This is a genomic window from Microbacterium imperiale, assembly GCF_017876655.1.
Lineage (GTDB): Bacteria > Actinomycetota > Actinomycetes > Actinomycetales > Microbacteriaceae > Microbacterium > Microbacterium imperiale.
The window spans coordinates 1,585,413-1,698,256 of record NZ_JAGIOK010000001.1; the positions used below are offsets into that span (position 1 = coordinate 1,585,413).

Sequence of the window (112,844 nt, forward strand, 5' to 3'; positions counted from 1 at the left end):
TCGCATCCTGCTGCAACTGGAGCACCACGACCTGCGCTGCGCCGATGACAGCTTCCGCGTCGCGGACATCTCGCCGGGTGACCCGCGACTCGAGCGCGATTCGCTCGAGAAGACGGCGGCGACCGCCGTCCTCGACGACGTCGACCAGCAGCGACGTGGTACCGCGTCGCGCCACGTGCGTGACGTCGATGCCCGCGTCGAGGGCGTCAGCGACCGCCTGGTCGCCCGCCGCGTCGGCGCCCAGCGCCGCGACGAGCGAAACCGAGGAGTGCGGCAGCAGCTGTCGCGTTGCAGCGGCGATGTTCGCGCCCTTGCCACCCAGACGCTCCGCGGATTCGCGCACGGCGGCACTACCGCCCGGTTCGGGCAGCTGATCGATGGAGATGATGAGGTCGCGGGCCGCAGCACCCACCACGACGACGGGCCCCGTCCTCACAACCGTCCGGACATCTCGGCTTGGTTGTCGGATCACGCGAGCAGACTAGGGACGAAGGCCGACGTGGGGAACGGGGTTGCGGCGACGGCGGCACGCCGCTCGTGCCCGAGTGACTAGGCCATGCGCTCGTGGTGCGCAGCGCGAGACGACCCGAGGCTCATGTAGAGCGCCGCCAGGGTGGTCGCGGTGATCACCACGGCGATGAGTGCCGCGCTCCAGAGAGTGCGGCCGGTGCCCGACGCGTAGGAAAAGCTCAGCACGATCGCGGCGACGACGGCGCCCGCGACCAGCAGGGATGTCGCGACGCGCGAGCGACGCGCGGCGACCGCGGCACGATCGGCGCCCGCGCCCCGCACGAGCGCGCGCAGGCCGGATGCCGCCGAGCACCAGAAGCCGACGATGAGGCTCGCGGTGACGACGTCGCTCGGGCGATGCCACCCCGCCGCGATGACGCCGATGCCCGACAGGATCGCCCAGCCGGTCAGCAGGGGGACGAGCGGGAACTTCATCTGGCGCGGCGCGGCGAACAGCGCTGCACAGGCCGCGGCGATCGCGAGAGTCGCGTGACCCGACGGCAGCGAGTTGCTGTATTCACCGAGGCCGAGGGTCAGGTCGGGGCGCACGATGATGGTGTGCTTGAGGATGTGCGACGTCAGGGCGGCGCCGGCGAAGACCGTCAACGCGATCGTCGCGTCGGCGAAGCGCCGCCGTGCGAGCGCGAGCGCGACACTGCCGATGAGCAACGCCGCGGCGATGATGACGACGTAGTTCTCGCCGAGTTGCCGGGCCACGCGCACGGCGGGATCCGACGACTGGATCGTCGTGGCCATCACCGCCTGATCGACCAGCTGGCCGTTGACGGTGAAGACGGACACGGCCACGGTGACGACCACGGCGAGCGCCTGCAGGAGGGCCAGCCTCAGGTGTTGCGTTCCTCGGTTCATACCGACATCCCCCTTCCCGACCCCCGACGCTACGGCGAGAAGTTGAGGAACTCATCCATGCCCGGCCACCACGGCGGCCGGGCTGCTCAGGCCCCGGACCAGACCACCGCCAGCACAGTGACATCGTCTTCACGGTCGCTCTGCTCGGCCCGATCGACGAGATCTGCGACGATCGCGTCGATGTCGTCGTGCTCGAGCAGGAAGTCGCGGTAGCGGTCGATCGAGTCGAGCGAGCCGCCGAACAGATCGAGCACCCCGTCGCTGACGCTGATCAGGCTGTCGCCGGCTTGCAGCGTCGTCTGCGCGCTGGACCAGCGGGTCCCGACGCCGATGGGCAGATGGCCCGACCGGAGGAACTCGATGCCGCCGGTGGACCGTCGGAGCACGCTGAGACCGTGCCCGGCATCAGCCCACCGCAGGGTGCCGTCCGCCGCGACGCGGGCGTGGAAGCACGTTGTGAACTGGGCTCCGATGATGTCGGTCGGCCCCGTGTTGAGACCGACCGCGGTGCGGTGGAAGGCCTCGGCGGGGTCGGGGTCTTCGAGGCCGCTGCGGATGACGGTGCGCACCGCCGCGGCGATCATGCCCGCACCCACACCCTTGCCCATGACGTCGCCGAGCGTGACGGCGGCACCGCCGTCGGGCGTGGCGTACCAGTCGTAGAAGTCGCCGCCGACCTCACGGGCCGGCACACATGCTCCCGCGACCCGGAACCCCGCCGGCAGGTCGGAGCCGTCGACCGGCTGCAGCGATCGCTGCACGACCGCGGCCTGCGTGACCTCCGCTTCCGCAAGGCGGCGCCGCCGCTGCGAGATGTCGAGGCGCTGCAGCGACCTCCGCGACAGCTCGTTCACCACGGCGCCGGCGGCCGCGTAGACCAGCACGGCGATGAGCAGGCGCACGAACTCGCTCGCCCCGAGGTCGCGGCCGGTGTCGAGCACCAGCGGCAGCAGCAGGGTGACGCACACGCCCAGCAGTGGCACGAGAACACGCCACCGCCCGGGTCCGGCGGCGATCCAGATGACCGGGAGGATGATGATCGCCAGGAACACCGACTGGGTGTCGCCGGTTCCGAAGCGCAGCAGGCCGATCGCGATGAAGTCGCCGATGGGCACGACCAGCTCCAGCCGCCGCAGCGCCGGCCACCGCAGCATCAGCGCCGTCGCGACCAGCAGCACGAGCGCGAGCCCGACCCCCTGCCACATCCGCACCGGGTCGGTCACGAGCAGGTAGGGAACCGCGGCACTCGTGACGGCCGCCACCACGACGAGACCGGCGACGACGGACTGCTTGGCCAGCGGCTCCCACGACGTGGGGGCGGGCATCGGTCGCGACGGTACGCCGCCCGTTCGTCGAACACGGGTCCACGGAGGTGCCTGCGTCATACGGCCAGTCAATACGACGGATGCCGGTTGTGGGGCGGGTCTTGACCAATCGGTCGCCCGTCGGACAGGGCCGCGCTCGTTCCGGCGGGAGGCTGACTACGCGGTCTGCGTCGGCTCGGACGTCGGCGGCAGGACGAAGGCGCCGGTCTCGCCCGGATTGACCGCGATTTCCCAGCGGAACCCGTCCGGGTCGGAGAAGTAGCCCGAGTACCCACCCCACTCGCGCGGACGTCCGGCGCTCACCGGCGCGCCGAGCGCCGCCGCCTCGGCCAGCACGGCGTCGACCTCCGCCGGTGTCGCGACGTTATGAGAAAGCGTCAGCGGCGCGACTCCAGGGGTCGGCGCCTCGCCGATCTCGGCGACGAAGCCCTCAGCGGACCAGAGCGAGAGGACCAGGCGGTCGGCCACGGGCAGCATGATGACGTCAGCGCCGTCGAAGATCGGCTTCCACCCGAGCCCGTGCACGTAGAACGTTCGGCTGCGACCGAGATCGGCGACGGCCAGGGTGATGAAGCTCAGGCGCTGTTCCATGGCGTGAGTCTGGCACTCGATCCCGACCGACGCACCGCGGCGGAGGCCCCGACGCTCACCGCTTGGCCGAGGCGGAGAGGACCGCGATCTCGCCGCGGCTGGATGCGCCGGTCTTGCGCCTGATGTTGCGGATATGGTTCTCGACGGTGCGGACACTGAGCACGAGCTTCCCCGCGATCTGACCGTTGGACATGCCCCCGGCGATGAGCTGGACGATCTCGATCTCGCGAGGCGTGAGGAGAGAAGCGGGTCGGCTGCGCCTGGTTCGGTTGGCGTTGGCGTCCGAGATTTCGCGTGCGATAGTCCGCGCCTGCGCCGCACGCCCGAACTCGCCCTGCTCCTTGAACAGGTGCGCGGCGATGTTGTAGTACTTCAAAGCCTCACCGGGGACGCCGTTCTCGAGCAGTGCTCGGGCCGCCTGCTCGACCCGCTGAGCGTCCTGGTCGTACGCCGCCGCGCGAGCTTCGAGGAAGGCGACATACATCGCTCCGCCGAGCCGCGTTCCCTGATCGCCGATCTGCGCGGCAAGGTCGGGGTCATAGTGCACGTAGAGTGACGCCAGCGCGGTGATGTCCGCCGACAGGTGAAATCCTCGCCGACGCGCATCGTGGATCATGTCCGCGAAGATGCCGGCCGCGATCTTCGTCGCGCCACTCGCGGCTACAGAGAACGCCTCCGCCCAGCGGCTGTCGCCGAGCAGCATCCCGATCGACGTTCCCTGAATCCGTTGGGCGTGTTCGCGATACCCCGAAGCGGCTCCCTCATGCCCGCTGCGGGTGGAGATCACCGCCATCAGCACGAGAACGGCGCGGTCGGGACTGAAGTACAGGTTCTTGGCGCTGATACCCGTGCTGAGCAAGACCGCGAGGGCATCCTGAGCCTCGTCCAGGTCCCCGAACGCCAGCTGAGCGAGCGCACCCAGATAGGAGTACGCGGCGAACCCCACCCTGTCCAGCGCGGCGATCGACTGCTGTGCGCCCGTGGTGGCGAGGTCGATGAGCTCCTGCAGCTCGCCGGAGGCGTACAGGGCCAGGCCTCGCATCAGAACGACGCCCACACGCGACCAGGGGGCCACGTCGTCCTCCATCAGATCGAGCAGCGTGAGACAGTCGCCAACCCGCCCGGACAGGAGGTGGCACGCCGCCAGCAGCACGCCGGCGATGTCCGCGCCGGAGCCGCCCGCCGCCGCTCGTGCACTGAGAATCGACTCGTATTCGGGATCCAGACCATGGATCTCCCAGCGGACGACGCGAGCGAGGGTGTCCAACGTCTCGGCGTGCGCGAACCCCGGAGCCACCTTCTCCGAGAGCGGCTGAATGGCCTCATCGACAGTCGCGCCTTGCGCCAACAGCCAGCGCGAATGGAAGTGTCGCAGCGTCAACTCGGACTCGTGGTCGTCACTCGAACCGTAGAAGCGCTGAGACAGCGTCCCGAGCAGGTCATGCACCTCCTGCGGGTCGCTCGGGCCGGTCAGCAGAAGCCCGAGGTACCGGACAGCGGCGCGCAGACCGCCATCCCGCTTCCACTCGGCCCGCGCTGCGCCGAGCTGCAGATCGAACGCCTCCGCGAACATCCGCGAGATGACCGGAACGTCGGCGAGCTGCAGCGGACTCGGAGACGATTCGATCCTCGGCTGCGACGTGAGCCCCGGCAGGAGTCTGCTCAAGAGGAGCTCACGTGCGCCCGCATCCAGGCGGCCGTCTCCTCGCCCGAGCCGCTCGGCGGCTTGGTCCATGATTCTGCGGCGTCGGGCACTCGGCGGCTGATTCAGGAAGTACGCCGCCAAGCCCGGCGGGTGTACCGCGACGACGGCGTGACGATCCGGACCGACCTCGGCGACGCGGAGAAGCTGATTGTCTTCCAGCTCCTCGACCATTTGCGTGTCCAGCAGGATCCACGCCGCGGCGATGTCTACGGTGCCGACTGCGGCGAGAAGTTCCAGCGCATCACGAACCTCCGGGCGGTACGAGTACAGCACGGACTCGTAGGCGCCTCGGGCGTCGTCCGACCAGATCGTCGGGCCGGCGACCCACTGGTCACTCGAACGCCAGACCAGTCCGTGAGCCAACGCACCGTTCAGCAACGCCACCGCGAGCCCCGGAATCCCGGCGGATTCCGTATAGATCAGTGCCGAGACGCTCGGAGCCAGCGAGCCGTCGACCCGCTCTTCGAGCAGCGCGTGGAGGGCGTCCAGCCGGAGGGCGTCGAGTGCGATCTGGACGACGGGGTGCGCGGCCTTGATCAGGAGGTGATCGCTCGGGTCCCGCAACGCACGACGAAGCGTGGACGCCACGATAGGGCAACCCAGGAGGCGGTGCAGCTGGATCAGGCTGCTCCACGACGCCGCGTCGAGAAGGTCGGCATCATCGATCACCACAACGCTCCGCCCGCCCGAGAGGTATCGGGCGAGAGCGTCGCTGATCGCTGCCGGGGTTCCCCCCTCATCGGCCGCTGTTTTCCGATACGCCGGAGGCAGCGCGACCCGCAACGCTTCGAGCGGCGAGTGGGATGCCGTACCCACCACGTTCAGGACGTTGAGGCCGCGATCCCCCAGGACGCCGCGTACCTGGCGGAGAACTTCGGACCGTCCTGACCAACGCACCCCGACGATCTCGACGCTGGTGCCGTTCATGACGAGTTCGACGATCCTCTGCGCCTCCGGCCCACGAATGGACATGCGGGGGTCTCCCTTCTCACGCGTCATCACGTTCCCGATGACGCCCATGACTGCGAACCGCGGTCCCGTTGGGGCCGACACTGCCACAACTGGCGCTCGTCCGCAGGCAGGCGGAACCTCAGTCCGCGGCGCGCCGTCGACCCCAGCGCCGCACGAGATACCTGATCGTCGGTCAGCGACTGCTCGGAGAACCGGTGCCGGCGCATCCTTTGCGGATTCAGCCCAGGACCTGCTCGCAGGCGCATTCCCGGCAAAGGGTCTCGGGTCGCTGCTGAGGGCTGCGGACTGTGATCCGGCGTTCGTCGGAAGGGATGCTGCGGTCGCAGTCGTCGCAGCGGTGGTCGCGGCGTCTCAGGGCGAGCACCAGCAGGCCGAGCAGCGTGAGGGCGATGGCGGCGGCGATGGCGGCGAGGGCGAGCTGACCGCCGCTCACGGCGAGTGCGGGTGGGCGGGGTCCTCCGGCGCCGGTTTCTCCGCGCATCTCGACGCCGACATCGAAGCGAAGCAGGGTGGACTCAGCGCCGAGCGACCGCGACCCTCGCGTTTCGCGCGGCATCTCGAACCCAACGGTGATGTGCGCGGTCTCGTCGCGGTTGAGGGCGAGTTCGGCGATCTCGACGCGACGGTCGGCGGCGAGGGCGGAGAAGCTCTGCCGGCCGCTGATGCCGGCGATCTCCCAGAAGATCGTGATGTCCTCCCCCAGCCGCGGGTTGTTCGCCGCGGCCGGAACCTGCTCGTCGAAGTCCATCGTCACGGTCATGACCGCGTCGGCGGGGCCGGCGTTGACGACATCCAGGGTCCGCACGGTTCGGTCCCCGGGGACCACGACGCGGTCGCCGATGAAGCTGGTCTCGGCACGGGCGTACGGTACGCCGTGCCAGTCGAGGTGGATCGCGGGGCCGTTCCACTGCGCCTCGACGACGGTCGCGACCTCACCGCCGCTGATGATCGGCTGAGCACTCCGCCGCTCCGCCCCCGCCTCGGCTACGGACCCGTGCGCCGTGCTGGTCGTACGGGTGCCGAAGGTCGGCAGCGCGCCGGCGGCGGCGACACCGGCGGTCGCGGTCAGGAGGAGGGCCGCGGTCAGGAGCGCGGCGATCAAACGTCCACGGGGGCTCAGCCCGGAGGCGGCGATGGGGATCGCCGGGTCGATTCGGGCTGGGCCGGGAACGCGGGAGGCGGTCATTGCTCGCTCCAAGGTCGGGTCGGGGACGAGGACCGGGCAGTCTCATCCGGGGCGGCGTCGCGCAGGGTCTGCTCGATCGCATCGAAAGTCGGGGCGTCAAGGTCCGCACCCGCGAAAGCCGACGGCGACACCGGCAACGACAGGGGTTCCTCAGGCGCTACGACGCGGCGCAAGGCGAGCTCCAATTCGCGTTCGCGTAATGCGAGCTCCCTTTCGCGGAGGGCGAGCTCGCGCTCGCGCAGTGCCCTGTCGTCCTCCGCCGACACAGCAGCCGCGGCTCCAGAGGACGGCGAAGGAGCCGACTCGTCGGCTCCCGTGGGGCGCGGCACGGTGATGACGGTGGAGCGGGAGCGGCGTGGTGCGAACAGCATCCACCCGACGACGACGACGCCGATGCCCGCGGCGAGGAGGAACGGGTTGTCGGCCACCCATTGGCGGGCCCAGCCGAGTCCCGGCACTCCGAACAGGAACACTCCCCGCACCTGCTGTGGCGATACCGGAGCATCCGCCGAACTGTTCGCGTCACCTTGCGTGATGAGCCGGCAGTCGGTGCCGTCGTCGAACGCGCCGATCGTCTTCCCCACCACCCGGTGGGTGATGAGGGTCGGGTCGTTGGGTTCGGGGAAGAACGTGACGATCGACCCGATGGACACGTCGGAGCACACGTCGCGCTCCTCGATGCCTTTCACCGCGATGACGTCGCCGGCAGAGAACGTCGGTTCCATCGATCCGGACAGCACCGTCAGAGAATCACCGCCCATCAGGCGCGGCACAGCCACCAGCGCGATGACTGCGGCGACGACAACGACCACGATCGCCGACGAGACGGCGCGAGCGGCGATCTGCCAGGGCGAGTCGAACCACGGTGTGGCGTTCACGCGAGCGCGCCCTCGGCTGCGTTCACGCGTTCGCAGACCGGACACCATGGCTCCTCCTCTCCGCGGCTGAAGCCGCTGCTTCGGTTGGTTGGGGGCCGCGCAGCCCGCCGTCGGGCACGGCGGGCTGCGCGGGGGTCAGAAGACCCGGGACGCGTCAGATCAGCTGAACTGAGCGCCCGTGTCACGCACCTGCGTCAGGTTCAGCGTGAGGTCCGCGATCGTGTCGCTGAGGGTCACGTCGGTGCGGTCGGTGACGGTGATCGCGTCGGGCGAGTACTGGAACTTGCCGTTCGGGTCCTCGAAGAACGACGCGTACACCACGACGTTCAGATCCGCCGTCGTGCCGGGCATGCCGAACACCGCGGTCTGAGCGGCAACACCGTCGACCGGCGTCGCCTCACCCAGGGTGCCGTTGGTCGCATCGTCCTGACCGCTGGCCTGACCCTCGGTCGGCGCGGCCAAGTACAGCAGCGGCGCATCCGCACCCGTGGGCAGGGCGGTCTCGCTCACGAGCAGCTCGTCGCCGTAGTAGACCTCGTAGCTGTAGAACATGCCCGAGATGCCGGAATCGATCTGGTCCAGTCCGTCCAGGCCGACACGCGCCACGAGGTTGTCGCCCTCGAGGGTGACCGTGGTCTCGAACGACGCCGCGACCTTGTCGCCCGGGGCGATACGCCACGTGTTGATGTCGTCGATCTGGTGACCCGGCTGCGAACCATCGGTCGAACCGACCGTCTCCGTGCCGTCCAGACGGTCGTTCGAGACATCCCAGAACGAGGTGTCCTGCAGCTGTGCGATGTTCAGGTCACCGGCGGTGATCGTGCCGCCGGAGAAGGTGTCGGAAGCGGACCACAGCGCGAAGGTCGAGCCTCCCAGCAGCAGGGCGGACGCACCGGCGGCGACCCACACCACGCCACGGCGGCGCTTCTTCTCCTCGGTGACCACGAGGATCTGATCGTTGTTCGTCATGTCGTTGTATCTCCTTGGTGGTGAGCGCAGGGCAAGTCAGCGGTATCGGCGCTCGTCGACACCGCCGAAGGCGGAAAGAGTCAAAGACTTGGTGAGAAGTCGGGGTTGAGGTTCGTGACGGTGGGTCGCAGAGCGATCACGACATCGGGCTCAGTTGAGCCGTCGGGATAGAGGTCGGCTTCCCAGCCACCGCGGCCGAAGGCGGGCGCACCGTCTTCGCCGACGCCCTCTGCCTCGGCGAGACTGCGGTAGGTGCCCGCCATGTCGAGCGAGGGCGGCACACCGACAGCGGCGTGCCAGTCGTCAATGGCTCCCGCTTGCGCACCGTTCAGACCGACGGCCACGACCTGGGCCGTGTTGCGGTAGCGGCCGTCCTCTTCGGCGTTCCACTCGACCGCTGCGCACCACTCCTGCGCCGTCGATTCGCCGGGGATGCCGGCGCCGGGCTCTTGCAGGACCTGGTCGTCACCGTCGAACACGTAGATGTTGCGGCCGTCGGCGTCGTCGGGAAGCGCGGGGATCGCCGAGCAGTCACCGCCCAGCCCGGCGCGGTAGATCTTCATCGTCGACTTGCCGAGCACCGTGTTCGGCCGGGCATGGCCGGATGCCAGGTCGTAGACCTCGTCGCCGAAGCGCTGCTCGCGGACCTCGACGTCGTAGTTCATGCCCGTGATTCCGAGGGCCGAGCCCTGCGCGGTGAAACGCCAGATCAGCGGTTCCGTCGTCTCCTCAGGCGGCGTCAGGATCTCGGCCAGCCGCGAGCCCGGCAGCACGACGGTGACCGCATCTCCGTCGTTCGACGACATGATCGCCTGCGGGGCGTTAGAGGGGTATGCACCGAATGCGACGGATCCGACCGGGAACGAGGGCACGCTGATGCGGGTCGAGGCGTTCCACAGCGCGTTCGCGAGGGCGGCGCCGGTCAAGACGAGGCCGACCGCAACTCCGCTGGCAACGAGCCGCTGCGTCGTCGCGCGCTTCACGAGGACGCTCCGTTCTTAACCCCCGGTGAGCCGGGACGGACTTGGTCGAGCGAGACGGTGAGGTCATCCAGCGTCCAGGCTGCGGGCCCGAACGTCGCGACCGGCCGCCACAGGTAGTCGCCGCGGACGTGGGTTGTGACGATGACGAGCCAGTCGTCGGTCTGCCCTGCGGACGAGCTTTCGAGGCCCGGCACGGTCGTCGGCGTTCCCACGGGGATCTCGTCGGTCACCGGGGTGGAGGTGCCGTCCTCGTCCGCGCGCTCGACACGGTAGGTCGCGACGACGCTGCCGTCGGCGAGCTCCGAGGTGAGGGCCGGCCGCGAGTCGACCGACAACTCGGCCTGTAGGTTCTCGCCCTGCAGGGTCGTCTGGATCGGGATGACGACCTCGACGATGTCGCCGGGCATGGAGGGGAAGTCCGCTGCCGCCATCTCGAGCGAACCGGACGCTGGATCAGTGACGCCGGGGGTGACCTGCTGCCAGTAGCCGTCGCCGCGGGTGATGTTCAGATCGCCCGCCGTGATCGGCGCCCCGGCGAACGTGGCCGAGCCCGACCACAGCGCCAAGGTCGCCCCGCCCGCGCCGAGCAGCAGGGCCGCCGCGGCGCCCCCGGCCAGCAGCACACTCGCACGCCGACTGAACGGCCAGGTCCGTGCCCGTTCGCCCGCGGGACGGACGTGCTCCGAGCGCAGCTCGCGGCGGGTGGGGCCGGCGGCGTTCGCCGCCCCGGTCACCGGCTGCTTCCCGTCGTCGTGTCGACCGGGATCAGGGCCCCGCACGCCGACAGGTGCGCGTACTCGCCGATCTCGAGCCGGTCGATCCTCCCGATGACACCGTCCTCGCCGAGGCGGGTGTCGCTGTCGGTGATGACGAGATCACGCAGCTGCGTCGCCCAGTCATCGGCCGACACGTTCGTGACGGTGTAGACGAAGCAGACCGCCTGCCCGTCGGTCAGCCGGGTGCCGGTGAGCGCCTCGGTGCCCGTCGCCATGATCTGCTGCGGCGACGACGAATCGGTCACCCCCACGAACGCACGCTTCTCGATCCGCAGCGACGGGTCCGTCGAGAACAACCGCACCAGGACCGGCGGCACGACCAGCTCGTCGTAATTCGAGTCGTCGGACTCCACGGTGCTGCCGATCACCACGGGGGTGTTCGCGGCGACGTCGCCTTCCTCCGCGGTTACGCGGATCGCGCCGGATGCCGTTGCCCCGGGGCCGATCACGGGGACCGGGTCGCTGAGATTGACGCCGTGGAGGACGCCGGCCTCGTCGACGTCGGACGAGAAGCGCACCTCTGCCGTTGGTTCGGGCGCCCCGGTCCGCAGCCCGAACCTGAACTGCTGACCCTGTGCGTCACCGGTAACCACGGTGAAGTCGGCGGGTGTCGCGATGATCGGGTTGGTGTACTCGACCTGAGCGTTTTCGTTCACCGCAGGATCGCGGTTCGTCATCCCGCCGACGCCGGACACGCGATCGGCGGGGATCGCGACATCGACGCGGGCGGAGTCGTCGACCCGCACCACGGCGGTGAACTCGCGCGAGGAGGTGCCGGGCACCGGCTCGACCGAGATCGTGCGCGGGTTCAGCCGGGCCTCGTCGATCGTCTCGTCGACCGCCTCCGTCGACAGCTCGAGCGCCTCCGCCGAAACCGACTCCGGATCCAGCGGCAGCGTCGAGGTGATTGTGAAGTGCAGGTCCCTCGCGAGGGTCGGGCTGTTCTGGCCCTCGGCGCGCTCAACGGTCAGCTGCGGACGGCAGTTTCCGGTCAGGGGAACGAGGCGCGAATATTGCGACGACTGCGACGTGGAGGTCTGCGTCTGTACACGCAGGAAGCCTGCTGCCACACCAGAGTCGGGGTCGACAACGGTGACATCTCGGGTCGTCCCCGGGGTCATCGTCGGCAGCCGGACCGCGCCAACCGGAAGGTCGACCTGGACCTTTGCGCTACTGCCGGCAACCGCGGACACGCGCCCGAGGTACACCTCCGCTGTACGGTCTGTCGTCCAATAGACGTCGAGGTCAACGGCACCGGCGGGAGCCTGCCCACCGGTCGGCGCGGTGACATCGAACACGGCCGGGCACACCATCGCGCCCTCGGCGAACGACGACTCCGCGGTCAGCGTGCCTTCCGGTGCGTCGCCGCCCAGCACGGTGGCATCCGACGACGGGAACCACGTCGCGATGCGCCCGTTCGCATTGGCGTTGTGCGAGATCAGGGCAGGGGCCGCGGCGGACGTCTCCTCCAAAATCCCGGGACGAGGCTTGCTTCCGCTGCGGTCACCGAACGTGTTGCGCTCGACGGGGACGTTGCCCGTGTTCTGCAACCAAATCGAGGCGAGGTCATAACCGTCGAAGTGATTGTCGGCGATCGTGAGGTCGCCCGCGTTGCCGGAGGTCGTGAGCCCGTTCCAGGTCACTGCGTATCCCTGGCCGGCTGTGGACCGCACGAACTGATTGCCGACAATACGGTTCTCTCCAGCGAGAGGGCCGTGCGGCAGTGCGATCAGCGCGAACGTCATGTCGCGCCCGTCACCGCGGGCGTTGATGAACTGGTTGTCGGAGATGTCGATGTTCGACGCCCGCACGCTTGAACCGAGCGCACCGTAAGTGAACGGGAACAGGAAGCGAGTCTGAAGGTTGGTGACCGAGCTGTTCACAAACGTGAAGCCATCGAGGACGACGTTCTGGTTGCGAGGCTCGAACGCAACGATGTCGGAGACGCAGCCTTGACCGGTGGCCACGCCGCAGGCACCCTCGGGTGCGTGCACGATCTCGACGTTCTCGACGCGGAAGTTCTCCATCGGGGTGTTGTTGCGCGCGTTGAAGTGGAAGACCGCCGTCGTCGGACGGATGTGGGGGAAGCCTTCGATCCGGTAGTTGCGGATCGTCACGTTCTTCGCCCCCTCGCTCATCAGCGTGAAGCGCTCGGGGAAGTAGTTACGCTCGGTCGACGTCGAGCCGCCGTCCAGGACGAAACCGTCAGCCTGCGGACCGAAGGACAGCGAGGTGCGTCCAGACAGGATCTGCCGCATGTTCCGGAACTCGATGTCGGGTCCGTTGATCCAGAAGAGGGCTGAGACCGTGTCGATCGTCGTATGAATGGTCACTCGATTGTCGAGATCGAGGATCACCGGAGCCGTGACGAGGAAGTGCGCTCCTGTGTCCCAACTGTTGACGAGCCCGTTGTGCATGCGCGCCGCCGTAGCGTCAGTGGGGTCGATGTTGCCGCTCAGCCCTTCGGCGGCGGTGATGAGCACTGAGCCCTTCGGTAGGTTCAAGGCGTTCGCCTCTTCAAGGGCAGCTCGAAGCGTGCACTCGCCCGCCACGCTTTCGCAGACACCGTTCCCGACATCAACTCCGCGCGCATTCGCGGTCGCGTCGAGCGAGTCGATCACGAACGTATGCGTCACCGCCTGCGCGCTCGCAGCGGCGACGAGCGACCCGCCGACGATCGCCGCCGCGGTGGTGATCGCAGCCGCGATGCGCTTCCACCTGCGCGTGGCGGTGCTGCCCGCGCGTGCGGCGCGCTTCGCAGACGTGTCGCGTCGTTCCATGCCGATCCTCCGTGTTGACGTGCCCGATACCGGTATCAGTCTTCGAGCGCGCCATCAGATCCCGGATGGGAGACGACGGATGGGCGTGGTCAGGCCACGGACTTGAGTGCGAGTGCGCAGCACCTGGGTGCCGTCACGGTCCCCACAGCACAGAGACTGAGGGGTAGGGGCAGACGCGGATCAGTCCCGTCACAACGGCCGCTCAGGCGCCTCGCGATCCGGCTCGGGTCGTCACCGGGTCGAGCGCCGGGTTGCCGCGGCGAGCGAGCACGATCGTCCAGACGATCCCGACCGCCGACAGCACGCCGCCCGCGACGTTCCAGGCGATGTCGTACGGCAGGAGCTCGACGCCGTATCGGATCTGGTGCAGACGGAGGACCTTGTGGTCGATGATGCCGTCCCAGAGCTGGAAGAGCCCGAGGCCGAGGACGAAGCCCGCCCACCCCGCGGCGGGCCAGAAGGTGCGGCGACGGCGGGCGTCGAGCATGAGGAAGAACCCGAAGACGAACACGAACAGCTCCGCGGCGTGCAGCAGCCCGTCGGAGACGAGTGCGATGTCGGGCGTGGAGTTGTCGTAGAAGTGATGCCAGCCGAGAATCTGGTGGAACACGATCTCGTCGACCGCGGCCATGGCCGCGACGCCGAGCAGGAACGCCGCCCAGTACGAGCGATTGCGCAGCGGGGACGCCGCCCGCCGGTCAGGAACGCTGTTCGTCACGATGGTTCTCCTTCACTCGCCGTCAGAGGGATGCCGCCGCCGGCGCCGTCTGCCGGCGCCTGCCGGTCGCGCGGTACCACTCGGCGCACAACAGGACGATCAGCACGAAGTCCACGGCGTCGCCGCCGTAGAACATCAGCTGCGCTCCCGCGTGCGCGTCCGCCGCGTTCACGCCGGAGGGCGGATACGCATAGAGAAGCTTCGCCAGCACCCCGTGCGCCGCGAGTGAGAGCACCAGCACGCTTGCTCGCGCCGCGAATCCGCTCTTGTGCGGAGAGGGATCGACCGCCGCCAGCGACACGGTGTAGAGGTATCCCGCGAGCAGGAAGTGGAGCATCACGAGCCAGTGCACGAGCATGATGTCCCGCATCACGTCGTAGAGGGGTGTGAGATAGAGCACCCACATCCCGCCGACGTTGAGCGCCGCCGCCACGATCGGAGTGGTGAGCACGCGGGCCACCGGGCTGCGCAGCATCCAGCTCACCCGCCGCGCCGGTCCGACATCCAGCGCGCGAAGGGCGAGGGTCACCGGCGCCCCCAGCACGAGCAGCAGGGGCGCGACCATCCCGACGAGCAGGTGCGTGCCCATGTGCGCGGTGAAGCTCATGTGCGCCGTCGTTGCGAGTGGGCCCACGAAGCCCGCCGCGGCAGCCGCCACTCCGGCGACCCAGAACGCGGCGCGGTGCCACGGCCACGTCCTCCCGCGTCTGCGGCTGCTGGCCATCGCGGCGACGTACATGACCGCGGCGGCGAGGAAGGGAACCGCCAGGATGAGAGCGGATACGCTCCCGCTCGCCGAGCTGGTGCCGTGAAGATGCGCCTGCACCCACGGGTCCGCCGCCATGCCGGTCACGCTCAGTGACTGGTTCTGCCGCGCGCCGACGCCGACCGGGGGCGGATGGCCCTGTCCGTGATGATCCCGGTGACCAGAGAGAAGACGAACTTGTGGATGACGTCGACAGCCAGCTCGCGCGCCGGCCAGGTGTGCGGCGGGGCACCCGCGCCCGTCGTGTTCTCGACCGTCTGGTCGAAGGCCAGGCGCACGGCGCAGTGCCACACGTTCGCGTACGCGCCACGGATGCCGACCGCCGACCACACCCCGCGAAGCGCTCCGAGCGCGGCGGCGGTCAGGTAATGCATGACGTGGTTCCACGAGGTGGGCTTCGATGCCTCACTCGGGCGGCGCCCGAGCGCCGTCAGCAAGGCCCTCGCCGGGACGAACGAGTCCGGACGGCGCGTGATCGCCTGCTCGACTTTCTCGGTCAGAACCATCGCCGATCCCGCGGCCAGCCCGGCGACGGCGCCGATGCCGGCAGCACGGGTGAGGGTTGTCGTTCGTGGAGTCATCGCCCCATCGTGTGGCGCGGAGCATCAGCGGCGAACGGGGTTGACTGCCCCCGGCCGAGCCGCACCCCCGCGAAGCCGACCCGCGCGATCCTGGCCTGCATCGTTGCCCGAATTAGTGAATCATGATTTACTAACGTCATGGTCCGTCCCCGCCGTCTGGAAGATGACGAGTTGCTCGCACGCATCGTCACCGCCTTGGAACAGCGCACCGAGAGAACGCCGTGGTCGCTCGCAGACGTCGCCCCCGCGGCGGGGATCGGCCCGGCGGCCCTGATCAAGCGCTTCGGATCGAAGGCGGGTCTCCTGCAGGCGCTGACGCGACGCTGGGTCGACCTCATCCCCGACAGCGACCCGATTGACGGCGCCGACGCCCGGTCGCAGTTGCGGGCGTACGTGGCTCGGGAGTTCGGCGCGGAGTCGGCGCCCGGCGCGATCCACGCGCTGTCCGAGGTGGTGGGCGAACTGAGCGACCCCGCTCTCGCGGAGCTCCTGGCCGAGGGGTGGGCCCGGCAGGCGCGCTGGTTGGGCCGGCTGCTCGCCGGGATGGGCCTGCCGAACCTGCACGATCCCGTGGTCGGCGGCGAGATGCTGCTCGACGCGCTCCACGGCTCCCTGTTCCGGTCTGCCGTCGGTCTCGAGCAGACCTCACCCCTGATCACCCTCGATCGATTCCTGGAGATGTGGAAATGAGTCCTCGAACCTGGCGCGGGCGCGTGTTCATCGGCACGAGCGTGGACGGCAAGATCGCCCGCGAAGACGGGACTCTGGAGTGGCTCACCGACCCGCCCGCACAGCGTCACGACACCCCGTCCGAGAACGACCGACCCGCCCTCATCTGGGAGACGTTCTATCCCGACATCGACGCGATCGTCATGGGCCGCTCCACGTATGACTCCGTGCTGGGCTTCGGCGAGTGGCCCTTCGAGGGTAAGCATGTGCTCGTCCTCACGCGGCGACATGACCTGGACGACCCGCGCATCCGCCCCGTCGCCTCGATCGATGCGGCGGTGGAGCTGCTGAACGAGCTCGGGGTGTCGGACGTCTACGTCGACGGTGGTCGCACCATCCAGTCGTTCCTGCACGCCGGCCTCGTCGACGAGATCACCATCTCGATCGCCCCGGTGCTGATCGGATCGGGTCGGTCGCTCTTCGGATCCCTCGACTCCGATGTCCTGCTGACGCTCCGCGGCACTCACGCCACCGAAGACGGTCTCGTTCGCATCACCTACGAGGTGTCGAAGCCGTGACCTCCGACCCGACGATCGCTTTCCACCGGGACGTGCGCGACGCTCGATTGAGCGAGGCGGCGACCGTGTTCGAGGAACTGCTCACGAGTGGGCGCGAGGTCGGCGGGGCTTTCGCGGTCCTTCAGCACGGCCGCGTGCTGGCTCACTGCTGGGGCGGCACGTCCCGAGACGACGACGCTTCACCCTGGCGGGAAGACACGCTCGTCCAGGTGTACTCGGCCGGCAAGCCGCTCGTCGCTCTCGCCGCGATGCTGGCCGTCCGCGATGGCTTCGTGAGCCTCGACGACCCCGTCACCCGCACGTGGCCGCACTACGTCGACCACGACGACGACCCGACCACGCTGCGGAGCATCCTCTCCCACACCTCCGGCAAGCACCGCTTCCCCGACGACACGGCGACGCTCGATCCGAGTGACACGGCAGCACTCACCGACGCTCTGGCGACCAGCCCGCCGCTCGCACCGCCGGGGTCGCTGCTGTTCGAGCATGCGGCGACGTACGGCCATCTCGTCGACGGGTTGCTCGCGGCCGCGGCAGCTCCCTCTGTGGCCGAGCGGTCCGCACAACTCTCGGAGCTGCTGTCGGCCGAGTTCCATTTCGGGATGCCGGATGACCAGCATCACCGCATCGCGGACTTGAGAATCATCGACGAGGGTTGGTTGCGCGACTACAACGCCCGACCCACGGCGAAAGCGTCGTTGTCCCTCCCGCCGGGGCTGCTGGACCCCGCGTACACCCGCTCCGCCCGCTGGCGACGGACCTCGTTCGGGGCTGTCGGGCTGATGACCGATGCGTTGTCGCTCGCGACCTTCTACGACGACATCCACCGGCCGGACGGCGCGGTCGCGGGTTCTCTCGGGCCGTCACTGCACCGGCAGATGCTCAGCCCCGCGGCCTCGGGATTCGACGAGTTCCTGCAGCAGGACGTCGAATGGGGGCTCGGCCTGCGGCTCGACGACGGCGAGATCGGCATGGGCGGCATCGGCGGGAGCGCCGCATGGCATTCGATCGGAGCCGACTACTCGATGGCCTACGTCACACGCGGGCTGGCGGACCACTCCCGGGTCGACGCCGTCGCGGAAGCCGTCGAGCGAGCTCTCGACCCGCTCGGATCCTGAGGTCAGAACGGGGCGTCAGAGCCCTGTCCGAGGCGCGGTCGATCACGAGCCGGCCCAAGTGCGCTGCGCTGGATGCCGCCGGCGACGAGCAAACCGGCCGCCGCGAGAGTCGACACTCCCATCCCGAAGTCGAGCGCCGTGCCGAAGATCATGAGGAACGCGCCGATGGAGACGCCAACGAGCGCCCACCGCCGCCCCACAGCCACACCGGCTACGCCGATCAGCAGTCCGAGGCCGCACAGGCCCAGGCTCGGACCCAGCGTCTCCACCCAGAGCCCGAGTCCGGTCTCGCCGGGAGGGCGAGGACCGGTATAGGCCGTGGCAGAGAAGGACGACCACCAGCCGATCCACGCGAGCAGCACCGAGGCGAACACCACCAGCGTCACCGCGCGAAGAAGAGACGGTCGGCCGGTCGAGACGAAGAGGCCGACGAGCAGCAGCAATGCCGACATGCCGCCGAGCCCCACCGCCACGACGATGTAGCCGATGCCGTCGGAGCACAGCCACGTGCCGCCCTCGCCCCACTCGCCTCTGGCACCCCAGGAGCAGTTGTAGTGGAGGGTGTCGCGGAAGAGCGACAAGGTGCCGCCGGAGCTGACGATCGCCGCCAAGCCACCCAGAACGACAGCGAGCTCTGCGTAGTCGCGGCGCTCACGCCGCGCCTCCCCCATCTCGAGAGGTTCGGCATCCATGGAGGGCTGCACCATTGCGCCGACGTTACCGGCTACGTCGCTGCCCGACCGCGCGGGCAGCGCGTCGATGAGGGCCGTCATTCGGGTTACTCGGTCGGAGGCTGTCCTACCCCGCAGGGAGTCAGACTGAGTAGGTCGACGACAATGCCTCCGTCGATCTCGAGAACCTTCACATCAAGCACCGTGCCGCCCGAGTGGTCTAGAGCGACAGCCGGCGACGTGATGTCCACCGTCTCTGCGACCGCGAAGTCCTCGCCCAGGCGGCCGGGGAGCGCATCGACGAACGCTTCCCCGTCGAAGCCCGGCCCGGGCGTGACACCCCAACGGATAGTGGCGTAGTACGTATCGTCGCCGCATGTCAGGTAGGACGGGTCAGGGGTGTCCACCGTCACAAACCCCGCCCGAGATTTCGTCCGCGAACCGTTGGAGCACAGCCTCGGTCTCAGCCCGCGCTTGCTCGAGCGTCGGCCGCTCCGCCATCGCACACCCGGCCATGGTGGTACCGGCAAAGGCGAGAACAGCAACGGCCGCCACTCCCCGCGTCGGGCTCACCGACACTCCGATCGGGATCTCGACGCTGCAGCCCGAGAATTCATAACTGCACCGCAGGCCCGACGCTGGAGCTCCCGCCAGCGGCGACGAGCAACAAGCCCATAACCAGGCTCGTCGCCATTCCGGCCGCAGCGATCAGCAACAGGAGCTTGCGATTCGCCCCGCGGGTGAAAGCCGCGCCGCCAGCGACCGCCGCGGAGAGTACCGCGCCGAACGGGAAGAACACGAGCGCGGCACCGATGGTCACGGCCCCCAAAACCACGATGAGAGACCGCGTGATCGTAGGAGATAGTCGTGGTTTCCGGGTTGCGGACCTCGCCATCCTCAGACTCTATGACCGGCGCCGACCTGAGTGAAACCGGCACCTTGATACAGTCCCTTGCAGTCCCCCCGCCACCGTCACGACCGTTGGGCCGATCGACTTCTCAACTGTCGCCGTCCTTGGCCCCCTTGACTCGCAGCTGTGAAGTCAGGCTGGCGCCCTCTCACCCGGAAGCCCCACATCGCGCTCTCCACCGGACGCGGGAACAAGCTTCCTACCTTCCTCGAGGAGGCCTGCTCAGAGGGGGAGGGAAGCGGCCCGTCAGCCCTGACGAGACTGTCGTCATTGGGGCCCGAATTGCCCTCAGCGCTTGGCCGCGACCACGGCGTGACCGGAGCATGGGCACCTGCGCGTCGGTAACCGGCGCCATCGTGCGTGATTCGGCGCTCAGCAGGACGAATCGCGGCGGGGACCGCGAAATGACCAGACGCGGGAGCGAGAGGCGCCCAGCGGGAACCCACCCACTGCCCGCGGGGTCCTCAACGCGTCGTTGGGGCCGTGTACGGGGCAGGGGCTGGCCGCGAGCCGGGCAAGACAGGGACACCGGTCGCGCGGGAGCAATGCGAGGCGTCGTCTCACCGGGACAACCGCCGCGACGGGCGGCTTCGGCTACTCCGCCGGCGGTTCCCCTTCACCGCACGCAGAGACGCCCAGCAGGGAGACGACCGTGCGGCCGTCCAGATCGATCACCTGGACGTCGAGGAGCATACCGCTGGAGTGCTTCAATGCGATGGCGGGCACCGATACCTCGACCGTCTCGAACTCACGGAACCCGTCGCCCAGACGAGCCGGGAGCGCTTCGATGAAGGCAGAACCGTCGAACCCCTCTTCGGGGGCAACTGTCCAGCGCGTCGAGTAGTAGAAGGAGTTTTCGGCGCACTTCCAATAGGGCGAGTCGGACGGCCGAACCTCCGCAACCCCGCCGGGAACCTCATCCGCGACGCGCTGCATCATCGCGTCCGTATCCGCACGCACCTCATCGATCGTCGGCCCACCTGCCGTGACACAACCAGTGATCGTCGTCGCTGCCAACGCGAGCATTGTTGAGAGCGCGACGCCTTTCGCGCGCCTCCAGGGAGGCGTCCCGAAAGCGGCGTCTCCGGCGTACCGTCGTGACGTCGAGGTGGGGATCATTTCCGCGGAGGCTTCCCTACCCCACAGGGAGTCAGACCGAGCAGATCGACGACAATACTTCCGTCAATCGTGAGGACCTGAACGTCGAGGACAGTGCCGCCCGAGTGATTCAGAGCGACAGCAGGCGACGTGATGTCGACCGTCTCAGCGACCACGAAGTCCTCGCCCAAACGTCCAGGAAGCGCGTCCACGAACGCTTCTCCATCGAATCCAGGCCGCGGTGTGACTCCCCATTGAATGGTGGCGTAGTACGTGCCGTCGCCACATTGACGGTAGGACGGGGCAGGAGTGTCCACCGCCACGACCCCGCCGGGAATCTCATCTGCAATTCGCTGCAGTAGCGCCTCGGTCTCAGCCCGGGCCTCTTCGAGCGTCAGTCGTTTTACCACTGCACACCCCGCGATGGCCATGACTGCCAGCGCGCCAAGCAGGACTGTCGAGAAGGCGCGCGTCGATGTCATCACGTATCGGTTTGCCGTCGACACCCCTTCACTCTCCCTCAGGATCGCCATCACCGCATGGCGCGAGACCGAGCAGGTCCACGACGAGCCGGGAGTTCGCACCTCGACGACACCTCGGGGGATCTCGTCCGCGATTCGTTGCATCGCTGCCTCAGTATCCGCCCGCGAGCGTCGGCCTTCCTGCCATCGCACACCCCACCATCGTCATGCCTGCCAGCGTCAGAACTGCGCTCATCGACACGGCCCGGTATCGATTCATCGGTTCGCTGCTCATTCGTTCGGTGGCTCGCCATCGCCGCATGGCGCGAGTCCAAGAAGGTCCACGACGATGTCCCCTTCGGTCCCGAGTACCTTGACGTCGAGGACAGCCCCGCTGGCGTGATTGAAGGCCACGGCTGGGGACTTGATGTCCACCGTCTGGGCGATCACGTAGTCAGAACCAAGGCGGCCGGGGAGCGCGTCGACGAATGCTTCGCCGTCGAAACCCGGCTGTGGCGTGACTGCCCAACGGTTGATGGAGTAGTACCCGCCGCGGTCGCAAGCCAGGTAAGCCGAGTCGGGAGTTCGTACCTCGACGACACCTCCGGGGATCTCGTCCGCGATTCGTTGCATCGCTGCCTCAGTATCCGTCCGCGCCTGTTCGAGCGTCGGCCTTCCTGCCATCGCACACCCCACCATCGTCATGCCTGCCAGCGTCAGAACTGCAGTGACCGACACTGCACGGGACCGCTTCATTGATTCGCCAGTTCCATAAAGATGCGCTCCAGGTGGAGATGCGTCTGGAGGTTCACGGACGGATCCGGTGAGATCACGTCCCCGTGTTGCCCGAAGGGACGGAAACCTGTGAATCCGGAGTCGAGCTCGGTGAAGCCGTTCTCTTCGCTGGCGGTCACGGCGTATCCGAACGGGTCCACTTGCATCCCGTCGAACGCCCGGTTGATGTCGGTGGGGCCTTGGATGGCGTAGTAGGCGGTGCCGTCTTGCGGTTCCCACCCTTCCAGCATCCCGATGCCTGCCAGGACCACGCGTGCCTGGAAGTCAGCACCCAGCCGTTCAGCTTGACCGCCGGGGCTCGACCCGAATGAGTGCTCGACGGAGAGGAGAGGTGTCGAGTCGGTGATGACATCCAGTTCCTCCTCGAACGCCGCGTAACGGCTGCCGAGCGGCAGAGCCCACAGATTCACCTGCGGTCCGAACACCGCCACTTCCGGCGGAGCGAGGTTCGGGAAAAACCCCTGCTTGAGCACGAAGCCCGCCAACTCCACACCATCGGGGGGATACTCGACCATCCGCCGCGTCAGGGATGTCAGCCCCTCGTCGGCGGTGGAGGAGTAGAAGCTCTCCATCGTCGTGTTGGTGCCGGGCATGAAACTCATGATGACATCCGCTTTCGAGACGTCACCGAACATCTCGATGATCTGCTGCCGGTCCCGGTCATAGTGGTAGAGCGACACATCTCCTGCCACCACGCGCTTGAGGTAGGCGATCTCGGTATCCAACGCGGCGAGCCGGTCCTGGTGCTGCTGCTCGTTGACGTGCTCCAGGATCTGACGCAGCATCCAGGGACTGGCCACGCCCGACGGGCCAGCGACGGCGACCGGCCCGTCCAGAGCAAGCTTGCTTCTCTCAACCAGGAGCATCTCCAGATTCGCCGCGGCCACGAGACGATTCGCCGCTTCGCGAACGACAGCCGGGATGCCGCCGAGGGTTCCGATCAGCTCGGGAATGCCGTTCACCAGCAGAGTGCGAGTTCCATCGACGAGCGCTCCCCACCAGGTGGCGACCTCTGCCGGAGGGACACTGCGGATCTGATCGAGGACCTCAGGATGCACCGCGACAAGCGGCCGAAGGTCCGCCTCCGACAGCGACGCCACCAGCGTCAGCAGCCCACCCCGTGGGATCGCCGCAGCACCCCCGCGAGCGAACACTCCCAGCGCACCTCGCACATCCCGGGACGACAGCGCCGAGATCAATGCATCGTCGGCCGCAGCACGCCGCTCACACAGCGCATCCCATTCCGCCTCCACGGCGTCAAGAGCATCCCGGGTGTCGCCGAGCTCGATCTCCAACGCACGAGCGCGAGCGACAGGCTCGGGAAATGAGACGTAGTTGTTCGACGACTCCGCGCGCGCAACCCGCAGCTGCCCACGGAGCTCCTCGCGCTCATCCTCGACAACAGCGCGGCGTCGGGCGAGCGAGTCCTGCTCGTCCTTGATCGCGCGAACCACCTCCGCGTATCCCCTCAGCGCACCGGCCGCGGCGCTCATGCCCGTCGCGAGCACCAGCAGATCGGGCTCCACCGCCGCCACCTGCCGCTGGAAAGCATCGTGAGCTTCGCCCGACCACGACGAACCGGATGCCGCCTCCGCTGCGGAACGAACGCTCGTCTGCGAAGAACGGATACTCTCTGCCCGCTCACCCCAGTCATCGGCCATGGCAGCCATCGCGGAAGGATCGCCGGCACCAGGATCATTCCGGTCGACCATCAGTACGCCATGACTCCGTCGAGATGAGTGAACTCGCTCGCCGACGCCTCCGGGCGCCGACCAACAGTCACCAACGTCTCGCTCGCGACCTCCGCGCGAATGCTGTGCTCGGTCGCGACATCCTGCAGAACAGACGCGACCTCGTTCGATCCGATCACGCTCTCGCTGACATATCCAAGCTCGCCGGAGTTCCTCACAGCCCGGCCCGCCGCACCGATCGTGGTTGCCGACGAGCGAAGCGTGTCGAAATGCACGGAAACGTCGGTCATGCCACCTCCAGAGGCGCAACCAGCCTATGAACGCGGCAGAAAATGCGAATCACACAAAGGGATGAGATTGGTTCGATCACTGTGCAACACGAACGAAGGAACCCCGGCAGGCGAAGCCGTGGTCGCCCCCCGTGCTGATCACTGATGACGCGCCCACCCGAAAGCGCGCATGATCCGATGTCCGGTGGGAGGCCGCAGCCATCATCACGGTTTGCCTATCGGGGGGTTTACATCGCGTCCTCTATGGTTTCAGCGTCCTCGTCTCTGAAGATCGAACGCTCCCACCACCCACCGGCAAGGCCGACCCACGTGGCTGCGCCCGCACCGAGCACGCCCCCGAGCGCCCACAGCGGGTGTAGCGCCGAGAGCATGCTCAACAACACGGTGATGAACGCAAGCACCGGGCGCGCGAGGTCTTTCCAGCGCGTCGGCGCCTTGGGGTCTCGGCGCGCGAACGCCACGGCTGCGGCGACGGTAAAGAACGTCGCCACGGGAAAGAGGATTCTAGGCAGGACAGCGAGGTTTTCCGAGACGGGCGCGAAGACCGCCCAGATCGCGCCCGCGACCAACACCGCCGCCATAGCGGCATAGGACACAGACCACCCGATCGCGGTCTTCCTCGAGACGGGTCTCTCCCTCATCGTGATGCTGCTTTCGCTCGGGATCGGTCAGCGGACGAGGCCGCCGGGTCGCATCCCTCACTCATGCCGGGGCGCGTCTGCGAGCTTCGGGTGAGCTATGTGAGCGGCCGGGTCCTGCTCGCGTTCGAAACTCGAGCTTAGGGTGCGGGCGTCGCCCCGCCACGCGCACCGGCGCGAGCCCGTGGTCGCCTCAGTGTCAGATTCAGATCTGCACCGGAAATGCAGCACGCACGCCCCACACAAACAGAAAACCCCCGGATAACCGGGGGTTTTCGCTGGCGGTGACGGTGGGATTTGAACCCATTTCGCGGGCCTCGCAAGGACGCTACTTTCGCGATTTATGCTCGTTTTCGTGCACATCTGCGCGGGCAAGCTCACGCTTGCGCACGGGTATCCACACCTAAAAGTGCACCAAAATGCACCACGAGCCGCACTCCATCAGAGCCGTCAGTCAGCTCGCGATAGCCGCTCCGCACGCCTGTGCGTCAACGCGGCGGCGACGTTGTCGAGGTCATCCGGAAAGATGGCAGTCGGCCTCCGCAACGCCGAGGGTCAGCGCGTGGTGGGTGCGGAGGTTGGCGTCGACCTCGGTAGGAAGGCATCCCCTCTCCCCCTCGTATGTGGCGACGGTTCGTGTCCTCATGATTCGCCCCTCCCTTACGTTTTCTTGCCGCGAAGGCGACTTGGCGTCCCCGGAGAGGTCGGCCGGCGCACAACCACTGAAGGGGCGGCAGCCAAGAGGTTTCCGGCGCGATGTGAGGGAGCGCAGCAGCCGTGCCCGAATCCGCGGAGCGGTCGGCGTATCCGACTAGGGCGTGTTGATCAAGAGGTTCAGGCTCAGGATCGGCGAGTCTCGATGGTGTGACGCGTCAGGAGATCTCGGATGAGGTGTGGGCTGTTCTGGAGCCGCTGATGCCGGTGCCGGTCGGCAGGTCGCGGCCGTGGACGGATCATCGTCTCGCGGTCGAGGGCATGGCCTGGAAGTACCGCACGGGGGCGCCCTGGCGGGATGTGCCGGAGCGGTTCGGGAAGTGGAACTCGATCTACAAGCGGTTCGCGCGCTGGGCCGAGGACGGCACCTGGGAGAAGCTGCTCGCCGAGGTGCAGAAGCAGTCGGACGCGGCGGGCAAGCTCGACTGGGTGGTGTCGATCGACTCGACGATCGCGCGCGTGCACCAGCACGGCGCGACCCTCAGCCGCGACACAGGGGGCTGTGTCGAATCACAAGAATCCGCGGGAAGAGCCGCCTGATCACGGGATCGGCCGCTCCCGTGGCGGGTTGACGAGCAAGGTGCATCTCGTCTGCGACGGGCGTGGACGTCCGCTGAGCTGGGTGATCACCGGCGCGAACATCAACGACACCACGATGATGACCGCCACACTCGAGCAGATCCACGTCCCTCGAGCTGTCGGCCGTCCGAGGCGGCGCCCGGATCGGGTGCTCGCCGACAAGGGCTACCCGTCGAAGAAGAACAGGGCGTGGCTGCGGGAGCGGAAGATCGCCGCGACGATCCCGGAACGCGACGACCAGATCGCGCACCGCCGCAGGAAGCCTGGCCGGCCCATCGACTTCGGGGAAGCCCAGCAGGAGCGCTACAAGGGACGCAACGTCGTCGAGCGCTGCTTCAACAAACTCAAGCAATGGCGCGGCATCGCGATGCGCTCAGATAAGACAGCCCGCTCCTACCGCGCCGCGATAGCCCTCGCCGCCACGCTGATCTGGATCAAGACCGACTTAATCCACACGGCCTAGCGCGCGGGATGGCCGACAGTACGCTGCCGAAGGCTTCACGGCAAGAAGATCCGCCCGTAGGGCCACGCCGCCCCGGCCTTGGCCGGGTCCGCTTCCGCACAGACAACGCGATGCTGTCGAAGTGATTTCGGGAAAGGCTCTATGCCTGCGCCGACGGCCTGTGCCCCCAGCAGGACGGCCGCTGAGCGGTACGCAAACAACCGAAAGCACACGGTGACACGCGGGCTTTCCGCGGGAGAGGGCCGGCGCGCTCTGGCGCGGCTGTATGGGCGTGGCATCGTTCGCAGAACGGATCTTCGCGCGAGTACGAACCCAGAGCTGTCGCGACCAACCGATAGTGTGTGTGCCTCACGAACGATCGGATGACCATGGCCGGCGACGTACTCGCGGAAAACTTCGCGAATTCCGACGACACACTCTTGGAGCACGGCTTCGCCTTCATGGGAGCCGTTCACAGTCTCGTACAGACATCGAACTCCGCCACGAAGCCCGATTTGATCCTCGCTGCCATCACTCACTCACTCAGCGACGGTGATAAGTCGGTGGGCGAACTTCGTGGAGAGGTGCATCGTGTGTGGCCCGGGGCAAAAGTAAGCCTTGGAGATGTCAGCTCTTCACTCATGATGGGGCAGGAGCTGGGGCTGCTGCGACCGATCGAGGCGCTTGACGATGCCGAGCTCTGGCAGCTCACTCCCCGCGGTGTGCAGGATGTGCAGGGGCAGGAAGGGTGGGTCGAGCAACTTCGCGCGAGAGCAGCCCTCGATCTCCGCGAGAAAGCTCTGAGTGACCTCGACCTGACCATCACGGACGAGACCGCGGAGCTTTGGCTCGAACGTATCGTCGGAGCCTTGATAGCTGGGATCACGACCTCCCAGGACGCCTACCTCGGCCATGTGGACCATCTAGTCGGCAGGCTACTGTCGCCTCGGAAGGTAGATCGAAGAGCGGTGCTCGCTCGGTTCGATAGCGGTGGTTCGGACCTGACTGTCCTTGAGTTTTTGAAGGCCTGCACACTCACCGCGCTGGACCCGCTCGACCCCTTCGGGAACGAGCTGGTCTCTCTGATCACCACGGGTTGCGTCCTACACTCCTACGTCGCGGGACGGGACTCCGCGTCAGTCCTCGACGCATTGGGATCACCGAAGGGCCAGCGCGCGCTCATCGATACGCCAGTCCTTCTGGATCTGATAGGCCCGACGCGGGTCAGTCGAACCGTCGCGCTCACGATCAGTATGGCGGTCGCGGCGGGTTGGGAGGTGATCGTGTGCGAACACTCGATCACCGAGCTCGTCGGTGTAGTCGAGTCGGAGTTGCCGCGTATTCGTCGGAGCTTTCAACAAGCGCACGACAGGGGCATCAAGGAGGAGTGGTACGCCAGCCTTTCTGCAGACCAACTCGCCTCGTACGCGGTAGAACTCCTGCGCGATGGAACGTACAAGTCGCTCGATCAGTTGCTCGGCGCCGCGGAGGCGATCTCCAAACGTCTGGATGATCTCCGGGTGATCGTCCGACCTCACCATAATGAGAACGACCGGGCCAACGTCGAGCGGTGTAAGGCGGCACTCGAGGACGAGCTAGACGGCTTCTCCCGATCAGCCAACGCCATCCAAAGAGACGCCGAGTCGATGGCAGTGGTATGGCGCCGCCGGAGGCGACAGAACGCCAGCACCCGTTGGCCGGGAGGCTGGATCATAACGCCGGACCGCCATCTAGCTGCCCCCTACAGCACGCTGGTTCGAACGGATCGGATCTCGATCAGCATGAGTGTCTCCCAATGGAGCACTCTGTTGTCGGTTACCGTGCCTCCTACCGACGTCGTCTCACTTGCGGAGGCAGCCGCGACCCAACTCGTGGAAGAGGCAATGTGGCTCCTCCCGTCGCGCTACACAAGTGATGTTGCCCTCGAACTCGCGCAGTTACTCGCCCCTGGCAATGGTGGTTCCTCGACGGATGTCCGATACGCCCAGATGACGCTGGACCTCGCGCTTGACTCAGGAAACAACGAACGCACCGCCACCGCGATTGCGGCAGACGTTCTGGCTGCTCGCACCAAACGGCAGGAGCAGCTGGCAAGGCAAAAGGTCGAGAGCGCAAACCACACGGCTGCAGCGGCCGAAGCCTCTCGCCGCGCAGCGCAGTCGTTGGCTGCTGAAAAGGGTGTCGAGGCTCGGTCGGCCCAGGACGAGGTCCGATCGGCTAATGTCCGCATCTCCGACCTCGAGAAACAGGTCTCATGGCGGGGACGGCAGATCAAGCGCGTCTTGACTTCAGTCGGTATGGGCGCAGGTGGGGTGCTGGCGCTCGTTCTCGCGATCCTGATCGGCGCTTGGCCCCCAGTGATCATCGGGATGGTTGTGGCGTTTCTCGTCGGCGCCTGGATTCTGTACAAATGGTGCGTGAATGAAGGCGCCAGCCTGAGCCGCCTGCTTTGGGCGGCTCTCGTTCAGCTACTGGGGATCGTATCAGCGCTGGTCGGCCTCGTTGTGGACCTCTCGGGCTGATACCGGCCGTCGTAGGGAAAGGCGGAGCGTCGTTCCGCCGATGACCTGGATGCTGACGCAGTCGCCGATTTCAGCAACAAAGCCCGATCAGATCGGCTACTTGAGCATTGACGGTGGATCCAGTCGCAACCACGCAGGCCCGACTCGATGTGGTCGACGCAGACCCGCTCGCAGCCGGCAGCGCCGAGCTCGACGGCCTAAGCGTTGGGGCCCCGCCCCCTCTTCGAGACCCGGGCTTTCGGCAGGGGGCGACGGATCGAGTCTCGGCGTGTCGCGCAGCTGCCCATGGACGTCGACGACGCCTGCCGGAACGATCGTTTGCGGGGATGCGACTAGGGTCACACAATGCCGATCCATCACTCAGGCGACAGCGAGCCCGACCCTCCCGTAGGCGCGTCCTTGGTCTTCGAAGACGATGTCGTTCGCGCGGTGATGAGGCACCTTCAGTCGGAGGGATGGACGATCGACTCGTTCGCGCTCAGCCACCAACACGGCGACGACGTAGTTGCCAGCCGAGGTCGTGAGCACCTGATCATCGAGGCGAAAGGGGACGGCAGCTCCAAGAGCACAACCGCGCGCTTCGGTAAGCCCTTTACGCGAAACCAGGTGAGGACTCACGTAGCTGTCGCGGTGGCTCGGGCAATGCGAGCGACCTGTTCAGATGGAACTAGCGCTGGTCTTGCTCTTCCAGATTCCGAGTACCACCGTGTCGAGATCGAACGCATCGCACCCGCACTGCACAAGCTAGGTATACGACTGTTCTGGGTCAGCCCAGATCACTCCGTCAAGACGGCGTGATCTGATGCTCGCCCCCGGAGCGCCAATGAGTAGGCGCGGGGCCAAACGCTCGCCGCGTGGCACGCACGGCGGTCTCGGCGAAGACGAGGTTCGCAGCGCCACCGATGACAGCACCCAGCCCAAACGGCACCACTTTGCCGAGCACGATGATGCCTTGCTTGGTGCCGTACTTCGTGATGAAGTGACGACCGAGAACCTTGTTGATAGCCGTAAGTTGCGAGGCCGGCACCTTCGCCACAATCGTCTTCGCCCAGTGCGGCCCCGTGCGCTGGGCTACCCGCTTGATCATCTCCGTACTGCCACCGCCAGCGAGAATGCCCATGATGAGAGTGCGCCGACGTTCGATCTCATCGACCCGCACCCCGTGGATGTGAGCGACCGAAAGCGCAAAGAGAGTGCTGAGCTCCAGTGATGTGAGAGCCTCACCGCCAGCCAGCACAAGCGCAGCGCCGGTCCCTACTCCCGGAGCCGCTGCCGCCGCCCCCACGCCGGCGCCGGTCCCGGTCAGAGCACTCCGGTACATGCGCTCCAACGACATGATCGCCTCGCTGGGCGTTCCATTGGGGTTCCGCTGGCGAGCCCGGATGAGGTTCTTCTCGATGAGGTCGGCCTGCACTCGAAGCGCCGTGTCAAGTGCCGTCTGCACGACGCCCTGCAAACCGCGACCGTCAACCGGCATCTCTTTCTCGTCCACTGTCACAAGCTACTTCTTGAGCAGGAGCGCGAGCATTGCAAGGACGCTACCTTTGCGATTTCTGCTCGTTTTCGGGCACATCTGCGCCGGCAAGCTCACACTTGCGCACGGGCACCTACACCTAAAAGTGCACCAACATGCACCACGAGCCGCGCTACACCGGACCCGTTAGTCAGCTCGCGATAGCTGCTCTGTACGCCTGTGCGTCAACGCGGCGGTGACATTGTCGAGGTCATCCGGAAACAGGGCTGCGTACGTGTCCAGTGTCACCTTCGCGGACTTGTGCCCGAGCATGCGCTGCACGACCTTGACGTTGGCCCCCGCGCTGATGGCGAGAGATGCAGCGGTGTGACGCAGATCGTGCGGGGTCACACGGCGGAAGGTGGGATCGGCGTCCATACAACGACGCACCGCGGCGGCGAACCACCCGCTGTAGGTGTTTCCGGGCCGGAGGTACGACCCGTTGGCCCCCTCCCAGAGCCGAATGTCGGGGCTCTTGCCTCGGCAGGCACGCTCGATGGCGCCATCCAGAAACTCTGGATAAGCGACCAAGCGCTTCTCATGCGACTTCACCGACCCCAGATGGTGCGTGCCGTTGACGTCCGCCACGGCTTCCCGGATGTGAGCTCGACGGCGCTGACGATCAACGTTTCGCACCCGGAGCGCTGTCGCCTCGCCCCATCTAAGCCCCGTGTAGGCGAGGAAACGGATTAGGTCTGGGTATCGGGATGCGAGCGCGAGCTCTTCGACCTGCGCGTGGTCGAGAAACACTTCGTCCGGGATGGGCTTTCTCTTGATCGTGAGCCCGCGAGCCGGATTCTTGAGCACCCTGTTGTCCTCGATGGCGTCGTCGAAGATGCCGGCCAGCAGGTCGCGGGCTCGCGCGACGGTGGTGTGAGAACGCGTGCGGCCGAGATCCGTTAGCCACGCTTCAACCTCGCGTCGGGTAACGGCGCCAACGGCATAGTGGCCCCAACGTGGGAGAACGTGCACACGCCATGCACTGTCAACGGAGTGATGCGAACTGACCGTCACCTTGGCCCTATGCCGCACGAGCCACTCGGCGCCGATCTCAGCGACGGTCACCTTGGCGTCGGCACGGTCGATGTACCCGCCCCGGAGCTTGGCGACTTCGACGGAAGCGAGGTGCGCTTCAGCATCCCGCTTCAGCTTGAAACCGCGATCATGACCCCGTGAGCCATCGGGCTTGCGGTACCAAACCTCGTAGAGCCGACCCTTGTTCTTCGTGGCGTACGCCCTGATCGTTCCCACGTCAGCAGGCTTCTTCCGCCGTACTCGCATGCTCTTGCGCGAGAAGCCACGCATCCACCGCCTCGGGCCGGTAACGCACCGAACGTCCGATTCGGATGTATCTGGGACCACGGCCGGTGATACGCCACTCGCTAAGGTTGCGCTCGGTAGTGCCAAGTCGATCGGCGAGGGTGTCCGGCCGGATCAGAGCGTCAAGCAGTTCAGAGCTGGCGACAGCATCAGCCAAGCTCCGCACGGACGTGGTTGCGGTTGCAGACAAGGGGCATCTCCTCATGGTGTGAGGAGTGCTTCCGACGGATCCCTGCCCGTCGTTGCGCCCTGTTACGACCGTCGGTCGTGGCACGGGAGTGTCTCCGCGCCGAGCTAGCCGTCATCGCGACAACACTCAGTTTTCGATTAGATCCACATGCTCCCACGCACCGCCGACATCTCGCGCTTCGCGCGCTTTAGTACGGAGGATCGATGCCACGACGGCACGCGATTGCCGATCGCTGACCGCACCAAATTCGAGCTGAGGTGGGCCTGATCGTCGTTCCTGGACGACCGCATCAGGTGTCACTAGCGCGGGGCGGGTGCGTGCGAGATCGCAGAACAACGGGCGCGGCGCGAAGAAACAGCGAGACCCCCTGATCCACGTGTGTGGGGGGGTCTGCATCCCCAAGCCTATCTCGCTCCGCGCATTCGGCCAACGGGAAGTGCAGCGGGACAGATTCTCTGCTGCTCTTCGACGCGAGTCCCTATCAGCTGAACGACCAAACGTTGACGGTGTGTAGCTCGCTCGCCGCTTCACCCCGTCCAGATACGCGAGTTCGCCGTTTCCTGAGTTCGCTGGCCTAGATCACGCCATCGCAGACAGGTTGCAGCTGTGGATGCGGTCGACGTAGGCGAGAACTTCGCCTCGCTCGAGGACGCCGGCAGCGCGCTGCCGGTCTTGGAGCGGTCATTGATCGGGATCCAACTGAACGAGAGTGGCCGCGTCCGCTGGCGCCTCGCGAATGCCGACCCACGAAGCAGCGCGCCACTTGATCCTCCTTGTTGACCCAGTCGATGGAGGTAGCCCCACCGGCATTGGACCCCGGCTGGCAGAACCGAGCGTCACGTAGGTTCGTCTGCGTCCTGGCCTCGCAAGGTCGATCGGCGTCCAGAGCTTTCCGCTGAGGGGTACAGCGAGTGCCGCGGCGCTCTGCGCCGACCCGTCGGCGCAGGTGGTAGAACCAGCGGGATCCGAGTAGTCCCCATGCAGGGAGACGGACGGGCCCGCAGCCGCCCTTGCGGCGTAGGGAGTGCGGAGGCTCACCGCCGAAGCGCTCGGATACGAACCCGGCCTCGGGCGGCGCACCAACCTCCAGCTCAGATACGCGGCAGGAGCGGCGACAATGATTCCGTTAAAGATTCGCGCAACGAATCCCTGGCGCGTGTTCGGCCCAGCCCCGAGGCCGGTGCTCGAACAAGCGGCGCAGCATGACGAGCTGCGACCGGTCTGGAAGGGCTTGCTCACCCGCGGGGCGGAGTCAGCGGGAGTCCAGAGACGCCCAGGGTGATGGGCTCGGCGCCGAGCTAAGCAATCGCGACGACCGGCTCGCGCGGTTGACAGCGACCGATACGCGCTGTCAGCCGTCGAAGCGCCAGGTCGGCACAAAGCGCAGGAGGCAGACGCGCGCAGTCTTTTCGAGACGCCTCCTCCGCGGTCGGGGGCTCCCGCTCGTCGGCGCGTGACTGCCGTGCGACGGACCACGCAAGCCACACGCCAGCGATCTCACAGAGGTCCCGATCTCGGCGACTTAGTTCGCCGCCGCCCGGTCGTGCTCGAGAGGCATCAAGAGATCGGAACCTCCCGCTGCGGCGCGAAGCGACGCAGTGGTCGAAGCGCCGTCTCCTCCGCGAATCCTCCGCGGCATCGCCGCACCGTCTCTCCCGCGTCCGCGAAGGACGCGGTCAGCCGCCGCCTGACACATCGGAGCAGCGCGAAGACGCGTCAGCGGCGGGAGCACCCGAAGACGCCCCGGTGGGGCGTCAGAGGGCGAGGAGCGGCAGCTCCGAGTGAGGGCCCGAGACGCGTCAGCGGTGAGGGTGAGGAAGACCAGGAGACCGAGCGAAGCGACAGTCTCAGGGGCTTCCGAAGAGGTGTCGGCTGTGCCGACCGCAGGGCAAGTTTCGACCGAGCGCAGCGAAGGGTGAAACGCAGCCCGGCGTCACCTCCCCTTATGCTCTTTTCTCTCTCTCCCTCGCATCCGAAGCTACAGCGCCGGATCGAGGTCATTTCTGCTGCTGCATCAGCGGTTTCTGTTGTCGACTGATCATCAGTCGACTGGACGATTCGGAGCATCGCGGAGGATTGTTCAGTCGACTGTGGCGACAGAAACCGTTGGAAAGACGGGGCTTGGTAGTCGACTGACTTTGGGCGCCATCGGCGTCTAGTCGACTGCTTCGAGCGCAGCGAGGTTGAGGGCGGCATCGCCCTCAGTCGACTGCCCCGTCGCGGCCGCGGGCACGCGGTCGCTTTCGCCTCGCATCAGCGCAGGTCGGAGCATCGCTCAGACCTCTTCGGTACGCGCTCTGACACTCTCTGTTGGACGCGGCAGCTCGCCAGAGATGACGTGGCCACCAGGTCTCGCGACAGCCGCTGCAAGCGGCGCTGGGAGGCTCTTCTTTCGCCTCATCGGCCGCGACTGTGGAGCGGCCAGGACACCACCGTGGTGGTCACGGAACTGGTCGCCGAGCACCGTCACGACAGCGGGCGCGCGCAGCGCCTGGGTGCCCCGATGCGGCGAGTATCGACGCTCGGCATCCACCCCCCGACCCGGAGGCGTTGTCACCTCGCAGCCCCTCGCGGCCGGCCCAGTCACCGTCGCGACCCGTCGCCTGATCGACTTCTCAACTGGCACCGGCTTTGGCCCCATTGACGCCCAGTTGAGAAGTCAGGACGTCGCTCTCTCACCATCGGAGATCGGGATTCATCGCCGAGCCCCGCTCGGTGATGAGACTGCGCGACCATGCCTCCGGGGCGGAGCCCCCGGGGAGGGCTTTCGCCTCCATCTGGCTCCGCCGGCTGATCTGTTCCCTGGTCGGCAGCACCGCTGCCGGAAGCTCCCCGATCACGCTCTCCGACGGACGCAGGAACGAGCTGCTCTGCGCGGCTCCGGAGATCTCCTCAGAGGGGGAGGGAAGCGGCCCGTCAGCCCTGGCGAGACTGCAGCAGTTGAGGCCCCGAACAGCCCTCAGCCGTTCGGCGCGAGTGGAGAGGCGGCGACGCGAACGCGGACACTCCGAAGGCGGAGAAAGCGCAGCGAACGAAGCCGGAGGGTGGAAGCGGGCGCGGCGACGCAGCTCCAGTCGCTAGGGGCCTCGCAGGTCGCCCCCATCGCTTCACGCCCCCGACCCTTCAACCCCTCACCGCTGCTCGAGAACCAGCTTCCGGGGCCGGAAACCGTGACCAGTTTCCGGTCACTCGCCGCCCACGATGGACCCAGGTATGTCCGTGGCGTGACCTGACGGTGGGCATCGGCGGGGCGGCGACCATCGGGAGCGCTCGGAAGTCATCGCTCCGCAGGGCGAATCGAGGCGGTGGCCGCCGCGTGACCAGACACGGGGCCCCGAGCGCCCAGCGGAAACCCACGCCCAGGCCGCGGGGTCCTCATCGTGTCGCGACGGGCCATGTAGGGGACAGGGGCCGGTCACCAAGCGGGCAAGACCTGGCCACGGGGCGTCAGCCCGAAAGAAGAAGCCCCCGGTCGCAGCTGGTGCTGCGCCGGGGGCGATTCGAAGGAGTCAGGGTGTTCAGCTCTGCGGCGCGTCGGGGCGGGCCCAGGCGGTCATCTCGGTCTCATGGATGACGTCCTCCCGCCCGTTGCTGTACCTGACCCATGCACGCCGCCGGCCTCGCCAGCCGGTGGTCGCGAGGATCAGCACCCCTTCGTGCTCGGGTGGGTCGAGCTCATCCTGGCCTCTGAGTCGTAGATCAACCGTGCGCCCCGTGGCTGAGGCGAGGGACCGATAGGGACGATGTCGAGGCATGTGCTCTTCCTATCGGGCACCACCGGCATCTTGCTTCGCGCTCGACGGCGCAAAGCAGGAACCCCCGCCACCCGAGGGGGACGAGGGCCCCAGCAGGGAAACCTCAGTAGCCGCGATCGGCGGCGTCCATGAGCGCCCGGGTGAGGAGCCAGGTGCCGGACGCGTACAGCCCGGAGTTGGGTAAGCCGTTGAGCTCGACGACGGAGCGCTGGCGCTCGGCGTCGAGGGAGACGTCGAGCGCCACGGTGCCGCCGTGTTCCTCCGCAGCTCGCCGGCCGAGCTCGACGTGACTCTCCGCGCGAGCTACCGGGCTGAGCGGGCGACGCCCGCCTCCGCGAACGGTGCACGATCAGCCTCCCCCGGGGCGCGCGACTTTGAGCCTCGACCGTGCAATCATGCGCAAGTTCCTATGCCTCACGGCGACGAGCGCGCGTACGGCGCGACGCCTCGGTTGCGTCAGGTCGCCACGCATGGCTGGGGGAACTTTCGAAGGCACTACCCGCACCGCACACGGGGAAGACACCTCGAGCGCCGCCAGGCCTTCGACCCAATCGATACGAAGCTGTGACCGATGCGGTTTCTGCTCGTTCTTGAGCTCAATCGGCAACTTACGGCGCATCAACACCGCCGAACTAATGAAGCAACGAGACGCGAGGCGGTACGACTAGACGTGGCCCCGATTGCGGCGGCGACCGCCGCAATCGCATGGCGCCATGACTTGGAGTCGCAATGACACGCACGCAAACACTCACCATCACACCCGCTCAGCTACGCAGCTTGGCCCTCCTCGAGCCCTTGCGGGAAGCGCAGGCGTACGTCCAATTTCATCCTGACAGCTCACTCGTGCCAACACCGACGCTCGAACAGCAGGCACTCGAAGGACGCATTTTGAAAGAATTGCGTTACCTCCTCCGTATCGATCAGCCCGAGTACCCGAGCGAGGGCCGCATGGTTCCACTGGAGATTGAGGCCGGACGCAATTACCTCACCCTCGTCGTTGGCCAACGCCAGCTGGCCAACGAACTGTGTGAGCTCCTACCAGCCTGGAACTTCGACGAGGGGCTCGCCCTAGGCATCCCGTTTCTTCGCGCTCGTGAGAATGCCGGCCGCACTGGTGTCACGCTGTTTCGGCTCGGCGTCGATGCGGAAGTGACCTTCGTTGGCGTCTCGATGTCAGCACTGGAGGCGGAACGTGAGACCTTCCTGCGTTGCGGAGACCTCGTGGGCGTCCGCCCCGGGGACCCGGTGCTCGGCCGCGAATTTGATGTCCAGCTCCGGGATAACGCGGAGTTCATCGCACTCAGCGCGGTGGTACGCAGACTCGGCCTCTTCCTCTCAGCCAACCCCTTCGTGATCGAGACATGGACGACCCCCGGCATACTGCACGTGGAACTGGCTGTCCCCTCAAACGAGCCCACGCCGCTCGCAAGGCTCCTCGAGCATCTCCAGTCGCCGCACTTTGCGCCGCGGTTCGAGCTCACCCGAGAATTCGATCACCACCACCTCTTCAGTATCGAAGGCTCGACAGTGAAAGTGAATGTGCGGACTCTCCCTAGATTGGCCCAACCAGAACGGACTACCCCGCCTAAGGCTCCGTATCACCGCGACAGCTCAAATCGGCCACATCCAAAGAGCCTTGGCCGCGAAGCATGGTCACCGTGACCGAGCTCGCGCCGGCCCAACCGATGACCGAACCGGCGGATCCTCGCGCTTTCCGGCACGCGGGCGGAGGTACCGAATATGAGCGCCCCGTTCGCGGCCTAGCTTATTGCGGAATTCCGGCGACGCTTGACTTTGACCCGCTCCGAGCCGACGTGCGGGCCGCAAGTATCAGCCGATGGCGAGGCATCGGCTGAACGGCTGAGGACCGCAGAGAGGGTCACGAGCGATGAGCATTCACGTCACGGTGTATGGGGCGGCCAAGGGCTGCTCGAAGCGCGAGCAACGGTATCGCTAACCTTGTCGAAGGTCTACATAACCGAGGCCGCCGATCCCATTCAGGACCGGGGGCCCCGCGAACGTCTCGCCGGGGCTACGACCTCGCGGGGGCCGGATACACAGGGATGTTTTGCCGTTTGACCAAGGATTCTGACCAGTAACCAAGCGCGGCTCAGGACGTACCTAGTTGGTCGTCTCGCCGGGGAAAGCTGCGATCTCACCTGTGTCCGGGTCGATGATTCCGTAGTCCTCGTTGTCGCCGTCCTCGTCCTCATCGTCGAGCTCGCTCATATCAAGAGGCGTCTGACCATCGTCCTTCTCGTACGCCAAGAACTCCGCGAGCGCATCGCGGTATTCCTCGGGAAGGTCATAGACCAGCGGGATCGTGGTCGCCACGAGATCAGCCATGAGGATCTTGCTCCGGGTTACCCCAGTCCCGGTGCGCTCGGCGAGATCGACGTTCACGCGTCCGGATCGCGTGGACACGATCGACTGCGCCACCTCGCCAGCACCCTCGAAGGTCGCCGACAGCCCACGCAGACGCTCGGTGCTGATCGCACCCTCGTCGATCTTCGCACTGATGTGCTCGGGGCCCGAGTGCACGCTCACCTCGATCAGGTCGAAGCCGTCCGACCGCTCGATGAACCGTTCGACCGAAACTGCCTGCGCCGCATCCTTCTCCACGTCGTCCAGGTCCTTCTTCGCTCCCCCGAGGACCGCGAAGAGGTTCGGCGCTTCGAAGCTGATGTGGCGTCCCCGGCGGGCCCACCGGAACAACTCGCCCTCCGCCGGGGAGTCCAGCCCGAGCGGGTCGCTCTTCACCACGGCGGCACGCGCCGCGATCACGTCCAGGTTGGCCTTCATGAGCCACTGGATGTTGTCGGAGTCGGTATCGAAGTCGAGCGTCTCCAGGTCGGACAGGCGAAGCCCTCGACCGACCCGCTTCCAGAATCTCTCGTCGTCCGTCCGCATGTACTTGACGAGATAACGCAGAGATTCGGGGTTGAGCCGGCCCGACGTGTCCGCGCCGCCAGGGAACTGAGTGAGTGAACCCTCGCTCCCCTCCCAGACCGCCTGCAGCACACGGTTCATACGCCATGCCTGCGGGCCACCGAGGCGGTCCTCAATCGCCGTGACGGCTTCGGCTGTCGGCTCAAACTCGACCTGCGCCGCTGCGTCGAAGCCGCGCGCCACCACGTCCGCGAGGTCCACCGCCTGGTCGGCCACGAACGTGCCGCGACCACCCTGGGCTAGTGCATTGCTCAGCATGTTGGCCGTCGAGTCGGACTGTTTACGGTCGATCAGCCGCTCCAGCGCCGACGGCTCAGTGAACATGGCGTCGGTGTCGGCGATCACCTGATCGATCGCCGGCTGCGCCTCCACCGATTCGGGACTGGTAAGTCCGAAAATGAGCGGGTCGGTGGAGTCGATGAGGGCCACGTCGTCGACAAGCGCGTCGAGATCGTACGTCAGGCGGAGGTACACCCGACGGCTACTCTCGTCCGGCCAGGTCATCACGAAGTCGGGTGCGAACGTGTGGTTGAAGTAGTTGGTGGACCGCACCTTCGCAGTCGCGTCGAGCGCTAAAAGCTCCTTGGCGACTGCGTCTTTGACACGGAAGATCGACTCGCGTGGGGATGGGTCGAAGAGCCCGTCGAGGATCTGCGCGGCGAAGCCGGACACGTCAGCCATTAGTCCCCCTTCCTCGCCTCGTAGTCCTCGATGACCCCTCGATGCTCTTTCGAGATCACGAGGTTCTCTTGCTTCTCGGACAGGACAATGAGCCAGAGCCTGCTCGCCACCGCCGACAACGCGTCGGGGTCGATCATGGCCTCCGCCTTGTCCTTCTCCTTGACCCCGAACACCCGCACGCGGTGCTCGATGACGTGTTCGCGCACGTACTCGGCGGTCATGAGCTCCGGCCACTTCGTGATGGAGTGGGGGCTCCAGGCGAGCCACATGAAGTTGTCGCACATCCCTGGCTTGTCGAGGTAGGCAACATAGCACTGTGCGAGGAACTGCGAGTAGTGGTCTGCGAGGTCACTCGGCTTTGCGTAGTTCTTGGACTCAGCGAAGAACATCTGCCCGTCGTACTCGCCGTACCGGAGCAGCCCACCGAGGTCGAAGGAGAAGTTCTGGCCTCCGTGAGGCCACGCGAAGCGCAGCTTGGATACGGCTGGCGGGTCGGGGTTAACCCACTGGGCGTTGACGCGGGTGGTCGATTCAAGCCATCGCTTCGCGCGCCGCGCGCCGTCCGCCCCCTTGGCCTGAGCCGACTCCCCCTCGATTCGGGTCATGCTCGGTACATTAGCGAACGCTACCTCTGTCCCCGCGCATTGGCGTCACGGAGCCAACGCCGGGATGTCGGTCCCGGCTGACAACTCAGTCTTGAACTCGCGGCTTGTTGTCGCGCAGGTCTTCGTGAACCTGCTTTAGATCAGGCGTCACGTCGGGCCGAGACGTACTCGGCTTCTCGTCGTCAGTCATTTGGTCCTCGGCGACTCTCCGCTACCGGTCAGGGTCTGCAGGGCGTCGTCGACATTAGGGCGCGACGGTGGCTTCGGGGCTGGTTGGGGCTTCGACTCGTTGTTGTTCGGCATTCTCACTCCAGATAGGGGCTAGGGCATTGGTACCAGCGACGAGTAGCGCCGCGACGAGACTCGCCAGAAGGTAGGCGAATGCCCGCTTCGACCATTTCACTCGCTGTTCGTTCTGAGCATCGCGGCGAGCGATCTCGACCGCCTTCACTTCAAGAAGGTAGTCCTCAAGGTCAGCGGCAGACTTCTCTGACTCAACCCAGTTATCGACTAGGTTCCGCGCGGATGCGACGTCTAATTTGCGGGGCCAAAGTGCGACCGTCGCCAAGGCCACCGTCGCAACCGTGAGGCCGAACGGAACGACGCCAATAAGCCAGGTATCGATCGTGATCAACCCGACTCCGGTGGCCGACGCGAGCACCCCGGCAGCGACGACGATGAAAGAAGCCTTGGTTTCCGCCTGTCGCGTGCGCTCGACCGCCGCAGACCTGAGCACTTCAAGGTCCGCGTTCAGGAGCCGAATCCGTTTCAACTTCTCTTCCGCGGCGGGAGAGACGCCCCACTCGGGGTCGCGCGGACGCCGCCCGATGCCCCACTCCCCAGTCGCCCACATGGAACTCATCATAGAAGCGGCCTGCGACACCGCCGGATACCCTGAGCGCGTGGACTTCTGGAGCACCTTCTGGGCGACGATGTGGGGCGCGCTTGCTGGCGCAGGGTTCGGAGCCCTCGCCGCATGGCTGTTCTCCTTAAACCTGCGCCGTCGCCAGGAGACGTATGAGGCGGCAGTTCGAAAATCCGACCTGGATCGGGCGCACAAGCAGGAGCTCGATACCGCCGTCGCCAAGGTGGTGCAGCTATTCGGCGAGTACAGCGCGGCCGCGCAAGCATTCAAGTTCGCCTTCGCTCCGAACGCCAAGCTCTCAGTGGAGACGCCACACGCCGCCGGGGCGCGGCTTCTTGCGTCAATCCGTGTGGCACAGATGACCGCCGCGCCTGAGGAACAAGCACCGCTTGAGGCAGCTTTCGCGGTAGCGACCAATCGGGAGCAGGAGACCTCGAACGAGCGCGACTTGAGTCTGAGCAACGCCGCGGACATGCTTGCCCTGTGGCGCCGCGGCAAGTTGTCCACGGACGACGCTGCGACAGCTGTGCGACACCCTCGTAAAAGGACGTCTCCGCCTGACGAGCCGAACCAGAGATAAAGCCCGCGCGGCGCTCCGTGACATCTTCCTGAACACGAAGAACCCGCGGAGCCCTAGGAGTGGGCTCCGGGGACCTTAACCGCCGGAGAGGCGCGCAGCGTCAGTCGTGGATCAGCCCCGCACGCGGGGTCGGCGCGGCCGCAACGAACGAATCCACATTCGCGTTGAACCGATCGTAGACCGACAGCACCACCTGCATGTCCGGAGCCGCTTTCGCGTCCAACGCCGTCAGATCCGCATACGCCGCGGTGTGGTTGCGGAGCGTCTGCGATAGGAACTGCCGCTCACGCGGGGCCGAACAACCTGCCAGTAGATCGAGCGTCTTTCCATTGCGTCCAGGATCCGCTCGGACAACGCTGCACGCCGATTCCGCGCGTACTGGCTCTGCCCTCCCCTGGCCTTCGCCATGGCCTCCGAGGCGCCAGACGAGCCCGTGACGTTCATCGCGAATGTGACGCCGGGGCGTCACGAACGATGCAGCTCACCACACGCTCGGACACCCACGTCGCCTCTGAGACCTGGCGACGGGTCGGACCTGCCCGGACCAGCTCGATGACTTGCGCCTCGACCGCCGGGGCCGTGCGCTGACCCGCCTTAACAGGTCAGCGCCCCTGGGACGCGGACTGCGCGATCTTGTCGAGGCGAGCCGCTTCGTCGTCGATCTTGTAGCTGTCCACGAACTCATCCGAGAGTGTGATGGACGACGCCCCGTCCGGGTCCACCTGCTCCAGCCGGCTATAGCTCTCGCGCTATGGCTAGATGGGTCGCTGTGCGTTAAGGTGTGCACATACCTTCCTCCCGTCAGGTAGGTACGCCAAAGGCCCGCCACTCGTGGCAGGTGTTTGGGACTATCGATCCGCTAGGTCGCCAAACTCATCGGATCGGACTTGACTCTTTCGCCCCTCGCATCTGCGGGGGGCGAAGTCTTTTATGCGACGTCGCTGATAGGCAGCTCCCCGTCGTGTGGTTCGGGCTGAGGCAACCAGTTCGGCACGCCACGGTCGCTCAGATCTTCCTCAAGATGAGCGACGACCGCCTCGAAAAATCCCGCGGAAGACATACCTGCCTGCGCGGCGATCTGATCGAAGCGGCGCTTGCGCTCTTCCTCCACAATCAGTGACAACCGGGCCGACGCTACGCGCGTGCCTCGCGGGATCTGCCGTCTGGTCATACCGGCGACGATAGCGGTGTCAACACCATGTGTCAGCCAACACGCCGGTCGAAGTGCTGTTAACACCACTAATGACACGTACGTGTCAACTGCTCAAGGCGCCGGCGGCACCGGGGGAGCACGTCGGCTCAGAACGCCTCAAGTGTGCTGCGCAGATTCCTACGGAATCCCGCCGATGCCGGCCCTTGACCCGCTCCGAGCCGACGTGCGGGCGGCAAGTATCAGCCGATGGCGAGGCATCGGCTGAACTGCCGAGGACCGAAGAGAGGATCACGAACGATGAGCATTCATGTCACGGTGTACGGGGCCGAGAGCTGCATGAAGTGCACGAACACCGGCACAGCGCTGCGCCTCGCCGGTATCGACTTCGAGCTCGTCGACGTCAACGTCACCGGCAGCTGCGAGCAGCCGGCGTGCGTGAGCTGCCGCTGGTAATCACAGACAAAGGTGACAGCTGGACGGGCCTGCGCGTCGACAAGATCGTCGAGCTACGCCGCGCCCACGGCGATCGCTGAGCCCCGCTCAGGGCGTAGTGGATGCCCGCGACGCCTCTAGGCGTGTTGCTAAACTTTCCCGCCTTGCGTTCGAGTACGCCTGCGCACCCCACCAATAGAGTGACGATGTGTCCCTCATTGTGACCGCCGACGTGTTCACTCCGGCGAAGCTACCGACCGTGACCGACGTCGACCGCACGGGCGTGTCGGCCGAACTATCGCGCTGGGTCAACCGAGGAGGCTTCTTCGTGTCGCTTCTCGGTACGACCAAGCTGGGCAAGACCACTCTGGTGAAGACCTTCCTCGCAGGGCTACCGGCGGACTCATGGTCGGTGTATCTACCCGGGCAAAGTCTGGGCAGTGGCGCTGACGATCTCTGGTTGAAGCTCGCTCAACAGCTCCAGATCCCGACGTCGAAGGAGTCTGGCTTGGCGAGCAGTGACAAGACGAGCTGGGGCTTCCTCACACGTCTGCAGTTGAGCTGGCTCGGTGCAGGAGCTGCGGTCCAGAGCAACGCTACGAATGAGCAGCAGGACAGCAGTTCCTCGGTCCAGAAGTTCAACGTCGATCCGTCGGTCGCGGTCACCGAGGCGGTCGGGCTGCTTCGCGCGAACAGCCGGAAGGTTGTTATCGCGATCGACGATTTCCACTTCGTGACCGATGCTGCGGCACGACGAGCCATCGTGCTTGCACTTCGTCCGCTGGCGGACCTCGGGTGCGCTGTCATCCTCAGCACGATTCCCGGGGGTGAGCTCGATCCCGCGTTCTCGACTACGAACACCGGCGGCCGCCGGAAGACGGTCACGGTACCCCGCTGGGGCGTTGAGGAACTCGAGCAGATCGCGACTCAGGGGCTCAAGGCGCTGCGATTGTGGGCCTCGCCGGACTTGATCACCAACCTGGCTGAACAGAGCTTCGGCAGCCCGCAGATCATGCAACAGCTCTGTCTCGACCTCTGCGAGATGGAGAACAACATTTTCCACCGCGACGAGCTGGAAGATGTCGAGGAGGTGTGCGCCCCCGACGATATGGACAAATTCTTCCGGTCTCTGGAGGATGACGAAGCCCTGGGCTGGCTAGCGAAGCTCTCCGCCGGGCCGGACCCGCGTCGTAAGCGTGGGAAGAAGACGTATCCCATTGACCCGCCGACTGAGCTCGACGGTTATCAGCTGATCATGCAGTCACTGCACGATTTCGGTTCTCCCCACGAGCTGCCGCTGGCGGAGCTGAAGAAACATGTGGGTGACCGTCTGCAGATGGAGGGGAAAGAGTTGGGCCGACTCGCACTCGAATTGAAGGCTCGCAATCTCGGTCTACTCGCATCAAAAGACACCACGTCAGCGCTGGAGGCGCAGAACCGCACCGTCTCCGAGGACACTCCCGACGACGAGAGCGATGAGGAGGAGTTCGCTTTTGCCGAGCTCGTTGCAGCGGAGGCCATACCTCAGCCAGTCTTTGAGCTGCAGGGCACCGGCATCCAGGCCTCGATCCGCATCTTGGACCCGCTTCTCTCGTACATGATCAAGTGGCACCCGGAGAAGATCGTCGAGTCGGGACGTGGATGACCGCGACCGCGAGCCCGCCGCAGCGGGGTAAGGCAGCGCGATGAAAGGCGTCAGACGCGCGCACATGGTTTCGCGGGGCTACTTGAAGGCCTGGGCGGATTCCCGTGGCGTGATCGAGGTCATCGACAAGCAGACGGACGAGAAGTACCCCTCGTCCATCAAGAACGCGACGATCGTCAGCTACGTCTACGACTCTGCCGTCCTAACCCAAGATCTAGAGGCCGAGTTCGCTGCAGTCGAAGATGCCGGGATCCCCGCGATCGACAGGCTCCGCCGCTGCGAGACCGACCTGTCGACCGACGACATGCACGCCCTGATCGCCTTCCTCGACATGCATCTACACCGGGGACGGTACGCCGATCGCGCCGGGGTGCGGATCCCTGCCCGAGTCGTGAAAACCGATGGAACAATCGAGGCCGCCGAACTCGCGCTCGGTGATCTCTTGACGCTCGGGCGAGGCCTGGGCGACGTAGTGCAGCTGCGCGACCTCAACCTCGAGCGCTGGCGATGGCGATGGCACATCCTCCCGCAGGAGCATCCCCTTGCCACGGGCGACGGAGCGGTTATGTTGTGGTCTCCGAGGGACGGAGCGCCGGTGTCAACGGTCACGTTTCCGTTGTCGCCTACACAACTCCTGGTTGTGGGCGAAGCGCTCCCAGATAACTTCCGCATCAATATCGCGATCGCCAAGAACAGCAAGCGATGGCTCGTAGGGGCTCGGGGAACCCTTAACCTGACGCGGGATCAGCCAGCGACCTGACGTGATCACGTATACCAGATAACCCCAGGTCAGCCACCCATTGGCAGTCACAAACGACGTCCACCTGTGGGCCAGGCGCTAACCGTCGAAAGCGTGAAGCTCGACGGGAACGTCGCTGCTACGACAAGCCCTCTGCGATAGCCGCCGCTAGGCCGTGTTGATCAAGATGTTTCGGCGTCTCGTGGGCGAGTCTTGACGGGTGACGCGACAAGAGATCTCTGACGAGGTGTGGGCTGTGCTGGAGCCGTTGATGCCGACGGTGACGGGCCGGTCTCGGCCGTGGACGGATCACCGTCTCGCCGTTGAGGGGATGGCGTGGAAGTTCCGCACCGGCGCGCCCTGGCGGGACGTGCCCGAGCGGTTCGGGAAGTGGAACTCGATCTACAAGCGTTTCAACCGGTGGGCCGGGGACGGCACATGGGAGAAGCTGCTGGCCGAGGTGCAGAAGCAGGCGGACGCCGCTGGGGAAATCGACTGGGTGGTCTCGATTGACTCCACGATCGCGCGCGTGCATCAGCACGGTGCGACCCTCGCCCGGGACACAGGGGGCTCCACCGAATCACAAGAATCCGCGGGTCGAGCCGCCTGATCACGGGATCGGGCGCTCCCGCGGCGGGCTGACAACGAAGGTGCATCTGGTCGCCGATGGGCGCGGCAGGCCGTTGGGCATGGTGCTCACCGGCGGCAACACCGCCGACACCACGATGCTCGCGGCCACGCTCGATGACATCTGCGTGCCCCGCGCGTCACGAGGGCGCCCGCGCACGCGACCTGATCGGGTACTCGCTGACAAGGGATACCCATCGAAGGCGAACCGGGCCTGGCTACGCGCGCACGGCATCGCGACGACCATCCCCGAACGCGACGATCAGATCGCGCACCGCCGGAAGAAGCCGGGCCGGCCGATCGACTTCGGCACCGATCAGAGAGAACGCTACAAAGGCCGCAACGTCGTCGAACGATGCTTCAACCGCCTCAAGCAGTGGCGCGGCATCGCAATGCGATCAGACAAAATCGCCCGAAACTACCGCGCTGCCATCTGCCTCTCCTCGACCCTCATCTGGATCAAGACCGACTTAATCAACACGCCCTAGGAGCCTGCTACGCCTGTTGGACCAGAATCCTCGAGCGCCAACGTCTGCCAGCTCCAGGATTCGGTCGGGACTGCTGCACGGACAGGTGACAAGGATTGTGAGGCGGAAGGGCGGCCCGAGTGGTGACGATGACTTCGTACGCGATGGGCTCAATCATCGTCGACGCTCCTGGCTACGACGGCGGCGTCGGTCGCATGTCCCTTGCGGATCGTCATGTACCGCATGAAACACCGAGGGCCGGGAACGGTCCGCGCCATCGTCGACACGCCTCCCCGGGGAACTCCCCTTCGCCGGAGTCGCCGGAGTCGCCGCACACGGCACCGGTGCGTACGTGAACTTCCAGGGCACGGTCGCGCAGGCCGATCTGCGCGTCGCCTACCCGCCCGCGACGCTCGCCCGGCTCCGCGCGGTCAAACGTTCCTGCGACCCGGGCAACCTGTTCGCGCGCAACCTCAACATCGCGCCCGCCCGCGGGGCGACGGTGTGAGCGCCGCGTTCGTCTCCGGCGTCGGCCCTTCGAAATCTGAGACCGAACGGATTGTCGCGCGCATTCGCTGCGATACGGTGATAGCAGTCCCACCGGACCTCTGCGGACACGCAGTGTCACCACGGTGACCAGGTCGTCGAGCGCAGCGGTTCGCGAGCGACCAGGTCGGGCTGAAAGGGAGGCGGCCTGTGCGGAGAACCCTCAGGGCCACAGTCTGGTTCGGCGCCTACATCGCGGTCATCGTGCTCCCGCTCGCCTTCGCGGCGATCGGCGTGGTCGAAGACCGGCGAGGTTTCTGGACCGAGTTTTCCGTGGCTCTCGGATTCGTGGGCCTGGCGATGATGGGGCTGCAATTCGTGCTCGTGGCTCGCTTCCAGACACTCGCCAGACCGTTCGGCGAGGACGCCCTGGTGCACTTTCATCGGTACGTCGGTGTCGCCGGAACGGCCTTCATCTTCGCTCATCCGGTGCTGCTGATCGTATTGGTCGACCCGACCTACATCGAGCGCGTCAACCCGTTCACGGCGCCGTGGGCCGGGCGGTTCGGGACGTTGGCCGTGGTGTGCCTGCTGGTGGTGATCGCGACGTCGGTGTGGCGGTTGAAGCTGCGCATCTCGTACGAGGTCTGGCAGGCGCTGCACCTCGTCCTGTCGACGGTTGCGGTGGCTGCTGCCCTGGTTCACGTCCAGCTGATCCACCACTACGTCGACCTCCCGTGGAAGCGGGCGCTCTGGGTCCTGATGAGCGCCGGGTTCCTCGTCCTGTTCCTCTGGGTGCGCGTCTTGCGCCCGGTCCTGCGCACCCGCAGACCGTGGCGTGTCGCCGAGGTGAAGGACCAGCCCGGAGACGTCACCGCGGTGACGCTCCAACCGGTCGGCCACAGCGGGTTCAGCTTCGCTCCCGGCCAGTTCGGCTGGCTCTCGGTCGATCGGTCGCCTTTCGCCGTCACCCAGCATCCCTTCTCGTTCTCCTCGAACGGCGACGACCCGAGCCGGGTGGAGGTGAGCATCAAGAAGCTCGGCGACTTCACGTCGACGATCGGGTCGGTGCGGCCCGGCACCGTGGCCTATCTCGACGGTCCCCACGGGGTGTTCTCGCCGGACTTCCACGAGGGTCCTGGGCTCGTGCTCATCGCCGGAGGCGTAGGCATCGGCCCGATCATGAGCATCCTGCGGACGCTCGCCGCCCGAGGCGACTCCCGACCGTGCCATCTGTTCTACGGTTCGAGGCGGCTCGAGGACGCGACCTACCGGGACGAGATCCGCGACCTCTCCCGGACACTGACGCTCGAGGTCCACGCGGTCCTCTCGGACCCCGAAGACACCTGGGCCGGCGAGCGGGGATACGTGGACGAGGAGAAGCTGCACCGGCTCCTGCCGCGGGACACGTACCCGACATACCAGTACTTCATCTGCGGGCCGGGTGCGATGCAGGACGCCATGGAGGATGCACTGGGGCGGCTCGGCGTCCCCGCGGACCGGGTTCACACCGAACGCTTCAACTTCGTTTAGGAGGTTCCATGCGGCACAGATATACGCAAGCCGCAGCCGTGGTTGTCACGGCTGTCACCCTCCTCGCCTGCTTCCTCTTCGCGGTCCTCCAGAACTGACACAGCACTCGCCAGACCTGGAACTGCCTCGGCGGGTCCTCACGAGGACGACGACGTCGGTGGGCTAGATGTACAGGGTCTCCCCCCTGCGACCACGGCACGCCCAGACGCGTTGGGCACGATCGACGAGATGCGCCTCCACGGGCGTGAGGAAGGAATTGGTGACAACTGATCGTTAGGGCGTGTTGATCAAGAAGGTGCGGGGTGGCCAGCCGCCGCGAGTTGCGCGGGAGAATGGGCGTGTGAAGATCCAGGTGCTGCATATCGAGGATTGCCCGAATTGGCAGGAGGCGGGCGATCGAGTACGGCTGGTGCTCGACTCGATCGGACGGGGCGATGTTCCGGTGGAGTTCGTGTTGATTCGCACCGAGGCTGAGGCGGTGAGCTCTGGTTTCGCGGGCTCGCCCACGATTCTTCTGGACGGTCAGGACTTGTTCCCGTCCCAGGGGAACACTGCCGACTTGGCGTGCAGGGTCTATCTGACCGAGCGCGGCTTTGCGGGTGCGCCGACGGTGGGACAGCTTGAGCGCACGCTGCAGGAGCGCGAAGCGCTCAGCGGAGATCGGTCTTGATCCAGATCAGCGCCGCGGCGAGGCTGACGGCGGCTCGGTAGTTGCGGGCGAGTTTGTCCGAGCGCATCGCGATGCCGCGCCACTGCTTGAGACGGTTGAAGCAGCGTTCTACGACGTTGCGTCCCTTGTAGCGTTCCTTCTGCTTGTCGCCGAAAGCGATCGGCCGGCCCGGCTTCTTGCGGCGGTGCGCGATCTGGTCGTCCCGCTCGGGGATGGTCGCCGCGATCCTCCGGTCGCGGAGCCAGGCGCGGTTCGCCCTTGAGGGGTACCGCTTGTCGGCGAGCACCCGGTCGGGGCGGGTGCGGGGGCGGCCCTTCCCGTCGCGGGGAACGCGGATGTTCTCCAGCACCGCGCTCATCATCGTGGTGTCGTTGATGTTCCCGGCGGTGATCATCATGCTCAGCGGCCGGCCGCGGCCGTCGCAGACCAGGTGCAGTTTGGTCGTCAGCCCGCCGCGGGAGCGTCCGATCCCGTGATCAGGCGGCTCGGACCACGGATTCTTGTGATTCGGCACAGCCCCCTGTGTCCCGGGCGAGGGTCGCGCCGTGCTGATGCACGCGCGCGATCGTGGAGTCGATCGAGACGACCCAGTCGATTTCCCCAGCGGCGTCGGCCTGCTTCTGCACCTCGGTGAGCAGCTTCTGCCAGGTGCCGTCCCCGGCCCACCGGTTGAACCGCTTGTAGATCGAGTTCCACTTCCCGAACCGTTCCGGAACGTCACGCCACGGCGCACCGGTCCGGTACTTCCACGCCATCCCCTCGATAGCGAGCCGGTGATCCGTCCACGGCCGCGACCGACCGGTCACCGTCGGCATCAACGGCTCCATCACGGCCCACACCTCGTCAGAGATCTCCTGTCGCGTCACCGTTCAAGACTCACCCACCGAGGAGCGGAACCTCTTGATCAACACGCCCTAGGGGGTGAGCACGGCGTGGGAGAAGGTCTGAATGGCTGCGAGAGCCTTGCCAGAGTACTCGACGATCTGGCTAGTGAACGGTGTTTGACCGCGAGCTCGGGTCGAAGCCGCTGTGAGCATCCAGTCGATGCTCGGGTCCATTGTTGCGGACTTCTTGTCCATGTGGTGCGCCGCAACACCGTTCCGGAGGCTCTCGATCGCGGTCATGAATTCCGTGTCACGGCGAATCTCTTTGAAGGCTTCGCGAAGGTCACGGGCGGCAGCCTCGTGACGCTCAGGGTCGGCCTTCGACGCGGTGCCAGGGCGCCGCATCTCTCGGATAGCCGCACCTATCGCTTGAGGCGCGCGTTCCAGGACCTCGTGCAGATGAAGCGCGAGGTACTTTTCCCAGACGTATCGATCTTTCGGGGATTCCAGCACCTCGTGCAGCATCACTTTTGTCTCGTAGTCAATCACTGCCATGTAGAAGATCAGTTCTACACCTGGTCGGTGGGATCCCCAGTCGGGTCGTTTCTTGGCAGAGACGATGACGAAGGCAGTGTCCTCAACCGCTTTTCGCGCCTGCTCGATCGATTCGACGTACTTGATCGGATCCCACCAGTCTGGTCTCACCCCCTGATCATCGCGCAAGAAGCGCCCGTTCGGGTACGCAGTGTCGGACATCGATCGTCAGCGTCCCGTTTGGCGTCGTCACAAGGTGGCTCAGCAACTAGATTCATCGCTGGAAAGGGCACAACAGCCTCTCCCCCGATAATCTACGTTATGTCAGTTCATTGGGCGCGGGGAACGTGGGCAGCACCGTCAAGGATTGCCGGATCTATCCCCCCTCCCGTTCTGCAGCCGATCACCTTCGCGCTCCAACGCTCTGAGTCAAAGGGCCTGCGACCTCAACCAGCAATGCGCTGGGAGCAGCCTCAGCACCAACGCGCACTAGATCAACGACGGCGGCAACGCCGTGGACTTCATCAGCCTCAGCGGTGCCGATCGGTCACGTACGCGCAGCCAGCCCTGGCCCGAGGCCATCGACGGCAGCAACGGTCGCGACTACGGTTTGAGCGTGACACCTGGCACCTCACCAGATTTCGAGCGAGATCTAGCAACCGAGCCAAGCTATCCGAGATGGCCCGCTCTGAAGCGAGAGCGTGCGCTGCAACACTCAGCCGCGCTGTACCACCTCTATCTGACGTACATGGAGAGTCTCGGACCCACCACAGTTGTCACGTACGACGACGGTTACGCGACCGTGCGCGCACGGATCACACATCACCCACCGGCATATGAGTGGTCTCTCGTATTCGGCGACATCATCCACAACTACCGTGCGTCTCTCGACGCTCTAACGTGGGCAGTCGCGCACCTTGACGACCGAGACCCCCCGAACCCCGTCCAGATTCAGTTCCCGATCGCGACGTCAGCTTCCGATTGGAGGAAGCTCAACAAGCAGCAGTGGTTCGGACAGCTTCCGGAGTTCATTCGAAACCGGCTTCACGACCTACAGCCCTACCGCCTCCCAGACCCAGCCAACGCGGTGGCTGCTGTCCTCCATAAGCTGGACATCGAGGACAAGCATCACGAGTCACTCGAGATCAGTGTCTTCGCACGCAGCGCGCAAGAAATGCCCATCGCGTTCACATCAGACGAACCTGATGTGATTTTCGAAGTGGAGAGCACTGCGGAGTATCCTCACCGCCCAGGGCCGATCAGCGACGGCGATGTCGTCTTCCGAATCAAACTTGACGGTCGCGCCCGACTCATGGAAGCCCCCATGCTCCCTCTGCAGCTCACAACGAGTCTGAACGGAAAAACGCGCGACGTGTGGCATCTCCTCAGAACGGTTGATGCGCAGGTTGCACTCACTCTTGCGAGTGTCGAGAGTGGTCAGGCCTCCCCCCGTTTCCAGATGATTCGGCAAGAGATGGAAGAGTAGTCCGCCGCCCTTGGGGAACAGAGCGGAGGGGCATCACGAGGGCGTGACAGATGCATCAGGGCGAAGCGGTTACAGGAACGAGTGTTTTGACAGCGCTCGTCGTACACTCGACGCCCCGACTCCGAGCACGCGGCCAATGCTCTCCCAGCTGTGGAGTTCGGCGCGCAGCTGCCGAGCTGTGGCGATGCGCTCCGGGGTCATGACGCTCGGGCGGCCACCAACCCTCCCCTGCGCACGCGCGTACTCGAGGCCGCGTTGCGTGTTCTCGCGAATCGTGCCCACACGCAACTGCGCGAACACCGCGACGATCCCGAACAGGGCGCGACCCATGGGCGACGTCGTGTCGATCATCGGCTCTGTGAGGCTGACGATGTTCACCTGGCGCGCGTCGAGGTCCTGCAGCGTCTCGATGAGGATGCGCTCACTGCCGGCGAGGCGATCGAGCCGGCGCACTTTTAACGTGTCCCCCGGCCGCAAGTAGTCGAGGCACGCAACCCACTGCGGGCGATCGGTGACGCGGCTCGATTCGCCGTGGTCGACGAAGACACGCTCGCAGCCGGCGGCGCGGAGTTCGGCGGCCTGAGCGTCTGGGTTCTGCTCCCGCTTCGAGACTCGGGCGTAGCCGACTTCATGTGCCATGCCGAAAACGGTACTGCCGAGGTTCCGGCGCGATTCGGTTTCGGCAGGGGGTTTCGGCGGATCGATCCTCGGCGTGTCGCGCGCCTGCTCGTCGACGTCGACGAGCCCGCCGGAAACGATCAGTTTCGGCACCTTGCGGAAACCTACAAACGGGAGCGGTGGGTCACACGACAGACGTCAAAGCGCGGGCGTCGCGCTCCCATGCCTGGGTTGCCATCTGCACGGCGTCCCAGGGGGAGCCGAGCGGGGGCGTGTAGGAGAGGTCGAGGTCGCTCATCCCGGCAACCGTCATGCCGTAGTGCAGGGCGGTGGCGTAGGTGTCGACGCGCTTGGAGATTTCGGCGCCGCGGGTGCCGACGAGCTGTGCACCCAGGAGGCGGCCGTCGCGGGTGTCTCCGGTGATGCGGATGCTGATGGGGGTGGCTCCGGGGTAGTAGCGTTTGTGGTCGTCCGCAATGGCGGTGTAGCTGTGCGGGGCGTAGTCCGCGGCGGCGGCTTCGTGATCGCGGAGGCCGGTGCGGGCGGCTACGACGTCGAAGACCTTGACGACCTGGGTGCCGAGGCTGCCGGCGAATCGGGCGTTGCCGCCGATGGCGTTTTCTCCGGCGACGCGGCCCTGCTTGTGTGAGGTGGTGCCGAGGGGCAGGTAGGTGACGCCGAGGAGGCGGTGGTGGGTGACCACGCCGTCTCCGGCTGCCCACACGTTCGGCAGGCCGGTGCGCATGTGCTCGTCGACGACGACCGCGCCACCGGCCCCCGTGGTTGCGCCGGCCGCGGTGAGGAGGCTGGTGTTGGGGCGCACGCCCACGACGACGAGCACGAGGTCGGCGCTGCGGGAGAAAGCGTCACCGTCGCGGATGCCGGTCACGGTGAGCCGGCCCGCGTCGCGGGTGACAGCTTCGATGCGCGTTCCGGTGAGCACGTCGACGCCGTGGCGGGTGAGTTCGTCGCGGACGAGGGAGCCGAGTTCGGGGTCGAGGGTGGAGAGCACTTCGGGGCCGCGTTGGAGTTGGGTGACGTGCAGGCCCCGGACGGTGAGGGCTTCGGCCATTTCGAGGCCGACGTAGCCGGCGCCGACGATGATCGCGGTTTCGGGCTGGTGCTCGTCGAGGTAGCGCTCCAGGGCGAAGGTGTCGCCCATCGAGTGCAGCAGGTGCACGCCGTCGTCGGGGCCGAGCTGGTCGAGGCCGGCGATGCCGGCGGTGGACGGGGATGCTCCGGTGCCGACCATGAGCTCGTCGTACGCGATCGTCGATTCGGTGCCGGCGGCGTCGCGGACGGTGAGCGTGCGCCCGTCGACGTCGATGCCGGTGGCGAGGGTGTCCAGGCGCAGGTTCATGCCGGTGGCTTCGAGGTCGGCGTGCGTGCGGTGCGCGAGGGATTGCCAGGGCTGCACTTCTCGGGAGAAGTAGTAGGGGATGCCGCAGATGGAGAAGTTCGGGTAGGCGTCGGCCACGACGACGGTGACGTCGACGGAGGGGTCGAGTTCGCGGGCGCGCAGGGCGGTGGAGATGCCGGCGTCGCTTCCGCCGATGGCTACGAGGTGCATCAGGCTCTCCTCTTACGCTGTCGCGGTGGTCAGTTCGGAAAGTAGCTGCTGTACTCGGGCTTGGACGTCGTCCCGGATTTCGCGGACGGCCACGATGTCGAGATCTGCGGGGTCGGTGAGGTCCCAGTCGAGGTATCTCTTACCGGGGTAGATCGGGCACGCGTCGCCGCAGCCCATGGTGATCACGGCGTCTGCGGCACGGACGACGTCGTCGGTGAGGGGTTTGGGGAACTCTTCGTTGACGTCGATCCCCAGCTCCGCCAACGCTTCGACCACGACGGGGAGGATGCCTTGGCCGGGCTGTGATCCGGCGGAGCGGACGTGCACTCGGTCGCCGGCGAGGTGACGGGTGAGTGCGGCGGCCATCTGGGAGCGACCGGAGTTTTGTACGCACACGTAGAGCACTTCCGGGACGGGCTTGGGGATGAAGCCGCGGGACTGTGCCAGCGCGGTGAGTCGGTCGCGGGAGAACTTTTCCGCAAGTGATGGCAGGTGGGTGGAGACGGTCGCCGTGCGGGCGAGTGCGGTGTAGGACTCGAAAACGACGCGTTCGACCGTTTCCGCCCCCACCATGCCGGTGAACTGGGCAGTGAGACGTTCCGCGGCGCGGTGCAGCACTGAGTCCGCGGAGAGCAGCGCGTCTTGCCCTTTCTGCCAGGTCATGCGACACCACGGGCGGGGAGGAGCTCTTCGATGAGCGCTTCCACGCGTCGGCGGATCTCGTCGCGGATCGGGCGGACAGCGTCGATGCCCTGACCGGCGGGGTCGTCCAGCTCCCAGTCCTCGTACCGTTTGCCGGGGAAGATCGGGCAGGCGTCTCCGCAGCCCATCGTGATCACGGCGTCGGATTCTTTGACGGCTTCGACGGTCAGAACCTTCGGGGTGTTCCCTGTGATGTCGATGCCCTCTTCGGCCATGGCCTCGACGGCGACCGGGTTGATCTGATCCTTGGGGGCGGATCCGGCAGAGAGGACCTGGATGCGTCCTTGCGCGAGCTCGCGGAGGTAGCCGGCGGCCATTTGCGAGCGACCGGCGTTGTGGACGCACACGAACAGGACAGTGGGGGTATCAGACATGGTGGGCTCTCTTTCGTGTCCTCGAAGCATAGAGGATCATCTATGTATCAGACTACAACGCTGAGTGAACGGGAAGTGACTCACCCTCGCCTGAGGCCCGGTAGGAGGTCGCGCACGCGATGGTCGATGTCGTCCCGGATGGTTCTGAGTTCTGTCAGAGAGAGCCCGACGGGGTCGGGAATGTTCCAGTCGTGGTGCGTCGCGCCGATTCGGGGTACGCAGATGTCGCCGCATCCCATCGTGATGACGATGTCGGCGGCCTCGAGGACTTCGGTGGTGAGGGGTTTGGGGTATTCGCCATCGAGCGAGAGGCCGACTTCGTCAAGCACGGTGATGATGGATGAGCGCACATCGTCTGCCGGCGCGGAGCCTGCGGTGTGCACGCGGATGTAAGGGCCGGCGAGCCGGCGGAGGACGCTCGCTGCGATCTGCGACCGTCCGGCGTTCTGTACGCACACGAAGAGGACGGTGACGTCGGGGTCGCGATGGAGTTGGTCTTTGAGGGACGCTTCGATTCGCTCGGTGGCGAAGGCGGCGGTGCGGGAGGCCAAGAGGTGGTGTGGTGTGGACTCGGAGAGACGTGTATGAGCGTCGGACACGACCTTTCGCACCTCTTCGCGTGTCCGGGTGCCATGAAACCTCACGAGAAGATCGCTCACCACGCGGTCTAGATCCGGCGGTGCGGAGGGTCGCTGGTCCGCCAGAGAAAGTAGCGCGGTGATCTTGTCGCGATGAGGCGGGGCGATGGCGTACCAGGTGCGCCGACCCTCGGGCTGGCGGGTCACGATCCCCTCGTCCATCAGCCGCCTCATGTGATGGCTGACGGTCGGCTGTCGCAGACCGAGGATTTGTGCGGTCTCTCCAACGAGGACTCGGCCGGTATCGGCCATCGACATCAGCCGCAAGAGCGCCATACGGGTAGGGTCAGCGAGAACGTATGCCGTTCGGGTCGCGTCCGACACCACCGCATCCATAGATGAAAGTCTATCTTCAGGTAGGATCACAGTGTGACCTCTTCCCACGGGAGCCCCGCAGCCGGTGCGAGCGCACCGCTCGGCCGCTCCGCCGCGGAAGATCTCGCTCGGACGCTGCGAGCGGTGGCAGATCCGACGCGGTTGCAGATGTTGAGCGTCATTTTGGACTCGGAGTCTGGGCGTGCAACCGTAAAGCAACTGACCGACGCCCTGGGGTTGCGGCAGCCGACGGTCACCCACCACGTGCGCATCCTTGTAGATGACGGTCTCCTGGCTCGTGAGCCGGAGGGCAAGTACGTGTGGCTTTCGGTGGTTCCGTCTCGGCGTAGCGCGATCGAGGATCTGCTGCGGTGATCGAGCGTGCGCGGCACCGTGTCGGGCGCCCGCTGGATGACGATGCCGCGCAGGAACGTGCCGCGCAGGCCGCAGTGCTCGGCGATCTGCTCACGTTGCGAGTGCTGAGTGCTCTGGCCGCGGGAGCTCCGGCCGACGTGCTCTCCTCGTTGCTGCATGTTCCGGCTATCGAGGTGGAGGACGCGATTGCCCGGTTGTTGGCCGTGAACATCGTGCACACTGACGAGGTGGGGGCACACGTGTTGCCGGCGGCATCGTGGGTGCGTTTCGGGCGTTTGTTGGTGGGCGATATGCCGGCCCTGCCCGAACCCGACACCGCTCCGACCGTTGCCGTGTTGCCGGCGGCGATCGCGACGGTGGCGCACGATCTTTCGTACCGGTTCGCTTCCACGTTCAGCAGCGAGACGGTGTCGCAGTATGTCGTGGAGAGCTACCTGCTGCTCAGTCAGAGAGCCCGGGTGCGGAAGCATTTGCCCTCGCTGACGGCACGATATGCCGCTGATCGTCTTGACGCTCTGGCGTCGGCGCAGGGTCTGGTGCTTCGCGGCACGCCTGAGGTGCTGTTCGTCTGTGTTCAGAATGCCGGTCGTTCGCAGATCGCGGCCGCGTATCTGCGGTATCTCGCGGGCGATCGTGTCCATGTGCGCACCGCGGGGTCGCAGCCAGCCGACGCGGTCCACCCTCGAGTCGTTGATGCCCTCGCCGAGGTGGGTGTTCCTCTCTCTGACGAGTATCCGAAGCCGTTGACGGACGAGGTCGTGCAGGCCGCGGACTTCGTGGTCACGATGGGGTGCGGGGATGCGTGCCCGGTGTACCCCGGTCGCCGCTACATGGATTGGGATCTTGACGATCCACTCACCCTCGACGACGAGGGGCTGCGGGTGGTTCGCGACCAGATCCGAGGGCACGTTGAGGATCTTCTGGCCGAGATGGGGATAACGTCTCACGCGGCCAGTCGGTAGCCGATGCCGCGGTGGGTTTCGATCACCGCGTCCCTCGGGGCGCCCGTGAGCGCGGCGAACCGCGACCGGAGACCCGCGACCATGACCCTGATGGATGCTTGCCGTTGTGTTCCACCACCGTGCGTGTCTGCGAGCTCGTCGAGTGTAACGATCCGCGGGTAGGACATCGCCAACATCAACAGGATGTCGAACTCCCTCGGAGTGGTCGTGATCGGTGTGCCGTACAGCTCGACCCGGTGCCGGTCCGTATCGACCAGCAGCGCGCCCACCGCGACCGTGCTCGGCACCTCCACGGATGCGGGGGGCAGCTGTCGCAACGCGGACGCGAGGCGTTCGGGGGTGAGCGGAAGGTCCACGACGCCGCCCACGCCGGCGGCGATCGCGGTATCTACTGTGGCGATCCCGTTGGAGGGATGTATTCCGAACAGCACCGTCGATTTGCTGGTGGCGATCGACAGCTCCAGGACGGCGGCGATGTCTTGGCAGGCCACGTCAGAGGACACCAGCAGGATCGTGTGCGGGTCGCGGATCAGCTCCGTCAGCGCGCTGATGATGTCGGTTCGCCGGATCAACGACGCACCGAAGTGGCGGAATTCGGCGACGGTTCCTCGAACCACGTTCGGGTCGGTGGACAGCACGACGACTCGCGCCGACCCGACCACTGGGTTCGTGAGGGTGATCATCCGAACCTGCCGCTGATGTAGTCCTCGGTGCGCTGATCCTGGGGGTGCTCGAAGATCCGTGAGGTGGGGGCGTATTCCACCAGCACTCCGGTTCGGTCTCCGGTGGTTTCATCTGCGAGGGCGGTGAAGAACGCGGTGCGGTCGGCGACTCTGGCGGCTTGCTGCATGTTATGGGTGACGATGATGATCGTGTAGTCCCGGCGCAGATCGTGCATGAGGTCTTCGATGCGCATGGTTGCGATCGGGTCCAGCGCCGAGCACGGTTCGTCCATCAGGATCACGTCCGGCTGGGTGGCGATCGTGCGGGCGATGCATAGACGCTGCTGCTGTCCGCCGGAGAGGCCGAATGCGGATTGCTTCAGCTTGTCTTTGACCTCGCCCCATAGCGCTGCTTTGGTCAGCGCTTCTTCGACCAGGTCGTCCATGCTCGACACCTTCATCCCGGTCACCCTGGGGCCGTAGGCGATGTTGTCGTAGATGGATTTCGGGAACGGGTTGGGTTTTTGGAACACCATGCCGATGCGGCGGCGCACTTCGATCGGGTCGACGTCTTTGGCGTAGATGTCGTCGTCTTGGAACAGCACCTGCCCTTCGACGCGGGCGCCGTCGACAAGGTCGTTCATCCGGTTCAGCGAACGCAGCAGCGTGGACTTCCCGCACCCGGAGGGGCCGATCAGCGCGGTGATTTCGTTCTTTCCGAAGCTGAGGTTGACGTCGGTGACGGCACGGAAGTCGCCGTAGAACACGTCCACGTTCTCGCAGCGGATTAGCCCGCTCGGTGTCTCGCGCAGGTTCGGTTGTGGAGATTGGGCGTGGAACTGCGGGTGCGGGGTGTCCTCGGTTGAGGTGGCGATCGGGTCGCTCATGGCTACCACCGTTTCTGGTACTTGTTGCGGATGAAGATGGCGAGGGCGTTCATCAGGAGCAGAACGCCGAGGAGGAGCACGCTGGTGGCCGCGGCGAGCTCGTGGAAGCCCTCCTGGGGGCGGCCGGTCCAGTTGAAGATCTGGATGGGGAGGGTGGTGTATCCGCTCATGAGCCCGTTCGGGTCGAACGTGATGTAGACCAGCGCGCCTAGCACCAGCAGCGGTGCGGCTTCTCCGAGTGCGCGGGAGAGGGCGAGGATTGAGCCGGTGGCGATGCTGGGCACGGACGCGGGGAGCACTTGCCGCCACACGGTCTGCCACTTCGTCGCTCCGAGCGCGAGGGACCCGTCGCGGATCTCGTTCGGTACGGACCGCAACCCTTCTCGGGTGGAGATGATGATGACCGGCAGGATCAGTAGCGATAGCGCTAGTGCGCCGCCGATGACGATGTTCTTGTTCTGCACCTGTAGCAAGCTGAGGAATCCGAGGGCGAGCAGGCCGTAGATGATGGCGGGGACGGCGGCGAGGTTTTGCACGTTCAGTTCGATGAGCCGGTTGAACCAGCGCTTCTTGTCGGCGAACTCTTCGAGGTGGATGGCCGCGGCGATCCCCAACGGCAGCGTCAGCACCGCGGTGGTCGCGATCACCCAGGCGGACCCGAGGATGGCGGGGCGGGCGCCCGCGGTTTCCGGGGTGGCGGAGGGGTAGTTGGTGAACAGTTGCAGGGACAGCTTCCCCCACCCGTCCATCAGGATCGTGACGAGAAGAGTCGCGAGCACGCCGAACGCGACCAACAGCGACAGCCACAGCAGGATAAGGAAGATCATCGGGCCGGGCTTCCGGTCACCGTGTGTCCCCGTCCCGAGGGGCGCGGAGGCGCGGATCTTTGTCGAGGCGCTTCGGGCGGTGGTCATCAGTAGGCCTCTCGGAAGCGGCGAACGAACCGGATGCTGATGAAGTTCATCAGCAGCGTGATGAGGAACAGCAGCAGCCCGACCGCGAACAGGGTGTTGTATTCCAGGCTTCCCACGCGGGAGTCTCCGAGAGCGGCGTTCGCGATGAATCCGGTCATCGTCTGACCTTGCTCGAGCGGGTTGGTGACGATCCGGGCCTGGCTTCCGGCGGCGATCGCGACGATCATCGTCTCTCCCACGGCGCGGGAGACGCCGAGTACGACCGCCGCGACGATGCCCGACAGGGCGGCGGGGAACACCACGCGAAGGGTGGTTTGCATCCGGTTCGCGCCGAGCGCAGCGCTGCCCTGACGGAGCGCACCGGGAACGGCGGACATGGCGTCTTCGGAGATCGACGCGATTGTGGGGATGATCATCACGCCCATGACGAGGCCTGCCGCGAGGACGCTGAATGCGCCGGTGGGTAGCTGCAGCCATTCGCGGAGCACGGTGCCCTGTACGAACTGGAGGGCGAAGAACCCGTAGACGACGGTGGGGACGCCGGCGAGGATCTCCAGCATCGGCTTGAGGATTTTGCGGGTGCGGGGCTTGGCGTACTCGGCGAGCATGATGGCCGCGCCCAGCCCGAACGGCACGGCGACCAGCAGGGCGATCACGGTCGTCCACAGGGTGGCGGAGACAAGGGGAATGACTCCGAAGGACGCGTCTGCGAACCGGGGTGCCCACCGCGTGCCGAACAGGAAGTCCAGGACGGGAACCTCGGCGAAGAACGACAGGGACGGGATCAGCAGGGCGATCAGGATCCCGACCGTCGTCACGATCGTGAGGACCGCGGCCAGCCGGAGAACGAGTCTGATGAGGGCTTCGCCGGGGCGGCGGCGGCCGGCGAACTGGGTGCCTGGCCGGGGGCCCGAGGGAGTGATCCTCGAGCCCCCAGCCTTGGTGATGACAGCGGTCATGGAGTGTCTCCGCGCAGGGGCTCGCTCAACCGAGCGAGGCGAGTTCTTCCTGCGCGGTGGTGATCTGCTCTTCGGTCAGCGGCACGAACAGGGCGAGCGAGGCGATGTCGGCGGAGTTGGCGACGTAGAAGTCGACGAACTCCTTCACCTGCGGCTTGTCGGTGTACGCGGCGTTCTTGACGTAGATGAACAGCGGGCGCCCCAGCGGCGTGTAGGTGCCGTCCTGCACGGTCTCGGTGCTCGGGTAGACGCCGTCGATGGATGCGGCGATGATCGTGCCCTCGTTCTCTTCGACGTAGCTCAGGCCGAGGAAGCCGATCGCACCCTGGTCTCCTGCGACGCCCTGAATGGTGATGTTGTCGTCCTCGGAGGGGCTGTAGTCGGTGCGGATCGCGCCGGTCTCCCCGTTGACCTCTTCGGTGAAGTAGTCGAAGGTGCCCGAGTCGGTGCCGGCACCGAACAGGACCAGCGGGACGTCGGGGAAGCTCGGGTCAACGTCGGACCAGCTGTTCACGACACCCTCGGATTCCGGTGCCCAGATCTTCGCGACCTGCTCCAGGGTGAGGTCGGTTGCCCAGTCGTTTTCCGGGTTCAGGATGACCGACAGGCCGTCGTTGGCCGCGACGATCTCGGTGTACTCGACGCCGTTCGCTTCACATTCAGCGGCCTCTTCGTCCTTGATCGGACGGGACGCGTTGGAGATGTCGGTCTCGTCGGCGCAGAACGCCTTGAAGCCTCCACCGGTGCCGGAGGTGGCGACGGACACGTTGACCGACGAGTCCTCTTCGCGGAACAGGTCCGCGGCGGCCTCGGTAAGGGGGGCGACGGTCGACGAACCATCGGTAGTGACAGAGCCGCCGGCCCCGCCTCCGCTGGCCTCTCCTCCGCCAGTGCTGCCGGCGGACTGTCCGCCGCAGGCACTCAATGCCAGGGCGGCGGCGGCGAGCGTCGCAACGGCAGCGAGCTTTGCTGTGGTCTTGTTCACGGGTGCGCTTTCCTTCGTGCCCGACATGGGCGTCAGGACCCGCCGGTGCAAGGCAGGCCGGATAGATGATCTTCTATCCGTTTCACATAGAAGCTAATCTATGTGAACACGCGGTGAACGCAGCCCAGCTATTCGGAGGCGATTGCGATGCAGTCGTGGACCCGACGCCCCTCAGCGGTGAGGAGATACTGCTCGCCTTGACGAGCCACCCAGCCGAGATTCTCCAGCCGCCACAGAACCTGGCCGCTCATGCGGGGAAGGGCGGACCTGTGGCGGGGACTGATGGTGGGATGCTGCCGCGCCCACTCGGTCGCGATGTGCTCGACGCTGATCGGTCCGTGGTCGGCAACGATGGCGAGGACGGTGCGGCGCACGCCGGTGAGATGTCGGCGGATGAAGTCCGCGTCTGGGGAACCGTCAGTCACGATTCTGCTGTGCTTCTCCGCTCGATGAGGAGGGTGTCTCGCCACTGTCCCGCTTGGGCACCGAGGCGGGACCGAGCGATTCCTTCCCGGCGGCCCACTACCCGGAACCCGGCGGCGACATGCAGTTGGAGGCTGGCGCTGTTCTCCGGGAAGATGCTCGACTGAATCGTCCAATACCCGGCCGATTCCGCGCCCGTGATGAACGCGGCCAACAGCGTTCGTCCCATGCCCTGACCGCGGTGGTCACGATCGACATATACAGAGTGCTCGATCACACCCCGATATGCTTCCCGGCTCGACACTTGTGACGCCGCCACCCAGCCGCGAACCCTGCCGTCGTCATCGGCGGCGACAAGACGGGTAGTGGGCAGTTTGCTGGTGGTGAACTCTTCCCAGGTCGGCGGGTACGTCTCGAAGGTCGCATCGCCCTCGTCGATTCCCTGCCGGTAGATCCTCTCCACGTCGGGCCAATCCGCTGGGACGAGGGAGCGGACCTTTGTCACGAACAGCAACCGCCGGCTGCCCCGAGGTCTGTGGAGCAGACGCCCGTGGCGGGGAGAACCAGTTCGACCTGGGTGGCGGCAGCCATGTCGCCGGCCAGCCATGCGGTCACCGAACGGACCTGCTCGTATCCGGTCGTGAGCAGGAATGTGGGGGCGCGACCGTACGACTTCATTCCGACGATGAAGAACCCGCGCTCCGGGTGGGTGAGCTCACCGAACCCGTGGGGCTCCACCGTGCCGCAGGAGTGCACGTTCGGATCGATGAGCGGGGCGAGCCGCTTGGGGGCCTCGACGATGTCATCCAGTTCCAGGCGAATCTCGCGCAGCATGTCGAGGTCGGGCCGGAACCCGGTCGCGTTGACCACGATGTCGGTGGTGTGCGTCACCATCTCGCCGTCTCGTTGGCCGATCAGTTCCACCGCGGCGCCTGCCCGGTTAGCACGGATGATCTCGAATCCGTCGACGAGATTGATGTCACCGCGGTCCACCGCGCGATCCACGCGCGCGCCTAGGTGAGCGCGTCCGACGAGTTCATCGTCCGGCGACGAGGACACCCGTACAGCCTGCGCATTGCGAATCAGCCAGGACACCGTCGTGCCTTTCTCCTCGCGGGCAAGTGACACCAGCCCGAGAAGTGTGTTCGCAGCAGAGTGCCCGGCACCGACGACGGTGACGTGCTTGCCTGCGAAGTGGGCGCGGTCACGGCCGAGCACGTCGGGAAGTGCCGGCATCACGTGGCCGGCGATCTCGCCCAGTCCCAGAAGCTCCAGCCCGCTGGAAGTCAACGAGTTGGGTGACGAGTAGGTGCCTGACGCGTCGATTACCGCGCGCGCCACAATCTCGGCAACGTTGCCTTCGGTATCGCGGGTGCGAATGACGAACGGTGTCGCATCCCGCCCGCGACTGCGCGTGCGATCCATTCCTTCCCGGGACACGGCAGTCACGTGCACCCCCGTCCGAATGCTCGATGCGATCTCCTCGAGCTGAGCCAGTGGGTCGACGTACAAGTCCACCAGCTCGGCTCCCGTTGGCGCCCGATCCGGTGAAGGAAGTTCCCAGCCTCGCGCTTCCAGAAGGCGACGCGACGCCGGATCCACCAGGTGCTTCCACGGCGAGAACAGGCGAGTATGGCCCCACGCCCGAACGCTCGCGGCGACCGTCTCGCCCGCCTCGAGAACCACGAAGTCGATACCGCGCTCTACGAGATTCGCGGCTGCAGCCAACCCGACTGGTCCTGCGCCGATGATCACCACGGGCAGCGTCGCCAGACGATCGCTCACAGCGACACGCGGCGTGAGATCCAACAAGGTCATGACCACTCCTTCAATACATCGACAAGCTTCGATGTTCATGTCTACTCGCCCTATAGATCCCTGTCAATATCGGCTATTGTCGATGCATGGTCACCACGCTCGACGTCACCGACATCACTGCCATCGCCGAGACCGGCGCTGATAGCTGCTGCACCTCGCTCGTTCGTGAACCGATGACTGTGGAGGAGGCCGAGTCCCTCGCTCTGACCATGAAGGCTCTGGCGGACCCTGCCCGCCTGCGGCTGCTTTCCATCGTTGCCGCATCCGAGAACTCGGAAGCCTGCGTGTGCGACCTGATCGAACCCATCGGCCTTAGTCAGCCGACCGTCTCGCACCACTTGAAGGTCCTCACTGCGGCGGGGTTCCTCACCCGTAGCAAGCGCGCAACCTGGGCCTATTTCACTCTCGTACCGGGGGCTCTCGACCGGGTCTCGCGCTTCTTCGCCACCGCATAAGACCCAGCCACTCCGCGGAAAGCATCGACGCCTGTCGATATTCTGCTACGCTTCATATCGAAGTTCATCTATGAATGAGGAGTGAAGTGAGCACGACTACCGCGCCCGCCCGTCTGGGAACACTGGACAGATACCTGCCCGTATGGATCCTGCTCGCCATGGGCGCAGGTCTTGCTCTTGCCGTCCTCGCCCCCGGTTTCGGAGAGTTCCTTCATGCGGCGTCGATCGGCACCATCAGCATCCCCATCGCCATTGGACTGCTGGTCATGATGTATCCCGTCCTCGCCAAAGTGAGGTACTCCGACGCAGCGATCGTCGCCCGCGACAAGCGGCTACTGATTTCCTCACTCGTCCTCAACTGGCTCGTCGGCCCCGCGCTGATGTTCGCTCTCGCCTGGCTTCTCCTCCCCGACCTCCCCGAATACCGCACCGGGCTGATCATCGTTGGCCTCGCCCGCTGCATCGCGATGGTCCTCATCTGGAATGATCTCGCCTGTGGCGACCGCGAAGCAGCAGCCTTCCTCGTCGCCATCAACTCCGTCTTCCAAGTGATCGCGTTCGCCGCCCTCGGCTGGTTCTACCTGCAGATCCTCCCCACCTGGCTCGGTCTCCCCACAACCAGCGCCGAGTTCTCCATCTGGGCCATCACCCTCAGCGTGCTCGTCTTCCTCGGTATCCCCCTGCTCGCCGGATACCTCTCACGCCGCATCGGAGAACGCCGTCGCGGCCGCGACTGGTACGAAACCGTCTTCCTCCCCCGGATCAGCCCACTCGCCCTCGGAGGCCTCCTCTTCACGATCGTCATGCTCTTCGCCCTCCAGGGGCAGCAAGTCATCGATCGCCCTCTCGACGTCGCTCGCATCGCACTTCCCCTCCTGGCCTACTTCATCGCGATGTTTCTCATCGGATTTGGCACTGGCAAGACCATCGGCCTGAGCTACGAACGCACCACCACACTCGCTTTCACAGCCGCGGGCAACAACTTCGAACTCGCCATCGCCGTCGCCATTGGCACCTTCGGCGCCACCAGCGGACAAGCACTCGCAGGCATCGTCGGACCGCTCATCGAAGTCCCCGTCCTCGTCGGACTCGTCTACGTCGCCCTATGGCTACGCCCCCGCCTCTTCCCCGCCAGCAACGGGGACCTCCACATCGATCGCTGGCGCGGGCAGAAAATCACCACCTGAACCTCACCGCCGCACAGTTGCCACCATCGAAGGATCACTCATGAACTGCTACGAACACGCCACCCTGGACATCACCGTTCCCGCGGTTGCCGTCTGCCCTCACTGCGGCGCCGCGCTCTGCACCGAGCATCTCCATAAATGCGAGAAGGAATCGTTTTTCAACAACGTCATCGGTAACCCCCGCCAGCTCGCGCCCAAACGGGAGATGTGCTGCGCTTCCTGCGCCCAATCCCAGTGCGCCAGCTGACACCACAGATCTCAGGAGAAGACCCCAATGCCAAGCAGCCCGACCGTTCTGTTCATCTGCCAGCACAACGCCGGCCGCTCTCAGCTCGGCGCCGCGCTTTTGGAGCACCTGGCTGGCGGCCGGTTCACCGCGACATCGGCGGGGCTGTCCCCAGCAGGCGAAGTGAACCCCGCCGTGGCCGCGACGGTCGCTGAGCTGGGCATGGACATCACCGACCGGGTGCCTCGTGCTGTCACCGCGGACGACCTCGATCAGGCGGACGTCGTGGTGCTGATGAAGCCCGGCCTCGCCCTGCCGTCCACGCCCCGCGGGGAGGTCTTGGAATGGTCGTTCCCCAACCCGGAGGCCTGGGATGCCGAGGCCGTGAGGCCGCTGCGCGAAGCCGTCTCCGACAAGATCCAGACCACACTCCTCGCACGCTGAGCTACAAGTCAGACAGCGGCCGGGGCGCGCCCGATCTGAAGCACCTGAGCCGGCGGGCACAACAGGCGCCGCCCAGAACTGCCCCGGAAGCGTCGAACAGGCCGGCGCGGCACACGCCCGTGTCGGGGAGCACCAGCTCCACCCGCCGCCGGTAGCGGCAGTCAGCCCCGGCTGGCGCGCCGGAATCGGTGCGTGAGCACCGCGGCGGCGACCGCGAACGCCGCTGCGGCCAGGCCGGCCGGCACGAGCAGATAGGGCACGACGATGAGCATCGAGCGGCCCATGACGCCCGCAACGGGGATGAGGCTGGTGAGGGTGCAGATCAGGCTTACTAGCGCCAGTACGGTCCATTGGCGGCCGCTGTAGCGGAGAACACGGACGCCGGCGCCGTCGTGCCACCACAGCCGTAAGGGCTCGGGGATCTTCACGGCGCTCTCCTGTCGCTCGATGGCTCTATTGTCGCGTACAGCAATGCCCCCGGCCGGGAGAGAGTGCGGTCGGGGGCATTGCTGCGCATGGGCTATTCCTCGATCGGCGGCGGTTCGGTGCCGAAGGTGCCGTTCCGCAGGTCGCCAAAGTAGGTCGGTCCATTCGAATCTTCGGTGACCCGGCCGACAACGGGGGTCACGATGACCAGGTGATCGAGGACAGGGTGATCCCATACCATGCAGTCGCGGTAGACGTGGCCGCGGTATGCGCCGTCGACGATGCGAGGCAGCTCGGTGGCGTGGATCGGGAGCAGGAGCGAGTTCTCGGGCGTCAGGGTGATGCTGTGCTCGGCTTTCGGGTCAGCGGACTGAGCCGCGTCGAACATGGCGTCGACGAGCCGCTTCACATGGGTCCGTGCGCCGCTCACTTGTCGAACCAGCGCACCACGCCGTTCGCGGAATGCGCGGCTCGGAGGGCTTGAGAGGCAGCGCCGAGCGCGGCGGCGGCCCGTTGGAGCTCAGCGGCGGCGGTGACGGTTCTTTTCCGCCACAGGTAGAGGCGACGCGACGGTGGCCATCACGCTCACCTTCCTCCCGATAGTTCTCACCGCAGCCCTCGCTATCGCAACGATGGCCAGGCCGATCACGCAGCTCCTGAGCCCGACGTATCTCGCTGTTGTGTGCGTCATCCCGTGCGGGAGCATAAATTGAGCAGTCCGGGCGGGCCGTGGGGGCGACCCGCCCGGACTGTGCGTCACGAGACGAGCTCAAGCGACGCGGGGCGCGCGCGAGGCGCGCGGGGTACGCGCTCGCGGGGGGACGAGCGCGTACGTTTTAGGGCTGGACGATGGGGAGTCCCGTCGCATTGGCAGCGTCTTCGAGGGAGCCGAGGTTGCGGAGGTCGGTGAAGCCGGCTTGCTTCATCAGATCGATTGCGGCGCCTGCGCGGTTACCCGACCGGCAGTAGATGAGGTAGGCGGCTTCCGGGTCGAGGTCGGGCAGTGCAGCTTGCAGCTCGCCTGCGGTGACATCCAGCAGGAGAGCGCCGTCGAGGTGTCCACTGGCGTGCTCGGCGGGGGTGCGCACGTCGATGATGACCGCACTGGGGTCGACGTCGTTCTGCGGTGCGGATGTGCCGGCGCAGGACGTGAGGGTGATCGCGGCGATGACGGTGAGGGTGGTGAGGGCGAGGCGGCGCATGTGCGTCCTTTCGTGGAGGTGTGGTGGTTATCGGTCGCAGGCGCCGTTGGCGCAGTGGCGGGTGGGTTTCCGGCTGAAGCGTTGGTGCAGTGCGCATCCCGCGCACCATCCAAGAACGGCTTCCAGAAAGAGGAGGGTGAAGCAGATCCCACACAGGCCGAGGGTCACGGCGAACGGGACGATTCCGGCACTCATGGTTAGGCAAGAGAGGGCAGCGAGACCGAGTGCGAGCCACCACGCGAAGGCTTTCTGCGGCGCACCGACCCAGTAAGGCCGGCGGCGGCGCGTCAGCGCCCGTCCGAGGGCGAGGGTGAGGGACAGCCGGTTACTGATGAGGATCCGGGTGGTCATGTCGAGAAGGAAGAACATCCCGAATGTCTGTAACGGCCTGATGTTGTCCGAGGCGAGCGTGATGGTGAGTGCGGTGATGCCCGCGGCAAGGAGGATGCCGGCGGCGATACGGATGGCGTGCTCGTTGAGGACGGGCACCTCGTATCCGTCGACGTGTTCCCCTGTGCGGGGCGCGGCGTCGGACGCGTTGGGCATGGAGGGCTTTCTGTGGCGGTCAGGAGGAGAGGGTTTGGACGATGAGGGTGGTGAGCATGGTCAGCCCCACGGCCAGCACGAGGACCGCAAACCCGGTGCGGATGCCGGAGGAGGGGAGGCGGCGCGAGAGCGCTAGACCGATGAATGACCCGGCGAGGGCGAGGGCGGTGAAGGTGACGACGGTGGGCCATTGGATGGCCACGGCACTGATCTGCGTGAGGAAGCCAGCGGAAGAGTTCACGGCGATGACCAGGAGCGATGTCCCTACGGCCGCGGCAATGGGGAGGCCAAGGAAGGTGAGCGCGGGGACGATGAGGAACCCGCCGCCTGCGCCCAGGGCTCCCGTGAGCACGCCCACACCAAGTCCGGTGGCGACCGTTCGAATCGCTCGCGTGATCGGCCGCGTCTGACGAGGTTCGGTGGGCTCTCGTCGGCGCCGCATCATGGCGATCGCGGTGACGATCATGATCGCCGCGAACAGGCCGGTGAGCACAGGTTCCGGAAAGAACCGGCCGACCATCCCGCCCGCCACTCCCCCGAGCAGACCGGTCGCCGCGAAGACCGCAGCGACCCTCCACAGCACCTCGCGTCTACGGACGCGGAATGCGGTGGAAACCACGCTGGTGACGGCAACAACGAAGAGGGAGGAGACGATCGCCTCTCTCGTTCCGATGCCGAGGACGAGGGTGAAGATGGGGACGGTAAGGATGGAGCCCCCGCCACCGAGGAGCCCGAGTGCGACACCGACCAGGACCGCGAGGATCATGGCGATGACGATGAACGTATCCACTCGAGCTCCCGAGCTTGGTCAGGCCGGGGCGGTCTGAGGTGCGGTGGCTGCGACCCAGGCGTTGTAGCTGCCTTCGATTTCGATGACGTCGTGCCCGGCGCGGCGGAGGGCGCTGGCGACGACGCTGTTGCGGACGCCGCTCTGGCAGTAGGTCAGAATCTTCCCGGCCGGCAGTTCGTCGGCGTGCCAGAGTGCTCGGCCTCCGGAGAGCTGCACGGCGTCGGGGATGTGTCCGGCGTTGTACTCGGTGCGGTTGCGGACGTCGAGGAGAAGCGCCGCGTCGACCTGGTCAAGGTCGGTCGGGGCGATCATCTTGGGCTGCACCGTGGGCAGGCCTTCGAGGGTGGTGATGAACCCGTCGACCTGGTCGATGCCGACACGCAGCAAGTGGTCCCGGAACTGGGCTGCGGTGTTCGCTGAGTCGATGAGCAGCACAAGCGGGCGGGTTTCGGCCTCGGGGTTGTAGACCCACGCGCCGTAACTGGCTGCCTTCGCGACCCCGGGGACGTTCAGCGCGCCCGGCACGGTGCCCTCGTGGACAAGGGAGTGGTGGCGCGTGTCGACCACGATCACCCGGTCCGCCTCGATGCCGGCGCGAAGCTCGGGCGCGGAGTACTCGGTGAGCGGGGCGAGCTGGCCGCGCAGGGCCGGGCCGACACGATTCTGCCGCTTCATGCGCGCGAAGTACGCGTGCGCGTCAGGTTGATCGTTCAGCAGCGCGTCGATGAAGCCCTGCTCGTCGCCGGCCTCGAGGTAGGGCGCCCACCACGCGAAGCGGCGTTCGTAGCCGACCGTCGAGCTGGGGACCGCGCCGAGGGCTTTGCCGCACGCAGACCCTGAGCCGTGAGCCGGGAGAACCTGCACATAGTCGGGCAGGGTGAGGAACTGGTCGCGGAGGCTGGCGAACAGGTCGCGCGCACCGTCGAACCGGGTATCGACACCGCTGGCGGCCTCATCGAGCAGGTCAGGACGTCCGACGTCACCGACGAATACGAAGTCTCCCGTGAGGACGTAGCCCGGCTCCGAGGAGGCGGCGCCGTCGGTGATGAGGAAGGACAGGTGCTCGGGGGTGTGCCCGGGAGTGTGGACCGCCTCGATGGTGATGTTCCCGATAGCGATGCGGTGGCCGTGCATCATCCGGGTGGCGTCCTGGAACCCGGAGCCGTACTGCCAGTCAGGGCCACCTTCGCCGGAGACGTACATCGTCGCTCCGGTGCGGGCCGCGAGCTCGCGGGTGCCGGAGAGGTAGTCCGCGTGGATATGGGTTTCGGTGACCGCAGTGATGGTCATGCCGTTCTTCGCGGCGAGGTCGAGGTAGACCTGCACATCACGGCGCGGGTCGACGACGATCGCTTCACCGGTGCGCTGGCATCCGATGACGTAGCTGGCGTGGGCGAGGTCGTCGTCATAGAGACGTTCGAGGAGCATGGGTCTGCTTTCGGTCGCTGTCAGTGAGCGCAGCTGCAGCGCTCGTCGTTGGGGATGCCCGCGAGGGCTTGTTCGATGTGCTGTCCGCAGCCGGCCCAGGTGGGCTTACCGCAGGTTGAGCAGGTGATCTGTGCGCACATAGGGGGTCCTTTTCAGGCGGCGGTGGGGGATTCGGCGATTTGCCGGCGCACGTCATCCATGTCGAGCTCGCGGGCCTTGCTGATCAGGAGCTCGAGCTGAGGTTCGGGGAGAGCGCCGGGCTGCTTGTAAACCAAGACGCCGTCACGGATGACCATGAGCGTGGGAATGGAGGTGATGCGGTTCGCCGTGGCGAGCCCGACCTCCGCTTCGGTGTCGACCTTCGCAAAGACGACGTCGGGGTGGCGCTCTGACGCGGCCTCGAACACGGGGGCGAACGCCCGGCAGGGCCCGCACCAAGCCGCCCAGAAGTCGACGAGGACGATGCCTTCGCTCGCAACCGTGCCCCCGAAGGTCTCGCCGGTCAGATCGATCGTGGCCATGCCCGTCACTTCCCGAACAGGCGGGAGAAGAACCCACCACGCTGCGACTGCGCGGCCTGGACCTCGCCGCGGGTGTGGTTGCCGTTACACCAGTCCGATGCGGGCACGCTCTTGCGGACGGCTGCGACATGCTGTCCGCATCCCGCCCACGTGGTCTTCCCGCAGGTCCGGCACTTTGTTGCTCTGCACATGTGATCCTCAATCTGTAATACCCCTGGGGGTATCAGTCCGGGGTGGACTCAGCATACCCCAGGGGGTATCGTGATTGTCAACTCCACGGAAGGAACGAGAATGAGCGCAACCGAGATCACCACTGAGCCGTTTGCCCACGACGCCGAGGCCAAGCGGAAGGTGGTCAACCGTCTCAAGCGCGCTCAGGGCCAGCTCGCAGCGGTCATCACTGCCGTGGAAAGCGACGCGCACTGCCGTGACGTTGTGCAGCAGCTCGCCGCCGTCTCCAAAGCCCTCGACCGGGCGGGCTTCCTCGTCATCTCGACGGCACTTCGCGACTGCATGACTGATCCCGATGCCGACGGCGTCAGCACCCCGGACGAGCTCGAAAAGCTCTTCCTATCCCTGGCATGACCGACGTCAGACCCCTCGACCCCGAGGCCACGCAACCACTCCCCGCCGCGGCGCCGACCCCCGCGCTACCGCGCACCTACTGGCAAGACGAGATCTCCGAGCCGAAAGCCCTCGCCCGCCAGACCCTCGAAGCGTTGCGCACCTACCGGGCCGCAGAGGTCGCCATGCGCCGCCGCACGCGAGAAGCGATGTCGATGGCCGAATACGAGATGCTCGCTCTACGCTTCCTCCTCCGCCGCGCGGATCGAACCGCACGACCCGCCGAGCTCGCCCACTACCTCGGCATCACGACCGCCGACACGAACGCACTCGCGGACAAGCTTCAGCGCGACGGACGCGTCGAACGCGTCGCCGGCTTCGCGATCAACCGCAGCGCATCGATCCGCGCCACCGAGACGGCCGATGCCGAGGTCCGCGACACGCTGAACGGCATGCACCTCCGCATGTACGCCGCCGCGATGAAACTCACCCCAAGCCAACACCGGCACATCACCGGCTTCCTCGCCGCGATGACAGATGCGATCGACTCCGTAGACCCTCGGTAGAAATTCGCGCTCGCGAGCAGCCGGAAAACACGCCGGAAACGTCTGCCGCAAGACGGTTTTGATCCACGTTTCCGGCGGACGTTTTGACGCACTCCGCGCGACGCGGTCAAAAACGATCGTTTCCGGCGGTCTACCGCTCTATGCGGCAGGGGGCGAGATACCTCGGCGTCTTAGGCTGTTTGAATGGACGCGGACTGGATTGAGCATCGACGTTCCGATGATGGCGAGCTGTTGGGGTGGATGAAGCCGGCCGGTGAGGATTTCGTCGCCATCGATCTGCTTGGTCGCAGCCGCACCGAGGCGGTGGACTGGTTGACCGCGGAGGAGACGCTTGACGCGTTGGGGCTCACGTACCTCGCGGACTCCTATGAGCTCCGGCTGGACGATGGATCCTGGCTAAAGGTGCGTGTCGCCGAAGTCTCACCCGGCGGCATCCGCCTGCAGAAGGACGACTGGGGAAACACTTTCGCAACCGAGCTGTACTACTCGACGCAGTTTCCCGTCAACCAGGGCACCCTCCGACCGATCGCTTAGCACCTCCGCTACTAGGCCGTGTGGATTAAGTCGGTCTTGATCCAGATCAGCGTGGCGGCGAGGGCTATCGCGGCGCGGTAGGAGCGGGCTGTCTTGTCTGAGCGCATCGCGATGCCGCGCCATTGCTTGAGTTTGTTGAAGCAGCGCTCGACGACGTTGCGTCCCTTGTAGCGCTCCTGCTGGGCTTCCCCGAAGTCGATGGGCCGGCCAGGCTTCCTGCGGCGGTGCGCGATCTGGTCGTCGCGTTCCGGGATCGTCGCGGCGATCTTCCGCTCCCGCACCCACGCCCTGTTCTTCTTCGACGGGTAGCCCTTGTCGGCGAGCACCCGATCCGGGCGCCGCCTCGGACGGCCGACAGCTCGAGGGACGTGGATCTGCTCGAGTGTGGCGGTCATCATCGTGGTGTCGTTGATGTTCGCGCCGGTGATCACCCAGCTCAGCGGACGTCCACGCCCGTCGCAGACCTCTAGACAAGTCCTATTGCACCTGATCAGATGAGCGTTCTCGGTTTGACGAGCCGTCAGAATCTCACGTCGACCGGTGGATACAGGCTTAGCGTCAAGCCCGATGCGTCGCGTTTCCTGCGGGCAGTGCTCCCTGCTCTCGCGGCGTGCGGTTTCCAATCCGTCGGATGACGGCCTTGGCACCTTCCATCACCACGAAAACGCCGACGGCCAGGCCAGCTGTCAGTGCCCAACTGTGGAAACCGATGGGGGTTGAGTCGAACCAGTCGTTCATGAACGGCGCGTAGGTGAACATGATCTGCAGAGCCATCAGCAGGCCGGCCGAGATCCACAGGTTGCGGTTCCCGGTAAGTACCCGAACAGTGAACGCGGAACCGTTGAGCAGACGGCAGTTCAAAAGGAAAGCGAGCTGGCCGAGGGCGAGCATCAGGACTGCGGACGTCTGCGCCACGGCGTAATCGCCGGTGCGGTCGCGCTCGAGAAGGTAAACGACGAAGGTCGCGACGCCGATGACGACCGAGGCGGTGAGGACGACGGCGATCGCCCGCGACGACAGGACCTGCTCCGTCGCTGAGCGCGGCATGCGCCGCATGATGCCTGGCTCTGCGGGCTCTCTCGCCAAGGTCAACGACAACGTGAGCGCGGTGACCAAGTTGATCCAAAGGATTTGCACCGGGGAAAGCGGCAGAGCAATCCCCGCCAGGACCGCAGCGATGATCACAAGGGCCTGCGCGCCGTTGGTTGGCAACAGGAAGACTACGGACTTGCGGATGTTGTCATAGATCCGCCGGCCTTCCTCGACAGCGCGTTCGATAGTCGCGAAGTTGTCGTCGGCGAGAACGATGTCCGCCGCTTCCTTGGTCGCTTCGGTTCCCTTGATGCCCATGGCCACGCCAACGTCCGCGAGCGTGATCGAAGGGGCGTCGTTGACGCCGTCGCCGGTCATGGCGACGACCTCGCCGTGAGACTGCAGGGCGCGCACGATCCGCAGCTTGTGCTCCGGGGAGGTACGAGCGTAAACGTCCACGTCACGTACGACCCGGCGGAGTTCGTCGTCGTCCATCGCTTGGAGGTCGGCGCCGGTCAGGGCGAGAACTTCGCCCTCCGCTGGGGCGATGCCCAGCTCACGGGCGATCGCCGTCGCAGTCCCGCGGTGGTCGCCGGTGATCATCTTCACGCGGATACCTGCAGCGTGGGCCTCGGCGATCGCCGCAGTTGCCTCGGGGCGTGGTGGGTCGACGATGCCGATGATGCCGAGGAAAGTCAGGCCGCCATCGAGGTCGCCCAGCACGATATTGTCGACACCGTCGGCCGGGCGTGTGGCTGCGGCCAGCACGCGCAGTCCTTTGGCCGAGAGTGCGTCGATCCGCTCCTCCCACGCCGCCCGGTTGAGCGGTGCGGTGCCGCCGTCGGCAGAGCGCTCGGTGTCGGCTCGGTCGAGAAGGCGGTCCGGGGCGCCGACCACGTGGACGAATCGGGTCACGCCGTCGGGGGTTGAGCCGGTCGGGAGCTCGTCGAGGGTGGCTGCGAACTTGTGGGTTGACTCGAACGGCACCGCGCCGACGCGGGTCACGGCGCCGGTGGCTGCGCCGGCTTTCGCCGCCAGGACGTCGAGGGCTCCCTCGGTCGGCACGCCGACAACCCGCCAGCGGTCTTCCGTCTGTTCGACATGGGCGTCGTTGGTGAGACCGGCGGCCAGCACGAGATCGGAGAGGTCGGGGTGGACGGCGAGGTCGGCGGTCTGGCCGTCGGAGTTGACGACCCGACCCACGGGGTCATAGCCGGTGCCCTCGACTGTGTATGTGCTTACTGCCGTGACGACCGTCCGGGCGGTCATCTCGTTCTGAGTGAGCGTCCCAGTCTTGTCAGAGCAGATGGTCGTCGTGGAGCCGAGGGTCTCAACCGCCTCCATCTTGCGTGTGATTGCGTGGCGTTTAGCCATCTGCTGCACGCCGAGCGCTAGCGTGATCGTCACCAGGGCGGGCAGTCCCTCTGGCACCGCAGCCACGGCGAACCCGATGGCCGCCGAGATGAGCTCATCAACATCCAGGCCGTGCACGAACCAGCCGATGAGCAACATGACAACGGCGAGCACGCCGATGAGGATCGACAGCTGCTTACCCAGGTGGGCGAGCTGTCGGGCGAGCGGGGTGTCCATCTGGTCCTGCTCGGACACGAGCACCGAGATACGGCCGATCTCAGTGTCCCGCCCCGTAGCCACCACCACGCCCTCGCCGTTGCCCGCCGTGACGATCGTCCCTGAGAAGAGCATCGACGTTCGGTCCCCGATGCCCGCATCCGCAGCCACGATCTCATCGCTCTTGTCGGCGGCCACCGACTCGCCTGTCAACGCAGACTCGTCGACCTGCAGCCGCCCGGAGGTTAACAGCCGGACGTCCGCCGGCACCCGGTCGCCGCTACGAACGCGGACGACGTCACCGACGACGATGGTCGCGGAGTCGACCACTCCCCAGGTCCCGTCGCGCCGTACCTGCGCGCTCAACGACTGCATCTTGCGCAATCCCGCGAGCGCCGACGCCGCACGACCTTCCTGGATGAAGCCGATCAGCCCAGTAGCCACGATCACAACAGCGATCACGGTGAAGTCGACCCAGTCACCCCTAATCGCCTTCAGCACGGCCGCCACGATGAGGATGTAGATCAAAACGTCAGCGTAGTGGGCCAGCAGACGCTTGAAGACGGACGGCTCGGGCGGAGTCGGCAATTCGTTGCGACCGTCGCGCGCGAGACGGGATTCGGACTCGCCTTCCGTCAGGCCTTCTGGCCCGCTAGCGACAGCGCGCAACACCTCCCCCCCAGTGATGGCCCAGGACGCTGCGGGCGCCTCGGCGCGGGAGCGGTCGGTCTCAGGAATATTCATCTGGCGTGCTCCTTGGCAGGGTGCGGTTACGCATGATCACCCGTCCAGCGCACGCTGCGCTACCGCAGTGAGCGAGCGACTGCACTGCTGTCGGCCTCCAGCTCATTTTTGCTTTGTGACCTGTGCGCCGCCGACGCGATTGCAGTCCTCTGATTGTAGACACCCGTTTCGATAATCACAATGCGTCCGTCAGAGGCAATTCGGTGCGCCACGCAAAGAAGCGTGCTGGAGTGCAACGAGGTCGTCGCCAGCGCTCTGAATCCGGCGTTGCGGGCTTCCCGAGTGCATACGCACTTCGATCCGGTCTCGCGCGCCGCCAGCTCGGAACGCCGTCATCCTTGCGCGAGGTTGAGAAGTGAAGTCGCTGAACCCGTCGGTGGGCGGCGTCACTTTTTTGGCGGGTGAAACCGTGACGGGGTGCACTCCTCGGCGGGCGCGTGGTGTCGGTCAGAAGGGGAGGACGAGGGGCACCATGAACACGCTGACGAGGAGGACGACGATGGTGAAGGGTGCTCCGACTTTGAAGAAGTCGAGAAAGCTGTAGCGGCCGGGTTCGACCACGAGGGTGTTCACCGGCGAAGACACGGGTGTCATGAACGCGGCGGAAGCCGCCAGAGCGACAACCATCGCGAACGGATAGGGCGAGACCCCCAGCTGTGTTGCGATGCCGATCGCAATCGGACCCATCAGCACGGCCGTCGCAGTGTTCGACACGAAGAGCCCGATGACGGCGGTCAGCACGAAGACGCCGCCAAGCAGGATCGTCGGGTTCGCGTCGCCGAGCCCGCCGAGCAGGCCATCGACGACGAGGTCCACGCCGCCGGTGCGCTGAAGGGCGAGCGCGAACGGCAGCATTCCGACGATGAGCAGGATCGTCGGCCAGTGGATCGATCGGTAGGCGCTGGGCATGTTGACACAGCGGAAGAGCCCCATCAGCAGGCACGCGATGAGCGCGGCGATCACGTTGGGGACGATGCCTGTCATCATCAGCGCAACCATCACGAGCACCGCGCCGATCGCAAAGGGGGCCTGGTTGGCGGCGGGGGCCACTTCCTTCACTTCGGCCGGGAGGTCGAGCATGATGAAATCCTGGCGCTGCGCCTGGAGCCGGTGGATGGAATCCCAGCCGCCGGCGACGAGCAGTGTGTCGCCGGCGGCGAGGCGGATCACGGGGAATGCCGGCCCGGCGGCCTCGCGCCGATGACGGACGCCAAGCACGACGAGATCGTGCTTCTCCCGGAACCGGATGCTCCGCACGCTGAGGCCGCGCGCGGACGAGTCTGGCGCGATCATGACCTCGGCCATACCCACCTGACGTGAGTACGATTCGAAGAAGTCGGGTGTCAATGCCAGCTCTTCGAGCCGGAGACGACGTCTCTCCGCGCTGGGCACCTCCAGGTCCACCACCACGATGTCGCCCTCCGTGAGGATCGTGTCGTCGTCGGAGGTGCGTACGGTCTTACGCCAAAGGCGGGTGCGCTCGAGCACCAGGACGCCGACCATCGCACCACCGCCGAACTCGGCATCCGCCAGTCGTTGGCCGATCAGCGGCGACCCCGCATTGATTCGATAGCGGTGCGTACGGGCGTCCACACCGTAGTCGAGGATCAGGCTCCCGAAGGAGGTGCGCGAACCGGCATCCGCGATCGCCTCCGCGCCGAGGAACCGACGAGCGACCAGCATGTAGCCGATGCCCAGGGCGAGGATGACAAGCCCGAACGGGGTGGGGGCGAAGAAGCCGAAACCGCTCAGACCGTGCCGCCGCAGCTCAGCGTCGATCACTAGGTTCGGCGTCGTGGCGATCAGCGTAAGCATGCCACTGATGAGACCGGCGAAGCTGATCGGCATCAACAGCTGCCTGACCGAGATGCCCGTTCGGGATGCCACGCTCAACGCGACCGGAATGAAGATCGCGACGACGCCCGTCGAGCTCATCACCGCGCCGAGCAGCGCGACGCAGAGCATGAGCAGCACGATCACCCGCGTCGCACTCGCACCCGCCGTACGCGCCAGCCAATCCCCGAGCCGGTACGTGACCCCCGTGCGGGAGAGCCCCTCACCCACGACAAAGAGCGCGGCGATCAGCACGACGTTCGGATCGGCGAAACCCGCGAGAGTCTCCGGGACGGAGAGAATGCCGGTCAACGGCAGCGCGACGATCATCAATAGCGCAACCACATCCATGCGCGGCCGGCCGATCGCGAACATCACGATCGCCGCGATCAGAAGTGCGAGGACCACCGCCAGCTCCAGGTTCACGCCGTCCTCCCTCAGGAGACTCCTGAAGCGTACCAACCTTCGGCTGGCGATGATGATTCGGCTACCGTGCCAACGCCGCCGCACGGGTGATGGACATCCTGGCGCTGTAAGACGTCGCCGAACTCCTGCTGAAGCCGCTGTTCGGATCCCTGTCGGATCGGATCGGGGCCAAACCCGTGATCGTCGGCGGTCTCCTCGCGTTTGCGGGACTGTCGCCGTTCGGGCTTGGCGCTGACAACACCATCATGCTGGCGGTTGCACGACTGGGGGCAGGGCGCCGCCACCGCAGCGTTCTCGCCAGCGTCGTCTGCCACGGTTGCCCGCCTGGCCGGCGCTGGTCGCACGGGGCGCTACTTCGGTCGCTATGGGTCGTGGAAGAGCCTCGGCTACACGCTCGGACCATTGCTCGCTGGGCGACTCCCCAGCACCAAGGCCGATTAGCCGGATAAAGTTACGATAACGCCCTCGCCGAGACCGTCGTGGGACTCTACAAGACCGAGTGCGTGAAGATCGACGGCCCGTTCCGGACCGCGGACGAACTCGAGCTCGCCACGCTCTCCTGGGTGCACTGGTTCAACGAGAACCGGCTGCACTCATCGATCGGATACCTCACACCGATCGAGAAGGAGAACGAGTACTACCGTGAGATCAACCCCCAGCGTCAGCCGGCGCTGGGAGAACTCGCCCTCCACTAAACCCGGGGCGATTCGCTCTTTAAAGCCGAGCTCGTCCGCCACCGCGGACCCTGGCGATCGATCGATGACCTTGAGTTCGCGGTCGCTGAATACATCGACTGGTTCAACCATCGCCGGCTGCACTCCGCGATCGGGATGATCCCTCCGGTCGAGGCTGAGCAGCACCACGACGATTCACACCAAGCACCCGTCGCGGACAGCGAACGGGTCACCGCGAGCCTCCGATGAACCCGGGGCGCAACATTCCCCATCGGCGCGTTACAGCGAGCCGGCCCCTGCAATCCTGTTGAGGGATAGTTTCTCGCCCGCGCGACCAACGATGGACCGGGAGGTCCGTGGGCGACCTAATCCGCGCGCTGCTACACATCCACTAGGCACGCCTGTTCCCGCTCGGCTAAGCGGATGCCGGGGCGCGGTTAGTGTACGAGTGCTTTGAGAGCGATCAGGGCGAGTCCCATGCCTGCCGTTGCGGCGGCGGTGACCACCTTCACCAGGACGGGGTCGTTGCGTTGCCGGGCCGCCCACCATCCCAGTATGGCGAGGGTGACGACGCCTCCCCACAAGGAAACGTCTACTGCGGCGTCTACCGATAGTCCGAGGAGCGCGCCCGTGGTCAGGCAGGCGACCGGGACGATGAGTGCCCACAGGAGTCCGGCGGAGCGTTGGAGGCCTTCGCGGACCGCTTCTCGCCAGCTCATTGCACGGTTGCCGACGATCTCGGCGTAGACGTGTGCACCCCAGAACACCAGGACGGTGCCGATGATGCGCGCGATCAAAACCGGCAGTCCCGGGTTGTAGAGAGAGAACGCGGAGATCAGCCCCGCGGTCAGAACGGTGCCGTATACGGCCTCCGCGTTCATGGCCCTCGACACCCACGGGTAGCGCCGCAACCCGGCGTCGAGGTCGAACCCCGAACCCTTCACCCGCCACCACCAATTCGTCTTGCTGCTCGACGAGCAGCCTGAAGACAGCGTAGTCCTGCCAGAACACCGCTGAAGCGTCCCAGGCTCGCCGCTCTTTGGCCGTGGTTCCGGGGCCCTCTGGCGGGAGCCGACTTGACGTGAAGCATACTTCTCCTGTTTGATGGGGCGAGAAGGGGAGTAATCCTCGCTCCGCATCGCCAATACGTTCCCGCAGGGGATCCGGTGCGCAGAGCCCGACAGGGCCGATGAGACCTTCACGAATCTTCGTGGAGGTCTTTGACATGTCAGTGCCGTTGTGGGCGTGGTTCGCCGTCCTGGGGGTGATCCTGGTGATGCTCGCCGTCGACCTGGTCGCACACCGCAAAGCCCATGTGATCGGCGTGCGGGAAGCCGCCGCGTGGTCGATCGTGTGGATCGTGCTGGGCGTGAGCTTCGGTGTGCTCGTGTGGTCGCTGTGGGGCGCGGAATTCGGGCAGCAGTACTTCGCCGGCTACCTGATCGAGAAATCCCTCGCGGTGGACAACGTGTTCGTCTGGGCGATCATCTTCGCCGCGTTCGCCGTGCCCCGCGAGTACCAGCACCGGGTACTGTTCCTCGGCGTCCTGGGCGCCCTGATCTTCCGCGGCATCTTCATCGCCGCCGGCGCCGCACTGATCGAGAACTTCTCCTGGATCCTGTACGTGTTCGCCGCGTTCCTGATCTACACCGGATGGCGGATGTTCCGCTCCCGCAACGACCACATTCACCCCGAGAAATCCAAGATCCTCAAGGCCTTCCGCCGGTTCGTGCCGATGACCGATGCCTACCACGGACAGAAGTTCCTTATCCGCAAAGCCGGAATCGTGGTGGCGACGCCGCTCTTGGCGGTGCTAGTCCTGGTGGAGATCACCGACATCATCTTCGCCGTCGACTCCATCCCCGCGATCTTCGCCGTCACCTCCGAACCGTTCCTGGTGTTCACCGCCAACGCGTTCGCCGTCCTGGGGCTGAGGGCCATGTACTTCCTCCTCGCAGACCTCATCCACCGGTTCATCTACCTCAAGGTCGGACTCGCGTTCGTCCTGATCTGGGTGGGCATCAAGATGCTCCTCCTGGACGTCCTTTACATCCCCACCACCATCAGCCTCGCCGTGGTGGCCACCATCATCACCGTCTCGATCGTCGCCAGCCTCCGCGCCACCCGCGGCCAAGGAAGGCGCGCGGTGGAAACCGAAGCGGCCGGGGCGTTCCGCCTCGCCACCGACGAGGAACTCGCCGCCGCGGAGCCGGTCTTCCGCCGCCGGGGCAGAGTGCGCGCAGATGGGAAGGTGAGTTCCGATGACTGACCGTGACCCCTCGGCGGCCCTGGCCCCCGATTCCCAGCCGGTGAGGAGGGGCCGCCGAGGTTCGACGGTGGCAGTGGTTGTGTTGCCGCTGCTCGCGGTGACCGGGAGCCTCGTAGTCGCGTGGACTGTCGGTGTCGGCGACCGCTGCGGCGGACCTCTGCCGGGGTGCGGGAGCCTGCGCAACGCAGGAGACAATCCGGTTACCTTGCGTGAGGTCACCGATCAATCAGTGACCGAAGTTGTCGTCGCGGCGGGGCAGCGGGTCTTGCTAGGCCGTGTGGATTAAGTCGGTCTTGATCCAGATCAGCGTGGCGGCGAGGGCTATCGCGGCGCGGTAGGAGCGGGCTGTCTTGTCTGAGCGCATCGCGATGCCGCGCCATTGCTTGAGTTTGTTGAAGCAGCGCTCGACGACGTTGCGTCCCTTGTAGCGCTCCTGCTGGGCTTCCCCGAAGTCGATGGGCCGGCCAGGCTTCCTGCGGCGGTGCGCGATCTGGTCGTCGCGTTCCGGGATCGTCGCGGCGATCTTCCGCTCCCGCAGCCACGCCCTGTTCTTCTTCGACGGGTAGCCCTTGTCGGCGAGCACCCGATCCGGGCGCCGCCTCGGACGGCCGACAGCTCGAGGGACGTGGATCTGCTCGAGTGTGGCGGTCATCATCGTGGTGTCGTTGATGTTCGCGCCGGTGATCACCCAGCTCAGCGGACGTCCACGCCCGTCGCAGACGAGATGCACCTTGCTCGTCAACCCGCCACGGGAGCGGCCGATCCCGTGATCAGGCGGCTCTTCCCGCGGATTCTTGTGATTCGACACAGCCCCCTGTGTCGCGGCTGAGGGTCGCGCCGTGCTGGTGCACGCGCGCGATCGTCGAGTCGATCGACACCACCCAGTCGAGCTTGCCCGCCGCGTCCGACTGCTTCTGCACCTCGGCGAGCAGCTTCTCCCAGGTGCCGTCCTCGGCCCAGCGCGCGAACCGCTTGTAGATCGAGTTCCACTTCCCGAACCGCTCCGGCACATCCCGCCAGGGCGCCCCCGTGCGGTACTTCCAGGCCATGCCCTCGACCGCGAGACGATGATCCGTCCACGGCCGCGACCTGCCGACCGGCACCGGCATCAGCGGCTCCAGAACAGCCCACACCTCATCCGAGATCTCCTGACGCGTCACACCATCGAGACTCGCCGATCCTGAGCCTGAACCTCTTGATCAACACGCCCTAGGCAGCGCTCAGCACGTACGGGACCTTGAACACCCCCGCCGGAAACGATGGTCATCTCAAGGAGTCGTCGCATCCTCGGGAAGCCATCGTCTCGGGGCGAGGATGCGTGTCGATCGGCGCGACCGTCGATGCAGAAGGCCCGATCTCCGCCTCCCGGATGAGACGGCCCCGCCTTCGGACGGAGGCTCGCGCCACCTCACTTCGTTAGCGTGGACCTCATGAACGATCTGCCGCTACTCTTGCTGCTGCTTATGCCAGGCCTCATCGGAACTGTCACTGCTGCGGTGCTTGCACCGAAGTTGAACCGGCAGTGGCGAGAGCGCAGAGAGGCCGCGGCGAGCCGGAACACCTGATCCACCGTCCGGCTATGCCGCGAACGACGTTCTGCTCACGATTGTTCGCGGTGGCGCTGCCGAGTCAATCAAGCGTGCCATAAACGATCGTTATTGGTCGATCGGGTCCGCCGACATTGACGCTGCCGGTCCCGGGTGGTCGTCAGCTCGATCGACGCGCAGAAGGGTTAAGGCGATCAGGATTATGACGATCAGCGTCGAAGCCAAGACGATGATGACCCTGACCTGCGCAGGGTAGCGGAGTCGCGGCCGTCGCGAGGAGCGGCTCATTGCGATGGGGCGATGATGGTGGTGGTCTCCGGGGTGATCTCGACGATGCCGCGCTCGTCGGCGACTATGAAGCGGCCATCGTCGGTGATGGTGAACGCTTGGGCGGCACCGCTGAGAGTGGCCCGGCGCTCCCAGGCCCCATCTGCTGCTTGCACCCACAGAGCATCGTCTGTTCCAATTCCCGCGATGGTGCCGTCAGGCTGAGGGGCAAGGCTATAGAGCAGTGGCGCTCCTTCGACGGCGGCAAACGTAGCGCCGCGATCGCTACTGCGAAGGAGGCCTTGTTCTGCTGCGGCGTAGATGCCTTCTTCCGTAGCTGCGAGGTCGACGGCGGATAGCGCGGCGCCGCTGAACCAGTTCCGGCCGTCGTCGGTGCTGACGAGCAGATCCGCATTGCTTGAGGCGAGTCCATAGAGCGTCCCGTCCGGCCCGGCGGTAAGCACATGGAAGTCGGCGCTTCCGGTGAGCGAGACCGGTGACCAAGTTTCGCCGAAGTCGTCGCTGCGGATGATTCCCAAGTTTGGCGCTCCGAGTTCCGACGGGGTCTGCGTTCCCGGATGGCCGGAGGCAAAGAAGGTCTCGCCGCGGAGCGTGAATCCCATCGCGTCCAGGTCCTCCCCCGCGATCGGGCCCGACATTTCTCCGTCGGGGGCGAGGGTGAGGATGCCGCCGTGGGTGGCCACGAACAGGTCCTCTCCTCGCGGGTCGGCGACTATGCCGTGAATGTGTTGAATCACTGGCAACGATGCGTCGCTGAGGGAAGGTCGCTCAGCTGCGCACCCGGTGATCGCGATCGCGGTGAGGGTGGTGACGGTCAGGGGCAGAAAACGGTTCATGATCTTCCGGGTCGCGGGAGGGCGGACACCCCGATGAAGGGTTGCCGCCGGGGTATAGGTGAGCGGGAACGTGGTGTGTGCGCTAGATGATGGTTTGGCCAGGGCGATGCCGTCACTGTTCCGACCGTTGCCGACCTTTCCTTGGCCATGTAGATGGCGGTCATGACGTCTCCTGGTGGAGGGGGGAGCGGCGAGGTGACGGGACGGTCGATTGCGGCATCGACCGTCCCGTCAGCGACCGCCATGGCGGGTTGTGCTTGCAGGGCGATTTGCGAACCTGGGCCGACTTAGAGAGCGGCGAGAAGGTCGGTGCATGCCTGCTCGCAGCGGCGGCAGGATTCGGCGCACTCGCGGCAGTGCTCGTGCATGTCTGCGTGCTGTTCGCACTCGGCGGCACAGGACGCGCAGGCGGTGCGGCAGGCTTCGAGCAGGGCGCGAACCGTCGCGACATCCGGTGTGGTTTGGCGGGAGAGCACTGCACCGGTGGCGGCGCAGATGTCTGCGCAGTCCGAGTTCTTCCGGATGCATGTAATGAGCTCGGCGACCATGTCTTCTCCGAGGCATGCGTCTGCGCAGGCGGTACATGCCTGCGCAGATTCGACGCACGCCTCGATACAGCGCAGAAGGGTCTCCTGTGCTTCGGCAAAGCCGACCTTCGGGTGGGTGGCGAGCATCTGATCTGCAACAGTCATGGGTGCTTTCCTTTCTTCAGGGACCTTCCCCGGCATGTGGTCACGCTAGAGCGAGGTCAAGGGTCGATGCAGGGGATTGAGGTCTTTCGGTAAATGGGGGCTAGGTGAAGGGCAGCAGGCTGAGTCCTGCTTTCGTCGGTGATGAAGACGTGGCGCCACCGTCGCGGCTAGGGAGGAAGCTGTCACCGTCAGGTGCGGGCACGATCGCGTGAGCGTACAGCATCGCTGTGTCAGCCTGATCGCCGCCGACCGAAGGTGGTTCGGCCGCGGTGCAGCCGGTGAGGGGCATGCCGGTGGGCGCGACAAAGCTCGCCGTCGCGCGCAGGTAGGTACGCATCCCGCACCACTTTCGATTCCACCGGTGAGGACGCCCTCCGGGGGCGTCCTCACCGGTGGGGTGCGTTTAGAGCTGCGCGAGCAGTTCCTGCATCTGGGCGATCTCAGCGGTCTGGGTGTCGACGATGGTCTGCGCCATCTCGACCGCGTCAGGGTTCTGGCCGTTGTCGACTTCGTCTTGGGCCATCTCGATCGCGCCTTCGTGGTGCATCGTCATCTGCTCGAGGAACAGCCGGGACGCCTCGGCGCCGGTGGCGGCTTCTAGCGCGGCCATGTCGTCCTCGCTCATCATGCCGCCGCCGTGGTCCATGCCCTCCATGCTGTCCATATCGGGCATGTCGGCGCCCCACTCGTCCAGCCAGGACTGCAGCTGGTCGATCTCGGGCTGCTGGGCGGCCTTGATGTCGGAGGCCAGGGTGAGCACGCCCGGGTCGATGCCTTCCTTGTTCAGGATCATGTCGGCCATCTCGACGGCCTGCTGATGGTGCGGGATCATCATCTGCGCGAACATCACATCCGCGTCGTTGAAGTCCGCCGTCACCGTGGACGATGAGGACGGGGACGAGCTGCTGCCGTGGTCCATGCCGGGCATGGATTGCGAGCCGGAGCCGTCGGCGCAGCCAGCAAGGGCGAGGGCGGCGGCGAGGGTGAGCGCAGCGGCCGCTGCGGTACGAATTTTCATCAGAGTTCTCCAAATACAGGGGGGGTACGTGAACGAGCACCGGTCAGATCGACGGGTGGGTGAGGTCCGGCCGGCAGGGTGCGCCGGCTCGGCCGTATCACGTACGGCTGATGCAGAGAACGGTGAGAGAGGGCGGCCGCAGTCTCGGCCCACCGGGAAGCGCGGCGCTGAGTGGCTGCGGGCGCGGCAGGAGCGACAACGGCACTTTGCTCGGGCGGAGTCGGCCCAGCAGCAGCACGGTGGCTAGGAGAGCCAGCACACACGCCATCGCGAGCATGTCTGAGTGGCCTGAACCGCAGTCCGCGCACGGCTCGCCCGTCGCGGTGCTGCCGGAGTGGTGGTCCTCAGGGGTGGCACTGGCGGTGGCGACGGTGGTTTGGTGGCCGGTGTCGGCGGCGGTGTGGGTGTTGAGGGAGTGCATGGCCAACAGGCCGACGATGACCGCGGCGGTCACTGCGATGAGCAGCAGAAGGGTGCGCGCCATCGACCGTCCGGCGTGGAGCCGTTCCGTCAGTGCGATCAGCGACATGTCACTCCCTCCTTCCACGGTACGACACTCCTGTCAGTGGTCGGTAACCGCGTCCGGGCTGAGGTTGAGGCGCCGCAGCAGTTGAGCGTTGAGGGCCACGACGATGGTGGACAGCGACATCAGGATCGCGCCGACAGACATGGGCAGGACGAACCCGATGGGAGCGAGTACCCCGGCGGCCAGCGGGACGGAGATGAGGTTGTACCCGGCGGCCCACCACAGGTTCTGCTTCATCTTGCGGTAGCTGGCTCGGGACAGTTCGATCACCGACAGCACGGAGCGGGGGTCGTCGCTGGCGAGGATGACACCGGCGGACGCGATCGCCACATCGGTGCCGGCGCCGATAGCGGTGCCGACGTCGGCTTGCGCGAGGGCCGGTGCGTCGTTGACCCCGTCACCGACCATGGCGACCTTGCGGCCTTCGCTTTGAAGCTCCTTCACCTTGGACGCCTTGTCTTCGGGGCGGACCCCGGCGAAGAACCGGTCGATACCGAGGTCGGCGGCGACCGATGCGGCGACGGCTTCGGCGTCTCCGGTGATCATGACCACCTGCACGCCCCGCTGATGTAGCGCGTCGACGGCGTTGCGGGACTCGGGACGGATCTCGTCCGCCAAGCGCAGCGCCCCCGCGACCTGCCCGTCGACGAGCACGTGCAGGATGATCGCGCCCTCCTTGCGCCACTCGTCCGCGACCGGCAGTTCGGCTGCGTCTTCCTGGTCGAGCATGTGGGGGCCGCCGACCTGGATGGTGCGGCCGGTCACCCGCGCACGGACACCGACGGCCGGTGAGGACTCGAAGTCGCTGGCGGTGGGGACGGTGAGCTGCTTCTCCTGCGCGGCGTTCACGATCGCCCGAGCCAGGGGGTGTTCCGAGTCCGCTTCGGCGGCCGCGGCCCACGACAGAAGCTCGTCTCCGTCGATGCCGGCGGCCGGGGCGACCGAGGTGACGGCGGGGGTGCCTTTGGTGAGGGTGCCGGTCTTGTCGAACAGGACCGTGTCGACGGTGCGCATGCTCTCCAGCGCGAGGCGGTCCTTGATCAGCACGCCGCCGCGGGCGGCGCGCTCAGTGGCGATGGACACCACCAGCGGGATGGCCAGACCCAAGGCGTGCGGGCAGGCGATGACGAGCACGGTGATGGTGCGGATGACCGCTTGATCGGGGAACCCGACCAGGGTCCAGACTGCGGCGGTGACCGCGGCCGCCCCGAGAGCGAACCAGAACAACCACCCCGCGGCACGGTCCGCGAGTCGTTGCGCGCGGGATGAGGAGTTCTGCGCTTCGGTGACGAGCTTCTGGATGCCGGCGAGAGCGGTGTCCTGTCCGACCGCGGTGATTTCCACCCTGACCCCGGAGTCGGTGGCGACGGTGCCGGCGATGACCTGGTCGCCGTCGCTGCGGCGGACCGGGCGGGATTCGCCGGTGATCATGGACTCGTCCATGCTGGCCGAGCCCTGCACGATCCGGCCATCTGCGGGTACCCGTCCACCGGGGCGGACAACGACGACGTCTCCGACCTGCAGGTCGGCGGGGGCGACGGTGACGGTGGTGTCCCCCTCGACTTTCTCGGCCTCGTCGGGCAGGAGCGCGGCGAGGGAGTCCAGGGCGGAGGTGGTCTGGGCGAGGGATCGCATCTCGATCCAGTGCCCGAGGAGCATGATGACGATCAGCAGCGCCAGCTCCCACCAGAAGTCCAGCTCGTGGTGCAGTAGCCCGATGCTTGCACCCCATGAGGCGAGGAACGCGACGGTGATCGCGAGGGCGATGAGGAGCATCATGCCGGGTTTGCGGGCGCGCAGTTCGCTGACGGCGCCGGTAAGGAACGGGGCGCCGCCCCACACGTACATGACGGTGCCGAGGATTGGGGACACCCATCCGACCCACGCCGCGTCCGGCAGCGGGTATCCGATCAGCATCGAGAACATCGTGGAGAACCCCACGACGGGCACCGCGAGGATCAGCATGATCCAGAACAGCCGTCGGAACCGGGCAACGTGGTCTCCGTGTCCGGCGTGCCCGCCGTGGTCAGCATGACCGTGCCCGGAATGACCCGCGGCGGGCGCCCGGTCGTCTTCGCTGCGCGGGTGACTCATCACTGCGTGATCGTGTTGGGTGGCAGTCGCCGGGGCGTGGTGGTCTGGGTGATCGGAGTGGTTGTGGTGGTCGTGCTGGCTCATTGAAGCCTCCTTCGCTGGGTGCGCCGGTGCGGCGGCACGGGTCAGGCCGGTTGGGGCACGGGAACGGGGGTCGTAGGGGCGGGTGCCGGGTGGGGTCGGAACCGGCGCAGCCGGAGGCTATTGGTCACGACGAACACCGACGACAACGCCATCGCCGCTGCGGCGACGAGAGGATTGAGCAGGCCGGCCATCGCAATCGGGATAGCGGCGACGTTGTACGCGAACGCCCAGAACAGGTTGCCCTTGATGGTGCCGAGGGTGCGGCGGGAGAGGCGGATCGCGTCAGCGACGACGGTGAGGTCGCCGGAGACGATGGTGATGTCGCTGGCGGCAATCGCGGCGTCCGTGCCTCCGCCCATGGCCAGGCCGAGGTCGGCGGCGGCGAGGGCGGCGGCGTCGTTGACGCCGTCACCGACCATCGCGACCACGTGCCCGTCGTCCTGAAGCTGGCGGATCACATCAAGCTTTCCAGCAGGAGTGACTTCGGCGTGCACGTCGGGGATGCCGACCTCCGCGGCGATTCGTGCGGCGGTGGTGGTGTTGTCGCCGGTGAGCAGCACCGGGCGCAAGCCGAGCGCCTGGAAGCGGGCAATCGCGGCGGCGCTGGTCGGCTTCACGGTGTCGGCCACCCCGATCGCGCCGAGGTACTCCCCATCGCGACCGACCGCGATCGCGGTACAGGTTCGCGCGAGAACATTCAGCTCGGCGGCGGCTTCGGCCTGCGGGTGGATGCCCCACTGCTCGGCCAGCCAGGACGCCCGGCCCGCAACGACCGCAGCCCCCTCCACGATCCCCTGGACGCCGAACCCGGCGTGCGACACGAAGCTGTCCGCGTACGCGACCGCCGGGGCGGCAGCGGCGACAGCACGGGCGACCGGGTGCTCAGACCCTGCCTCGACCGCCGCCGCAACACGCAACAGCTCGTCCCGGGTGACACCTGCCACGGGGCGGACGCTTGTGACGGTCATCTGACCGGTGGTGACCGTGCCGGTCTTGTCGAGCACGATGGTGTTGACTGTGCGGGTCTGCTCCAGCACTTGCGGTCCGCGGATCAGGATGCCCAGCTGGGAGCCGCGGCCGGTCCCGACCAGCAATGCGGTGGGGGTGGCGAGACCGAGGGCGCACGGGCACGCGATGATCAGGGTGGCGACCGCCGCGGTGAAGGCCAGCTCGAGCGAGGCTCCAGCGATTGTCCAGCCGAGGAACGCAGCCACGGCTAGTCCGATGACGATGGGAACGAAGACGGCAGAGACGCGGTCAGCGATGCGCTGCACCTTGGCCTTGCCGGTCTGGGCTTCCTCCATCAGCCGGCGCATGCGGGCAAGCTCCGTGTCCGCCCCGATCCGGGTGATTTCGACGATGAGGCGACCGCCCACGTTCACCGTCGCGCCGACCACACGGGACCCGGCGGTCACTTCGACGGGCACCGACTCTCCGGTGAGCATGCTGGCGTCGATCGCGGAGGAACCATCGATCACCAGCCCGTCAGAGGGAACCTTCTCCCCCGGCCTGACAAGCACGGTGTCTCCGACAGCGAGCTGCGCGACCGGCACCGACCGTTCCCCACCGTCGACGAGCTTTGTGGCATGCTTCGCGCCCATCTCCAGCAGCGCCCGCAGCGCCTCCGACGATGACTTCTTCGCGTGTGCTTCGGCATAGCGGCCCGCCAGGATGAAGACGGTGACCAGCGCCGCGACTTCCAGATAGATCTCATGTCCGCCGGCCTGCGGGGTGCCGATCAGGGTGAAAGTCATCGTCATCCCGGGCATGCCTGCCTCGCCAAAGAACAGTGCGTACAGGGACCACCCGAACGCGGCGATCACGCCGACGCTGATGAGAGTGTCCATGGTCGCCGCGCCGTGACGGGCGTTGACCGCCGCGGCCCGGTGAAAGGGCCACGCCCCCCATACCGCGACCGGGGCGGTGAGGGTGAGCGCCAGCCACTGCCAGTACTCGAACTGCAACGCCGGGACCATCGACAGCACCGCCACCGGCAACGACAGTGCAGTGCTAATCAGCAGCCGGCGCCGCAGCGCCCCTACCTCGTCGGCCTCCGAGCTGCGCGCCTCCTCGGCGTGGTCATCGGTTGCCGGCGGTGCGGGGAGGGCTGCTTGGTAACCGGCGGATTCGACCGTGGCGATGAGGGTGGCGGGGTCGACATCGTGCCCGCGAACACGTGCTTTCTCGGTGGCGTAGTTCACCGTCGCTTCCACACCGGGAAGCTTGTTCAGCTTGCGTTCGATCCGGGTCGCACAGGAAGCGCACGTCATCCCGGAGATATCGAGCTCGACGTCGACCGTGCTCATGCGGGGCTACCTGCCACGGCGTAGCCGGCCTCCTCGACCGCGGCTTTCACGGCGTCAGAGTCGATCGGCGCGGCGCTGTGAATGGTGACCCGTGACGTACCGCCGGCGTTCAGGTCAACTGTGACGTTCTCCACACCGTCGATCGCGGTCAGCTCCTCAGTGACGCTCGACACGCAGTGCGAGCACGTCATCCCGTCTACCAGGACGTCTTTCGTGACGGCGGCGGAGGTCGACGCGGGAGCGTCCGTCGCTGCGGATGTGGTGCAGCAAGCGCAGCCGGCGTTGGTGTCTTTCAGAACGAGGTCAATGCGGTCAGTCATGATGTGCTCCTTCAAGGGGATTCGGTGTGATCAAGAACGGACGAGTCGGGCGATGGCGTCGTTGGCCTCACGGATCTTCTCCGCAGCTACCTGGCCGCCTTCGGCGCTCGCTTCCGCGACGCAGTGGCTCAGGTGGTCGCCCAGCAGGGACAGCGCCACTGTTTCCAGGGCCTTCGTCGCGGCAGACACCTGCGTGAGGATGTCGATGCAGTACTTGTCTTCGTCGATCATTCGGGCGATCCCACGCACCTGACCCTCGACCCGACGCAGTCGCTTCTGCAGGTCGTCTTTGTTGCCGTCGTATCCGTTCACAGATATACCATACCCCCCTAGGGTATTGATAGCAACAGGACGGGGTAATCACCTCGCACCCGGCGTACAGCGTTCTGTTTATTCAGCGCTCTCTGTATTTCGGTGTCATGTCCACCCCGACCGCTACCGCACCGTGACGCACACCGCGGCGCTCGCCCGCCTCGGCCACGCACTCTCTGACCCGACGCGCGCGGGCGTCCTCCTGGCGCTGCGCGAAGCACCCGCCTACCCCTCCGACCTGGCCGACATCCTTGCCGTCTCTCGTCAGGTCATGTCGAACCAGCTCGCGTGCTTGCGCGGCTGTGGCTTCGTCGAGGCCTGTGCCCGATGGTCGACGGACCTGGTATCGACTCGCGGACTCACACCTCGCCCCTGCCTTGGACGAGCTGCTGCGCGTTGTCCTCTACGTCGAGCCCGGCTGCTGCGCCGGAGAGAGCTGCACCTGCGCATGACCACCACCGCTCCCCGCCTCGCTGACAACCGCCGACAGGTCCTGCAACGCCGAATCCGGTGGATTGTCACGGCGACGATCGCCTACAACCTGATCGAGGCCGTCGTCGCGATCACCGCCGGCACGGTCGCATCCTCGGCCGCGCTTATCGGGTTCGGCCTGGACTCGACGATCGAGGTTCTGTCGGCAGCCGCGGTCGCCTGGCAGTTCACCCGTCGCGACCCCGAGCGGTGGGAAAAGGGCACGCTCCGCGTCATAGCGGTCGCGTTTTCGCCTTCGCCGCGTACGTCACCGTCACGTCCGTGCTCACTCCCATCGACCAAGTGGACGTCAAGCACTCAACTCTCGGTATCGTCATCACCGCCCTCAGCGTCGTCATCATGCCGTTCCTCTCGCTCGCGGAGCGTCGCGCCGGTCGCGAGCTGGGATCGGCCACGGCCCGACACGCCATATCGCCGGCGCGGTCGTCGGACGGGAAGAGGTCTATAGCCGCGACAACGATCACGGGTGAGCTAGGACAGCCTTGTCAATTGCGTTCGGCGGAACAATCGCTCGGCGTCGTCGAGTAGCTCAGAGCGGCGACAATCATGACGTCTAGACGCGCAGCTGCCTAAATTGCCCTGCATGACGGTTGTGTCAGAGCCCGAATGCTCCCCCGCTGATCAGGATGAAGATGCCAAGCCCGATAAGAACGAGAGGGAACAAGATGTGCTCCCAACGTTCCAGGATCTCCGCGATCGGACGTCGCGTGGCAATGAACTTGGCCACGACCACCAGCACCGCAACGAACACGAGGAACACAACGCAGTATGCGACGACGGCAGCGGGCCCCACGCTGAGGAAGACGGGAACGTAGACGCCGATGTTGTCCCCACCGTTAGCGAAGGTGACTCCAGCCACGGCCCAGACAGCGACCTTCTTGCCTTCGATCTTGCTCTCATCGTCATCGTCATCGTCGTCGTGTCGGCGGTGCCAGGCTTGCCAAGCCGCCCACAGCCCTAGACCTAGCGGAATGAGCCCGAAGTAGGGAATCACCTCTGGAGGCAGAAACGCCCCAGCGCCGAGGGATACGAGCACGGCGGCGCCGAGAATACCTGCGAATCCCACATACTGACCAACGAGGATCCGAACTGTAGTTCCCCGTTGCCCGGCGCCGCGGGCGAAGAACAGAGAGAGCACGATGATGTCGTCGATGTTCGTCGCGAGGAACAGCCCGATCGCCTGCAGAACGGAGGAGAAGATCATGCTCGGGTCTTTCCCTGACGGAGGTATAGCAGGAGGCCGAATCCGACGCCGATGCCGATGATGACGTCGGCGAGGTTACCGATGAACAGGTTGCCGTAGGCGAGAAAGTCTGTGACATGACCCACTCCGAATCCGGGTGGAGCAAACAGCCGATCTAGGAGGTTACCGACCGCGCCGCCCCAGATTAGCCCGATCACGACGGCCCACCCCGCGGTGCGGGCGCGTGTGGCGGCAAGGAGCAGACCCACGGATGCTGCGGCCGCGATGAGGGTGATCAGCCAGGTTGAGCCGGATCCGAGGGACATGACGGTGCCGGGGTTGAACGCGAGTTGTAGGCCGAGCAAGTCTCCGAGGAGCGGGATGCGGGCTTGTTCGCTGAGCCGTGCGAGGGCGAGTGCTTTGGTGCCTTGGTCGATCAGCACGGCACTGGCGGCAACGGCGAACGCGAGCAGAAACAGTCGGGGTCGCACGCGCGCACCAATTGGGCCGGCGGCACTCAATACGGCACCCGCCCTCCCGGGCGCACGGCTGTCAGCGGGCCCGGTCATGGTGCGTGCGCCGCGCCGCGCGGAGGCCGTTGAGGATGACGATGACTTCCGCGATTTCGTGGACGAGCACCACGGCCGCAAGTCCGAGGATTCCGGTGATCGCCAGCGGTAGGAGGACAGCGATGATCGCGATGGACAGTATGACGTTCTGGTTGATGATATTGCGGCCGCGGCGGGCATGGGCGAGGGCCTGCGGAATGAGGCGCAGGTCGTGGCCGGTGAATGCGACGTCGGCGGACTCGATGGCGGCATCGGCGCCCTTGGCTCCCATCGCGATCCCTAGGTCGGCGGCTGCGAGAGCGGGGGCGTCGTTGATACCGTCCCCGATCATGGCGGTGGGCTGCGACTTCGACAGTTCCGCGACAGCGGTGGCCTTATCCTCGGGGCGTAGTTCGGCACGTACGTCGCTGATGCCGGCCTGTGCGGCGAGGGCGGCGGCGGTGCGGGCGTTGTCGCCGGTGAGCATCGTCACGCCGATCCCACGCCGGTTCAGTGTGTCAATGACTTCGGGAACCTCGGGGCGCAGCTCGTCCCGCACTCCGATCGCTCCGGCGGGCTGGTCGTTGCGGTGGACGATCACAACGGTCATGCCCTCGGACTCCATCGCCTGCACCTCGTCGGCCAGCGTGCCAGCGTCCAGCCAGCGTGGACTCCCTACCGCGAGACGAGCACCGTCGAGGGTGCCGACGATGCCGTGGCCCGCGGTCTCGCGGACGTCGGTAGCAGCCGGAGCGCCGGGAACCGCGTTGTTGGTGATCGCTGCGGCGAGGGGATGTGTGCTGTGACCTTCCAGGCTCGCTGCCCATGCCAGCACGTCATCCTTGGTCGCGCCGGTGGTGACGACACGGGTCACGGTGGGCTCATTGCGAGTCAGGGTGCCGGTCTTGTCGACGGCGAGGTGGCGGATGCCACCGAATCGCTCGAAAGCGGCCCCGGACTTTACGACCACGCCGAACTTGGAGGCTGCGCCGATCGCAGAGACGACGGTGACCGGGACGGCGATCGCCAGAGCACATGGCGAGGCTGCGACCAGCACGACCAGGGCGCGGGTGATCCACAGCTCGGGGTCGCCGCTCAGCAGCGACCCGAGCGCGCCGACCAGCACGGCGAGGATCATCACCCCGGGCACGAGGGGTCGGGCGATCCGGTCGGCCAGGCGGGCGCGGTCGCCCTTCTCGCCCTGGGCCTGCTCGACCAGCTCCACGATCGTGGTGAGCGAGTTGTCGGTGCCGGCGGCGGTGGCCTCGACTTCGAGGACGCCGGTGGTGTTGATCGACCCGGCCGACACGTCGGTGCCGGGCTCGACCTCGACCGGGATCGACTCGCCTGTGATCGCCGACGTGTCCAGGCTGCTCCGCCCGGCGCGCACGATGCCGTCCGTGGCAATCCGCTCGCCCGGCCGGACCACGAGCACGTCACCGACGCGCAGTTCCTTCGCCTCCACCTCGACCGTGGCGTCGCCGCGCTGGACCCGTGCGGTGTCGGGCACCAGCTTCAACAGTGCCCGCAATCCTGCGCGGGCGCGATCCATAGCCTTGTCTTCCAACGCCTCCGCGATGGAGTACAAGAACGCCAGCGCGGCGGCCTCCTCGACATAGCCGAGGATCACGGCGCCAGTGGCGCTGATTGTCATCAGCAGGCCGATGCCTAGCTTGCCCTTGGTGAACAGCTTACGCAGCGCGCCCGGCACAAACGTGTACGCGCCCAGCAGCAGACCGATCCAGAACGACACCAGGCCCGCGGTCTCCGCGCCGATCCACTCGCAGACCAGGCCGGCGGCGAACGCGACGCCGGAGGCGATCGGAATCAGAACGCTCGGGCTCCGGTACCACGGCCGGTCATCGTCATCATCGTCGTCGTCGAGGTCGACGTGCTCGACTTGCGAACCCGTGACCGCGCTCATGCCCGAACCTTCCCCGCCACGCAACCCTCGACCCCGCAGTCCGGGTCCATGCACGGCACGCTCTCGTCGACCGCTAGCGTCACATCCACCAGCGCCGTCAGGGCGCGGGCAAGGTGCGGGTCTGCGACCTCGTAGCGGGTCTGCCGGCCCTCTGGCTCGGCAACCACGATCCCGCACCCCCGCAGACACGTCAGATGGTTCGACACGTTTGAGCGGGTCAGTCCCAGCTCGCGAGACAACACCGCCGGGTAGTTCGGTCCGTCTAGGAGAGTCAGAAGGATGCGAGAGCGGGTCGGGTCAGCCATGGCGCGCCCCAGCCGGTTCATCACGTCGAGTCGATCAGCATGAGTCAGCATGCGATGAATAATACACTGCACAATGAACTAATCAAGCTGGACAATCGGGCAGGCGATCGTCGACTGTTGAAGCAGCATCGGATCCGCCTTACTGGAGCCGGTCGGCTGAATGGCTGGGTATGGTCAGCTAAGGCCGGAGTATGCGTGAAGTCCTTTGAAGAACATGTTGACGACGGTGAAATTGAACAGCACAGTGGCGAACCCGGTGATGCACAGCCAGGCGGAGCGGGTGCCGCGCCAGCCTCTCGTTGCGCGGGCGTGAATGTACCCCGCGTACAGCACCCAGATCACAAAAGTCCACACTTCCTTGGTGTCGAACCCCCAATAGCGTCCCCAGGAGTCGTTGGCCCAGATGGCGCCGGCGATCAGCGTGAAGGTCCAAAACACAAACCCAACGATCACGAATCGGTACGCGAGGGACTCGAGCGCGTCTGCGGTGGGCAGCGTCGCCAGGAACCGCGGGCCGCCATTTCGAGCTGAGGTGGTGTCGGCCCGCCGTTCCCGGCGGGTTTGCATGAGCTGGGTGACTGCGAGGCCGCAGGCGATCGCGAACAGGGCAGTGGCGAGCGAGGCGACGAAGACGTGGATGACCAGCCAGATGCTCTTGAGCGGGTCCATCAGCGGGACGACCTCAACGTAGAACGCAATGGTCGCCCCACCCAGCTGCAATACGATCATGCCGATGAGGAACGCTCCCAGGAAGCGGAGGTCGTAACGGCGCAGAACCAGCAGGTATACGGCGACGATTAGGAGGGTACCCGTCAGCGCGAACTCGTACATGTTCGCCCACGGCACCCGCCCAGCAGCGATCCCGCGCAGAACTGTGCCGGCCAGGTGGAACAGGAACGCGAGGACCGTCAGTGACGTCCCGATCCGCGCCCACAACAGCCGTTGCCGATTCGCGGGCGGCGTGCGAACGCTGTCCACCGGCCCACTCTGCCTGCTCTGTGTCGACCGGTCCGCTCGTGCGGCAGCGCCGACCAGGGCCGGCTCCCGCTGTGGGACGCTGGCGGGGACGGAGCGCCCGGCGAGGTCGATGGTGTACGCGATGAACGCAAGCAGATAGGTGGCGATCGCCGTCCACACCACAAGCAGTGAGATGCCGTCGAGGGACAGCGGGTCGGGTCCAGTCATGACAGAGTCGTCCTCTTCGTCGTATCGGTCAGGGGGTGCCCGCAAGCGGGGTGGTGCGGTAGATCCGTGCTGCGCATAGGTCAGCCCGCGTTTGCTTCCAGCAAACGCGGCGTGTCCACGGCGGTTCTGTCGAGGTAAACCTCGAAGTGCAGATGGTTCGCGGTGGAGCGTCCCGTGTTGCCAACGAGTCCGACCAGCTGCCCGGCCGTGACGGTCTGCCCGGCCGTGACGGTCTGCCCGGCGGCAACCTGCCGGCTACCGGTCCCGCACTCCTCCGCCATCCAGCACCAGGCAGTGTGGGATCACTGCCCGTCGCCAGCGTTCGCAGCGACCCGGCAAGTCGACCTCCGGCAGGCCTCACCCGTGGCGTGTTCATGGCTGACTCCCCGGGTAAGTCGGACGATCTGTGCCGTCCGCACGCGTGCGGGCACGGTGGGAGAACCACGCCGCGGGGAGAGCGCCGGCGGCAGCGAGGACGATGAGAGCGGTGAGCCAGGGCCCGAGGATCACCGCGGGGGTGAGTCCGGTGCGCAGCGGAACGGTGCTGATCGACGCGCCAGCGGTGTCGACACCGATGCTGTCGACGGTGGTGCCGTCCGGGGTGATGACCTGACTGGTGCCCACCGTTGAGACGTTGACGACGGCGCGGCCGGTTTCGATGGCGCGCATCCGGGCGAACGCGAGCTGCTGCAGGTTCTCGTCGGTGCCACGGAAGTCGGCGTTGTTGGTCTGGAACACGAGCATCTCCGCGCCGGCGCGGGCGGCCTCCCAGATCACGGCGTCGTAGATCACGTCGAAGCAGATCGCCAACCCCACCCTGACATCCCCAACCTGCACGATGGGTGGGTTGGTGCCCGGGGTGTACTCACGTTGGATGAGTCCCACCAGGTCGGGGACGATCAGCTCGTAGAACCACCGGTCGGGCACGTACTCCCCGAACGGGACCGGGTTGACCTTGTCGTGCCACTGCCGGTCCGTGGGATCCGCAGTCCACAGCAGGGACGTGTTGAAGACATCGTCGCCGCGGGTGGTGGCGGCGTTCATCAGCAGCGGGGCCTCGGCCGAGCGCACGACCCGGTCCAACGCCTTGGCGGCGGCGAGATCACTGAGCGGGTCGCCGTCGACGCCGCCCTCCGGCCAGGCCAGCAAATCCATCGGCTGCCCGTACAGCGGCACAGTGGCGGCGGTCTGCGCGGCCAGGACGTCGCCAGGCGCCTTGTCGTCGAAGTACCCGGTGGGGCCGTTGCCCTGCACCCATCCCACGCGGAACTCCCCGGCCGGCGCGGTGGGGAACTGCGGTGTCACGACCAGGAGAACAGCGACGCTCACGGCAGGGTGCAACCCGAGCATGAACCGGATGGCGCCGGCGCGGATCCACTGCACCACTGAGGCGCACACCACGACGATCAGCAGGGACAGTCCGGTCACACTCGTCCACGACGCGACCTCCGCGAGCGGCCCACCCACCTGCGTCATTCCGAGGCGCGCCCACGGGAACCCGGAGTACGGCCACGCACCCATCACCACCTCCCGGGCCGTCCACAGAACCGCGATCAGCGGCGGTACCACGAGCATCTGCACGAGGCCGCGGGCCGGATAGCGGGCGATCCACCGGTAGGCGAGCGCGATCGGCACCGCGCCCCCGCCGAACAGGACCGCTTCCAGCCCGGCGAGGGCAAGCCACGGCACCGGGCCGAGGAACTCCCCCACCCACACCAGATGGATCGTGTAGAACACGGCGCCGAAGACAGTGCCAATCAGCAACGCCCCGCCGAAGCTGCGGCCGATCAGAGCCACCAGGGCGACCGTGACACTCACGAACGCCAACGGCCACCACCCCACCGGTGCGGAGGCGAGATCCAGCAGCAGGCCGGCTGCCGCGGATGCCAGCACCGCCGCCCACACCGGCAGCGACCATGCCGCAACGGGGCGGCGCGGCGGCGTCTCCTGCTCCGGCGCGACGGCCGGGGCAGGTGTCGGCAAGGGCGTGCGCATCGGTTAGCTGTCTTTCTGGTGGAGGCGGGTGAGGTAGTCGTTGTAGGCGTCAAGCTCAGGATCGCCGTGCGCGTCGGCGCGACGGTCGGTGGCGACCGCCTGGGCGGTGTCGGCGCGGAACCGGCGATGCATGCCAAAGATGAGCATCAGCAAGGTGGGGGCCTCGCCGTACGACCAGGCCAACCCGCCGGCGAGGCGCTGGTCTTCGATCGGGTCGATGCCCAGCGCGCTCGTCGGGCCGGCGAACCCGTCGATGAGGGTGGGGTGGCCATCATCAGGAAGACGCCGAAGAAGGCGTGCAGGGCGGCTTCGGCAAACACACATCCAAGGCGCGGTCGCCATGGCTCATCCGCACCGGCAGCCGGTCCGAGAACAGGATCGGGATGGTGAACCGCATCCCAGCGACCAGGAACCCGACCTCGCCGAGGAGGGTGTGCCCAGTAACCATGTGCAGGATCGGGTCGGCGAAGTCCGCCACGTAGAGGCCGTAGAACGCCAGCAGGTATATCGACACCGCCAGCCACGACATGCGCGCCACGCAATACCAGAGCACTTGGGCCGTGGTGCGGGGTGGCACGCAGCAGCGGAGCAACGGCCGGCGTGAGGAACCCGCCCGGAGTCGGCGGCGAGTCCGGGATCCACACGGTCGTCACGGCTCGTTCTTCTTCGGCTGATCTACGTGGAGGGCGCGCGCGTGGCGGGTCGCGAGCTCGTCGACGGCGCGTGCCAGCGCCGGGTCTTCGCCTCGGGCGAGGCCGGCGTATTCGACGTGCACGCCGTCCGGGGTGGTGCGGGCTTTCGCCCAGAGCCGGCGGCGGGGCACGAACAGGCCGGCGAACAGGCCGAGGGTGGCGAGCACGGAGAACGCGAGCACCCAGCCGCTGCTGGGGTCGCGTTGGATCTGCAGCGACGCGAACCGCTTCACCGGCTCCTCCGCCGTGACTTCCTCCCAGGTGATGGTGCCCCACCCGTTCGGCAGATCAACAGTGGCGCCGGGGGTGAGCTCAAGGGAGTCGGCGGCGGTGTCGCCACCAGTGTGCTGGGTAAGCCCGTCGACCTCGAGCGTGTACACCGACCTCGGGGTGCCGTCGTCGATGCCGAGATCCCCGCTGAACACGTTGAGGGTGATCACCGGGTTGACCACGTCCGGGTAGACGGAGGTGAACGCGCCGGAGGGCAACACCCCCTGGGTGGGGTAGAAGAACCCGATCAGTCCGACCTGCTCAGGCAGCCCGTCCGGGACCTTGATGATCCCCAGCGAGGTCATGTTGGAGTCCTGCGGCAGGAACGGCTGCGATTCGCTGTACACGACCTCGCCTGCGGCGTCGCGGATCGTGAGGGTGGGGGCGTAGCCGTTTCCGAGCAGGTAGATCCGGTCGCCTTCGACGGTGATCGGATAGTTCACGATCACGCTCTGCGCCCGGTCATCCTGCCCGGGCTGGCGAATGGTGACGTCGGCGGAGAAGTCGCCTGCCTGGCCTGCGCCAGGGGTGCCGGGCAGCCGGTAAGAGACCTGGAAGTCATCGAGGGTGAGCGAGTAGGGCGCAAGCCCGGTGCCGTCGACGAACCGGCCGGGGTTGAACGAGGAGTAGTCGCTGAGCGCGTTCACAAACGTGGTGCCCTCCACCACCACCCGCTGCCCGGTATATGCGAACGACCCGCCGATCGCCACGGAGACCAGCACGCCGACGAGGGCGACGTGGAAGATCAGGTTGCCGGTCTCGCGCAGGTAGCCGCGCTCGGCCGACACCGACGCGGCGCCGCGAGCGTCGTAGCGCTCCACCCGGTATCCGGCCTTCCGCAGCTGCTCTGCGGCAACGTCGATCGCGTGCGCGGCCGGGTCGGTCTGCCCTCCCTCTCTCGGCAGAGTCAGTTCCCGGAACTCCGAGAGCCGCGACAGCCGCGCCGGAGTGCGCGGCGGGCGAGAACGCAGCGCCTTGTAGTGATGCTTGGCGCGCGGGATCACGCAGCCGATCAGGGAAGTGAACAGCAGCAGATAGATCGCGGAGAACCACGGCGACAGATACACGTCGAACAGGCCGACCGCATCCGCGAGGGGAAACACGTCGGGGTTGTCCCGCTCCCACTGGATGACCCCGTTGGGGTCAGCGCTGCGCTGCGGGAACAGCGACCCGGGCACCGCGGCAATCGCGAGGAACAGCAGCAGCACCAGCGCAGTGCGCATACTGGTCAGCTGCCGCCACGCCCACCGCAACCACCCCGCAATGCCCAGCGCCGGCTGGGCGATATCGGTCGCGGAGTCGCTGTCGGCGTGGTCGCCGGGGCGCGGCGGGTCGGCCGTGACCTCGGTGCCGGTGTCAGAGCGGGAGGGGGACATTGATCACCACCTGCTGCAGCTGCGACATCAGCGCCGTCCACAGTCCGCTTACCATCAGTAGGCCGAGGACGATGAGCATGGCCCCGCCGATGATGTTCAGCGCGCGAATGTGTTTCCGCAGGAGCGCCACCGATCGGGATGCCCACCCCCACCCAGCCGCGAGGATCAGGAACGGGATGCCCAGGCCCAGCGAATACGCCAGACCGAGCAGGCCTGCGCGGGCGGGGTCGCCGAGGTTCCACGACATCGAGATGATCGCCGCGAGCGTCGGGCCAATGCACGGCGTCCAGCCGACGCCGAGCGCGAACCCGAGAAGCGGCGCCCCGATCAGTCCCGCACGACCCTGCGCGCGGGGGCGAAGGCTGCGCTGCGCGATCCCGAAAAAGCCGAGGAACACCAGCCCCAGGGCGACGATGACGACCCCGAACACCCGGGTGAGGATGCCTGCGTACTGCAGCAGCAGGTATCCGAAGGTGCCCCCCAGTATCGTGACGGCGACGAAGACGACCGTGAACCCGGCGATGAATAGCGTCACGCCCAGCAACAGGCGGGCGCGCTCCGCAGTGGCGGTGCGCCCGCCTTTGACAGTAGGGGCTGTGGTTGTGGCGGTACTGCCGAGGTAGCCGAGGTAGCCGGGCACCAGCGGCAGCACACACGGGGACAGGAACGAGACCAGCCCGGCGAGGATCGCGATGGGGATCGCGACCCACAGGGCGCCGTCGACGATGACCGCTCCCGGGTTCATGGGCTGTCCTCGGCGAGGGTGTCGGATATCAAGGTGGACAAGATCGAGGCGCTGGCCAACTGCCCGATAATTCGCGCAGCGACCCGTCCCTCCCGGTCGATGACCAGAGTGGTGGGGGTGGCCTGGATCGGAGTGACCTGCGCGAAGGCGAGCTTCACTTTGCCGTCGTTCACGTCGATCACGCTTGGGTAGGTGACGTTGTTGTCGCGGGCGAAGGACAATGCGGTCGCGGGCTGGTCGTAAGTGTTTACCCCGAGGAACGCGACACCCTGCTCCTGGTACTCCTGCCACACCTCCTCAAGCAGAGGCGCCTCGACGATGCACGGCCCGCACGCGGCGTACCAGAAGTTCACCACCAGCACCCCGCCGCGGTAATCGTCGCTGGACACACGCTCCCCGGTCTCGGTGACCCCCGCAAACACGACCGGCTCCCCACGATCAGCTTCGGGGATCTCAACGACCCGGAAGTCGCCGGCGATATAGCCCTTCTCGTTCCCGTCCCGGTACTGCTGCGCGAGCGAATCGCTGGACACGCACCCAGCGAGCACACCGACGACCAGCAGGGCCAAGACGGCAGCGATCAGAGCACGGAGGTTCATGGCCGCTCGACTTTGGTCAGTGCGGCCACCTGGAACACAACCGACGACCCCGTCCACATCACCGGCCACCGTTCACCGCGGCCTGAATGGCGCTTTGGAGGTCATCCCATTCCTGCAGCTCGGCGACCTCACCGTCCACGAAGAAAGTCGGAGTGCTGCTCACCCCGAGAGCACGGCCCTCCTCGAAGTCGGATCGCACGCGCTCCTCCGTTGCCGGGTCGGAGACGGCCGCATCGTAGGCGGCCATGTCCAGTCCGAGTTCGGCGGCGTAGTCGCGGAACAGCGCGGCGTGTGACTCTTGTGCCTCGCCCCACTGTTCCTGTGTCTCGAACAGCCGGTGGTACATGTCCTCGAACCGGCCCTGCTGCGCCGCCGCCTCGGCGGCCAGGGCCGCGTTCTTCGAGTTGAAATGGCCTGGCAGCGGGAAGTACCGGACGACGTACGTGATCTCCCCCGCGAACTGCTCCCGCAGATCCTCCACGATCGGGTAAAAAGCGCCACACGCCTCACACTCGAAGTCCAAGAATTCCACCACGGTGACGGCACCCTCACCTCCGTCATCGAGAACATGCGAACTCTCTCGCAGGACTTCCGGCGGCGAGGATCCGTCCCCAGAGGCAGGGGTTTGACTGCGGTCGATAAGGACATAGATCAACGCGGCCACAACCAGCACGGCTACGACGGCAGCGGTGATGAGGGTCGCTTTCAGAGGGGTTTTCACGGATACTCCAAACCAAGACACGGCACAGGGACGATCCCGGGCACGCAGCCCGGGACGAAACACCACCCCACGGGGCGGCGTGCCGAATGTCAGGTTCGAGAAAGACCCAGCTGCGTCAACGACAACACGACCGGATTCGTGCGCAGGGCCGGCATAAGAAGCAGCGCAGGCCCCCGCGACACCTCAGTGAGAACGAGCGGCATCCGTCGACGCCATAGCCTCCGCAACGCCACCATAAACATGAGGCCACACAGAACACCGAATACGCACAACGCCGCACCGGCCAGCGCGTCCGACCCCGACCGTGCGCCGCTGGCGACTTCCTCGTGCTCTACAGGGGCGTCGGCCACCGGTTCTACATGAGGGTCCATCAGCCCGGATACCACCAGCGGGATAGGCGGCGATCCTTCCGACTCCGTATGGGCAGTCGCCGTCAGACCGATCATCAGCAGCAGCGCCAGACCAACGCTGGTAATGAGCCTCATTATCAACCAGCGCTCACTCAGCGTCACAGGACGCTGAATCCGGGCCGAAGAAACCATTCCTCACAGCCTACCGTGCAGACCTAAGCCGCTCAGAGCCGCAACGTCGATGCTGGCGAACGGGCAAAGGGAGCGGGAGCCTCGACCGTTACAGTCAGCCTCGACTCGCCCGCCGGATCCGGTGCGTGGCGGTGTCCGTGATCGTCGGCGGCAGCCGCGGTGGCAATCGGCAAGTACGTCCGACCTAAGGCGAGGAGGGCCTGCATGTCGAAGCCGTGCAGGCCCCCCGCCCCGTGGCCGAGTGCATCGTCTGCCGCGCCAGGCTGTGCGCTACTGCTCCCTGGGGATGAGGGTGAGGCCGCTGTCATCGACGACGAGGATGTCGCCGTTGTTGGCGATGGCGACCGCTTGCGCGGCACCGTGGACCGTTCCGACTTCGAACCAGTTCTGTGCCCCGGCGGTTGTCGCCCAGATTCTCCCCTGAGTGCCGATACCGACCACTCGATTGTGATCCGGGGAGGCGCTGAGCCCGGCAAGGAGGGGAGCATCCGGCCACGCGCGGAATGTGGCGGCCCCGTCGGTGCTGACCAGCATACCTTCCGAGGTGGATGCCATCACTCGTCCCGCTGCGTCGACAGCGAGCGACATGGCGTAGACGGGTGCCCCGGTGGGCCGCCAAGAGACACCCCCGTCGGTGCTGGTGAGCGCTTGGTTGGCGTCTCATACTATACCCCCCTAGGGTATTAATCGCAACAGGACGGGTATAAACCTCGCACCCGGCGTACAGCGTTCGACCTAGAAGCGGCAATCCAGGCCGCTCTCCAAGACTGATCGAGCCGTCCGGGCCGGTACTGGTCAGTCGGTCGTCACTGTAGGAGCGCTCTGCCGAGCAATGCGGGGCACCAAGCGTACGAGCACGACCATCGCGACGAGTTCCACCAACGTCTGAGTGACGACGGCAAGCGGCGCGATGCTCAACGAGGCAGGCAGGGCTAGCGCGAGTGGCAGCACGACAAGGGAGTTCCGGGTGGCCGCCGAGAACATCACGGCACGAGTGGGGGGAACGTCGAGCTGCGCGAATCGAGCAGTGAGGAGGCCTGCCGCGACAGCGACTACGACGAATGCTATGTAGAGCGGCACCACTCGCAGCAGCGTCAGCGCCTGGGAGCCGACCGCGGCGATCTGCGATCCGACGACCACCGCCAGCGTCACCATCATCAGCGGGACCATCGCACCCGCCATCACCTGTTCTAACGCGCGACCGATGCGGTGTCGTCGCGCGACCGCCTGCACGATCGCTGCGGCCGCAAGGGGGAGGACGATCAGCAGCAGGAATGCCTCGACGAACGGCCCCACGTCGATCACGGCGAGCACATCGCCCCCGGCGAACAAGAACAAGAACACCGGCAGCAGAACGATCTGGACGAGCATCAGCAGTGGCGCGGCGGCCAGCAGACGCGCGCGAGCTCCGCCGGCCAAACCGGTGAACACGATCACGTAGTCGATGCACGGCGTCAGCAGAACGAACAACACCCCCAGCAGCAGCCCCCGGTCATCCGCTACGAATCGAGATAGCCCCCACGCGAGCACAGGCACGACGACGAAGTTGGCGGCCAAGACCGTCCCGAGAAAGCGGATATCTCGAAGCGCCCGCCCGATCTCGATGAGGGGGACACCGAGGAACGTCGCGAACAATAGCAACATCAGCACCGGCTCGATGGAATGCTCCAAAGCGGGCGCGACCTGTGGCGCTGCCAGTCCGAGGGTCGCACCGACCCCGATCGCAACGACGTAGAGCGCGATCTGCCGGCGATCCCACCACTCGACGAGTGGGCCGAGCCTCACCGGTCCCCTCCGCCTGTCAGCGGGTCCGTGACACATGAGGCGCCCGGTCGCGCGAGCACACATTCTGTCCGGCAGCGATCGCCGCTGTCGGGACAAGTTGTTACCCGGTCCGTCGCCTCCACCAGCCGCTCTCGAAGCTTCATCAGAACCGCCAGCCGCTCGTCGACGTCACGCAGACGCTCATCCAGCTTCGGCCGCAAGGTCTCGCGAACCTGAGTGCAACTCTCCGCCTCCACCACGTCGAGCAACTCGACGATCTCGGGCAGTGACAGGTCGAGCTGTTTCGCCCCATGCAAGAAAGTCAGCCGGTCGACGGCGCTCTCGTCGTAGTCGCGGTATCCGTTCGCCGCGCGCGCGGCCACGATGAGCCCCACCGACTCGTAGAACCGAAGGGCGGTCGCCGGCACGCCGGAGCGACGGGACAGCTCAGAGATACGCACGCGCCCGACACTAAACCTTCGAGCCGGGTCGAAGGTCAAAGCCAGGACCGAAACTGTGCTCCGAAACCGACCTCCCGAAAGAGGGTTACGAGACGGCCCTATGTTTCGGGAGGTCGATTCCAGGAACATCGACCCCGTGCCGCAAACGATCGTTTTCGGCAGCCTGGTAGATCTATGTTACTGGTCAGCGTTCGCTGTATATTCATCTGGTGCTGACTGTTGCTTCTCGTCTCGATGTGATGAACCGTCTGGGTCGCGCGATGGCGGATCCTTCTCGCTCGCGGATCCTTTTGGCGCTCTTGGACGCGCCCGGCTACCCAGCGGAACTCTCGCGTGACCTCGATCTGACGCGTTCAAATGTCTCCAACCATCTGACGTGTCTGCGGGGGTGCGGTTTGGTTGTTGCGACGCCGGAAGGGCGTCGTACGCGATACGAGATCGCAGACCCGCATCTCACCGTGGGCCTGCGGCACATGCTGGAAGCGGTCGTCGCGGTCGATAAGGGCGTTCCGTGCACCGATGAGAAGTGTGAGTGCTGCGCATGAGTGAAGAGTGCTGTGGCCCGGACGAGCCCCGCAAGACCCGCACCATTCAGCGCATCGAGCTGACACGTCCCCGTGCTGCGGGAGGCGCGTGCTGTGCTCCCGAGCCGGTACACAACACCGTCCCGACCCAGGCTCACGAGGAAGGCGACGCGTGCTGCGGTCCGGCCCTGCCTTCGAAGGGCAGCAGGGGTGACGATGAGCACGAGGTGCGTCCGCCGTGGTGGCGCGATGTCGCCCTGCTCCCCTCCGTACTCTCCGGACTATTCCTGATTGCTGGCTACGCGCTCGAGTGGGCGGGTATCGAGCTCCTCGCCCTCGTGCTGCAATGGGCTGCTCTGCTGGCCGGAGCCTATACGGTCGTCCCCGGTGCGTTCCGCCGGCTGATCCGGGGACGGCTTGGTGTCGGGCTGCTGATGACCATCGCCGCGATCGGTGCGGTACTCCTCGGCCACGTTGGTGAGGCTGCGACTTTGGCGTTCCTGTTCTCGCTGGCGGAAGCTCTCGAGGACCGGGCGATGGATCAGGCGAAAGAGGGTTTGCGTGCGCTGCTGTCCCTGATTCCCGAGACCGTGCGTGTCTCGCGTCTCGCTGGCGACACGACGATCCCGGCCGCGGACGTCCGTGAACTCGACATCCTCGTCGTCGGGGCGGGTGAGCGTGTCGCGACCGATGGTGTTGTCGTCGAAGGCCGATCGAGCCTGGACACCTCCGCGATCACGGGAGAGTCCATCCCCGTCGACGTGTGCCCCGGCACTGCGGTCGCGGCCGGCTCGGTGAATGGTGCATCAACGCTGCGGATCGAGGCGACCGCGGATGGGCGCGACAACTCGCTCACCCAGATCGTGTCCCTCGTCGAGCAAGCCCACGCCCGCAAGGGCGACCGCGCACGGCTCGCCGACCGGATCGCCCGCCCCCTGGTCCCCGTAGTGCTGATCGCCGCGGCCCTCGTTGCCGTGTTCGGGTTCATCGTGGGAGATCCGGCGACCTGGATCGAGCGTGCACTCGTCGTCCTGGTCGCCGCATCTCCCTGCGCTCTCGCGATCGCCGTGCCGGTCACGGTGATCAGCGCTATCGGCTCCGCGTCCAAGTTCGGCGTCGTGATCAAGTCCGGGGAGGCGTTTGAGCAGCTCGGCACCATCCGTGCGGTCGCGCTGGACAAGACCGGAACCCTCACCCGCAACGAGCCGGCCGTCGTCGACGTGCGCCCCGCAGCCGGCATTTCACGGGCCGAGCTGCTGACCTGGGCGGGAGCAGTCGAAGCGACAAGCAGCCACCCGCTTGCCGCCGCGATCACCGCGGCCGCACCCGGTGCAGCTGCGGCCGCGGACGTGGTCGAAGACGCCGGCCACGGAATCACCGGCCGCGTCGACGGCACCCTGGTCCGCGTCGGGAACGCGCGGTGGCTCGCCCCCGGTGCACTCAGCTCGGCCGCTGATGAGATGGGCGAAGACGGCATGACAGTGGTCGTCGTTGAAGCGGGCGGCAAGATTGCCGGACTCATCGGCATCCGTGACGAACTGCGCCCGGAATCCGCAGAGACCGTGCGACTGCTGCAGGATGCCGGTATCGGGATCACGATGCTCACCGGGGACAACGAACGCACCGCTCGCGCGATCGCCGCACAGGCGGGCATCGCCGACGTCCGCGCAGAGCAGCTCCCCGCAGACAAGGCCGCCGTCATCGAACAACTCGCAACCGCGCGCCCGACGGCCATGGTCGGTGACGGCATCAACGACGCCCCAGCCCTTGCCACCGCCACTGTCGGGATCGCCATGGGACTGAAAGGGTCGGCTGCTGCGATCGAGTCCGCCGACGTCGCCTTCACCGGGAACGATCTCCGCTTGATCCCCGGCGCCCTCGCCCACGCCCGTCGCGGCCGCCGAATCATGACCGCGAACATCGTGCTCGCCCTCGCGATCATCGTCGTCCTCTTCCCACTCGCGCTCTTCGGTGCGCTCGGGCTGGCCGGCGTGGTCCTCGTGCACGAGATCGCAGAGGTGTTTGTGATTCTCAACGGCGTGCGTGCCGCGCAACGCCCTGCCGCTCTGCGCGCCCGCGCCGCAACGCCCGAACCCGCCCGCGTCTGACCCCCCTCGGCGACAACCACGTCACCGATCTGGAGCCTCCATGAGGACGAACACGACAATGAGCACGAGCACCACAACCACTGAGCCGTGAAGACACCTGCGCCGCGGTCCCGGCCCAGCAAGGTCGTTCCGAGGACATGTGCCGGCTGTCGACAAAGCCGAGTGGACCAAAGCCCCGGCTCAAAGAAGAGTAGCTAGAACGTCCAGACGGACCTGCGCGACGGCAGCGATAGTCGTATACGCCACGATGGTGATCAGTGTTAACCATGGCCAGAGTCGCTGTCCGAGCCGTGCCGTTCGAGCACCGAAGATGCCGGTCCGGGCGTTCCTACCCGTGGTGAAAACAAATAGCGGAATGGTGATGACCCAAACGACCATGCACCACGGGCAGAGAGTGCCAAGCACATAGATGCTCTGGCCGATCAGCCAGAGCACGAATGCGAAGGCGCCTGCGACACCGATATTGAACACGGCCCAGTACCAGCGGGCGAGGTTGGGTGCCGCCCAGAGGGTTACACCAGCACAAAGCACGAGTGAGAATCCGATCAACCCCAGGAAGGGATTGGGGAAGCCAAGAACAGCACCTTGCGCGCTATCTAGGTTTGCAGAACACTGCACCAGAACGGACAGGTCGCAGCCCACGCTCGCGTTCGGGTTCTGCAGCTTCTCGAGCTTCTCTATGGAGAGCGCGAGTGAAGCGGTAAGGCCGATGACGCCGACGCTCGCCAGAAATCCAGCGAACAACGGCTCGCGTACAGGTTGTGTGGTCATTCGAAGCTCCCCGTGAACGAGCGCCGCTGAAACGCGGCTGTACTGCTACCTCTGATCATCGCGTTGAGGTAGTTGAGGTCGGGTGATGTTGCCGCTTTAGCGCCGTCACGCATGAGTGACAGAGGCTTGTTCTTCTTCCTGGATGTGATCCGTTTCGATCTGGAAGGTGGAATGCAGCACGGACACTTCGAAGTGCTCGGCGACGCACTTCTTCACGTCGAGCAGTACGTTTGCGGCATGACCGTCAGTGAAGCATTGGTCTTCGACTACCACGTGCGCGCTGATGGTGGGAAGCCCCGTCGCGACGGTCGAAGCGTGCAAGTCATGGATGTCCTTGACGTGATCGAGTTCAAGAATGTGCGCGCGGACGTCGTCCAGGTCTAGGCCGGGAGGGGTGAACTCCATCAGCACACTCGTGGTTTCCCGGAGAAGTTTGAATGCCCGGGGAACGATGAGTGCCGCAATCAGCAGCCCGGCGATCGCATCAGCTTGAAGAAAACCGGTGGTAGCGATAACGATCGCCGCCACGATGACGCCAAGCGATCCGAGAGCGTCGTTAAGAACTTCAAGGAACGCGGCTCGCATGTTGAAGTTCACGCCGCGGCTTGAAGAGAGCAGGACGATCGCGATGATGTTTGCCGTGAGACCGATGATGCCGAAAATTAGCAGCTCGGCGGCAGGGACCTCCGGTGGTTCAAACAGACGTCGAACGCCTTCGACGGCCGTATAGGTTCCGACGACCAGCAGCAGGGCTGCTTGTCCGAGCGCGGCGATGACCTCAATGCGCCGAAAGCCCCAGGTGCGTTTGGCGTTGGCCGGACGCAGCATGAGGGTCGCGGCGATGAGGGCGACCAATAGCCCGGATGCGTCAGTGATCGCATGCGCAGTGTCGGTGAGAAGCGCGAGGCTGCCGGTGACCACGGATCCGACTGCCTGGGCCGCGACAATGACCGCGGTGATACCGAAAGCGATCCACAGCTTCCTGCGGTGATCGCCGGGCTGGCCGGCTTCCGGGGCGGGGCCGTGAGTGTGTCCAGCGCCCATTACCGGAGCTCCGTTCTCTCGCTGTGTAGGTGGTGCGGTTGACGCAGGTGTGCGTGCAGTTCGGCGTGGGTCCCTGTGGCGCTCAGCAGGGTCTGAGCCGCGTTGATCAGCGCGGCCGTCGCATTCGGCTCCGTCAGGGCGTACCAGGATGACCGCCCCTCTGGGCGGACGGTGATCAGGCGACACTCGAGCAGGAAGCCCAGATGCTTGCTCACGGTGGACTGTGCCAGGCCGACGTGCTCAACCAAGTCACGCACCCGATGCTCACCGGAAGCAAGGTGCTGCAGCACGGCGAGCCGAGTGGGGTCCCCCAGCGCATCGAACAAATGCGCATACACGCTGGTAGCACCTTCGTCCAATATCACCTCGTCCATATTCATCGTCATGCGGCGATGATATCGCCTATAGGGGTCACCTGCCTCTGAATCACGGAACCGGGAAGGGTTATCGTTTCGCCACGGGACGTTCCCGCCGTCTGGAAAAAGCACAGTCCTGCGGCCGCGGTCACCTGCGCGTGCGAGCGTCGCGCTCGGCGAGCTGTTGCAAATGCGCGTTGTACTGCTGCAGTTCCGTCTCCCCCATGCGGTCCGCGTGGCGGTCGCGGCGCTTCGTCTCGCGGTCGTCGCTACGGCTCCACTGGATCGCGACCGTGATCGCGAGGATGAGGGTAGGGATCTCTCCGATCGACCAGGCGATCCCCCCGCCGGTGTACTGGTCCTCGAGCGGGCTCGCGCCCCAGGTGCGGCCCATCGCACCGAACCACTCAGCGACGATGAGTCCCGACTGCACCATGATCGCGATGCCGAAGAACGCGTGCATTGCCATGATGCCGATCAGCAGCAGCAGCCGGCCTGCATACGGCAGTCGGTACGGCACCGGGTCCACGCCTACCAGTGACAGCACGAAGAGATACCCGGTGATAAGGAAGTGCGCGATCATCCACTGATGCCCGAGGTGGTCGTAGAGCGACCAGCGGAACAGGTCGGTGTAGTAGAACACCCACAACGACCCGATGAACAGCCCCGCGGCGACGAACGGGTTGGTGAGGATCCGGGCGACTGGGGAGTGCGCAGCCCAGAGGATCCATTCGCGGCCACCGCGTGTGCCGTCGTCGCGCTTGCGAATCGCGCGGGCCGCGAGGGTGACTGGGGCCCCGGCGACCAACAGCACCGGGATCGCCATCGTGAGCAGCATGTGCCCGACCATGTGCATGCTGAACAGGTAGTCCTGGTAGACGTTGACGACGCCGCCAGTGACCCACACCAGCAGGCCCATTCCAGCGACCCACATGATCGTGCGATATGGCGGCCACGCATCGCCACGGCGGCGCAGCCGCCGCACCCCGCCGAGGTAGAAGAACACGGCGAAGCCGGCGATGACCGCCCAGAGCAGGTCGATGTTCCACGCGGTGAACCACCGGTCGACGGTGAGCTCGGAGGGCAGCGGGGCGCCAGTGAGTCGTTCCGCTGGGGACGGATTTGCCGGAAGCGGTGTGGGGTTTGGTGGGGGCGTGCGTGCGAGCGCACCCGCGGCGCCGCTGGCCATGCCCATCACCGCCACCTCGAACACGATGAGCGTCCAGAAGGACCGGCTGCCACGGTCAGAGTCACGCATCGTTCCGACCAGGCGGGCGCGATACCAGACCCCGAAGAAACCGAGTGCGACCAGCGCAATCACTTTCACGGCGATGATCACACCGTAGGGCGACATCATCGCGGTCCACTCCCGCAGGCCGATCGCGGCGCGCACGGTGCCGGACACAGCCACGAGCACGAACGCGGCCAGCGCGATGCTCGAATAGCGGGCCACGACATCGGCGAGGCGGACCCGTGTGAGCACAGGACGAACCATGACGAGCAGCAGCAACCCTCCGAGCCACACCGCGGCGCCGATGACGTGCAGGATGAGCGCTGTCATTGCCTCATGGTGGAACGCATCGTCGCCGGAGTGCCCCTGCGTGCCCATCGGCACCAGAGCGGCGACCGCGAAAACGGTTACGAGGAGGGTGCCCGGCCAGGACCGCACCGCGAACGTCAACACGGTCAGCGAGGCGCCGGCGACCGTAGTGATGAGCCAGGTGCGGCCCACCTCGGT

At 66.2% G+C, this 112,844-nt stretch carries 116 protein-coding genes and 5 pseudogenes (2 of these 121 cut by a window edge); 32 read left to right on the top strand and 89 right to left on the bottom strand.

Features of this window, described 5'->3' with window-relative positions; translation table 11 throughout:
• The 14 genes from JOF37_RS07720 to JOF37_RS07785 form a co-directional block, all read right to left on the bottom strand.
• Nucleotides 1–436 carry the start of a PfkB family carbohydrate kinase gene (locus JOF37_RS07720; RefSeq protein ID WP_210006311.1) on the bottom strand. Its footprint begins 464 nt before the window's first position, so 436 of the gene's 900 nt are visible here — the first part of the coding sequence; its start codon is at nt 434–436; its stop codon lies beyond the left edge, outside the window.
• A 113-nt stretch (nt 437–549) separates the two neighbouring features.
• Nucleotides 550–1,380: a phosphatase PAP2 family protein gene (locus JOF37_RS07725; protein ID WP_210006312.1), complete on the bottom strand. Its 831-nt coding sequence runs from the start codon at nt 1,378–1,380 to the stop codon at nt 550–552.
• Nucleotides 1,381–1,466: 86 nt separating this feature from the next.
• Nucleotides 1,467–2,705 carry a PP2C family protein-serine/threonine phosphatase gene (locus JOF37_RS07730; protein ID WP_210006313.1) on the bottom strand — a complete coding sequence of 413 codons (1,239 nt, stop codon included), beginning with the start codon at nt 2,703–2,705 and terminating at the stop codon, nt 1,467–1,469.
• A gap of 156 nt (nt 2,706–2,861) precedes the next feature.
• Complete coding sequence (locus tag JOF37_RS07735) at nt 2,862–3,296, bottom strand: VOC family protein (protein ID WP_210006314.1); 435 nt, start codon at nt 3,294–3,296, stop codon at nt 2,862–2,864.
• A 55-nt stretch (nt 3,297–3,351) separates the two neighbouring features.
• Nucleotides 3,352–5,928: a helix-turn-helix domain-containing protein gene (locus tag JOF37_RS07740; RefSeq protein WP_210006315.1), complete on the bottom strand. Its 2,577-nt coding sequence runs from the start codon at nt 5,926–5,928 to the stop codon at nt 3,352–3,354.
• 262 nt (nt 5,929–6,190) lie between these two features.
• Nucleotides 6,191–7,159, bottom strand: a complete 969-nt coding sequence (locus JOF37_RS07745) for a hypothetical protein (protein WP_210006316.1) — start codon at nt 7,157–7,159, stop codon at nt 6,191–6,193.
• A complete protein-coding gene (locus JOF37_RS07750) occupies nt 7,156–8,037 on the bottom strand; it encodes a signal peptidase I (RefSeq protein ID WP_210006317.1) in 882 nt (293 codons plus the stop codon). The genes JOF37_RS07745 and JOF37_RS07750 overlap by 4 nt, the downstream gene beginning before the upstream one ends.
• Before the next feature lie 159 nt (nt 8,038–8,196).
• A complete protein-coding gene (locus tag JOF37_RS07755) occupies nt 8,197–9,006 on the bottom strand; it encodes an alternate-type signal peptide domain-containing protein (protein ID WP_210006318.1) in 810 nt (269 codons plus the stop codon).
• Between the two features lie 80 nt (nt 9,007–9,086).
• Nucleotides 9,087–9,989, bottom strand: coding sequence for a hypothetical protein (locus JOF37_RS07760; protein WP_210006319.1), 903 nt, complete (start codon nt 9,987–9,989; stop codon nt 9,087–9,089).
• A complete protein-coding gene (locus JOF37_RS07765; RefSeq protein ID WP_210006320.1) occupies nt 9,986–10,723 on the bottom strand; it encodes an alternate-type signal peptide domain-containing protein in 738 nt (245 codons plus the stop codon). The genes JOF37_RS07760 and JOF37_RS07765 overlap by 4 nt, the downstream gene beginning before the upstream one ends.
• Nucleotides 10,720–13,545 carry a right-handed parallel beta-helix repeat-containing protein gene (locus JOF37_RS07770; RefSeq protein ID WP_210006321.1) on the bottom strand — a complete coding sequence of 942 codons (2,826 nt, stop codon included), beginning with the start codon at nt 13,543–13,545 and terminating at the stop codon, nt 10,720–10,722. The genes JOF37_RS07765 and JOF37_RS07770 overlap by 4 nt, the downstream gene beginning before the upstream one ends.
• Before the next feature lie 202 nt (nt 13,546–13,747).
• A complete protein-coding gene (locus JOF37_RS07775; RefSeq protein ID WP_210006322.1) occupies nt 13,748–14,263 on the bottom strand; it encodes a DUF2243 domain-containing protein in 516 nt (171 codons plus the stop codon).
• 22 nt (nt 14,264–14,285) lie between these two features.
• A complete protein-coding gene (locus tag JOF37_RS07780) occupies nt 14,286–15,107 on the bottom strand; it encodes a cytochrome c oxidase assembly protein (RefSeq protein ID WP_210006323.1) in 822 nt (273 codons plus the stop codon).
• Nucleotides 15,108–15,118: 11 nt separating this feature from the next.
• Nucleotides 15,119–15,610, bottom strand: coding sequence for a hypothetical protein (locus JOF37_RS07785; protein ID WP_210006324.1), 492 nt, complete (start codon nt 15,608–15,610; stop codon nt 15,119–15,121).
• 138 nt (nt 15,611–15,748) lie between these two features.
• On the opposite strand from JOF37_RS07785, the gene JOF37_RS07790 reads away from it, so the two are divergent.
• The 3 genes from JOF37_RS07790 to JOF37_RS07800 are packed head-to-tail and all read left to right on the top strand — an operon-like array spanning nt 15,749 to nt 17,975.
• The gene (locus tag JOF37_RS07790; protein ID WP_210006325.1) at nt 15,749–16,300 is read left to right on the top strand and encodes a TetR/AcrR family transcriptional regulator; all 552 of its coding nucleotides are present in this window, start codon (nt 15,749–15,751) and stop codon (nt 16,298–16,300) included.
• On the top strand, nt 16,297–16,857 hold the full coding sequence (locus JOF37_RS07795; protein ID WP_210006326.1) for a dihydrofolate reductase family protein: 561 nt from the start codon (nt 16,297–16,299) through the stop codon (nt 16,855–16,857). The genes JOF37_RS07790 and JOF37_RS07795 overlap by 4 nt, the downstream gene beginning before the upstream one ends.
• Nucleotides 16,854–17,975 carry a serine hydrolase domain-containing protein gene (locus tag JOF37_RS07800; RefSeq protein WP_210006327.1) on the top strand — a complete coding sequence of 374 codons (1,122 nt, stop codon included), beginning with the start codon at nt 16,854–16,856 and terminating at the stop codon, nt 17,973–17,975. Before JOF37_RS07795 ends, JOF37_RS07800 begins: the two co-directional genes overlap by 4 nt.
• 2 nt (nt 17,976–17,977) lie before the next feature.
• On the opposite strand, the gene JOF37_RS07805 is transcribed toward JOF37_RS07800, so the two are convergent.
• The 9 genes from JOF37_RS07805 to JOF37_RS07845 form a co-directional block, all read right to left on the bottom strand.
• Nucleotides 17,978–18,748 carry a hypothetical protein gene (locus tag JOF37_RS07805; protein WP_210006328.1) on the bottom strand — a complete coding sequence of 257 codons (771 nt, stop codon included), beginning with the start codon at nt 18,746–18,748 and terminating at the stop codon, nt 17,978–17,980.
• A 5-nt stretch (nt 18,749–18,753) separates the two neighbouring features.
• Complete coding sequence (locus JOF37_RS07810; protein ID WP_210006329.1) at nt 18,754–19,053, bottom strand: hypothetical protein; 300 nt, start codon at nt 19,051–19,053, stop codon at nt 18,754–18,756.
• Nucleotides 19,054–19,259: 206 nt separating this feature from the next.
• Nucleotides 19,260–19,466: a hypothetical protein gene (locus JOF37_RS07815; protein ID WP_210006330.1), complete on the bottom strand. Its 207-nt coding sequence runs from the start codon at nt 19,464–19,466 to the stop codon at nt 19,260–19,262.
• Between the two features lie 684 nt (nt 19,467–20,150).
• Nucleotides 20,151–20,573 carry a hypothetical protein gene (locus JOF37_RS07820; RefSeq protein ID WP_210006331.1) on the bottom strand — a complete coding sequence of 141 codons (423 nt, stop codon included), beginning with the start codon at nt 20,571–20,573 and terminating at the stop codon, nt 20,151–20,153.
• 98 nt (nt 20,574–20,671) lie between these two features.
• On the bottom strand, nt 20,672–21,280 hold the full coding sequence (locus tag JOF37_RS07825; RefSeq protein WP_210006332.1) for a hypothetical protein: 609 nt from the start codon (nt 21,278–21,280) through the stop codon (nt 20,672–20,674).
• Nucleotides 21,281–21,406: 126 nt separating this feature from the next.
• Nucleotides 21,407–21,820, bottom strand: a complete 414-nt coding sequence (locus JOF37_RS07830) for a hypothetical protein (protein WP_210006333.1) — start codon at nt 21,818–21,820, stop codon at nt 21,407–21,409.
• 47 nt (nt 21,821–21,867) lie between these two features.
• Nucleotides 21,868–23,580, bottom strand: a complete 1,713-nt coding sequence (locus JOF37_RS07835) for a hypothetical protein (RefSeq protein WP_210006334.1) — start codon at nt 23,578–23,580, stop codon at nt 21,868–21,870.
• Nucleotides 23,581–23,621: 41 nt separating this feature from the next.
• The gene (locus tag JOF37_RS07840; protein ID WP_210006335.1) at nt 23,622–23,891 is read right to left on the bottom strand and encodes a hypothetical protein; all 270 of its coding nucleotides are present in this window, start codon (nt 23,889–23,891) and stop codon (nt 23,622–23,624) included.
• Nucleotides 23,892–24,118: 227 nt separating this feature from the next.
• Nucleotides 24,119–24,532, bottom strand: a complete 414-nt coding sequence (locus JOF37_RS07845) for a hypothetical protein (RefSeq protein ID WP_210006336.1) — start codon at nt 24,530–24,532, stop codon at nt 24,119–24,121.
• A gap of 861 nt (nt 24,533–25,393) precedes the next feature.
• On the opposite strand from JOF37_RS07845, the gene JOF37_RS07850 reads away from it, so the two are divergent.
• Nucleotides 25,394–26,285, top strand: a protein-coding gene (locus JOF37_RS07850; RefSeq protein ID WP_372445425.1) for an IS5 family transposase whose coding sequence is annotated in 2 segments (ribosomal slippage) — nt 25,394–25,779 and nt 25,778–26,285 — 894 coding nt in all. Because the reading frame shifts where the segments join, the coding sequence is not laid out codon by codon here.
• Nucleotides 26,286–26,653: 368 nt separating this feature from the next.
• On the top strand, nt 26,654–28,786 hold the full coding sequence (locus tag JOF37_RS07855; protein WP_210006337.1) for a hypothetical protein: 2,133 nt from the start codon (nt 26,654–26,656) through the stop codon (nt 28,784–28,786).
• 784 nt (nt 28,787–29,570) lie between these two features.
• Here JOF37_RS07855 and JOF37_RS07860 read toward each other — a convergent pair.
• From JOF37_RS07860 to JOF37_RS07870, 3 genes are all read right to left on the bottom strand, one after another.
• Nucleotides 29,571–30,278, bottom strand: a complete 708-nt coding sequence (locus JOF37_RS07860) for an EcsC family protein (protein WP_210006338.1) — start codon at nt 30,276–30,278, stop codon at nt 29,571–29,573.
• A 168-nt stretch (nt 30,279–30,446) separates the two neighbouring features.
• Complete coding sequence (locus tag JOF37_RS07865; protein WP_210006339.1) at nt 30,447–31,550, bottom strand: tyrosine-type recombinase/integrase; 1,104 nt, start codon at nt 31,548–31,550, stop codon at nt 30,447–30,449.
• A gap of 4,117 nt (nt 31,551–35,667) precedes the next feature.
• Entirely contained in the window at nt 35,668–35,808 is a 141-nt protein-coding gene (locus tag JOF37_RS07870; RefSeq protein ID WP_210006340.1) for a hypothetical protein, read from the bottom strand.
• Nucleotides 35,809–36,293: 485 nt separating this feature from the next.
• On the opposite strand from JOF37_RS07870, the gene JOF37_RS07875 reads away from it, so the two are divergent.
• On the top strand, nt 36,294–37,226 hold the full coding sequence (locus JOF37_RS07875) for a hypothetical protein (protein WP_210006341.1): 933 nt from the start codon (nt 36,294–36,296) through the stop codon (nt 37,224–37,226).
• 459 nt (nt 37,227–37,685) lie between these two features.
• Here JOF37_RS07875 and JOF37_RS07880 read toward each other — a convergent pair whose 3' ends face one another.
• From JOF37_RS07880 to JOF37_RS07890, 3 genes are all read right to left on the bottom strand, one after another.
• A complete protein-coding gene (locus JOF37_RS07880) occupies nt 37,686–39,194 on the bottom strand; it encodes a hypothetical protein (RefSeq protein WP_210006342.1) in 1,509 nt (502 codons plus the stop codon).
• Nucleotides 39,194–39,799 carry a hypothetical protein gene (locus tag JOF37_RS07885; protein WP_210006343.1) on the bottom strand — a complete coding sequence of 202 codons (606 nt, stop codon included), beginning with the start codon at nt 39,797–39,799 and terminating at the stop codon, nt 39,194–39,196. Before JOF37_RS07885 ends, JOF37_RS07880 begins: the two co-directional genes overlap by 1 nt.
• Nucleotides 39,800–40,043: 244 nt before the next feature.
• Nucleotides 40,044–40,652, bottom strand: coding sequence for a hypothetical protein (locus tag JOF37_RS07890; protein ID WP_210006344.1), 609 nt, complete (start codon nt 40,650–40,652; stop codon nt 40,044–40,046).
• Here JOF37_RS07890 and JOF37_RS07895 point away from each other — a divergent pair.
• Nucleotides 40,651–41,244: a hypothetical protein gene (locus tag JOF37_RS07895; RefSeq protein ID WP_210006345.1), complete on the top strand. Its 594-nt coding sequence runs from the start codon at nt 40,651–40,653 to the stop codon at nt 41,242–41,244. The two genes, JOF37_RS07890 and JOF37_RS07895, sit on opposite strands and share 2 nt — an antisense overlap.
• Nucleotides 41,245–42,172: 928 nt before the next feature.
• Here JOF37_RS07895 and JOF37_RS07900 read toward each other — a convergent pair.
• Nucleotides 42,173–42,415, bottom strand: coding sequence for a hypothetical protein (locus JOF37_RS07900; RefSeq protein WP_162815385.1), 243 nt, complete (start codon nt 42,413–42,415; stop codon nt 42,173–42,175).
• A gap of 279 nt (nt 42,416–42,694) precedes the next feature.
• Between JOF37_RS07900 and JOF37_RS07905 the strand changes: the two genes are divergently transcribed.
• The 7 genes from JOF37_RS07905 to JOF37_RS07935 all read left to right on the top strand — a co-directional run bounded on the left by JOF37_RS07905 (nt 42,695) and on the right by JOF37_RS07935 (nt 48,996).
• A complete protein-coding gene (locus JOF37_RS07905; RefSeq protein WP_245338120.1) occupies nt 42,695–42,850 on the top strand; it encodes a thioredoxin domain-containing protein in 156 nt (51 codons plus the stop codon).
• Nucleotides 42,851–43,037: 187 nt separating this feature from the next.
• Nucleotides 43,038–44,474: a hypothetical protein gene (locus JOF37_RS07910; protein WP_210006346.1), complete on the top strand. Its 1,437-nt coding sequence runs from the start codon at nt 43,038–43,040 to the stop codon at nt 44,472–44,474.
• A 64-nt stretch (nt 44,475–44,538) separates the two neighbouring features.
• Nucleotides 44,539–45,234: a DUF4238 domain-containing protein gene (locus JOF37_RS07915; RefSeq protein ID WP_245338555.1), complete on the top strand. Its 696-nt coding sequence runs from the start codon at nt 44,539–44,541 to the stop codon at nt 45,232–45,234.
• A 250-nt stretch (nt 45,235–45,484) separates the two neighbouring features.
• Nucleotides 45,485–46,328, top strand: a protein-coding gene (locus JOF37_RS07920; RefSeq protein WP_245338556.1) for an IS5 family transposase whose coding sequence is annotated in 2 segments (ribosomal slippage) — nt 45,485–45,778 and nt 45,780–46,328 — 843 coding nt in all. Because the reading frame shifts where the segments join, the coding sequence is not laid out codon by codon here.
• 331 nt (nt 46,329–46,659) lie between these two features.
• The gene (locus JOF37_RS07925) at nt 46,660–46,815 is read left to right on the top strand and encodes a BBE domain-containing protein (RefSeq protein ID WP_115931749.1); all 156 of its coding nucleotides are present in this window, start codon (nt 46,660–46,662) and stop codon (nt 46,813–46,815) included.
• A gap of 188 nt (nt 46,816–47,003) precedes the next feature.
• Nucleotides 47,004–48,326, top strand: a complete 1,323-nt coding sequence (locus tag JOF37_RS07930) for a ferredoxin reductase family protein (RefSeq protein ID WP_115931750.1) — start codon at nt 47,004–47,006, stop codon at nt 48,324–48,326.
• A gap of 340 nt (nt 48,327–48,666) precedes the next feature.
• The gene (locus JOF37_RS07935) at nt 48,667–48,996 is read left to right on the top strand and encodes a hypothetical protein (RefSeq protein ID WP_026095586.1); all 330 of its coding nucleotides are present in this window, start codon (nt 48,667–48,669) and stop codon (nt 48,994–48,996) included.
• Here the strand turns inward: JOF37_RS07935 and JOF37_RS07940 are convergent.
• Both JOF37_RS07940 and JOF37_RS07945 read right to left on the bottom strand, forming a co-directional pair.
• A protein-coding gene (locus tag JOF37_RS07940; RefSeq protein ID WP_245338559.1) for an IS5 family transposase occupies nt 48,977–49,823 on the bottom strand; the annotation gives its coding sequence in 2 pieces (ribosomal slippage) (nt 48,977–49,516 and nt 49,518–49,823; 846 coding nt in all). The two genes, JOF37_RS07935 and JOF37_RS07940, sit on opposite strands and share 20 nt — an antisense overlap.
• Before the next feature lie 87 nt (nt 49,824–49,910).
• Nucleotides 49,911–50,576, bottom strand: coding sequence for a hypothetical protein (locus JOF37_RS07945; protein ID WP_210006349.1), 666 nt, complete (start codon nt 50,574–50,576; stop codon nt 49,911–49,913).
• A 394-nt stretch (nt 50,577–50,970) separates the two neighbouring features.
• On the opposite strand from JOF37_RS07945, the gene JOF37_RS07950 reads away from it, so the two are divergent.
• Nucleotides 50,971–51,840 carry a hypothetical protein gene (locus JOF37_RS07950; protein ID WP_210006350.1) on the top strand — a complete coding sequence of 290 codons (870 nt, stop codon included), beginning with the start codon at nt 50,971–50,973 and terminating at the stop codon, nt 51,838–51,840.
• Between the two features lie 69 nt (nt 51,841–51,909).
• Here JOF37_RS07950 and JOF37_RS07955 read toward each other — a convergent pair whose 3' ends face one another.
• The 5 genes from JOF37_RS07955 to JOF37_RS07975 form a co-directional block, all read right to left on the bottom strand.
• Nucleotides 51,910–52,611, bottom strand: coding sequence for a recombinase family protein (locus tag JOF37_RS07955; RefSeq protein WP_307803445.1), 702 nt, complete (start codon nt 52,609–52,611; stop codon nt 51,910–51,912).
• 31 nt (nt 52,612–52,642) lie between these two features.
• Complete coding sequence (locus tag JOF37_RS07960) at nt 52,643–54,028, bottom strand: FAD-dependent oxidoreductase (RefSeq protein WP_210006351.1); 1,386 nt, start codon at nt 54,026–54,028, stop codon at nt 52,643–52,645.
• 12 nt (nt 54,029–54,040) lie between these two features.
• Complete coding sequence (locus JOF37_RS07965; protein ID WP_210006352.1) at nt 54,041–54,691, bottom strand: arsenate reductase ArsC; 651 nt, start codon at nt 54,689–54,691, stop codon at nt 54,041–54,043.
• Nucleotides 54,688–55,104: an arsenate reductase ArsC gene (locus JOF37_RS07970; protein ID WP_210006353.1), complete on the bottom strand. Its 417-nt coding sequence runs from the start codon at nt 55,102–55,104 to the stop codon at nt 54,688–54,690. The genes JOF37_RS07965 and JOF37_RS07970 overlap by 4 nt, the downstream gene beginning before the upstream one ends.
• An 80-nt stretch (nt 55,105–55,184) precedes the next feature.
• Nucleotides 55,185–56,078, bottom strand: a complete 894-nt coding sequence (locus JOF37_RS07975; RefSeq protein ID WP_210006354.1) for a metalloregulator ArsR/SmtB family transcription factor — start codon at nt 56,076–56,078, stop codon at nt 55,185–55,187.
• 33 nt (nt 56,079–56,111) lie between these two features.
• On the opposite strand from JOF37_RS07975, the gene JOF37_RS15515 reads away from it, so the two are divergent.
• Nucleotides 56,112–56,432 carry an ArsR/SmtB family transcription factor gene (locus JOF37_RS15515; RefSeq protein WP_210006355.1) on the top strand — a complete coding sequence of 107 codons (321 nt, stop codon included), beginning with the start codon at nt 56,112–56,114 and terminating at the stop codon, nt 56,430–56,432.
• The gene (locus JOF37_RS07985) at nt 56,429–57,394 is read left to right on the top strand and encodes an arsenate reductase ArsC (RefSeq protein WP_307803446.1); all 966 of its coding nucleotides are present in this window, start codon (nt 56,429–56,431) and stop codon (nt 57,392–57,394) included. The genes JOF37_RS15515 and JOF37_RS07985 overlap by 4 nt, the downstream gene beginning before the upstream one ends.
• Here JOF37_RS07985 and JOF37_RS07990 read toward each other — a convergent pair.
• The 8 genes from JOF37_RS07990 to JOF37_RS08025 all read right to left on the bottom strand — a co-directional run bounded on the left by JOF37_RS07990 (nt 57,376) and on the right by JOF37_RS08025 (nt 64,042).
• Nucleotides 57,376–58,032 carry a winged helix-turn-helix domain-containing protein gene (locus tag JOF37_RS07990; RefSeq protein WP_210006356.1) on the bottom strand — a complete coding sequence of 219 codons (657 nt, stop codon included), beginning with the start codon at nt 58,030–58,032 and terminating at the stop codon, nt 57,376–57,378. The genes JOF37_RS07985 and JOF37_RS07990 overlap by 19 nt on opposite strands.
• Before the next feature lie 41 nt (nt 58,033–58,073).
• Nucleotides 58,074–58,844 (bottom strand): phosphate ABC transporter ATP-binding protein PstB, encoded by a 771-nt coding sequence (pstB, locus tag JOF37_RS07995; protein WP_210007721.1) that lies wholly within the window; start codon nt 58,842–58,844, stop codon nt 58,074–58,076.
• A 101-nt stretch (nt 58,845–58,945) separates the two neighbouring features.
• On the bottom strand, nt 58,946–59,770 hold the full coding sequence (gene pstA, locus JOF37_RS08000) for a phosphate ABC transporter permease PstA (protein WP_245338121.1): 825 nt from the start codon (nt 59,768–59,770) through the stop codon (nt 58,946–58,948).
• 86 nt (nt 59,771–59,856) lie between these two features.
• The gene (gene pstC / locus JOF37_RS08005) at nt 59,857–60,816 is read right to left on the bottom strand and encodes a phosphate ABC transporter permease subunit PstC (protein ID WP_210006358.1); all 960 of its coding nucleotides are present in this window, start codon (nt 60,814–60,816) and stop codon (nt 59,857–59,859) included.
• A 25-nt stretch (nt 60,817–60,841) separates the two neighbouring features.
• Nucleotides 60,842–61,801, bottom strand: a complete 960-nt coding sequence (locus tag JOF37_RS08010; protein ID WP_292858935.1) for a PstS family phosphate ABC transporter substrate-binding protein — start codon at nt 61,799–61,801, stop codon at nt 60,842–60,844.
• Nucleotides 61,802–61,929: 128 nt separating this feature from the next.
• A complete protein-coding gene (locus JOF37_RS08015; RefSeq protein ID WP_210006360.1) occupies nt 61,930–62,226 on the bottom strand; it encodes a hypothetical protein in 297 nt (98 codons plus the stop codon).
• Nucleotides 62,223–62,735 (bottom strand): GNAT family N-acetyltransferase, encoded by a 513-nt coding sequence (locus tag JOF37_RS08020; RefSeq protein ID WP_245338564.1) that lies wholly within the window; start codon nt 62,733–62,735, stop codon nt 62,223–62,225. The genes JOF37_RS08015 and JOF37_RS08020 overlap by 4 nt, the downstream gene beginning before the upstream one ends.
• Nucleotides 62,726–64,042 (bottom strand): FAD-dependent oxidoreductase, encoded by a 1,317-nt coding sequence (locus JOF37_RS08025; protein ID WP_210006362.1) that lies wholly within the window; start codon nt 64,040–64,042, stop codon nt 62,726–62,728. Before JOF37_RS08025 ends, JOF37_RS08020 begins: the two co-directional genes overlap by 10 nt.
• An 86-nt stretch (nt 64,043–64,128) precedes the next feature.
• On the opposite strand from JOF37_RS08025, the gene JOF37_RS08030 reads away from it, so the two are divergent.
• The 4 genes from JOF37_RS08030 to JOF37_RS08045 all read left to right on the top strand — a co-directional run bounded on the left by JOF37_RS08030 (nt 64,129) and on the right by JOF37_RS08045 (nt 66,354).
• On the top strand, nt 64,129–64,497 hold the full coding sequence (locus tag JOF37_RS08030; protein ID WP_210006363.1) for an ArsR/SmtB family transcription factor: 369 nt from the start codon (nt 64,129–64,131) through the stop codon (nt 64,495–64,497).
• A gap of 74 nt (nt 64,498–64,571) precedes the next feature.
• Complete coding sequence (arsB, locus tag JOF37_RS08035; protein WP_210006364.1) at nt 64,572–65,684, top strand: ACR3 family arsenite efflux transporter; 1,113 nt, start codon at nt 64,572–64,574, stop codon at nt 65,682–65,684.
• 40 nt (nt 65,685–65,724) lie between these two features.
• Nucleotides 65,725–65,931 carry a hypothetical protein gene (locus JOF37_RS08040; RefSeq protein WP_210006365.1) on the top strand — a complete coding sequence of 69 codons (207 nt, stop codon included), beginning with the start codon at nt 65,725–65,727 and terminating at the stop codon, nt 65,929–65,931.
• Between the two features lie 27 nt (nt 65,932–65,958).
• Nucleotides 65,959–66,354, top strand: a complete 396-nt coding sequence (locus JOF37_RS08045) for an arsenate-mycothiol transferase ArsC (RefSeq protein WP_210006366.1) — start codon at nt 65,959–65,961, stop codon at nt 66,352–66,354.
• 161 nt (nt 66,355–66,515) lie between these two features.
• Here JOF37_RS08045 and JOF37_RS08050 read toward each other — a convergent pair whose 3' ends face one another.
• From JOF37_RS08050 to JOF37_RS15520, 9 genes are all read right to left on the bottom strand, one after another.
• Nucleotides 66,516–66,782, bottom strand: coding sequence for a hypothetical protein (locus JOF37_RS08050; protein WP_210006367.1), 267 nt, complete (start codon nt 66,780–66,782; stop codon nt 66,516–66,518).
• A 92-nt stretch (nt 66,783–66,874) separates the two neighbouring features.
• Entirely contained in the window at nt 66,875–67,189 is a 315-nt protein-coding gene (locus JOF37_RS08055) for a hypothetical protein (RefSeq protein ID WP_210006368.1), read from the bottom strand.
• A gap of 427 nt (nt 67,190–67,616) precedes the next feature.
• A complete protein-coding gene (locus JOF37_RS08060) occupies nt 67,617–67,982 on the bottom strand; it encodes a rhodanese-like domain-containing protein (protein WP_210006369.1) in 366 nt (121 codons plus the stop codon).
• Nucleotides 67,983–68,009: 27 nt separating this feature from the next.
• Complete coding sequence (locus tag JOF37_RS08065) at nt 68,010–68,528, bottom strand: DUF4395 domain-containing protein (protein WP_210006370.1); 519 nt, start codon at nt 68,526–68,528, stop codon at nt 68,010–68,012.
• Nucleotides 68,529–68,547: 19 nt separating this feature from the next.
• Complete coding sequence (locus JOF37_RS08070; RefSeq protein ID WP_194421524.1) at nt 68,548–69,318, bottom strand: sulfite exporter TauE/SafE family protein; 771 nt, start codon at nt 69,316–69,318, stop codon at nt 68,548–68,550.
• Between the two features lie 18 nt (nt 69,319–69,336).
• Complete coding sequence (locus tag JOF37_RS08075) at nt 69,337–70,746, bottom strand: MBL fold metallo-hydrolase (protein ID WP_210006371.1); 1,410 nt, start codon at nt 70,744–70,746, stop codon at nt 69,337–69,339.
• A 20-nt stretch (nt 70,747–70,766) separates the two neighbouring features.
• Entirely contained in the window at nt 70,767–70,886 is a 120-nt protein-coding gene (locus JOF37_RS15850; RefSeq protein ID WP_488192547.1) for a DUF8730 family Cys-rich protein, read from the bottom strand.
• A gap of 12 nt (nt 70,887–70,898) precedes the next feature.
• Complete coding sequence (locus tag JOF37_RS08080; RefSeq protein WP_194421522.1) at nt 70,899–71,267, bottom strand: thioredoxin family protein; 369 nt, start codon at nt 71,265–71,267, stop codon at nt 70,899–70,901.
• 5 nt (nt 71,268–71,272) lie between these two features.
• The gene (locus tag JOF37_RS15520; RefSeq protein WP_228479879.1) at nt 71,273–71,458 is read right to left on the bottom strand and encodes a DUF8730 family Cys-rich protein; all 186 of its coding nucleotides are present in this window, start codon (nt 71,456–71,458) and stop codon (nt 71,273–71,275) included.
• A gap of 100 nt (nt 71,459–71,558) precedes the next feature.
• On the opposite strand from JOF37_RS15520, the gene JOF37_RS08085 reads away from it, so the two are divergent.
• The 3 genes from JOF37_RS08085 (at nt 71,559) to JOF37_RS08095 (ending at nt 72,931) form a co-directional block, all read left to right on the top strand.
• The gene (locus tag JOF37_RS08085; protein ID WP_194421521.1) at nt 71,559–71,852 is read left to right on the top strand and encodes a metal-sensitive transcriptional regulator; all 294 of its coding nucleotides are present in this window, start codon (nt 71,559–71,561) and stop codon (nt 71,850–71,852) included.
• A complete protein-coding gene (locus JOF37_RS08090) occupies nt 71,849–72,397 on the top strand; it encodes a winged helix DNA-binding protein (RefSeq protein ID WP_210006372.1) in 549 nt (182 codons plus the stop codon). Before JOF37_RS08085 ends, JOF37_RS08090 begins: the two co-directional genes overlap by 4 nt.
• 183 nt (nt 72,398–72,580) lie before the next feature.
• Nucleotides 72,581–72,931 carry a hypothetical protein gene (locus JOF37_RS08095; RefSeq protein ID WP_210006373.1) on the top strand — a complete coding sequence of 117 codons (351 nt, stop codon included), beginning with the start codon at nt 72,581–72,583 and terminating at the stop codon, nt 72,929–72,931.
• Nucleotides 72,932–72,942: 11 nt separating this feature from the next.
• Here the strand turns inward: JOF37_RS08095 and JOF37_RS08100 are convergent, their stop codons facing one another.
• The 3 genes from JOF37_RS08100 to JOF37_RS08110 form a co-directional block, all read right to left on the bottom strand.
• Nucleotides 72,943–73,578: an IS5 family transposase gene (locus JOF37_RS08100; protein ID WP_307803448.1), complete on the bottom strand. Its 636-nt coding sequence runs from the start codon at nt 73,576–73,578 to the stop codon at nt 72,943–72,945.
• Complete coding sequence (locus JOF37_RS08105) at nt 73,490–76,276, bottom strand: cation-translocating P-type ATPase (protein WP_210006375.1); 2,787 nt, start codon at nt 76,274–76,276, stop codon at nt 73,490–73,492. Before JOF37_RS08105 ends, JOF37_RS08100 begins: the two co-directional genes overlap by 89 nt.
• Before the next feature lie 447 nt (nt 76,277–76,723).
• Entirely contained in the window at nt 76,724–78,535 is a 1,812-nt protein-coding gene (locus JOF37_RS08110; RefSeq protein ID WP_210006376.1) for an SLC13 family permease, read from the bottom strand.
• Nucleotides 78,536–78,645: 110 nt separating this feature from the next.
• Here JOF37_RS08110 and JOF37_RS15525 point away from each other — a divergent pair.
• From JOF37_RS15525 to JOF37_RS08120, 3 pseudogenes are all read left to right on the top strand, one after another.
• A pseudogene (locus JOF37_RS15525) lies at nt 78,646–78,943 on the top strand (MFS transporter); the annotation flags it as partial.
• A 56-nt stretch (nt 78,944–78,999) separates the two neighbouring features.
• Nucleotides 79,000–79,230 (top strand): annotated as a pseudogene (locus JOF37_RS15670) (integrase core domain-containing protein); the annotation flags it as partial.
• Nucleotides 79,231–79,257: 27 nt separating this feature from the next.
• A pseudogene (locus JOF37_RS08120) lies at nt 79,258–79,458 on the top strand (integrase core domain-containing protein); the annotation flags it as partial.
• A gap of 188 nt (nt 79,459–79,646) precedes the next feature.
• On the opposite strand, the gene JOF37_RS08125 reads toward JOF37_RS08120, so the two are convergent.
• The gene (locus JOF37_RS08125; protein ID WP_210006378.1) at nt 79,647–80,090 is read right to left on the bottom strand and encodes a hypothetical protein; all 444 of its coding nucleotides are present in this window, start codon (nt 80,088–80,090) and stop codon (nt 79,647–79,649) included.
• Between the two features lie 344 nt (nt 80,091–80,434).
• On the opposite strand from JOF37_RS08125, the gene JOF37_RS08130 reads away from it, so the two are divergent.
• Nucleotides 80,435–81,478 carry a TerC family protein gene (locus tag JOF37_RS08130; RefSeq protein ID WP_210006379.1) on the top strand — a complete coding sequence of 348 codons (1,044 nt, stop codon included), beginning with the start codon at nt 80,435–80,437 and terminating at the stop codon, nt 81,476–81,478.
• 268 nt (nt 81,479–81,746) lie between these two features.
• Here JOF37_RS08130 and JOF37_RS08135 read toward each other — a convergent pair.
• From JOF37_RS08135 to JOF37_RS08185, 10 genes are all read right to left on the bottom strand, one after another.
• Nucleotides 81,747–82,638, bottom strand: a protein-coding gene (locus tag JOF37_RS08135) for an IS5 family transposase (protein ID WP_372445425.1) whose coding sequence is annotated in 2 segments (ribosomal slippage) — nt 81,747–82,254 and nt 82,253–82,638 — 894 coding nt in all. Because the reading frame shifts where the segments join, the coding sequence is not laid out codon by codon here.
• A 671-nt stretch (nt 82,639–83,309) separates the two neighbouring features.
• A complete protein-coding gene (locus JOF37_RS08140; RefSeq protein ID WP_210006380.1) occupies nt 83,310–84,149 on the bottom strand; it encodes a F510_1955 family glycosylhydrolase in 840 nt (279 codons plus the stop codon).
• A 287-nt stretch (nt 84,150–84,436) separates the two neighbouring features.
• Nucleotides 84,437–84,841 carry a four-helix bundle copper-binding protein gene (locus JOF37_RS08145; protein WP_210006381.1) on the bottom strand — a complete coding sequence of 135 codons (405 nt, stop codon included), beginning with the start codon at nt 84,839–84,841 and terminating at the stop codon, nt 84,437–84,439.
• A gap of 100 nt (nt 84,842–84,941) precedes the next feature.
• The gene (locus tag JOF37_RS08150; RefSeq protein ID WP_210006382.1) at nt 84,942–85,178 is read right to left on the bottom strand and encodes a hypothetical protein; all 237 of its coding nucleotides are present in this window, start codon (nt 85,176–85,178) and stop codon (nt 84,942–84,944) included.
• Between the two features lie 66 nt (nt 85,179–85,244).
• Nucleotides 85,245–85,859 (bottom strand): DUF305 domain-containing protein, encoded by a 615-nt coding sequence (locus JOF37_RS08155; protein WP_114587684.1) that lies wholly within the window; start codon nt 85,857–85,859, stop codon nt 85,245–85,247.
• A gap of 97 nt (nt 85,860–85,956) precedes the next feature.
• Complete coding sequence (locus tag JOF37_RS08160; RefSeq protein ID WP_210006383.1) at nt 85,957–86,388, bottom strand: DUF6153 family protein; 432 nt, start codon at nt 86,386–86,388, stop codon at nt 85,957–85,959.
• Between the two features lie 33 nt (nt 86,389–86,421).
• On the bottom strand, nt 86,422–88,479 hold the full coding sequence (locus tag JOF37_RS08165; RefSeq protein WP_245338568.1) for a heavy metal translocating P-type ATPase: 2,058 nt from the start codon (nt 88,477–88,479) through the stop codon (nt 86,422–86,424).
• Between the two features lie 125 nt (nt 88,480–88,604).
• Nucleotides 88,605–90,869, bottom strand: a complete 2,265-nt coding sequence (locus tag JOF37_RS08175; RefSeq protein WP_210006386.1) for a heavy metal translocating P-type ATPase — start codon at nt 90,867–90,869, stop codon at nt 88,605–88,607.
• A complete protein-coding gene (locus JOF37_RS08180; RefSeq protein ID WP_210007723.1) occupies nt 90,866–91,189 on the bottom strand; it encodes a heavy-metal-associated domain-containing protein in 324 nt (107 codons plus the stop codon). Before JOF37_RS08180 ends, JOF37_RS08175 begins: the two co-directional genes overlap by 4 nt.
• A 30-nt stretch (nt 91,190–91,219) precedes the next feature.
• Nucleotides 91,220–91,501, bottom strand: coding sequence for a metal-sensitive transcriptional regulator (locus JOF37_RS08185; protein ID WP_114587688.1), 282 nt, complete (start codon nt 91,499–91,501; stop codon nt 91,220–91,222).
• 133 nt (nt 91,502–91,634) lie between these two features.
• Between JOF37_RS08185 and JOF37_RS08190 the strand changes: the two are divergent.
• A pseudogene (locus tag JOF37_RS08190) lies at nt 91,635–91,953 on the top strand (ArsR/SmtB family transcription factor).
• Nucleotides 91,950–92,392 (top strand): annotated as a pseudogene (locus JOF37_RS08195) (cobalt transporter); the annotation flags it as partial. The pseudogenes JOF37_RS08190 and JOF37_RS08195, both read left to right, overlap by 4 nt.
• A 196-nt stretch (nt 92,393–92,588) precedes the next feature.
• Here JOF37_RS08195 and JOF37_RS08200 read toward each other — a convergent pair.
• The 17 genes from JOF37_RS08200 to JOF37_RS08275 all read right to left on the bottom strand — a co-directional run bounded on the left by JOF37_RS08200 (nt 92,589) and on the right by JOF37_RS08275 (nt 106,303).
• Nucleotides 92,589–93,197 carry a cadmium resistance transporter gene (locus JOF37_RS08200; protein ID WP_210006387.1) on the bottom strand — a complete coding sequence of 203 codons (609 nt, stop codon included), beginning with the start codon at nt 93,195–93,197 and terminating at the stop codon, nt 92,589–92,591.
• Nucleotides 93,194–93,667, bottom strand: a complete 474-nt coding sequence (locus tag JOF37_RS08205; protein WP_228176924.1) for a signal peptidase II — start codon at nt 93,665–93,667, stop codon at nt 93,194–93,196. Before JOF37_RS08205 ends, JOF37_RS08200 begins: the two co-directional genes overlap by 4 nt.
• Before the next feature lie 61 nt (nt 93,668–93,728).
• Nucleotides 93,729–95,648, bottom strand: coding sequence for a heavy metal translocating P-type ATPase (locus JOF37_RS08210; protein WP_210006388.1), 1,920 nt, complete (start codon nt 95,646–95,648; stop codon nt 93,729–93,731).
• A complete protein-coding gene (gene cmtR / locus JOF37_RS08215; RefSeq protein WP_114587692.1) occupies nt 95,645–96,004 on the bottom strand; it encodes a Cd(II)/Pb(II)-sensing metalloregulatory transcriptional regulator CmtR in 360 nt (119 codons plus the stop codon). The genes JOF37_RS08210 and cmtR (JOF37_RS08215) overlap by 4 nt, the downstream gene beginning before the upstream one ends.
• Nucleotides 96,005–96,127: 123 nt before the next feature.
• Nucleotides 96,128–97,138, bottom strand: a complete 1,011-nt coding sequence (gene ccsB, locus JOF37_RS08220) for a c-type cytochrome biogenesis protein CcsB (RefSeq protein WP_210006389.1) — start codon at nt 97,136–97,138, stop codon at nt 96,128–96,130.
• Between the two features lie 80 nt (nt 97,139–97,218).
• A complete protein-coding gene (locus JOF37_RS08225; protein WP_307803450.1) occupies nt 97,219–97,419 on the bottom strand; it encodes a M23 family metallopeptidase in 201 nt (66 codons plus the stop codon).
• 91 nt (nt 97,420–97,510) lie between these two features.
• Nucleotides 97,511–99,133 carry an apolipoprotein N-acyltransferase gene (gene lnt, locus JOF37_RS08230; protein ID WP_210006390.1) on the bottom strand — a complete coding sequence of 541 codons (1,623 nt, stop codon included), beginning with the start codon at nt 99,131–99,133 and terminating at the stop codon, nt 97,511–97,513.
• A 3-nt stretch (nt 99,134–99,136) separates the two neighbouring features.
• Nucleotides 99,137–99,475 (bottom strand): cytochrome c oxidase assembly protein, encoded by a 339-nt coding sequence (locus tag JOF37_RS15535; RefSeq protein ID WP_245338122.1) that lies wholly within the window; start codon nt 99,473–99,475, stop codon nt 99,137–99,139.
• Entirely contained in the window at nt 99,408–99,662 is a 255-nt protein-coding gene (locus JOF37_RS15540) for a cytochrome c oxidase assembly protein (RefSeq protein WP_245338123.1), read from the bottom strand. The genes JOF37_RS15535 and JOF37_RS15540 overlap by 68 nt, the downstream gene beginning before the upstream one ends.
• Before the next feature lie 120 nt (nt 99,663–99,782).
• On the bottom strand, nt 99,783–101,471 hold the full coding sequence (gene resB, locus JOF37_RS08240; RefSeq protein ID WP_210006391.1) for a cytochrome c biogenesis protein ResB: 1,689 nt from the start codon (nt 101,469–101,471) through the stop codon (nt 99,783–99,785).
• Nucleotides 101,452–102,216 (bottom strand): cytochrome c biogenesis CcdA family protein, encoded by a 765-nt coding sequence (locus JOF37_RS08245; RefSeq protein ID WP_210006392.1) that lies wholly within the window; start codon nt 102,214–102,216, stop codon nt 101,452–101,454. The genes resB and JOF37_RS08245 overlap by 20 nt, the downstream gene beginning before the upstream one ends.
• A complete protein-coding gene (locus JOF37_RS08250; RefSeq protein ID WP_210006393.1) occupies nt 102,213–102,815 on the bottom strand; it encodes a TlpA family protein disulfide reductase in 603 nt (200 codons plus the stop codon). Before JOF37_RS08250 ends, JOF37_RS08245 begins: the two co-directional genes overlap by 4 nt.
• 58 nt (nt 102,816–102,873) lie before the next feature.
• Nucleotides 102,874–103,536: a DsbA family protein gene (locus JOF37_RS08255; RefSeq protein ID WP_210006394.1), complete on the bottom strand. Its 663-nt coding sequence runs from the start codon at nt 103,534–103,536 to the stop codon at nt 102,874–102,876.
• An 89-nt stretch (nt 103,537–103,625) separates the two neighbouring features.
• Nucleotides 103,626–104,078, bottom strand: a complete 453-nt coding sequence (locus JOF37_RS08260; RefSeq protein ID WP_210006395.1) for a hypothetical protein — start codon at nt 104,076–104,078, stop codon at nt 103,626–103,628.
• Nucleotides 104,079–104,348: 270 nt separating this feature from the next.
• The gene (locus tag JOF37_RS08265; protein WP_210006396.1) at nt 104,349–104,633 is read right to left on the bottom strand and encodes a hypothetical protein; all 285 of its coding nucleotides are present in this window, start codon (nt 104,631–104,633) and stop codon (nt 104,349–104,351) included.
• A 240-nt stretch (nt 104,634–104,873) separates the two neighbouring features.
• Nucleotides 104,874–105,899, bottom strand: a complete 1,026-nt coding sequence (locus JOF37_RS08270) for an arsenic resistance protein (RefSeq protein ID WP_210006397.1) — start codon at nt 105,897–105,899, stop codon at nt 104,874–104,876.
• Nucleotides 105,860–106,303 (bottom strand): MerR family transcriptional regulator, encoded by a 444-nt coding sequence (locus JOF37_RS08275; RefSeq protein ID WP_210006398.1) that lies wholly within the window; start codon nt 106,301–106,303, stop codon nt 105,860–105,862. The genes JOF37_RS08270 and JOF37_RS08275 overlap by 40 nt, the downstream gene beginning before the upstream one ends.
• 209 nt (nt 106,304–106,512) lie before the next feature.
• Here JOF37_RS08275 and cmtR (JOF37_RS08280) point away from each other — a divergent pair, with 209 nt between their 5' ends.
• Together cmtR (JOF37_RS08280) and JOF37_RS08285 are read left to right on the top strand one after the other, a co-directional pair.
• On the top strand, nt 106,513–106,848 hold the full coding sequence (cmtR, locus tag JOF37_RS08280) for a Cd(II)/Pb(II)-sensing metalloregulatory transcriptional regulator CmtR (protein ID WP_269268778.1): 336 nt from the start codon (nt 106,513–106,515) through the stop codon (nt 106,846–106,848).
• Nucleotides 106,845–108,935: a heavy metal translocating P-type ATPase gene (locus JOF37_RS08285; protein WP_245338572.1), complete on the top strand. Its 2,091-nt coding sequence runs from the start codon at nt 106,845–106,847 to the stop codon at nt 108,933–108,935. The genes cmtR (JOF37_RS08280) and JOF37_RS08285 overlap by 4 nt, the downstream gene beginning before the upstream one ends.
• A gap of 180 nt (nt 108,936–109,115) precedes the next feature.
• Here the strand turns inward: JOF37_RS08285 and JOF37_RS08290 are convergent, their stop codons facing one another.
• The 4 genes from JOF37_RS08290 to JOF37_RS08305 all read right to left on the bottom strand — a co-directional run.
• The gene (locus tag JOF37_RS08290; RefSeq protein ID WP_210006399.1) at nt 109,116–109,706 is read right to left on the bottom strand and encodes a vitamin K epoxide reductase family protein; all 591 of its coding nucleotides are present in this window, start codon (nt 109,704–109,706) and stop codon (nt 109,116–109,118) included.
• Between the two features lie 105 nt (nt 109,707–109,811).
• Complete coding sequence (locus JOF37_RS08295; protein WP_114587694.1) at nt 109,812–110,750, bottom strand: cation diffusion facilitator family transporter; 939 nt, start codon at nt 110,748–110,750, stop codon at nt 109,812–109,814.
• Nucleotides 110,750–111,136, bottom strand: a complete 387-nt coding sequence (locus JOF37_RS08300) for an ArsR/SmtB family transcription factor (protein WP_210006400.1) — start codon at nt 111,134–111,136, stop codon at nt 110,750–110,752. The genes JOF37_RS08295 and JOF37_RS08300 overlap by 1 nt, the downstream gene beginning before the upstream one ends.
• A gap of 118 nt (nt 111,137–111,254) precedes the next feature.
• Nucleotides 111,255–112,844, bottom strand: the 3' portion of a protein-coding gene (locus JOF37_RS08305; RefSeq protein ID WP_210007726.1) for a bifunctional copper resistance protein CopD/cytochrome c oxidase assembly protein. 390 nt of this gene lie beyond the right edge of the window; 1,590 of the gene's 1,980 nt are visible here — the last part of the coding sequence; its start codon lies off the right edge, out of view — the gene reads right to left on this strand; it ends in the stop codon at nt 111,255–111,257.

Excerpts from the sequence above, each read along its gene's own strand:
- JOF37_RS07725 (WP_210006312.1), bottom strand. The coding sequence starts at position 1,380 with ATGAACCGAGGAACGCAACACCTGAGGCTGGCCCTCCTGCAGGCGCTC.
- JOF37_RS07730 (WP_210006313.1), bottom strand. The coding sequence starts at position 2,705 with ATGCCCGCCCCCACGTCGTGGGAGCCGCTGGCCAAGCAGTCCGTCGTC.
- JOF37_RS07735 (WP_210006314.1), bottom strand. The coding sequence starts at position 3,296 with ATGGAACAGCGCCTGAGCTTCATCACCCTGGCCGTCGCCGATCTCGGT.
- JOF37_RS07740 (WP_210006315.1), bottom strand. The coding sequence starts at position 5,928 with ATGAACGGCACCAGCGTCGAGATCGTCGGGGTGCGTTGGTCAGGACGG.
- JOF37_RS07745 (WP_210006316.1), bottom strand. The coding sequence starts at position 7,159 with ATGACCGCCTCCCGCGTTCCCGGCCCAGCCCGAATCGACCCGGCGATC.
- JOF37_RS07755 (WP_210006318.1), bottom strand. The coding sequence starts at position 9,006 with ATGACGAACAACGATCAGATCCTCGTGGTCACCGAGGAGAAGAAGCGC.
- JOF37_RS07770 (WP_210006321.1), bottom strand. The coding sequence starts at position 13,545 with ATGGAACGACGCGACACGTCTGCGAAGCGCGCCGCACGCGCGGGCAGC.
- JOF37_RS07780 (WP_210006323.1), bottom strand. The coding sequence starts at position 15,107 with ATGGCGGCGGACCCGTGGGTGCAGGCGCATCTTCACGGCACCAGCTCG.
- JOF37_RS07785 (WP_210006324.1), bottom strand. The coding sequence starts at position 15,610 with ATGACTCCACGAACGACAACCCTCACCCGTGCTGCCGGCATCGGCGCC.
- JOF37_RS07790 (WP_210006325.1), top strand. The coding sequence starts at position 15,749 with ATGGTCCGTCCCCGCCGTCTGGAAGATGACGAGTTGCTCGCACGCATC.
- JOF37_RS07795 (WP_210006326.1), top strand. The coding sequence starts at position 16,297 with ATGAGTCCTCGAACCTGGCGCGGGCGCGTGTTCATCGGCACGAGCGTG.
- JOF37_RS07805 (WP_210006328.1), bottom strand. The coding sequence starts at position 18,748 with ATGACGGCCCTCATCGACGCGCTGCCCGCGCGGTCGGGCAGCGACGTA.
- JOF37_RS07825 (WP_210006332.1), bottom strand. The coding sequence starts at position 21,280 with ATGCAACGAATCGCGGACGAGATCCCCCGAGGTGTCGTCGAGGTGCGA.
- JOF37_RS07830 (WP_210006333.1), bottom strand. The coding sequence starts at position 21,820 with ATGACGATGGTGGGGTGTGCGATGGCAGGAAGGCCGACGCTCGAACAG.
- JOF37_RS07835 (WP_210006334.1), bottom strand. The coding sequence starts at position 23,580 with ATGGCTGCCATGGCCGATGACTGGGGTGAGCGGGCAGAGAGTATCCGT.
- JOF37_RS07840 (WP_210006335.1), bottom strand. The coding sequence starts at position 23,891 with ATGACCGACGTTTCCGTGCATTTCGACACGCTTCGCTCGTCGGCAACC.
- JOF37_RS07845 (WP_210006336.1), bottom strand. The coding sequence starts at position 24,532 with ATGAGGGAGAGACCCGTCTCGAGGAAGACCGCGATCGGGTGGTCTGTG.
- JOF37_RS07855 (WP_210006337.1), top strand. The coding sequence starts at position 26,654 with ATGGCCGGCGACGTACTCGCGGAAAACTTCGCGAATTCCGACGACACA.
- JOF37_RS07875 (WP_210006341.1), top strand. The coding sequence starts at position 36,294 with ATGACACGCACGCAAACACTCACCATCACACCCGCTCAGCTACGCAGC.
- JOF37_RS07880 (WP_210006342.1), bottom strand. The coding sequence starts at position 39,194 with ATGGCTGACGTGTCCGGCTTCGCCGCGCAGATCCTCGACGGGCTCTTC.
- JOF37_RS07885 (WP_210006343.1), bottom strand. The coding sequence starts at position 39,799 with ATGACCCGAATCGAGGGGGAGTCGGCTCAGGCCAAGGGGGCGGACGGC.
- JOF37_RS07895 (WP_210006345.1), top strand. The coding sequence starts at position 40,651 with ATGGAACTCATCATAGAAGCGGCCTGCGACACCGCCGGATACCCTGAG.
- JOF37_RS07890 (WP_210006344.1), bottom strand. The coding sequence starts at position 40,652 with ATGTGGGCGACTGGGGAGTGGGGCATCGGGCGGCGTCCGCGCGACCCC.
- JOF37_RS07900 (WP_162815385.1), bottom strand. The coding sequence starts at position 42,415 with ATGACCAGACGGCAGATCCCGCGAGGCACGCGCGTAGCGTCGGCCCGG.
- JOF37_RS07905 (WP_245338120.1), top strand. The coding sequence starts at position 42,695 with ATGAGCATTCATGTCACGGTGTACGGGGCCGAGAGCTGCATGAAGTGC.
- JOF37_RS07915 (WP_245338555.1), top strand. The coding sequence starts at position 44,539 with ATGGTTTCGCGGGGCTACTTGAAGGCCTGGGCGGATTCCCGTGGCGTG.
- JOF37_RS07945 (WP_210006349.1), bottom strand. The coding sequence starts at position 50,576 with ATGTCCGACACTGCGTACCCGAACGGGCGCTTCTTGCGCGATGATCAG.
- JOF37_RS07960 (WP_210006351.1), bottom strand. The coding sequence starts at position 54,028 with ATGCACCTCGTAGCCATCGGCGGAAGCGACGCCGGCATCTCCACCGCC.
- JOF37_RS07965 (WP_210006352.1), bottom strand. The coding sequence starts at position 54,691 with ATGACCTGGCAGAAAGGGCAAGACGCGCTGCTCTCCGCGGACTCAGTG.
- JOF37_RS07970 (WP_210006353.1), bottom strand. The coding sequence starts at position 55,104 with ATGTCTGATACCCCCACTGTCCTGTTCGTGTGCGTCCACAACGCCGGT.
- JOF37_RS07975 (WP_210006354.1), bottom strand. The coding sequence starts at position 56,078 with ATGGATGCGGTGGTGTCGGACGCGACCCGAACGGCATACGTTCTCGCT.
- pstA (WP_245338121.1), bottom strand. The coding sequence starts at position 59,770 with ATGATCTTCCTTATCCTGCTGTGGCTGTCGCTGTTGGTCGCGTTCGGC.
- pstC (WP_210006358.1), bottom strand. The coding sequence starts at position 60,816 with ATGACCGCTGTCATCACCAAGGCTGGGGGCTCGAGGATCACTCCCTCG.
- JOF37_RS08025 (WP_210006362.1), bottom strand. The coding sequence starts at position 64,042 with ATGACCTTGTTGGATCTCACGCCGCGTGTCGCTGTGAGCGATCGTCTG.
- JOF37_RS08030 (WP_210006363.1), top strand. The coding sequence starts at position 64,129 with ATGGTCACCACGCTCGACGTCACCGACATCACTGCCATCGCCGAGACC.
- arsB (WP_210006364.1), top strand. The coding sequence starts at position 64,572 with ATGAGGAGTGAAGTGAGCACGACTACCGCGCCCGCCCGTCTGGGAACA.
- JOF37_RS08040 (WP_210006365.1), top strand. The coding sequence starts at position 65,725 with ATGAACTGCTACGAACACGCCACCCTGGACATCACCGTTCCCGCGGTT.
- JOF37_RS08045 (WP_210006366.1), top strand. The coding sequence starts at position 65,959 with ATGCCAAGCAGCCCGACCGTTCTGTTCATCTGCCAGCACAACGCCGGC.
- JOF37_RS08060 (WP_210006369.1), bottom strand. The coding sequence starts at position 67,982 with ATGCGCCGCCTCGCCCTCACCACCCTCACCGTCATCGCCGCGATCACC.
- JOF37_RS08065 (WP_210006370.1), bottom strand. The coding sequence starts at position 68,528 with ATGCCCAACGCGTCCGACGCCGCGCCCCGCACAGGGGAACACGTCGAC.
- JOF37_RS08075 (WP_210006371.1), bottom strand. The coding sequence starts at position 70,746 with ATGCTCCTCGAACGTCTCTATGACGACGACCTCGCCCACGCCAGCTAC.
- JOF37_RS15850 (WP_488192547.1), bottom strand. The coding sequence starts at position 70,886 with ATGTGCGCACAGATCACCTGCTCAACCTGCGGTAAGCCCACCTGGGCC.
- JOF37_RS08080 (WP_194421522.1), bottom strand. The coding sequence starts at position 71,267 with ATGGCCACGATCGATCTGACCGGCGAGACCTTCGGGGGCACGGTTGCG.
- JOF37_RS15520 (WP_228479879.1), bottom strand. The coding sequence starts at position 71,458 with ATGTGCAGAGCAACAAAGTGCCGGACCTGCGGGAAGACCACGTGGGCG.
- JOF37_RS08085 (WP_194421521.1), top strand. The coding sequence starts at position 71,559 with ATGAGCGCAACCGAGATCACCACTGAGCCGTTTGCCCACGACGCCGAG.
- JOF37_RS08090 (WP_210006372.1), top strand. The coding sequence starts at position 71,849 with ATGACCGACGTCAGACCCCTCGACCCCGAGGCCACGCAACCACTCCCC.
- JOF37_RS08095 (WP_210006373.1), top strand. The coding sequence starts at position 72,581 with ATGGACGCGGACTGGATTGAGCATCGACGTTCCGATGATGGCGAGCTG.
- JOF37_RS08105 (WP_210006375.1), bottom strand. The coding sequence starts at position 76,276 with ATGAATATTCCTGAGACCGACCGCTCCCGCGCCGAGGCGCCCGCAGCG.
- JOF37_RS08125 (WP_210006378.1), bottom strand. The coding sequence starts at position 80,090 with ATGAACGCGGAGGCCGTATACGGCACCGTTCTGACCGCGGGGCTGATC.
- JOF37_RS08130 (WP_210006379.1), top strand. The coding sequence starts at position 80,435 with ATGTCAGTGCCGTTGTGGGCGTGGTTCGCCGTCCTGGGGGTGATCCTG.
- JOF37_RS08140 (WP_210006380.1), bottom strand. The coding sequence starts at position 84,149 with ATGAACCGTTTTCTGCCCCTGACCGTCACCACCCTCACCGCGATCGCG.
- JOF37_RS08145 (WP_210006381.1), bottom strand. The coding sequence starts at position 84,841 with ATGACTGTTGCAGATCAGATGCTCGCCACCCACCCGAAGGTCGGCTTT.
- JOF37_RS08150 (WP_210006382.1), bottom strand. The coding sequence starts at position 85,178 with ATGCGTACCTACCTGCGCGCGACGGCGAGCTTTGTCGCGCCCACCGGC.
- JOF37_RS08155 (WP_114587684.1), bottom strand. The coding sequence starts at position 85,859 with ATGAAAATTCGTACCGCAGCGGCCGCTGCGCTCACCCTCGCCGCCGCC.
- JOF37_RS08160 (WP_210006383.1), bottom strand. The coding sequence starts at position 86,388 with ATGTCGCTGATCGCACTGACGGAACGGCTCCACGCCGGACGGTCGATG.
- JOF37_RS08165 (WP_245338568.1), bottom strand. The coding sequence starts at position 88,479 with ATGAGTCACCCGCGCAGCGAAGACGACCGGGCGCCCGCCGCGGGTCAT.
- JOF37_RS08175 (WP_210006386.1), bottom strand. The coding sequence starts at position 90,869 with ATGAGCACGGTCGACGTCGAGCTCGATATCTCCGGGATGACGTGCGCT.
- JOF37_RS08180 (WP_210007723.1), bottom strand. The coding sequence starts at position 91,189 with ATGACTGACCGCATTGACCTCGTTCTGAAAGACACCAACGCCGGCTGC.
- JOF37_RS08200 (WP_210006387.1), bottom strand. The coding sequence starts at position 93,197 with ATGATCTTCTCCTCCGTTCTGCAGGCGATCGGGCTGTTCCTCGCGACG.
- JOF37_RS08210 (WP_210006388.1), bottom strand. The coding sequence starts at position 95,648 with ATGAGCGCGGTCACGGGTTCGCAAGTCGAGCACGTCGACCTCGACGAC.
- cmtR (WP_114587692.1), bottom strand. The coding sequence starts at position 96,004 with ATGCTGACTCATGCTGATCGACTCGACGTGATGAACCGGCTGGGGCGC.
- ccsB (WP_210006389.1), bottom strand. The coding sequence starts at position 97,138 with ATGACTGGACCCGACCCGCTGTCCCTCGACGGCATCTCACTGCTTGTG.
- JOF37_RS08225 (WP_307803450.1), bottom strand. The coding sequence starts at position 97,419 with ATGGCGGAGGAGTGCGGGACCGGTAGCCGGCAGGTTGCCGCCGGGCAG.
- lnt (WP_210006390.1), bottom strand. The coding sequence starts at position 99,133 with ATGCGCACGCCCTTGCCGACACCTGCCCCGGCCGTCGCGCCGGAGCAG.
- JOF37_RS15535 (WP_245338122.1), bottom strand. The coding sequence starts at position 99,475 with ATGGCGACCGCGCCTTGGATGTGTGTTTGCCGAAGCCGCCCTGCACGC.
- JOF37_RS15540 (WP_245338123.1), bottom strand. The coding sequence starts at position 99,662 with ATGTCGTGGCTGGCGGTGTCGATATACCTGCTGGCGTTCTACGGCCTC.
- resB (WP_210006391.1), bottom strand. The coding sequence starts at position 101,471 with ATGTCCCCCTCCCGCTCTGACACCGGCACCGAGGTCACGGCCGACCCG.
- JOF37_RS08245 (WP_210006392.1), bottom strand. The coding sequence starts at position 102,216 with ATGAACCCGGGAGCGGTCATCGTCGACGGCGCCCTGTGGGTCGCGATC.
- JOF37_RS08250 (WP_210006393.1), bottom strand. The coding sequence starts at position 102,815 with ATGAACCTCCGTGCTCTGATCGCTGCCGTCTTGGCCCTGCTGGTCGTC.
- JOF37_RS08260 (WP_210006395.1), bottom strand. The coding sequence starts at position 104,078 with ATGGTTTCTTCGGCCCGGATTCAGCGTCCTGTGACGCTGAGTGAGCGC.
- JOF37_RS08265 (WP_210006396.1), bottom strand. The coding sequence starts at position 104,633 with ATGGCATCCACCTCGGAAGGTATGCTGGTCAGCACCGACGGGGCCGCC.
- JOF37_RS08270 (WP_210006397.1), bottom strand. The coding sequence starts at position 105,899 with ATGTGTCACGGACCCGCTGACAGGCGGAGGGGACCGGTGAGGCTCGGC.
- JOF37_RS08285 (WP_245338572.1), top strand. The coding sequence starts at position 106,845 with ATGAGTGAAGAGTGCTGTGGCCCGGACGAGCCCCGCAAGACCCGCACC.
- JOF37_RS08290 (WP_210006399.1), bottom strand. The coding sequence starts at position 109,706 with ATGACCACACAACCTGTACGCGAGCCGTTGTTCGCTGGATTTCTGGCG.
- JOF37_RS08295 (WP_114587694.1), bottom strand. The coding sequence starts at position 110,750 with ATGGGCGCTGGACACACTCACGGCCCCGCCCCGGAAGCCGGCCAGCCC.
- JOF37_RS08300 (WP_210006400.1), bottom strand. The coding sequence starts at position 111,136 with ATGACGATGAATATGGACGAGGTGATATTGGACGAAGGTGCTACCAGC.